Source organism: Neobacillus pocheonensis, assembly GCF_050477905.1.
GTDB classification, from domain to species: Bacteria; Bacillota; Bacilli; order Bacillales; family Cytobacillaceae; genus Neobacillus; species Neobacillus pocheonensis_A.
Genome location: NZ_JBCNAD010000018.1, coordinates 1 through 115,343, shown reverse-complemented (window position 1 = coordinate 115,343; position 115,343 = coordinate 1). Strand labels below are relative to the sequence as shown.

Below are 115,343 nucleotides of genomic sequence, written 5' to 3'. Positions count from 1 at the left end.
AAAGTCAAAATTATTAGGCAATGTAGTGTGATATAATCTTACCGAAAAGGAGGTAGAAAAATGTCGAAATAACAAGAAAAATATAATTAATTTTGAATGTTAAATTCCTTTCTTTTAAATCTGCAATTTTCCCCTCAATTTTCATCATTTTAAACCCACTCTCATGCCGACTTATAATAACTTCCTGTTAAAATGCTGAAGCGCATAAATTCATTAATAACTAGAATAAATGGGAACGTTGTCAGTTCTATCGAAGTTATAAAAAAGGAGCGGTACTATGAATGCAGTGCTGAGTAAGATTGCTAAAAGCATCACAGTTTGTTATTCAGAGGTTTTCCCTGATCAAGACAACGAGTTTCTCCACCATGCTTATATGGGAAAATTATTTTTGATCGCTGACTCTTATTGTATGAATCCTGATTGTACATGCCAAGAGGCAGTTCTTCATTTTGTCCAAGCTTATCCGAGAGAGAATAGGAAAGCTGACAGTTTTATGGTAAGGTTTAAACTTAACGGCAGGGGATATAAAATACATGACTATGGCAGATTCACTAAACGTGAAATACAGGCCATCGTTATGCATTTTACATCTGGCACTGACACCATGATCCTAGAACTTTTAAATGAACGGTACAAGGAAATGAAGGAAAAAGTAAAAGAAATTCTAAATTGAGTGCCAGACTCAAGTTGCCTAATCCTGGTAGAGTAAACTATTCCAAGGTTACTAGCTATTTAGTTAGTAACCTTGGTTTATTTTATTGTAACCTTTTTTCATAGACGCTTTTTTAAAGTCAATCTCCGCAGTAAATACACCTAATAATACTAAACTTGCGCCTACGTATCCTTTTGTAGTAAGGATTTCTCCTGCAAAAGCAAACGCAAAAATTGCTGCAAAAACGGGTTCTAATGAGAATAGCAGCCCAGTATGGGTTGGAGTGGTATATTTTTGGGCGATGGTTTGGGTGACAAATCCAATGGCACTACAAAGTACACCTAATACTAGAATAGAGACCCAAGACTCCGTTGTACTTGGAAGTCGTGGTGTTTCCAAAAAGATTGAAAATAATAGCCCCCATGCTCCCGTAAAGCCGAGTTGAAGAACTCCTAGTGTAATGGAATCGGCATTCTTCGTTAATTTTCCAGTAACAATGATGTGAATGGCATAAAATAGTGCGCCTAGGATACATAAAAAGTCCCCAATACTGATTTTAAATTGATGATTTAAAGTTAAGAAGCCAATACCTGTTAAGGCTAAAGATACCCCAAAAATAATCCTTTTTTCAGGCATCTTTTTAAAAAAGACAGCTAACAGCAGTGGGACAAATATGACCGTGAGGCTAACCAAAAATCCAGCATTTGATGCAGATGTAGTTTTTATTCCATAAGTAATCGAGGCAAAAACTGAAAATAAAATAGTTCCTAATACAAATGCATATTTGATTGTTTTGAAATCTGCCTTTAAAATGCGGCGGTAAAAGACAATTCCGGCTAAAAGAAACGCAATACCAAAACGTAATGCGATCAGGTTAAATTCCGGGATGGAAACGAGACCCATTTTCATAAACAGATAGGATGAACCCCAAAAAATCGTCACGATTAACAGCATTAGATTGGCTTTTAATTGAGTGCTCATATCTGCTCCCTTTGTTTTAAAAGATTTAATAATGTTTTTACATTGCTTACTTTGTAGTATACGTGTAAATTATAGATAAGAAAAATGAATGTTATTAATAATTTGGTTGAAAAAAATTCATGTAAGGGGTGAGTAAAATGTCTCTAGCAAAGTTTGAGGTTTTTAGTACTGTGGTAGAATTAGGGAGCTTGACTGAAGCGTCGGTGAAGCTTGGTTTAACTCAATCTGCTGTAAGTCATGCCATTGCCAGTTTGGAATCAGAATGGGGGTTTTCTATTCTCAGCAGAGGTCGTAATGGGATCCATTTGACAAGCAACGGAGAACTTGTTTTGCAATATATCCGTGAAGTTTTAAAATGGAACGAACAATTGGTGCAACAAATTGCAGGCATCAATGGGCTAGAAGTAGGAACCGTAAGGATTGGCACCTTTTCAAGTGTAACCATTCAGTGGCTGCCTGAATTCATGAGTCATTTTAATGAAAGCCACCCTTCTATAGAAGTTAAACTGTTGGAGGGGGATTATGATGAAATCGAACACTGGATTTCCAGTGGTGCGGTTGATTTTGGTTTTCTTTCTTTACCCACCTTGAAGTCATTTGAAGTGATTCCACTCAAAAAAGATAAAATAGTCACCATCGTCCCTGACAGCCACCACCTCGCACATCTAAGCGAGGTTTGTTTTGAACAAATCAAAGATGAGCTGTTTATCATGCCAAAGATCAGTTGTGATAACGATGTAAGACGGATATTGAAAGAAAACAATGTTACCGCCACTATCAAATATGAGCTAGAAGATGATCAAGCCATCATTTCAATGGTCCAAAATGGAATGGGGATAAGTATTCTCCCTGAAATGGTGGTGAATCGTGTTCCAAAAAGTGTACGTATTCTGGGGCTCGAAGGAGATCATTATCGCTCCATTGGTATCGCAGCTACATCGTTTAAGAACATGTCTCCAGCAGCAAGAAAGTTTGTTAAATATATTCAATCGTGTTTTAAAGCACCTACACAAGATTAAAGAGTGTATTTATTTTATTTAATCTCAAAAAATACTGAGGATAAAACAAAAAATGGACTGCGTACATAGGAGGATTATAGATGGAAAACAACGATATATTAATTCGATTGAGATATGCTTTGGAAATAAAAAATAAAGAAATGTCAGAGATCTTTAAACTTGGAGGGGAGGAAGTAACAGTACCTGAGGTGATAAAGATTCTAACAAAATCAGATGATGATGAAAGTGAATTTGACGAACAAATAAAATGTAATAACGCTATGTTTGATTCATTTTTGAACGGCTTTATTATTTTTAAAAGAGGAAAACAAGAGCCGAAACCAGGACAGCTGGACACACAGGAACCAACTGTAAAGAAAACCTCAAATGTTAATAATCTTTTGTTGAAAAAAGTAAAAATAGCGCTGGCATTAACTACTGAGGATATGCTGGATATATTCGAAAAGGCAGGTATCACGGTAACAAAAGGAGAACTCGGCGCTTTATTAAGAAAAGAAGGGCATAAGAATTATAAAGAGTGCGGAGATAAATTCGCCAGAAACTTCTTAAAAGGACTAGCTATCAAATACAGGGGATAACAGCATCTAAAGATTCTACAGGTGATGACATGATACATACCTACTCAGGTAAGACAATACGATTTGAGATAAAATATAAAAACCGAACCTCATTCGGAATAACGATAGATAACTATGGAAATATTGAAGTCCAGGCTCCGAAAGGTACACCTGATGAAAGAGTGCTTCATTTATTAGAGGAAAAATGGGAGCTTATTCAGCAAAAATTAAATGAAATGAAGGATAGGCTGCAAGGTCCACAGGAAAAGGTCTATGAGCATGGCGAAGGCTTTCTTTATTTAGGATCCACTTATCCTATACAGATTTTTCAAGACAAAAATATCGAACAGGACTTTGTGGTGTTTGAGGAAGATAAGTTACAAATATATGTGAAGCTGCTTGAGGATGAGAGAATAAAACTAGCGCTAAAACGGTTCTATTATCAGCAGTGCAAAGCCTTAGTAGAGAAGAGTATCACCACATATCAAAGCCACTTTAAAACAAAACCGCGTTCTGTACGTATCTCGGATAGCAAAACTACCTGGGGAACTTGTGATTCAAACCAGAAGTTAACATTTAATTGGAGGCTGGCAATGGCACCCCGTGAGGTAATTGACTATGTAGTCATTCATGAAATGTGCCATATGGTTCATCTGAATCACGACCGTTCCTTTTGGCGCCTTGTTGGAAAAATAATGCCTGATTATAAGGAAAAAGAAAACTGGCTATCTTTATCAAACTGGAAAATGACGGTTTAGTAGTAAGAAGGTAGAAAAATTAAGTTAAGAGGAAAGGGGTCTGACCATCATCGCGTTAAAGCGACGGAGGCTAGACCCTTTTTTATTCTAAAACGCCAACCAACGGCTTCAAACTGAAATAGTCCAAAGCTTGGTTGACCGAATGGATATCAAATATTTTCTTCTCGAGGCAGAATTGAATAACTAAATCTAATGTTTCACTGTCAGACAAAGAGTAGCCAGCAGAACTTAAGAGTTTATCGGATTCTCTTTTATTTAACTCAAGCGCTAGCGCCAATGCAATCACGGTATTTTTCCCAGGCCGATATTCAGGATTCGAACGTATTTTGGAAAAATGCCTGCGGTCAATTCCTGCTTTTTTGTAGATACTGGAGTCAGTGGCCCCTTTTTTATCGATTAAATGGAACAATGTTTGGTTAAAGGTTGGCTTCCGGTTCATTTTAATAAAATCTTCGATGTCTGCAGAAAAAATGCTTTCTTCCATGCTTTCGGATTTACGTATATTGAATACCAGAGTGTTTAAGTGAAGTTCTACATACTCCTGCAATTCTATTAATAGCTTTCCATCAAGCATATCTAAACCCCCAAGAATGTCGCTTTCGAAGCGACCAAATAATGGCTGAACTCAAATATTATTATAGTATAAACAAATTGAAAGGATGATAGGAATGAACAAGAATCTTACAGAAATTATTTTTTTACTAGATCGCAGCGGGTCGATGGGAGGCCTTGAAAGTGATACGATTGGCGGTTTTAATGCTTTTATTGAAAGACAGATTCAATTAGAAGGTGAGACCATAGTAACAACCGTGCTTTTCGATGATCACTATGAAATTTTATGGAATGGTATCGATGCCAAAAACGCTAGATTAACTGATAAGGATTATTATGTAAGAGGGTGTACGGCCCTGCTGGATGCAGTTGGGAAGACAATATTGGATGTTGGGTACCGATTGTCACACACAAATGAAGAAAAAAGGCCTGGTAAAGTCATTTTTGTTATCACTACAGACGGTCTGGAAAATGCCAGCCGTGAGTTCACCTATAAAAAAGTGAAAGAGTTAATCCAGCACCAGCAGGAGAAGTATAATTGGGAGTTTATTTTTCTAGGTGCAAATATTGATGCTGAACAAGAAGCAGACAGTCTTGGAATTAACATGGAAAATGCCTATAGCTTTGAGGCTTCTGAAAAAGGTGTTGAAGAAATGTACAATATGGTATGTAAAGCAGTATCTGAAAAAAGACAATGAAATAGAAAACAAATGCCCTAATACATTATAGTAGTAGGGCATTTGTTTGGAATAGGAGTTTGATTTAATAAGATAAAAACCAATATTATTCTATTTTTTAATATCTAATAGTAATGATAAATAAATTTATTTTTTATTCAAGAAAATCCCTTGAAACAAGAGTGATGTTAATATTTATTTACTTAAAAGAATTTATATTCCAATAATTAATCCTTTTTAATTGATTGATAATTATGTTATATTAAATATTGTGATTTTCGTTAAATTCTGTAAAAAAGAATAATCAAAATATAGGAGTGATTTTAATGAAGAAATTGGGTTTATTTAGCTTGTTTCTGATTCTATCAATCTTTATTGCTGCTTGCGGAAGCAAAGAAACAGCAGGGGAGACAGAAAAAGGCAGCAAAGACAAAGTATATAAAGTTGGTGTCGATACAACTTATCCTCCGTTTGAATTTAAAGAAGGAAACGATTATAAGGGAATTGATATTGAATTAATCAATGCAATTGCGAAAAACCAGGGCTTTAAAATAGAACTTTCTCCAATGGATTTTGGTGGAATTATTCCAGCAATGCAAGCTAATCAATTAGATGTTGCCATTGCCGGTATGAGTATTACTGATGAAAGAAAGAAAGTAGTCGATTTCTCAACACCTTATTTTGATGCAGGGTTAACAGTTGTTGTTAATAAAGATAATTCAAGTATTAAATCTGTTGATGACCTAAAGGGTAAAAAGATTGCTGTTAAAAAAGGAACTACTGGTGCTAAATATGCACAGGATAATGCAGCTAAGCTTGGAATCACTGTAGTTCAATTTAACGATAGTCCTGCTATGTTCCAAGAAGTATCAAATGGAAATGCTGATGCGCTTATTGAAGATTATCCTGTAATCTCTTATGCTATTGCCCAAAAAGACCTTGGCTTAAAAATCGTCGGTGATCGCTTAAATGGCGACCAATACGGAATTGCTGTATTAAAAGGACAAAACCAGGATCTTTTGAAAAAAATTGACAAAGGTCTTGCTGAGCTTAAAAAAGATGGAACTTACGATAAAATCATTAAAACTTATCTTGGTGAGTAATGGATAAGTGACGATAAGGCGCGCTTAATTGCGCGCTTTCTTTTTGAAAGGGGATGATAAGGATGGATATAATTTCTGCAGCTTTGCCTATGTTATTAAAAGGACTTCAAGTAACACTTTATATATTTGTAATAGCAATTATTCTAGGTTTTTTAATTGGGTTAGTAGTAGCCTTATTACGATTGGCGCCGATAAAGATTTTGAATGGGATTGCAAAGATTTATGTTGACGCGATTCGAGGAACACCATTTATTGTGCAGTTGTTTTTTATTTATTTCGGTGTAAATTCCCTTCATTTGGTATCTCTGAACAGCACAACAGCCGGAATCATCACTGTTGCCATTAATGCAGGGGCGTATTTTGCTGAGATCATCAGGGCCGGAATTCAATCGATTGATAAGGGGCAAACGGAAGCAGCAAGATCGATTGGATTTACAGGCGCGCAAACAATGCGCTATGTGGTGCTTCCGCAGGCTTTTAGAAGAATGCTTCCTACCATTACAAACCAGTCTATTATTAGTTTAAAGGATACTTCGCTTTTATCCGTTATTGGAATCGCTGATTTAACGCAACAAGGACAGATTCAAGCTTCGGCAACCTTTGAAGCATTCAAAATTTGGCTGGCCGTCGGTGTTATTTATTTTATTATTATTTATCTATTAACCATGCTTGCTAATTTCATCGAAAGGAGGATTCAGCTTCGATGAGTATCATAACTGTTAAAAACTTAAGAAAATCGTTTGGAAGCGTTGAGGTTCTAAAAGATATCAATGCTGAAATAAAAGAACAAGAGGTAGTTTGTGTAATTGGTCCATCCGGGTCTGGAAAAAGTACCTTTTTGCGCTGCTTAAATCGTCTGGAGGAAATATCAGGTGGCGAGGTAGTGATTAACGGACATGATGTAACCGATTCTAAAATCAATATTAACAAAGTGCGACAAGAAGTTGGGATGGTGTTTCAGCAATTTAATCTCTTCCCGCATAAAACGGTTTTAGAAAATATCACAATGGGTCCTATAAAAATTCGCGGAACAGAAAAAGCAGATGCGGAAAAACTAGCACTTGAATTACTGGATAAAGTGGGCCTTCGTGAAAAAGCAAACAGCTATCCAGGAGAACTTTCCGGAGGACAAAAACAGCGTGTAGCGATAGCAAGAGCGCTGGCCATGAATCCGAAAATCATGCTATTTGACGAGCCAACCTCGGCACTAGACCCTGAAATGGTTGGCGATGTTTTGGAAGTCATGAAACAGCTCGCTAAAGAAGGGATGACTATGGTCGTTGTTACCCATGAAATGGGCTTTGCTAGAGAAGTTGGCGATCGAGTCATTTTCATGGATGGGGGATATATTGTAGAAGAAAACAAACCAAATGAACTTTTCAGTAACCCTCAGCATGAGCGAACCAAGGCGTTCCTAAGTAAGGTGCTTTAAGGAATAATAGAATAATTTCAAAAAAACCCAGTCATTGGACTGGGTTTTAGTTTTAATTAAGGCACTGTAGCATATGATTGAATATCTATTCGTTTTTGGAGGATTGCTATGAAGTCTTACCGCTTACTTTGGCCGCTGATTGCTGTGTCATTTCCCTATTTATTATTTGAAGTACTAAATCAAGGCATATTAAAGGATGAATTGTTTCGGCTGCCAAGGGGGCACTTTTATATCGTCAGTCTCGTTTCCCTTTTATCTAGTATCATTGCGATTGCGGTAGGGATTGCTGGGGTCAGAATCCGAAATATAAAAGTTAGTTTTCTGTCACTCTCTTTCTTTTCTCTTGGGATTATGTTTTCGATTCATGGGCTGGCAACTCCTGATATCTTTCTCCATGATTACCATTTACCTGCAATCGCTGCACAATTAAGTATGTTATTAGCAACGATCTGGGTGTGGTTGTCATCACTGCCATCTGACAATCCGATCGTAGACTTTTTGGCAAAGCGGCAGCGGTGGCTGCTACCAGTATGGACGATTGGATTAGTTATTTTTGCTATCATTGGGATAATAAATCCGCATCTTACCCATGTCATTCCATTACAAGTAATGCCGTTGAATGTGATTTTGACGATTGTCATCCTGTTATTAAATAGCATGACGGCATTTCGCTATTATCAATCCTATCTATTTACACGGTTTCCGTTACAACTATCGATTGTTTACTGTTCTGGCTGGTTCATAGTCTCGCAGCTGATAATGGTAAGAGGGGTGGAGTGGAACCTAAGTTGGTGGATTTATCATTTCTTATTACTCGCCTCCATGATTGTCATGATTTCCGGCCTTATCAAACAGTACGGCGTAAAAGGGAACTTGACAGAATCGGTTCGTTCCCTCTATACAAACGATCCTTTTGAACGAGTGATGAATAGCATTGGACAAAGTGTCAAAGCTTTAGTAAATGCTACAGAAAAAAAGGATATTTATACAGCGGGCCATACCTTCAGGGTCACTCTGTATGCATTGAAGCTTGCAGAGGAGCTAGGGTTGAAACCGGAACAGCTGCGCGCGATAGTTCAGGGCGGTCTTGTTCATGATGTTGGAAAAATTAGTGTTCCTGATGCCGTTCTTAATAAACCTGGAAAACTTTTGCCTGATGAAAGGGTCATAATCGAAAAGCATCCATTGGATGGTTATGAGATTTGCAGGGAACTTGGTTTTATGAAGGAAGAGCTGGGAATTATCCGGTCCCACCATGAAAAATGGAATGGCAGTGGGTATCCTGATCATTTAAAGGGGGAGGACATTCCTTTCTTTGCTAGAATTGTAGCTGTTGCGGATGTCTATGATGCCTTAACGTCAGAACGTGCTTACCGAAAAGCGTGGCCGCATTTGGAAGCGATGAAATTTTTAAGCGAAAACAAGGGCTCCCATTTTGATCCGATTTGTGTGGATGCCTGGGAAAAGTTATGTTTGCGGAGTCCATCTGTCTATCAATATCCTTCGCAAGTAATTGAGGATGAATTGGCTATTCGCCAGATTTCTTCATAATAAATAAAAACGGCATGATTCCAATGAAATGGAATTATGCCGTTTTTTATTGAAATCCTTAATTAATTCTTAAAGAAAGTAAAGAATCAGGTAGTTTTTCTAATTGATTGAATTTTGTACGTTAGAGGAGTAAAGTGAAAAGGAACCTTATTAATGAGAGAAGGGTTTTTGTGGGTAAGCTGCAACAAGGGACAACGGCATTTCGTAAAGCAAATATCGCCCTTTTTGCCGGGGGCTTTATTACATTTTCCATTCTTTATGACGTACAGCCGCTTATGCCGATTTTTTCGAAGGAGTTTCATGTACCGGCCGCCACGGGGAGTTTAACATTATCAGTGACTACGTTCACCCTCGCTGTTTTTATGCTAATTACCAGCACATTATCTGAGGTATGGGGACGCAAAATCATCATGACTGCTTCACTGCTATTGTCATCCCTGATTGTTATATTTACCGCGTATAGCCCTACCTTTGGGTCATTACTCGGATTTCGTGTTCTTCAAGGTGTTGTTCTTGCTGGCCTTCCCGCTATTGCCATGGCCTATCTAGGAGAAGAAGTGGAACCAAACAGTTTGGGTGCGGCAATGGGACTTTATATTAGCGGTAATTCCATTGGCGGCATGGCTGGGAGAATTATAACTGGCACTGTTACGGACTTTTTTTCGTGGCGGATTGCCATGGGCTGTATCGGTGTCATCAGTTTATTACTAAGCATCTGGTTTTGGTGGAACTTACCGAAATCCCAAAACTTTAACCCCAAACCGTTGATATTAAAAAGTTTATTTGCTTCTTTATATCGCCATTTGAGGGATCCAGCCTTGCTGTGTTTATTTGGGATTGCATTTATCTTAATGGGAAGCTTTGTTACCTTATTTAATTATATCGGCTTTCAATTGTTGGAGCCGCCTTATAAGTTAAGCCAGACCATCATCGGATGGATCTTTATCGTCTATTTAACAGGTACCTTCAGTTCCACTTGGATGGGACAATTATCAGATTCTTTGGGGCGACGCAAAGTCCTTTGGATTGGGCTTTTGATTATGCTTTTTGGAGCGGTGTTAACTCTTGGTGAACCTTTAGTATTAAAAATCGTCGGGATTGCCGTTTTTACATTTGGCTTTTTCGGTTCTCATTCCATTGCCTCAAGCTGGGTGGGACAAAGAGCAAAAACGGAAAAAGCTCAGGCTTCCTCACTTTATTTATTTTTTTATTACAGTGGTTCAAGTTTAGCAGGGTCTGCAGGCGGCTTTTTCTGGACTCAATATGGATGGGGTGGAGTCATTGGTTTTATCATTATCCTGCTCCTTTGCGCTTTCCCTTTATCCGTTAAGCTTTCATCCGTATCTTCGAATTCCTTACTAGTAAAAAAATAATCTTTTAGATGTTTATTATGAGTACACAGGGGTCATCAATGAAAGAACATTATTACGACAAATTGTTTAATATAAAAACGAAAGAATTTCAAAAGGATTTCCATAAATCCCTCCATTATCATCGGTATGAGCCAACCCCGTATAGTGCATTAGAAGTGCTTTTTCATCATTACAAATTGAAAAGCAGCGATTATATTGTGGATTTTGGCTGTGGAAAAGGCCGTTTGAATTTTTTTATCCATTATCTATTTCGGGCCCATGTTCTTGGAGTGGAAATGGATGAGACACTTTTTCAAAAGGCGATTGAAAATCGACAAAGTTATGTGAGGAGATATAAAGGAAAGGATCAAATTCACTTTGAGTGCTGTTTGGCAGAGGAGTACCAGATTAATCCACTAGATAACCGTTTTTATTTTTTTAATCCATTTTCGATTCAAGTTTTCCGTAATATTGTTAATAACATATTGCGTTCTGTGGAAAAAGCAGACCGGGAAATAGAGTTGGTTTTATATTATCCTTCTGAGGAATATATTTATTTTTTAGAAAATCAGACTGCCTTTGAAATGATTCTGGAGATCAAATTACCACATGTATATGAACAGAATGCCAATGAGAGATTTTTAATCTATCGATTAGAATATTAGGAGATCGTTTGTTAAGTATTGTTTGCAGATATTATACAGAACGAGTATGGGTGTTAGGTACAGTATAAGGAGAATGTGATGGAATTAAGTAATCGGATTGTTACGCTTGATTATTTACGGGGATTTGCTCTTATGGGAATCATTCTGGTGAACATTGTTCCTTTGCTGTCCATAACCCCGCCGGAGCCTAGTTCCCTGAATGCTTCCTATTGGAAGTTTCTCTATTTTTTTGTAGAAGGCCGTTTTTACACCATATTTACCTTTCTGTTTGGCGTGGGATTTTACCTTTTTATCAGCAGGGCTAACGCCAAAGGGAAAAACGGCTATGTTTTGTTTTTACGGAGAATTTTGGCGTTGTTTATCTTTGGCTTAATCCATGTACAGTTTCAGCAAGGGGAAGCTTTATCGATTTATGCTATTTGCGGACTTTTTATTTTACCATTTTACAAAGCAAATAAAATCATGAACCTCGTATTTGGAACCGTCATGCTATTTGTTTTAAGCATCTTTTCGAACAAAATATTCATGGTCGTGCCGCTCATGTTATTAGGAATCGCCGCAGGACAGTTTCAGGTGTTTGAACGAATTTCTTACCGTTTGAAAATGACCGTTATTTTTACAATCATACTGTTTGTTTTAAGTGGATTGGGATTGATTTATCAATATCAGTATTTACCGTTTTCAATAGAAACGTATAACTTAGAGATGCAAAGGTTCTTAAGTATTGGAATCACAATTGGTCCCATTGTTTCGGCTTTTTATATTGGCTTTTTTATTTTACTGTTACAATTTCCAATTGTCCGCAAGGTTCTTTCCCCTTTAAAAAGCTACGGTAGGATGGCGCTGACAAACTACGTTACGCAGACAGCCCTTATATTAATGGCTGGGAATGTCTTAAATGCATATCATCGAATCACGTATATTCAGTCTCTTTTGCTGTGTATCGTTATCTATACGATCCAGATTCTTTTTAGCATCTTGTGGCTGCGTTCTTTTCGATTTGGTCCACTTGAATGGATTTGGCGGATTGTGACTTATCTTGAAGTACCGTCCATACGGATAAAAGAATGAGGTCAGTTTCTTTAAGAGAAACCGCCTCATTTTTTTAAATGTAGTAATGGTAAAACAATTTTAACAACCGTCCCTTTATCAATTTCACTTTCATATTCTATTGACCCGTTCAGTTCTCGGATGATTTTGTTGGTAACCATACTACCTAAACCAGTTCCTTTTGACTTGGTGGTATAAAAAGGCAGGCCTATCTGTTTTAACTGTTCAGGAGACATCCCCTTACCGCTGTCCTTTATTCTAATCTTAACCGTGTCTTTGAGCACGTCGGCATTTAAATCGATCTGAATGGTTCCTTTTTTGGGTATGGACTCAATTCCATTTTTGATTACATTCATAAGAGCTTGTTTTAAATGGTGCTCATCCCCATACACATAAAATTTATCATTATTTTCATAATCAATGATGACATTTGAATAGGAAGCAAGGGGTCTCAGTAATTGGACACAATCACTTATCACAGCATTAAGTGAAATAGCTGATAGCTGAAAGGGTTCTGGCTTGGCCACTTTTAAATAGTTGGTAATAATACTGTTGGTTCGATCTAATTCTTCCATAATTAAAGGAGAGAATTTTTTTAATTGTTCATCGCTGGTATCTGCACTTAAGTATTGGATAAATCCTCTAACAGTTGAGAGGGGATTTCTTATTTCGTGTGCGATTGAAGCTGTAAGTTGACCAATCATATTCAACTTATCGAGATAAACCATCTCCTCAAACTGCTTGTTTATTTTTATCAAGTGCTCAATCAGGAAGATTAAGGAAATAGTAGTTAGATAAAAAGCAATAAAGTAAACAAAGTAAAAAGCAAGATCTAAAATATGGACAGTAAAAAACAGGATTAAAATATAGACAATAAAATAACAAATTACAATTAGTGACCCAGCGACTAACTTAGACTTTGCTTTAAGAAAAATGTCTCTTAGTACAAAAGCAATTAGGAAAGAGGCAAGGGAAACCGTGATTCCGATGAAGAAGAATTTCCCTCCAATTACATAGCGAAAAATGCACGCACATACTAAAGCTATGCCTCCTGGTACCCACCCGCCATACAGAGTTAAGATAATGATGGCACACATCCTTAAATCAAAATGCGTCTCGCCTAGGGTTTCAATAGGATAAAACATGCAAAAAAGTGCCCCAATTGAACCGATTAAACCATAATTCAATTTTTGCTTTAAAGACAGAGGAATCTTCGTTTGAAACGGAAAAAATAGGTTTGCATTAAAGGTAAAAGAAAATAATAACGTGATGTTAACCAATAGTGGTTTGATTAGAGTAATCAAGAGATATCCTCCAAATAAATAATTGTAACAATTCCATATTTATCCTTCCCCCAAACGAAAATAAAATTTCATAGCATCATCAGAAAACCAAAAAGTGTCCTCTTGAGGAGGACAAAAAGGGTGAATTTGTCTTTTTGTGGTGCCTGTCACCATAAAAAAATCTCTTTTCTTTACCGAAAAATTCTGTAAAATGAAGAATGAATGGAAGAGAATATTTGATGTGTTTGGAGAGATCTCTATGTTGAAGAGTTTTCAAATTTTTGGGGAAGCAAATGAATCTGCAATTTATAATCCTGATGAGTTAATCGATTTGTTTCTTGACTGTACAGCGGATGGAATTTGTTTAGTTGATATGGACAATCGATTTATTCGCGTAAACCGTATGTATACCAAAATATTCGGGTATACGGAGGAAGAAATTATTGGCAAGAGATTCACCGAATTTCCGAATCCTGACATAGTGAACGAAATAATAAATGCCGTCAAACTCGGAAAAGCCTTCCATAATATCGTTACACAGCGTTTCCATAAAGATGGAAGCGTTCTTGATATCGCTGTATCCTATTCTCCCTTTCGAAATTCAAAAGGAGAAATAATCGCCATAATGGCTATTTATCGGGATGTTACGGAGCATTTGAATATTGAGAGAGAACTGAAAAAAACCCGCGAACTATATAAATTAATCACGGAAAATACCACTGATATGATAAAGGTATATTCGAAAGATAAAAAGATTATCTATGCGTCACCTTCTCATGAGAAAGCGATTGGTTACACCCCAGAGCAATTAGTAGGCAAGGATGTTTACGATATTATCCCACCTGAAGAAATAGCACGTTTTGAAACCATGGTTCAAAATCTAATCAAAACGGGTGAACCGCAGTTGTTTCAAATAAGGATTAATACTGGTGATAACGATGTCATCTATTCTGAGACCAATATTTCGCCAATTTTTAATGAGAGAAATGAAGTTGATTCATTTGTGGCAGTTGGAAGGAACATTACGGACAGGGTAAAAAACGATGATGCGCTTCGGAATTTAGACCGCCTATCGATTATTGGCCAATTGGCTGCGGGTGTTGCTCATGAAATCCGGAATCCATTGACTTCATTAAAAGGTTTTTCAAAACTATTAAAAAGTACAAATGTGAAAGAGAAGCAAGAACACTACCTAGCTATTATTATGAACGAACTAGACCGGATTGATATGATTGTGAATGAGTTTATGTCACTGGCAAAACCTCAGGCCATCCAATTTGAAAAGGAAAATTTAATCTCTATTTTGGATAGCACAATAAATGTTCTTCATCCTCAGGCCTTACTTCATAATGTTCAAATCAAGAAAGTGTATCCAATCAATGATATTAAATTACTTTGCAGCCCGCACCAATTAAAGCAAGTATTTGTCAATTTCCTTAAGAATGCTATAGAGTCGATGACAATCGGGGGAAATGTCCAAATTGAAGTTCAAAAAATAGAGAACAATCGAGTACAGGTAAGTTTTAGAGATGAAGGTGTTGGTATAGATTCTGAGCTAATGGGTTTTTTGGGAACTCCATTCTATACCACAAAAGATAAAGGAATCGGGCTTGGTCTAACCGTCAGTAATAAAATTATCCAAGAACATAATGGTATTATGAAAATCGAAAGTCAGCCTGGTGTTGGGACGATAGTCAAAGTAGAGTTAGAGTGTATATAAAAAATGGTGTCAGGCACTGCTCGTGGACAAATGTCCATCTACGGTGCCTGACACCTTATTTTTGTATGCCTATTTTGTGTAGCGATTTGCATAGCTTGAGGCTACAAAGGCGTCCGGTTTGATTTTCGGCTCTACCCCCATGGATTCGATTCGTGTGACCATTTCCTTTACAAATTCACTGGTCTTGTTGCGTTTACCGGCGCCGATATCGATATGACCTTCCATTGTAAAGGTTGCCCCTTGATAAAGAAAGGGGAGGACAATGTTAATCAAATCATTTTTTCTTTCTTCCGTAAACAGGGAGACAATTTCCTCTGTTAAAGAAAGCTCAAGGGATATCCGTTCATGTAAATGCGTCATTTTTCTAGGAACAATCACCTTTCTAATGCAAGCCCATACACCATTTCCCTCATTTTGAATCACTATTCCAGTTATAAAGATAGTCTGGGATCTATGAACCTGAGAATCTGTTCCAACCATTAAACGGTAATTCCCATTCGGGTTAATCTTCATGAATTCAATAATTCGATCAAAGACCTGTTCAAACGACATCCCATTTTCCTGAAGGTTTTGAAACGAATGATGATTAGTTTGGGACTTTTTCATTTAAAGCACCACATCTTTCCCTTCCAATCAGAAAGTTTTTGTTTCGGTTCTTATTCCTATCATATGGGAAGGAATTTATAGTCGTGCAAGACGATTAAGACAATTTATATCAACTAATTTGCGATTTGATTTCATTGATTTGTTCAATGTGCCGTTGTTCGTGCAAATAGATTAGTTCAATCCATTGAATAAGGGGGAGTACGCCAAAGAGAGGATGCTTTGCTGATTTTTCACGTAATATGGAATCATCTTCAATTTTATTTAGAACGTTCAACAGCATCGTCCTTGATTCCTTAAGCATATTGTGGATGTGATGAATTTCAAATGGTTCTTCACTTGGAATGACAAAAGGGGGTGCGTCTATCTTCTGGGAACGGTCAGAAATACGGTCAAGCGGTTGTCGCCCTACCTTTGGATTATCCTTTTGTTTCAGTGCATAATTAATCCCATGTACGAATGATTTTTCCGCTAAATATAGGTGATGACATACTTGGGCAACGCTCCACGTATCACTACCTAACGCAGTATTTAATTCTTCAAAACTGAGTGAGGTAATTTCATTTACTAACTGCTTCCTCGTTTCCACTAAATTTCCATGAATAATTTGATTCATAAACAATCTCCCTTCGATCATTAAATGTCCATATAGATTCCCTACTGTGTTATATTCGGTTCCTTGGAAAATATTCCTTTTAATAAGGATGTAGGGCGCTTATATTGGACATTTGTGCGTGATCAATGAATGGTAAAACAATAAGTACTTTTGTTTCAAAAACAATTATATGCCTATCAATCTTTATGCCTGTTCAACATTAGATAAAGAAACGAGAATTTTTTTGGATAGGGATGGATGGAAATGGCGAAGAGAAACCGGGGAAAAACTATCAGCTACCTGCCTTCGAACGGCCGGGGGACATGCCCATTATGCGGCAGAACAAGAATAAAACTCCTATACCCACACACAACAGAAACAAACGAAAAAATCAAAGTCTGCAAATACTGCCGCGAAAAAAAATATTAAATAGTCTGCTGGCAGTCTGATATATTTGGATGTCCACCCCATATGGACAAAATTAAAATAATGTCTTTTTGTGGTGCCTGACACTATCACCATCGACAATATAAAAAAAGTGGTCTAACCTATGACAAACAGGTTAGACCACTTCTTTGTTTAGAAAGCCGTTAATGACGGATACTTTGTTTCTTCCTAGTTGTTTTGATTGGAGCATGAGTTCATCGGCGAGGATATAGCCTTTTTCCATTGAGATGTTTTCGTTTACTTTGTAGTAATAGAGCCCAAATGAGGCTGTATATGAAATGGCGGTCTTTTCTCCTGTATACTCCACTTGAACGGAATTGTTGGCAATTCCCTCTAGCATCCTATTCACCAAGAACATCGTCTCTTCAAAATTTCTCTTTCTCAGGCAGAGAGTAAATTCTTCTCCACCACTTCTGAACAGAAAATCATTTTCATCCAGATAGCTTTTTAAAGTTGTGGCAAAGTGCTGGATAACCTTATCGCCCACAGCGTGATTGTAGCTGTCGTTAATACTTTTAAATTTATCAATATCGGCCACGACAATTCCAACACTTTCCCCAGTTTGGTTGAGTTCAGCCATCTTATTATCCATAAAGGTTCGGTTGAATACTCCAGTCAGAAAGTCTGTATAAGCCATTTGTTCGAACTTGTCCCGCTCAACCTTGTTTTGAATACTTTGAGATTTTGAGTAGAAGGAGCGGCTTACAATATAATTCAAAATAAATACGATAATCAGCATTTCCCACTGTTTATCTTGGAGAAAAATGAAAAGCATCCCATTCGATATAGCCACTTTTCCATAGTCGAGAAGGCTAATCCCTCTAAAAATAAAATCGATTCCCTCTTTGAAGGATTTTAATTCTCCTAATATTACAAATACAATCACCATAAAGGTACCTGAAAGATAGGAAGAAATACAGACTAATAGATACATTAAAATCCAAAAGCCAAATGGGAGCGATTGAAAACTCTCGTGAAAATGCTGAAATAAGAAATAGGCAATTGAGTTGGTGATAACAAAGCATCCAATATTATAGAATGTATCCGATAATTCATTTGGGTCTGCAATTTTTGTCCATTTACGGTAAGCGAAAACGGTAAAACGATAAATAGTCTCAAATAGTAGCAATCCTAATGGTGCTGCAAATAGTACCAATGATAAATCATAGTTAATTCCATATTCAATATTTGTACTTCCATTTTTATAAAATACCCGCAGGCGAAAATATAAGATAGAAAAAAACCAGAATATAATAATGGTTTTAATGTAAAAGGAGTTTATGGACAGAGCATCGGATGAACCAAAAGCTATGGCCAATGCTATAAAAAATAACGAAAAGTCGTATAACCTAGCCTTCAGCATGATCGTTCAAGTCCCTCCATCAAATGTCTTCAAAAAGCTCTAAAATTATTGTCCAAAAACATATTTTTAAGCAAAATTAACCTATAATACCATTGTACAAAATTTCAGACATATACGAACTAATTTTTATTGGAAATTTAAAATAATAATGAATCGTCTCATAGTAAAGCAGTTATCTAATGGCTAGTAAAGGCAGATTGGTTAATCCTTTAAAAGTAGTTTTTTATTTGTTGGATCGGTTAAACTAGTCTGTTGATTTCCGCTCCAGGCGCGAGCGGTTCGCGGGCGTGCCGGGGAGCCTCCTCGTCGCTTCGCTCCTGCGGGGTCTCCCCTGCCCCGTACTCCCGCAGGAGTCTTCGCGCCTTCCGCTCCAATCAACGAGCTTAGAAAATCAACAATGTTCTTTAACATAGCCTATTTGTGTTAAAACCTTTTTTAAGATGAATTCTTAATTCTTTTTCGCGAAATAGATTAATAACTTAAGGTAAAAGGATAAGTAATTTAGGGGGTGGATTATGAGAGAAGAAGATTTAATGAAAATGGCGGTAGATATTGCTTATGAAAATGTGATTTCAAACAGCGGAGGTCCATTTGGAGCCATTATCGTAAAAAACGGGAAAATTATTGGAGTGGGTAAGAATCAAGTAACGTCAACTAATGACCCTACTGCACATGCCGAGATACAAGCTATTCGGGCTGCATGTCAGTATTTGGATAGCTTTCAATTGACTGATTGTGAACTGTATACAAGCTGCGAGCCATGTCCCATGTGTTTGGGAGCTATCTATTGGTCGAGACTGAAGACCATCTATTATAACTGTACAAAAAAGGATGCCGCACAAATAGGATTTGACGATCAATTTATTTATGATCAATTAGCCTTACCAATGGAAAAACGCAGTATCCCAATGATCGAATTACTCCCCAACAGCACTAACTCTCCATTCGAAGCCTGGAAAGTTTCCAATCAAAAGAAGGAATATTAAAAGGTGTCAGGCACCGTCCGTGGACTTTTGTCCACGAGTGGTGCCTGACACCTTTTTTACGTTTTTCCTATTTAGTTAAGGCTTTAACAACTTCATCGGCTGTTTTTTCACTTGCGATGAGTCCGTTGATGGTCCAATTCGTCGGGTCGTTTATTTCGTAAACATGACCGTTTTTGACAGCGTCGAGTCCATTCCAGATAGAGCTCTTGGCTAAAATGTCTAATCCGGTTTCGCCTTTTTTGCTCACAAGAAAGATGTGATCAGCTTTGATTTCTGGTAATTTTTCTAAAGCAATCGGGTCCCACTGTACAGAGGCTGGACCTAGATTTTCTACGAATGCAGGCTGTTTAATACCTAAATCCTTATAAAGGACGTTTGCACTAAAACGATTGTTTTCCATGAGATAAAATTTATCGGCCATGACCCAAATGATGGCCGCTGTTTCATCACCAATCGAGTCATGAATTTTTGTTTTAGCGTCTGAAACTTTTGTATCATATTTGGCAAGCGCGTCCTTGGCCTCTTTTTGTTTATTTAAAATTTCACCCATTTGCGTAAGCTGTTTCCGCCAATCGGCACTAACCTCGTCCTTAAACACGTAAGTTGGAGCTACCTTTTTATATTCTTCATATTGTCCTTTTTGTATTGCTGAAGGAGAACTGAAAATAATTAAATCTGGTGTGTTGCTGATTGTCTGTTCGAGTGGAAGATCCCAGCTGATTTTTGGGACATCCTTTAATTCTGGCTGCAAATAATCTAATACTGTATCCCCAATCGACCATTGTGCAGCAGGTTTAACTCCTAATGCAACTAAGGAATCCTCTAAATAGGGAGCGATAATTCGCTTTGGATTTGCTGGAATGGTGACTTCTCCCATGGCATCAGTTAATTTAACTTCTACATTTTTATTTTCTGTCTTCGTGCTCTCATCTGTTTTATCAGAATTAGAATTACTACAAGCAGTTATCAAAAATAACATCAGTAATAATGAAAAAGATATATAAAGGCGTTTTTTTAACATGGTTTTTCCTCCTAAGGCAGTGTTTACCTGTGTTAATGCAAATGATAATCATTTTCAACGCGATAGTCAATAACCTAATTCTTAAAATTTGTGAATAGATTTTGAAGGAATTTTCTGGAACCTGCTTTTTACCTATATACATATTGAAAAATCAAGGGCTCCTCTTTATACTTAATGATAATGATTATCATTATTTTTATTCCAGCGAAATATTTTATATAGCAAACCTCGTCTTTTTATCGAGAAAGGGTGTTCATGTTTGAACGAAAATGCCATACAACAAGAAGGAAACTCCTTAATAAATCCCACTTCGCTAAGAACATCCATTAAAGGAACCATAATATTATTAATTGGTGTTTTATTAATCTTGTTTTCAATGGGTTTATCAATCTCTTACGGTGCTGCAGATATAAAGCTTTCAACCGTTTGGGAAGCTGTCAGCCGATTTAATCCAAATGTGGCCCCCCATCAAATCATTCAAGAAATCCGCATGCCAAGAGCCATTAGTGCAGTGTTGGTAGGTGCATTACTTGCGGTATCTGGTGCTGTCATGCAAGGTTTGACCCGGAATCCGCTCGCTTCTCCTTCGATTATGGGAGTGACAGATGGTGCTGCATTTGCGTTAGTCATCACTCTTGCATTTTTCCCAGCAGCAACCATTTTAAGTCTTACTTTTTCTTCCTTAGTGGGAGCAGGACTTGGCGTAATCCTTGTGTTTACGATTGGTGCTTTTTCAAAAGGAGGTCTGACTCCAGTAAAACTAGCACTTGCCGGAGTTGCCGTTGGATCGATGCTGAATGCCATATCGAATGCCATTGCTCTCCATTTTCAAGTGGCTAAGGATATGAGCTTTTGGTATGCAGGTGGATTGACGTCCACTAATTGGGGCTCCGTTAAAATTTTACTTATCGCGGGCGGGCTTGGGCTGCTGCTTGCCATGTTTATTTCACGCTCGATTACGATTCTAAGCCTTGGGGAAGAAGTGTCAAAAGGACTTGGACAAAATACACTTTTAGTAAAATCCCTTGGAGTCATCGTTGTCCTAGTCTTGACAGGAGCAGCGGTGTCGATAGCAGGCGCAATTGGATTTATTGGTCTAGTAATCCCACACATTACCCGGTTTATTATCGGATCGGATTACCGATGGATAATTCCTATTTCAGCCGTATTAGGCGGACTGTTATTAGTTCTTGCTGATATTGCTGCAAGAATGGTAAATGCCCCGTTTGAAACACCAGTTGGAGCAATTACAGCCATCATCGGTGTTCCCTTTTTCTTATACCTGGCACGCAGGGAAAGGAGAGGGTTGTAATGAATGTACTAAAAGTTAAACAAAATAAGTTTATCGCAACCATCTGCATTTTAACCTTGTTAACAGTTTTCCTATTTATCATAAGTTTGAATTTAGGGGTTATCCGAATCGGACCACTTGATGTGTTTAAGACATTAGTTGGGCAGGGGACGGCTCGTGACCAACTGGTATTGGTGGATTTCCGTCTGCCCAGAATGGTTTTATCCTTATTAATTGGTGCAGGGTTAGCCGTAGCTGGAGCCATTCTCCAGGGCGTATCAAAAAATGATTTGGCTGACCCTGGTATCTTGGGAATTAATACAGGTGCAGGTTTCTCGGTCATTCTTTTTATTTATTTTTTTCAGGGCTCCATGAATAGTGTAAGTACGTTAGGTACATTCTTAATGCCGCTTTTTGCCTTTGTTGGAGCGGGAATAGCGGCACTTCTGATTTACGTTTTAGCGTGGAAAAAAGGGATAGACCCTGTGCGGTTAATTTTAGTCGGCATAGGAGTTAATTCCGGCTTTGGCGCTGCGATTGTTATTTTTCAATTAAAAATGAATCCTCAGGACTTTATGCAGGCGGCAGTCTGGCTCTCCGGAGATATATGGGGTGCAAATTGGAAAATGGTTAGTGTGCTGGCGCCATTAATTCTGTTGCTTCTTCCTTTCGCGATCTATAAAGGGCATATCTTAAATCTGTTACATTTAGGTGACCAGGTGGCAACCGGACTCGGAATCAGGGTAGAAAAAGAGAGACGGCAATTGCTTCTCGTTGCCGTGGGGCTTGCAGGATTCAGTGTCGCTGCAGGAGGAGGAATTGCCTTTCTTGGACTGGTGGCTCCACATATTGCGAAGCGATTAATCGGACCAAGGCACCAACTGCTGCTTCCAGTTACAGCATTATTAGGTTCCTTCTTAGTGCTGTTGGCAGACACGATTGGTAAAAATCTGCTCGCACCAACGCAAATTCCGGTTGGCATTGTCGTGGCGGTATTTAGTGCTCCGTATTTTATTTATTTACTAATGAAAGCAAAATAAAGGGGGAAATGATATGGTTTCTCTTTCTACTGAAGATTTACAGATTGGCTATGGAGATAAAATTATAGTAGAAAAGTTGAATTTGAAGATTAATAAAGGGGAAATCACCACCATTATCGGGGCAAATGGCTGCGGGAAATCGACTATTTTAAAAACAATTGCCCGTGTTCACCCTGCAAAATCTGGTTCTGTCTATCTCGATGGAAAAATGATTCATAAAATCCCGACAAAGGAAATTGCCAAGAAGATGGCCGTTTTACCGCAAAGCCCTGAGGCACCAAGTGGTTTAACCGTTTATGAGTTAATTTCATTCGGACGATCCCCGCATCAAAACAGCTTTGGAAGACTTTCTCATGAAGATAAAAAGGTGATTGAGTGGTCTTTGGATGTGACAGGATTATCAACACTAGCCAACCAACCGGTTGATGCTCTTTCAGGAGGACAGCGGCAGCGTGCCTGGATTGCCATGGCTATTGCACAAGAAACGGACTTATTGCTGCTAGATGAACCAACTACTTATCTGGATTTGGCCCATCAGCTGGAGATTTTGCAACTGTTGGAAAAATTAAATAGAGAAGAAGGAAGAACGATTGTGATGGTTATTCATGACCTTAATCTTGCAGCCCGTTTTTCTCATTATATGGTATCCCTTCGCGGAGGAAAGTTGGTTAAAGAGGGGACAGCTGAAGAAGTGATGACCCACGAAGTATTAAAAGAAGTTTTTCAAATTGATGCGGAAATTGTAAAAGACCCAAGGACGAAAAAGCCGGTATGTCTTTCCTATGATTTAATACAAAAAGAACAAGCTACAGAAAACCGAAAAGTAGTGAATTTCTAGAAGTGCGAATGGATGGGGAAAAGATGAAACTATACGATGTGACCATCATCGGCGGAGGCCCGATTGGCCTATTCACCGCATTTTATTGTGGAATGAGAGAATTAGAAACAAAGATTATTGAATATTTGCCGTTTCTAGGAGGAAAGGTTTCCTATTTCTATCCGGAAAAGACAATCCGGGATATTGGCGGAATTCCTGCCATTTCGGGCGAGAATTTGATTCGACAGTTAGAATCACAAGCCCGAACCTTCGACCCAACCATTGTCATGAATCAGCAAGTGGTTGGATTAGAAAAATTACCCGACGGAACGTTTCTTTTAACTAGCCACAATGGGGAAAAACATCATACTAGAACAATTATTTTAGCCACCGGATTCGGTGCGTTGAAAAGTTCGAGACTGGACCTTAAGGATGAGGAGAAATATGAGGGGCGGAACCTGCATTATACGGTAGAATCCCTAAAACACTTCGAGGGCAAGCACGTGTTAATCTCCGGTGGTGGTAATTCTGCTCTGGATTGGGCAAATGAGTTGCTGCCAATCGCTAGACACGTAACAGTTGTCCATCGCCGCAATGAATTTTCAGGATTGGAGCGGTATATTACTACTTTGAGAAACTCCACGGCGACCATCTTGACCCCATATGTGATAGAGAAACTTCATGGGGAAAATGCTCGACTTACTAGTGTGAGTGTTAAAAACATGGAAACAGAACAGGTCCAAGTCATCCAGGTGGACGATGTGCTTGTTAACCACGGTTTTTCAATCGATTTAGGCCCAATCAAGAAATGGGGCCTGGAATTCGAAAAAGGCAGTATCAAAGTGGACGAGTTTATGCAGACCAATATCGAAGGAATCTTTGCTGCAGGCGACATTGCCAGCTATCAAAATAAACTGCACCTAATCGCAGGCGGATTCTGTGAAGGCCCCACAGCCGTTAACAGCGTAAAAGCCTATATCGAGCCAGAAAAAGAACTAAAACCCATCTATTCCACCACCCATTTTTAAAGTAGGGTGTCAGTAGGGTGACAGGCACCGTTCGTGGACATTTGTCTTCTGGTGGTGGACATCATAAAGAAGGCACCATCCCCGAATAAAGAAGGCACCATCCCACTTTATTCGGGGATGGTGCCTTTTCTGTTTATTTTTCTTGTTGAACTGTTCGGGTTTGTGTGTGTTTGTACCTTGTATAAAAGATAGTGGTTATGATGATCGATAGACCTCCAAAAAGAACACACATGAGCTGTAGGCCAATCATATCCAGCAGGAAGCCGCTAATGAGTAAGACAATCTGAAAGCTTATTCTGTCAAGCATGTTTCGGAAGGAAAAAAATCGACCGTGAAAATCCTTTGGCACACTTGTTTGAAAAATGGTGGCTGCAGTTGGGAAAAAGCAGCCCACTGAAAAGCCAAATAACAAAAATGCTGCAATGGTTACTACAGGAAGTTCAGCTAAATAGAGCAAAAACTGAGACAATCCCACCATAAATGAACAAGCAAACAAAATGATATAAGGGGATACCTTGTCACTGATTTGTTTAATGAAGAGAGCACCAACCATAAAGGAGGTTCCTTCCGCGGTGTATATCCAGCCTTTAATGGCCGAACTATCCTGTATTTCACTGATATTTATGACCATAAGATTAAAGCTGCCAAGAAATAGAACGGGTACCAGTGTCATGATGAGAGTCATGGAGACAATGGGCAGCCCTTTAATAATGGGAAAAACATCTTTAAAACTCGTTTGTTCTAAAGTACTTTTCATAGCTTGCTGCATGCCTTTGCTCTCATCAATATCTAAGAAAAAAGTAAGGATAAACAGACCAATATACGCTGCTAGTGAGCTAACGTAGAGCATGGATAGCGGCATAATAACCAGCAATAATCCTGCCAGTGCTGTTCCAATAATCCGTGAAAGGGTCGAGACATTCATATGAACTCCATTCAATCGGAGCAAATCCTTATCAGCGACCACAAGCGGAAGGGCTGCCTGCAGGGCAGGAAAATAGAAAGCAGCAGAAATTTGAAGCAGGACTAGAAAAACAACCATCCACCAAATGGAACCCGTTGCAATGGCAATAAGCATAAACACAACACTGACAGCCCTCACAAACCCAGCTATCAGCATAACCTTTTTCTTACTTGATTGATCGGTAAGTCTGCCTGCATATGGCCCAACCGCTATTCCCGCAAGAAGTCCTCCGGCTAAAAGGAGGGATTTTAAGAAATCCGAGGGAAGCTTCGCCTGCATGAATTCCAAATTACCAATGACTCCTAGCCATAGACCAAGACCAGCGATAAATTCCCCTGTTAATAAAATCCAAATATTTCTATTTTTCCACATAAGTTCGCCTTTCGAAATAAAATGATTTCCCTATAAAAGATACAACAATATGCCTGATATTAAAAGAAAAAGATGACAATTTCTAATTGTTAGATTTTTGTAAAGAAAATATGAAGAAAAGCAGGAATTTAGATGGATAAAGAATCCAATAATAAACGAAATATAAGCAGTTTTTTCAAATAGGCTTAGTAGAAATAGGAATAATTAACCATTATATAAGATTATCACATTTACAATTATTTACATTTACTTAAAATAACCCATCTATAATGAGAACCGTACTAAAACTTTATCTGAGGGGGAGAGCAAATTGTTTAAGAAAAAACTGGTGAAAAAGATTCTTCCATTAGCGATGGTCTCTACGGTAGTTCTTGCGGGTGTAGAAGGAGCGGGTGCTGCGAAGGCACAGACGAATAAAACCGCAAACAACAATGCAGAGATTAAAAACGTTATTTTTTTAATTGGCGATGGAATGGGTGTTTCCTATACCTCAGCCTACCGTTATTTAAAGGACAATCCAGCAACAAAGTTTGTTGAATCAACTGAATTTGATAAATACCTCGTCGGGCAGCAAACTACATACCCAGAGGATCCGGCGCAAAATGTAACAGATTCGGCCTCTGCAGCAACGGCTATGGCAGCAGGTGTAAAAACGTACAATGCCGCGATTGCGGTTGACAATGATAAAGCAGAAGTGAAAACCGTGCTTGAAGCTGCGAAGGAACAGGGAAAAGCCACTGGACTTGTCGCGACATCGGAAATCACCCATGCTACCCCAGCTTCCTTTGGCTCACATGATGTTAATCGAAACAACATGAATGCGATTGCTGATGATTATTATGATGAAATGGTGAACGGAAAGCACAAGATTGATGTCCTTCTTGGCGGCGGATCTGATTTATTTATCCGTAAAGACCGTAACCTTGTCGAAGAATTCAAAAAGGACGGCTACAGCTCCGTTTCAAACCTTCAAGAATTGAAAAAGGACAAAAATGACCAGGTGCTCGGACTTTTTGCTAAGCGCGGCATGCCGAAAATGATTGACCGGACAGAGGAAATCCCTTCACTTGCAGATATGACCGCTTCAGCAATCGAACGCTTAAATCAGAATAAACAAGGTTTCTTCTTGATGGTGGAAGGAAGCCAAATCGACTGGGCCGGCCACGATAACGATATCGTCGGTGCCATGAGCGAAATGGAGGATTTCGAAAAAGCCTTCAAAGCTGCGATTGATTTTGCGAAAAAAGATGGTCATACGCTGGTAGTAGCAACAGCGGACCATTCCACTGGAGGTTACTCGATTGGTGCTCGCGGCGAATATAACTGGTTCAGTGCTCCAATTCAAGCTGCCAAGCGTACACCGGATTTTATGGCTGAGCAAATTGCGGGCGGTGCCGATGTGAGAGCAACCTTGACCAAATATCTAGATCTTCCTTTAACTGATAAAGAAATTCAGTCCGTAAAGGATGTTGCTGCTTCCAAAAGGGTTGTAGATATCGATAATGCTATTGAACAAATTATCGACACTCGTTCATTCACTGGCTGGACCACAGGCGGTCATACGGGTGAGGATGTTAATGTTTATGCATTTGGTCCTGCCCGCGAGCGTTTTGCCGGCCAAATCGATAATACGGATAATGCAAAAATCATTTTTGATATTCTTGAAAAAGGCAACCAAAAGACTGTAATTGATGATAAGTAATATTTCATCCCGCTCGCTTCCTTTTGGAGCGGGATTTCTTCTAATATAGCCTTTCTACTAGATGGGGGGAATCAAAGTTGAAAAAGGCATTTATAATAATTTCATTTGTTTATCTACTTGCAGGCTGTTCATTATCTTCCATTCAACCTATTCCGAAAGCAGAGCAAACCCGCGAAACAAAGATTTCGGAGGCGGAACATGACGCTTACTATAACAATCCGCAGGTAACGGACGATTCTACTTTACAAAAGCCAGGGCAGACGGTTACGGACGAAAAAGGGGAAGCCACCCTAAAAGCGGTGAAGCAGCTCAATCAGGTTTATCATATAGGCGATATCGAATACACGATCAGAGAGGTAAAACTTCTCCATTACCGACCGGATTACAGCCTAATTGATTATTTCCATCCTTTAACGGAAGAAGAAGAATTTGATTTTATTAAAATAAGCGTAGATATTAAAAATCTATCAATAGAGAAACGGAACTTTGCCCCAATCGCCTTATTTGAAACAAACACCGGCGTGAAGGCAGACTGGAATCAAGATATGTATCTTGAGCATCTTAACGGAGTTTTAGAAGGAAAGGACAGCAAACGTGGCAGCCTAGGATTCATTGTAAATGAAACAAAAAATCAAAAGATAGAATGGATCAAAATCCTAACAAGCGATGTCTATAACGAAAAACAAGAAAGACTCGAAGAAGCACAAACAATCAAAATTAATTTTTAACGGGTGACAGGCACCACTCGTGGACAATTGTCCACGAGTGGTGCCTGTCACCTTTTAGAAAAAAGAAGTTAGAGGACCACCGCTAACTTCTTTTTCTCCCTAGTTTAGTAGAAATACGCATTCCATATTCCAGCACTTTATTTTTCAAAAAGCTTTCCCGTTCCTCAGTCACATTAAAGCTAACATACCCGATACTGATGGCACCAATCAGGTAATTGGAATGGTCAAAGATTGGGGCAGCAACAGATGAAGTGCCTTTTGTTTTTTCTCCGTGACTTTCCGCAAATCCATCGCTTCGAATCTTGTTCAGTATTTGTAAAAATGCCTCTTTTTCTTCCTCCACAGAAACCAACTTTTTGACGATTTTTAAAATCTCATTTTTAGGCATATGGGCTAACATGGCTTTATTAGCGGCACCAATATTCAATGGGATGCGTATTCCAAGCTGGTCGTAAATTCGGATGGGATTATGCGGGCAGTCAATTCTTTCAACAATTAACGATTCCAGACCAATCGGTTTACTAAAATAAACACTCTCCCCGCATTCATGCATCAGTGCCTCCATTTCAGGGCGGATAAGCCCGACAAAATCAAAGGTATCATACATCTGCAAGCCATACTCCAACCAAGCATTCCCCATTGAATAAAGCTTTGTGCCCGCCTCCTGCTGAATCAGCCCATGCTGCATCATTGAATGTAATAAACGGTGCATCGTGCTGACAGGCAGGCCGCATTCCTTTGATAAATCGGTAATGGATTTCCAGTTCTTCGTGTCGTTTCCAGCAAGAACTTTAATCACTTGCATGGCTCGGTCAATCGTTTGCATCATATCATCCCCAAAAAATATTTTTCAGTAAATTCTAAATTTATTGACATGGAAAAATAGCTGCATTAATATCATAAATATAACTTTTCCACTTATAAGAATTATATTCCACTATGCGGAAAAACGGAAGGGGGAATTTCATGTTAGCATCGATGTATAAAAAGCTAAACAGTGTGATCATCAAGCATCCGAAAGACGCTTTTCTCAATCAGGAGCATTTAAATAAGGAATGGAAGAGATACAACTATATTAGCGAGCCTGATTTTTCAAAGGCGGAGCAGGAGTATGAACAATTTCTCTCTATTCTGAACAAACATGTTGAGAAAATTGAGTATTTACCAGCAACTGAAAGTGTTGGTTTAGATTCGCTGTTTGCCCATGATCCCGTTAAATTTACGAAAAAAGGCGCAATTATTTTAAAATCAGGAAAAAAATTACGTCAGTCTGAGGCCGCGGTCTATAAAAATTTTTTAATAGAAAAAAAGATTCCTATATTAGGTGAGCTAACGGGTGAGGCGGTAGCTGACGGGGGAGACCTTGTATGGCTCGATGATCGCACTCTATTAATTGGCCGAGGCTATCGAACGAACGATGAGGCAATTGAACAAATCAAGGAAATGACGAAGGACTTAGTCGAGGAATGTATCGTGGTCCAGCTCCCGCATGATCAGGGGGAAGACGAATGTCTTCATCTCATGTCGTTTATTAGTATCGTCGACGATAATCTGGCGGTTGTTTATTCGCGTTTAATGCCGGTATTCCTTCGTCAGCTGTTAATTAAGCGCGGTTATCAGCTCATTGAAGTACCAGACGAAGAATATCACAAGCTCGGCTGCAATGTTCTTGCCTTAGCACCTCGAGTATGTGTGATGGTTTTTGGAAGCTCTTCCACAAAGGAAAAATTGGAAGAGGCTGGGGCAACCGTTTATGAGTATGAAGGCAATGAGATTTCTTATTTAGGAACAGGCGGACCGACATGCCTTACATGTCCAGTGATCCGCGTCTAATAAAAGGAGGAAATAATCATGTTTAAAAACACAATTGTCAAAACACCTGGAGAGAGTTACATCAACGGCTTAACGACATCCGATTTAGGTACACCTATTTTGGAAAAAGCTTTAGAGCAGCACGCTGCCTATATTGAAGCATTGAAAAAATGTGGAACAGAAGTAACAGTCCTTCCAAGTAATGATCAATTTCCGGATTCAACCTTCGTAGAGGATACCGCTGTCCTAACGCCTAATTTTGCTGTCATTTCAAATCCTGGAGCCTTAACCCGTAATGGAGAAATCGATGAAATGAAGTCGGCAATCAAGTCCTTCTATGAAAATATCTATTATATTAAAGCACCAGGGACACTGGATGGCGGAGATATATTGCAAATTGAAGATCATTTCTATATTGGTATCTCAGCTCGCACAAACAAGGAGGGTGCCGAGCAATTAAAAGCAATTTTAGAATTAGAGAACTACCAGGCAACGATTGTTCAGTTGGAGGAATTCTTTCATTTAAAAACTGGAATCGCCTACTTAGGCAATCAGACCATTGTCGTTGCCGGGGAATTCATCGATCATCCAGATTTCAATTCTTATAAAAAAATAATTGTCCCGCCTGAAGAGGAATACGCAGCCAACTGTATCCAGGTAAATGATTTTGTCATCATTCCGGCTGGGTATCCAATTACAAAACAAAACCTAAACGAGGCTGGCTATCAAACAATTGAACTAGAAATGTCAGAATTCCGTAAATTGGATGGTGGATTAAGCTGTTTGTCACTGCGTTTTTAAGAGGATTTTAGGTTCTGCCAAAATATAAGGGGTGTGAGAAGGTATGGTCGAACAAGGGGAGCAGCAAAATCAGTTAAACCGATCCATGAAACGCAGACATTTGTTTATGCTTTCGTTAGGGGGAGTCATTGGAACGGGTCTGTTTTTAAACGCTGGTTATACCATCAATCAGGCAGGGGCGGGCGGAGCATTAATCGGGTATTTATTTGGGGGTATCATTTTATACCTTGTCATGGTGTGCCTAGGGGAACTAGCGGTCCATATGCCTGTAACGGGTTCGTTTCAAACGTATGCTAGTAAGTTTATTAGTCCATCTGCTGGATTTTCGCTTGGATGGATGTATTTCATTGGATCTGCAACAACGGCAGGCGTAGAATTTACCGCCGCAGGAATATTGATGAAACGCTGGTTTCCAGACATATCAGTTTGGGTGTGGTGCGCCATTTTCATCGCCTTGCTTTTTGTGCTCAATGCCCTCACGACAAGGGGATTTGCTGAGGCAGAATATTGGTTTGCTGGGATTAAAGTAGTAGCTGTTATTTTCTTTATCATTATTGGTTTTGGCGCCATCTTTGGGGTTATTCCATTGGAAGGTCGCCCGGCTCCCTTTTTAGAGAATTTGGCTCCATCTGGGTTGTTTCCAGCGGGGTTTGTCATACTTTTTGTGACCATGATGAACGTTATCTTTTCCTATCAAGGGTCAGAATTGATTGGTATTGCAGCGGGTGAAAGTGAAGAGCCGCAAAAGAATATTCCTCGTGCCATCCGAAACGTCCTTATTAGAATTATCGTCTTTTATTTAGCTTCGATTGTCATTTTATCGGCGATTTTTCCAAATAAAGAACTGGGGTTATTGGAAAGTCCATTTGTGACCTTGATGGATTTAGCAGGGATTCCATTTGCACCAGATATTATGAACTTTGTCATCCTGACAGCTATTCTTTCGGTAGGAAACTCTTGTATTTATGCATCGACTCGGTTGCTTTGGGCGATGGCGCATGATGGAATGGCACCGAAGGTATTTGGAAAACTGTCAAATCGGAAAGTTCCTTTCACAGCCTTGGTGTTTACGATGATCTTTTCTCTTTTATCCTTGTTAACAAGCGTAATTGCAGCAGACACGGTATTTGTCTTACTGATGTCAATTGCAGGTATTTCCGTTACGATTTCTTGGATAGGGATCGCTCTTTCCCAGCTGATGTTCCGAAGAAAATATCTGCAAATGGGCGGGAAATTAGAGGAATTACAATACAAGGTTCCGTTTTATCCATTAATCCCGATAGTTTGTATCGTATTCTGCGTGTCAATCTTACTATTCCTTGCCTTCGACCCAACCCAGCTAGTTGGTTTACTAGTAGGATTAGGATTCTTGGTGGTTTGCTTTATTTTCTACCATTTCAAGAATAAGAAAAACACCGAAGTAAACATAAAAACAGGCCTTTAACTAACACTATCACACTATTAAAAGGGGTTATTTATAAAATGGAACAGCTTAGATGGGGGACGCCGGATGCGCTTCGCAGGCTCCTGTGCGAAGTGGTAAGTTGGAAAAGCATGACATTAACAGAGGGAGAGCGAGAATTTCCTTTCAAAGTGCATGCAAAGCTTGCAGAAGTCACCTATTTTCAAGAAAATCCTAATCACTTAGGGCTTCATGATGCCGATTTTGGACGGAGGTTTTTAACGGCATTATATAAACACCCGAGTGCGGAGGAGACCATCGTCCTTATTAGTCATTTTGATACAGTGAACACGGAAGAGTATGGCGACCTTGAGGAATACGCCTATAAACCGGAAGAATTAACAAAGCTCCTTTTAAACAGGATGGATGAACTTCCTGGGGAAGCCAGGGAGGACCTTCAATCAGGTGAATATCTATTTGGCAGAGGCACGATGGATATGAAAATGGGGCTTGTCATGCACATGGGCTTGATAGAAAAAGCTGCAGCTGAGAAATGGCCGATTAATCTTCTCCTGTTGACCGTACCGGATGAGGAGGTCAATTCATCAGGGATGAGGGCAGCAGTTACGAAGTTACTAGAAATGAAGCGTGAACATAATCTCATCTACAAACTTTTTTTGAACGGTGAACCGGTATTTTCTCAAGAACCTGGTGACAAAAATTATTATATCTATTCAGGTACTATTGGCAAAATCATGCCGTCAGCGCTTTTTTATGGAAAAGAAACACATGTTGGTGAACCGCTGAGCGGGATAACAGCGCCGTATATCGCATCATTTTTAACGCAGCGGATGGAGTGGAATCCAACTCTCCAAGAAAGGTTTATGGGTGAAACCACCCCTCTTCCAGTAACTCTTCTACAAAAGGATTTAAAACTGGAATATTCGGTGCAAACACCATATCGTGCATCAGCCTTATATAATGTGTTTTTAATGAAGCGGAATGCCGATGAAATCATGGATATTTTTGAAAAAATAGCCTTTGATGCTGCAGAGGCCTGTAACGCAGCTTACAAGCGGGTCTGCAAGGAACTCTCTGCAGATCATGTTGGCACTTTACGCGTTTTACGATATGAAGAATTAGTAAAGCATGCCACTCAAAAGCTAGGTACGAAAAAAATAGAAGCAATCAAGTCAGCCATTCATGCTAACAATGGTTGGGATGACCGTGAAAAATGTTTCCGTATTGCCGATACATTCATGATTCAGTGCCAAGAACTTGCTCCGGCCATCGTCTTGCTTTTTGCTCCCCCTTACTATCCGGCGGTCAATTCATCAGAGGATGCGCTCGTGAAACAATGTGTGGATTACGTGAAGGAACAAGGGCTCACAAAATTTGATTTGCCCGTCAAACAAATTCATTATTTCAATGGCATTAGCGATTTAAGCTATGTGAATTATCGTGATGAAGGAGAAGGATGGACTACTTTCCAAGCAAACACGCCTGTATGGGGCAAAAGCTACAGCATTCCCTTCGTCGAAATGACCCAACTCCAGGCACCCGTTTTAAATGTAGGTCCTCTTGGAAAAGATGCGCACAAACGAACGGAACGTCTCCATATGAAAAGTGCTTTTGAGGAAGTACCTGCACTCGTTGAAGGTATGGTCAAAATGATCATGAATACGTAAGTATAAAACTGATTCACTTAAGGTGGATCATTTTTTTTTGTTTCATTTCTAATCAAACGTTTGATTAAATAAGGTTGATCTATTGATAGGCCTGGATTAGCCCATGTTACAGGAAAACTAATTAAACGATTGATTAAACGAGGCTGGATCCTAGATAGAATTGGATTAGCCCATGTTACAGAAAAACTAATTAAACGATTGATTAAACGAGGCTGGATCCTAGATAGAATTGGATTGGCGCATGTTACAGAAAAACTAATTAAACGATTGATTAAACGAGGCTGGATCCTAGATAGAATTGGATTGGCACATGTTACAGAAAAACTAATTAAACGATTGATTAAACGAGGCTGGATCCTAGATAGAATTGGATTGGCGCATGTTACAGAAAAACTAATTAAACGATTGATTAAATGGTGCTGAAGCCAAGATAGACTTGGATTAGCATATGTTACAGAAAAACTAATTAAACGATTGATTAAATGGTGCTAAGGGCTTGGAATATAAAGCATCCACAATACATATTTATTAACTATCAAACGTTTGATGAGGTTCTAAACTTATAATTCCGACTTGATTGATGGGAATTGGTGTATTGGTGATTCCAAATTATTAGAAGGAGGAATAAAATGAATACCTTTTTAATCATCGTAAATGTTGCCGTTCTGGTATTACTTATGGTTGGTTTGTTCATGATGCAAAAAAAACACGTTTCTTTTTCAAAGCGTGTTTTCACAGCACTGGGTTTAGGTATTATTTTTGGATATATTATTCATTTAATCTATGGAACAACCTCCGAAGTGACTACTGGTTCTATCGATTGGTTTAACATTGTCGGCAGCGGATATGTAAAACTGTTACAAATGGTCGTGATGCCGCTTGTATTAATATCCATAGTTGCGGCTTTTACAAAACTGAAATTAACGAAAAACATCGGAAAAATCAGCTTCCTTGTCATTGGAATACTCCTTGGGACTACAGCCATATCTGCAGCGATTGGGATTGGATCGGCATTAGGATTTAACCTTGATGGGGTTCAGTTAACGGAAGGTGCAGCTGAAAAAGCCCGGAATGCTCAGTTAGAAGAAAGAGTCGCCGGGGTTGAAAATATGACACTTCCACAGCAAATCATCGAGCTTATCCCAAGCAATCCGTTTCAGGACTTAACCGGGGCTAGGGCAACCTCCACCATTGGCGTCGTTATTTTTGCAGCCTTTGTAGGGATTGCCTATCTTGGAGTGAAACGAAGGGAATCAGAGCATGCAGAATCGTTTGCGAGAATAATAGATACACTTTATTCCATAACCATGAGGGTGGTTACACTCATTCTCCGGTTGACGCCATACGGAATCCTCTCCATTATTTCAAGGGTTGCAGCAACAAGTGATTACGATGCAATTGCGAAATTAGGTAAGTTTGTCATAGCCTCCTATGTGGCACTGATCATTATGTTTATTGTTCATTTACTGTTACTATCATTGGCGAAGCTTAGTCCGTTTAACTATGTGAAAAAAGCCTTACCAACCTTAACTTTTGCCTTTACTTCCCGAACTAGTGCGGGCACGCTGCCGATGACACTCAAAACGCAGACAAAGGATTTGGGAGTATCCGAAGGGATCGCTAACTTTGCGGGCTCTTTCGGACTTACCATCGGTCAAAATGGATGTGCCGGAATTTATCCAGCAATGTTAGCTGTCATGGTCGCGCCAGCGGCAGGTGTGGATCCAACGAGTTTTTCATTTATATTGACACTTATTCTAGTGGTGGCCATTAGTTCCTTTGGTGTAGCTGGGGTTGGCGGCGGAGCCACGTTTGCAGCATTAATCGTTTTATCTGTTATGAACCTGCCTGTAGCGATCGTCGGTCTTTTAATCTCTGTAGAGCCTTTAATTGACATGGGCCGCACCGCCTTAAATGTCAGCGGTGCCATGACAGCTGGGGTCTTAACAAGCAAAGCAACCGGTGAATTTGAAAACGAAGTCTATCAACAGCCGGATATAGTAGAGGCGTAGAAATATCTTATTATTACAAGCTGGATAGTCATCAATGGCTACCCAGCTTTTTCAATATTGCCTGTCGACCTCACGATGTTATATTCAGACTATTAAGATATCTTTCTTTACCAGTCTTAAGGAAATTGGTAAAGTAGATAGTAAGAAAATTTGAATTGCTGATGGACTCACAAATATTAATAGATGTGAGTTTTCTAGGTGAAGATGAAGGGGTGGATACTATGAATATTTACATAATTCGTCATGGAGAAGCGGAGCATAATGTGGACCGTACTAAGATGGCACATACTCATGACTCACAGCATAGTTTGACCGAGATTGGCCACAAGCAAGCCCAAATAACAGCTGAATTTCTAAAAGACAAAGTAAATGAGAACTCGGTGGTATTCTGTTCACCGTACTTACGGACGATGCAAACGGCACAAGCGATTCACTCGTTGCTGCCTGAGAATGTTCCTTTCTTCGAAAACCCGCTGCTCAGAGAGTGGGAGTTTGGGAATCTTTATGATTTTAACAATCGGACTCCGGAAGCGAAGAAGGAATTTAAAGCGGCCGGGCAATTTTATTTCCGCTTTCAAAATGGGGAATCATTGGCGGATGTATACTTGCGCGCGACTATGTTTATGAACACCGTCTTAGAGCGGGCAAAAAAGCAGGGAAGGTATGAAAATGTCGTAATTGTTACCCATGCGGCCTTTATTCAGATGTTTCTGACCTTCCTTATGAATTGGCCAATCGAGTCGCTAACCAAATTTAAACCAGTTGAAAATGCAGCGGTCATTAAGATCAACGAAGCCGATTGGGACTATCAATACGAAAAGATTTTTGTTCCATTCGTCTAGGAAGACAATGTTAAAAACATCCACTAGACTATTAGCTTAATAAAGAGATAATGAGGGTATATGTTTATAAAAGGAGAACTGGATGAAAAATAATAACGTTCTTTTTCAAATAGGGGAGATAGACCGAGAAACATTGCCCTATTATTATGACTTTGGCAAGATTGTTTCAACTATTCAGGAAAAGTTGTTAGCTGAAATTGGGGTCGAATTTCAAATGTATTCTGACCAAGATACATCCAATGAGATTTGGGATATCCTTGAAGAGGATTTGAAAGAGGAATCTCCTGAATTACAGCTGATTAGCTATATTTATAAGGAAGGCGAGACCAAATCGATTTCGTCGAACCATACTGATAAAACGATGGAGTTCATCGTAAAGCCGCGTGTCGAAAACGGACTGTACTATTATCCTAACTACGAAGTGGCCTTATCCAGGGTGCTTATTTTCCAAAGTGATGGGGAGATGAACCGGGATCTTATTTTTGCCAAGAATGATGCCTGTTTAGTGTCGTTTTTAAAGTATGTTTTAAAGCGGAAAAGGGATTATATCAAAAATTATGTCACAGTCTTCACGGATACAGATGATGGGGTGGAAACACAAATCGAAAACATTACTAGTTTGGTAAGCAGGGAAGATGTTTTTTTAGAAGAATCGTTAAAGAAAGAAATCTATCGATCGATTGATCAATTCTTTTCAGATAGCGGTGAATTTTACAAAACTTATGATATTCCCTACAAACGGGGGATTCTTTTATACGGAAAGCCGGGGAATGGAAAGACAACACTCGTGAAATCTATTGCCAGCAGTATAAACGCTCCTGTAGCCTATTGGCAGATTACTGAATTCACCTCGAGCTATACGATAAAAGAGGTATTCACATCAGTTTTAAAATTGACGCCTATGGTATTGGTGATTGAGGACATAGACTCTATGCCTGCCGAGGTAAGGTCTGTCTTTTTAAACATTTTAGATGGGGCAACCTCAAAAGAGGGTATTTTCCTTATTGGTACGACGAACTACCCTGAAAAGATCGATCCGGCATTGATGAATCGATCAGGAAGATTTGATCGTGCTTATGAAATTAAGCTGCCAACGAAGGAACTGCGCTATCAGTATGTAGTGCGTAAAAAAATCGATCGGATTCTTTCAGAGGAAGATATTCGTGAAGTCATCGAGGCAACACAGGATTTTTCCTATGCCCAGCTCAATGAACTGTACGCCGCCATTGCCCTAGAATGGCATTACGATCAGAAAGTCGACATTACCCAGCTTTGCAATGACCTGAAATCCGCCCAGCGCAAACAACGTAACCAAAAATGGGATGAGTCATTCTCATCCGCATCCATGGGCTTTACAGGCTTAACAAGCGAATAAATTGATTCAGTTTTGTCCTTCATTTAAACATGTGAAGGACAATTTTTTTGTTTATCCGTTAAATCTTACAAACTATAAAATAATTGGGTTGAAAGATTTTATGTTCTGTCTAATGACAATTATAGGCTGTACAAGTTATGATTAAAATGACTGAATTTTCCCGCTTTTGTACTCTTAAAGATTTATAAACATGGAAAGAAAATAGTTAAACTCATTTTCTAAAAGGGAGTGTTGTAAATGCAGAAACAAAAGTTATTGATTAACGGGGAAAGATTGAAGAAGGAACTGGAACGATTTGCTGAATTTGGCCGAACTGAAAACAATGGTGTGACGCGCTTGGCATTATCAGAGGAAGACCGCCGTGCAAGAGACTTTTTCCGCTCCAGCTGTGAGGAATTAGGAATGACAGTCAAGGTGGATGACATGGGCTGTATGTACGCAACATTGGAAGGCACAGAAAATAAACCTCCCATCGTCATTGGCTCCCATTTAGATTCTGTAAAAAAGGGAGGACGCTTTGATGGCGTCTTAGGGGTGCTAACTGGGTTGGAAGTGGTTCGAACATTAGTAGAAAATAATATCAAGCCGCGGATTCCGATCACGATTGTGAACTTTACGAATGAAGAAGGGGCACGATTCGAGCCTTCGATGATGGCATCAGGTGTACTCTCAGGTAAATTTGACAAGTCTGTCATGCTAAAAAAGAAAGATGCAGAAGGAATCACGTTTGAGGAAGCACTAAAATCGATTGGTTATGAGGGGGAAGTAGAGAATCGTCTGAAGGAAGCAACTGCCCTCCTAGAGCTACATATTGAACAAGGTCCAATTCTTGAAAAGGAAGCTCTTTCGATCGGTGTCGTTGAATGTGTGGTGGGGATGGCTTGTTATGAGATTGAAGTGACAGGGGAATCCGACCACGCTGGAACAACTCCAATGGATATGAGAAAAGATGCCCTTTTCGCCACCAATAACTTAATCAATGAAATTCGCACACGATTAGGTTCATTAGATCCTGAATTAGTATTTACGATTGGCAGGGTGAACGTGTACCCAAGCATCCACACCGTCATTCCGAATAAAGTGGTTTTCACCCTTGAAGCACGGCACAAGGATATGGAAATCGTCGGCACGGTGAAAGACTTCATTCAAGGCTTAACCAATTTTTCAGATAATGAAGGCTGTGAAATTAATACGACTAAGCTATGGGAACGTGACACAGTCTGGTTCAATCAAGAAATTTGTAATCTGTTTGAACAATCCGCTCAATCGCTTGGGTATTCCAATAAACGAATGGTCAGCGGCGCCGGTCATGATTCACAGTTCATCGCCAGCTACGTCCCTACGGCCATGTTGTTTGTGCCAAGCATGAATGGAAAAAGCCATTGTGAACAGGAATTAACGACGTGGGAAGAATGTGAAAAAGGGGTAAACGTAATTTTAGATACCGTGTTAGCTCTATTATCGAAATAAATAATTCAAAGACCTTTCCACCACTATTAGGCGGAAAGGTATTTTTTTGAAAAATCAAAATTCTTAATTGACAGAATGATAACCTGCTGGTTACTATAAAGACAGGAGTTAAAAATTTACGAACGTTGTTCGACAATGTCGAACGAAGAGAGGTTATAAAATGGCTGAACGATATATTCAATCCATCGAAAGAGCAACAGACGTCCTTGAATTGTTCTTAGCCTCACAGCAAGAACTCAGCGTAAAGGAAATAAGTGAAAAGCTAGGTCTTTCTAAAAGCACCATCCATGGAATCATCAAGACCCTTGAATATAGAGGGTACCTTCAACAGGATCCGGATGATCTGAAATACAGACTTGGCCTAAAACTTTTCGAACTTGGAAACAAAGTAAGCAATCAATTTGATGTTGGAAAAATTGCCCGCCCAGTTATGAAGGAATTGGTCGAAACACTAATGGAGACCGTTCACCTTGTTGTGTTTGAACGCGGTGAGGTCATTTATATTGAAAAATTGGATGGCCCTCAATCATTACGGATTTACTCACAAATCGGTAAAAGAGCCCCGATTCACTGTACAGGGGTTGGGAAATCCATTCTAGCCTTCCAAGCGGAAGAAGAGATAGATAGAATTTTAGCAAACGAAATTTTGGAATCGTTTACCGAGTACACCATGACTGACAAAGCTGCGATAAAAAGTCACCTCGAAACCATTAGAGAGCAAGGATATGCGATTGATGACGAAGAAATTGAATTAGGACTTAAATGTGTGGCAGCGCCGATTTTTAATCATCAAGGAAAGGTCATTGCTGCGATTAGCTGTGCATCACCTAAAGTGAGGCTGACCGATGAAAAGCTGGCTGAAGTGATTAAAGAAATTAAACAGGCAGCATTAGTAATTTCAACAAATATGGGATTTAAAACTCAACCTGCTCTAGCGTAGGCTGGGTTACATAAAGGAGGAGAAGGAAAATGTCAAAAGTAAAGGTTGCTGTTCTTGGTTCAGGAAACATTGGAACCGATCTCATGATTAAATTAGGCCGCTCAGAAATTTTGGAACTTACGACTGTCATCGGAATTGACCCGGAATCAGATGGTTTACGCCGTGCCAAGGAATTAGGGTATGTAGCGATCGACACAGGGTTAGAAGGATTTCTTGAACGCCCTGAATTAGCGGATATTGTCTTCGATGCCACCTCAGCAAAAGCCCATATCCGCCATGCCAAACTTTTAAAAGAAGCCGGAAAAAAAGTCATTGATATGACTCCCGCAGCAAGAGGTCCATTTGTTGTGCCTTCAGTTAATATGGGATCTAACATTGAGGCAGAGAATATTAACCTGATTACGTGCGGTGGTCAGGCGACCATTCCAATGGTTCATGCTGTCAACCGTGTTAGCCCAGTTGAGTATGCAGAAATCGTTGCGACTATTTCCAGCCAAAGTGCCGGCCCTGGAACTCGTGCCAATATTGATGAATTCACGGTCACGACTTCTCGGGGAATCGAAGAGGTTGGCGGAGCGAAGAAAGGAAAAGCGATCATTATCCTGAATCCTGCTGAACCGCCGATTTTAATGCGAGATACCGTGTATGCCCTTGTGGAAGAAGGAACGATGGACGAGGCGAAAATTACTAAATCTATTCAAGATATGGAGAAAACCGTTCAGTCTTATGTTCCAGGCTACCGCATCCGAACTGAACCAATCTTCGATGGCAATAAAGTGACGATTTTTATTGAAGTAGAAGGTGCCGGTGATTATCTGCCTAAATACTCTGGTAACCTCGACATTATGACAGCAGCAGGAGTAAAAGTAGCGGAAGAGTTTGCGAAAAATCTATTAGCGAATCAGCTAGTTTAAGAGAAAGGGGAGTACAACAAATGACAAATACCCGAGATATTTTTATTACTGAAGTGGCTCTTCGTGACGGAAGTCATGCCATTGCCCACCAATTTACGGTTGAACAGGTTTTAAAGGTCGCAAAAGCATTAAATGATGCCGGTGTTCCTTACATTGAAGTATCACACGGTGATGGTCTTGCTGGTTCCTCTTTGCAATATGGTTTGTCCCGAACAAACGAATTAGAATTAATTGAAGCGGCTGTTTCAGTGGCAGACAAGGCGAAAATTGCCGTCCTTCTTCTGCCTGGAATTGGTACGGTTAAGGAATTAAAGGAAGCGGCAAAGCTGGGAGCAAAAATGGCGCGCGTTGCGACTCATGTAACGGAAGCGGATGTTTCCTTACAGCACATCCATGCTGCGAAGGAACTAGGAATGGAAACGGTAGGATTTTTGATGATGTCTCATATGGCACCGGTTGAAAAATTAGTAGAGCAAGCGAAACTAATGGAAAGCTATGGTGCTGACTCGGTTTATGTTGTTGATTCGGCAGGCGCCTTGCTGCCTGATCAGGTTCGTGAACGGATTCGTGCTTTGAAACAGGAAGTTGGAGTAAACATTGGCTTCCATGGCCACAATAACCTTTCACTAGCGATGGCCAACACATTGGTGGCCATTGAAGAAGGTGCGACCCGCATCGATGGAAGTGTCCGTTGTTTAGGCGCAGGGGCAGGTAACACCCAAACCGAAGTGCTTGTTGCCGTCCTTGACCGCATGGGTATCAAAACGGGTGTAGACGTTTATAAAATGATGGATCTGGCGGAAGAAATTGTCGCTCCGATTTTGCAAACTCCACAAGAGATTACTCGTGATAGTCTTGTGCTTGGTTATGCCGGCGTCTATTCAAGCTTTGCCCTTCATGCCAAGCGCGCGGCCTCCAAGTTCGGCATCGACTCTCGCGATATTTTAATAGAATTGGGCAAACGTAAAGTGGTCGGAGGCCAAGAGGACATGATAGTGGATGTGGCCGCAGAAATTGCCAAAGCAAAAAGTGTAGAAACAGTACGATAATTTATATTCAGTGAAGACTTTTCCGCAAGCGGGAGAGTCTTTTTTTATTAAAAGTAACAATTCGCCGATAAATGTCTCGGATTCGCCGATATAACGTAAAATTCGCCGATAAAATAAAAAATCCGCCGATAAATGGCTATAATCCGCCGATAAGTGTGGTAGTGCCAGCTATTTATAGCAAAAAACTAGATTATTTTTATAAAAACTTCTATCTTTCACCAAGTTTTCACCATTCTCTATTAATATTCATTACATCAAGGAACGAAAGGAGGAAAATAAGATATGAAAAAGAGTAAAGTTTTTTTCTGGGGTATCATCATTGCTTCTACCGTGTTGGTGATCAATGTACTCCACTTTCTTCTAGGAGGGCATAGTGCTTTTGCTAGAGGTCAGCATGGTCATGGCCCTGGAGGAATGGGACAACAGGGAATGGGTCCACGAGGGGGCGGTTTCGAATCGCACCAGTTTATGAACGGCCCTCATCATGGAGGAGGATTCCCGTGGCTTGCCCTTATTATTGGACTAGCTGTCCTAGTTCTACTAGTGAGATGGCTAAGGAAAAAAGCAAAAACATCTTCTATGAATCAGTTTATTGACACATCACTTGTGGGTTCACATACACCTGTTATCAATCAAAATGCAGCTATTTTAGATAAATGGGAAAAAAATATTATCAATAAAAAGGAGAATGAATAGAATGGGTATTTTTAGAAGAATTAAAACAATTACAATGGCAGAAATAAATGGTCTACTAGACGGTATCGAAGATCCGATTGCTATGTTAAATGAATATTCAAGAGAAATGGAGCAAGAAATTGCAAAAGGCCAAAAAGCGTTGGCACGCCAAATTTTTGTCGAGAAAAAACAAGAGGCACTCATTTCTGAAACACAAACTTTAGTGGACAAGCGTACCCGCCAGGCAAAACTGGCCATCGAAAAGGGTGAAGAGGCAATAGCGAAATTGGCTGTTCAGGAAAAGCTTACACATGAAAAGCAACTAGCTGTTTACCAGGAACAATATGATGCGGTAAAAGCACAAACGAAAATCTTACTTGAAAAACTGGATGAACTAAGGGAAACCTTCAACCAATTGCAGCAAAAGAAAATCCTGTTAGCATCCCGTGCTAATGTCGCTCAATCGATGAAACAAATTCAAAAAGCAACCGTATCCTTCCAAAAAGACACTATTGCAAGAGGGGTAGCCCGTGCCGAAGAACGGATATTACTAATGGAAGCAGAGGTTCAAGCAGGCAGTCAGTTTTCCGCACCGCTAGCACAATTTGATGCAACTTATCAAACTTTCATTGACGACGAAGAATTAAATAGGGAAATTGAAAAACTAACGAAAGAAAAAGTGAATATTTAATAGACGAAAAAGGAGCACCTCCAGCATGATGGTGCTCCTTTTTAAGTTAACATTAAGGTTGCTGCGTTAAACTTTCATTTGTAAAGAAAAAACTCTATTAAGGAGTCAAGTAAATGAATATTTTACTAGCAGAAGATGATTCACGCCTAGGCGAATTAATCGTATATATGTTAAAAAAGAAAGCTGGATATAAGGTTGAATGGGTGCTTGAAGGGGAAGATGCCTATTATTACGCAACATCTGCACACTACGATGTCATTATCATGGACTGGATGATGCCAAACGGGAGCGGAGTGGAGACCTGCAGACGCCTAAGAAAAAACGGTTATTCCGGCGCGATCCTGATGTTAACCGCAAAGGATACAGTTCAGGACCGAATCGAAGGGCTGGATTCCGGTGCCGATGATTATCTTGTTAAGCCATTTGAGATTGATGAGTTGCTAGCTCGCTTACGTGCGCTCGCACGTCGCAACTACGCTCCCATTATAGAGGAAGAAGTTGAGATGGAAGATTTGGTTTTAAACCGGATGAGCCACGTCGTACGATCAGAGGGCAAGGAGATTCTATTAAGTCCGCGTGAATTTCAACTGTTGGATTTATTGGTGCAAAATAAGGGACAAGTCCTGCCGCGCGAGATCATACTCGAACGAATTTGGGGCTTTGATGCGGATGTAGCCATGAAAACGATTGATGCGACCGTCAAATTGATTCGCAAAAAACTGGTTCCTCTTGGAAAGCAAGAAAGGCTTCAAAGCATTAGAGGGGTAGGGTATAAATTTGAATCTTAAAATAATGTCTTTTATGCGGGCGTTTACCAGCCAGGGTGAAAAGGATGTTTTTAAGCATACACAGGGCAAGCTTACCCGTATTTATAGCGGAATTTTGATGCTATTTCTTATCCTTTTTATTGTCATCGTCTATTTTGTTCTCCATGTTGTTATTATGAATAGTCAAGAAAAAGAGATTCAGACCTTGGTAAATCAAGAAGCCGCCTACATGGAGGATTATTTATTGAAAAATAACCAGACGGATTTGCATGACATGCAAAATCAAGAGGTTATCTTCGCGGGAGTAAATCAATTCTTTTATTATGTAGTCGGCCCTAATGGCGAAATGATTATGGGCCAAGAAGCAAATCGCCGCTTCCGTTCAGATATCCTCCGTCTGTTGCAGGAGGGTGGCGGTCAATCTGAAATACAGAAGAAAACACTTCGTATGGAGGGAAGGGGCTCCAAAGGCGAATTTCATCCACCCACCACAATTCAGGATATTCGCTTAATGATTGCGAGTAAGCCCATTTATTATAAAGGCCAATTTATTGGTCAGCTTTATGCAGGAAAAGACATCTCATTTGTCTATCAATTGTTTCATTGGGTTCTGATTATTCTGTTTGCTTTAGGAGTTATATTTTTCGGAGTCGCAATCGTTATAAGTACATCGATGTCTAAAAGAGCGATGGTTCCAATTAGCGGCGCCTTTTCAAGACAGAGGGAATTTGTCGCTGATGCTTCCCATGAATTGCGGACGCCATTAAGCGTCCTGCTATCATCGATTGATGCGATGGAAATGACAATCGAACCGGAAAAAGAGGACTTCATAGGGAAAATGCTTATGAACATGCGGCAGGAAGTAAAGCGGATGACGAATTTGGTCAGCGACTTATTGACACTCGCCCGGTCTGATTCGAATACTATCGAGCTTAGGACAGAAACCTTTGATTTTTGCCCGCATGCGGAAAAAGCGTTGGAGTCTGTTGGTCCGCTGGCTGCGGCCAAACAAATTAATCTTAGCCTGGAATCACCTTCATCGCTGATGGCAGTGGGGGATCCCGAGCGGCTTTCACAGCTTTTATATATTCTATTAGATAACGCTATTAAATACACGCCAAATGGCGGGAAAGTCACGTTATTCCTTTCAGGGGAAGGGACGGAATTAGGCATAGCTGTTCAGGATACTGGTATAGGAATCAAGCGCGAGGACTGCCAGCGTATTTTCGAACGCTTTTACCGATCAGATAAATCGCGTTCCCGGCAAATGGGCGGGCATGGATTGGGGCTATCCATTGCCAAGTGGATAGTGGATACTCATAAAGGAACAATTAAAGTATCGAGCGAAATTGGAAAAGGAAGTACCTTTATTGTAAGGATTCCATTGAGTTTTAAGAAACAGAAGGAAAAAACAAATGTTGATTGATTACCAAGAAGAGAGGTGCACCACTGAATCATAAATGGTGCACCTCTTTTTAGTAATCAAAATTATGGTAATAAATAAATATCTATTTCAGGATGGTAGTTTATATTAGAATAGTAGCATTAAGTACTTCATTCTTTGTTATCTTCTGGAGGGATGAAAATGACAGTTGGGGAACTTTGCAGAACGCTCATTGTAGACGACGAAATGCTAATCAGACAAGGGATTAAACATTATATTAATTGGGAGCAGGAAGGTTTCTTGATCGTGGGGGAAGCTTCAAACGGACAAGAAGCACTTGAATTGATAGAGTCGACTAATCCCCAAATCATCATTACGGATATTGTCATGCCAATTATGGATGGGGAAGAATTAACTAGAATCGTGAAGGATAAATTTCCTCAGATCGAAATCATCATTCTGAGCAGTTTCGGTGAATTCGACTATGTTCGGTCCACTTTTCAAAATGGCGTGGTTGACTATATTTTAAAACCGAAGCTTGATGCACAAAGCCTTTTAAAAGCCCTGCAGACAGCCTCAAGCAGAATCTCGGGTTTTCAGAAAGTGGACAAGAATACAGATAGCCGGCTCTCAATTGGCCAAACCATCGAAAAACTGATCTCAGGGTATGAAGCAAATTTTGATGTTGAATCAATCGTAAGAGCTTTCCCATACAGCCATTACATCCTATTGGGCATGGACTTAAAAAAGCAAAAGACTGAAGTTCAAAAAAAATGGGAGGATGCGCTTCTCCATTCTATCGATCAAGTTGCCTATTATTCATTTAATGTTGACCACACTATCCCTGTACTATTAGTAAATGTTAACGAAGAAAATATAGACTTAGTGATGAACTCTGCCTCAACATTTGCTAGAGGGAATCCTGGGATTGGCTTTGTGCTGACAGAAGAGTTTTTGGATTTTTCTCAAATTGGAACCGTGTACAAAGAAAGTCTGTTAAAGCTGATAAACTATCGTTTTTATTTCCCTCATAAGCAATTCTTAACGAAACGAGATTTGCCTCAACTGCCGGTCAATCAGGAAAGTTTCAATCTGGATTGGTTTACGGATGAATTTAAACGGAAGAATTTTGACGAGGCTTTCCGTTATTTGCATGATCATGTTTCCTTACTATCAAAGTGTTACACAATAGATGTTTATGAATATAAATCTTTCTTTGGAAACATCATTTTTAACATCACGATCCTTCTAAGCAATATGGAATATAACGTTAAAGAAATAGAAAATGCAAGATATTCGTATTTTAAATCGATTGAGGATGCGAACAATGCGGATGAAGTTGCTGCCTTGTTGAAACAGTTTATTGTGGAAGCGAAGGCATGTATATATTCGACTGAAGATCAACCTGATAATCTGAATATGAAAAAGATAATGGAGTATATAAGGAACCATTATGCAGAACCCATTACTTTAAAGGATGTAGCCAAGCAATTTCATTTTAATCCATCGTATCTATCAAACTATTTTTCTACCCATAATAATGAAGGGTTTATTGAATATTTGAATAAGATTCGGATCGAGGAAGCGGCAAAACTACTAATCCAGGGAATAGTGTCCATTTCTGAAATCAGCGGAATGGTCGGCTACTCGGATCACAGTTACTTTTGTAAGGTATTTAAGAAAATTAAGGGAGTATCACCAAGCCAATACAAACGAAAACAAACCTTAAGATAAGAGATGATATACATGAGGCTTATTCCAAATCGTTTTAAGCATAACAACCTGTTTATCACTATGTTCCTCATTACCGTTCTCATGATTGTAATCGTTTCCGTCACAATAACGTGGATGACCATTCGCATGTCGGAGCAGTTCTTTTTTGAAAAGTTCAGTATTACGAACTCGAAGGTGATGAATCAAGTAAAAGAGAGCTTCGAGTCATTTCATTATTCAATCGTAATTGCGTCAAACAACCTCCTGCAAAGCGGCAATCTCAAGAAAATCCTAACGGAGGAAGGCTCCAATACGGAAAAAATGAATGCCATTTTTACGACAGGCCAGCAAATTGAACATATTCAATCCAATTTAGACGCATATGAGGTTGAAATCATTGTTACCGGGAAAAATGGGCTAAGCTACGCAACAGATCGCAGGTACTGGCCAATATCAGATGAAGAATTAAAGTATAGTCATCTGACTCGCAATACGTTTAACAACCCGAAAAGGCTCTTGTATCAATATGACCACCGATTAGTCCAGACTTCTGAGGATGGTGATGGAAATGTCATTGTTGCCTCCAAAGCACTGATGGACCGTTTATCTGGAACGATTTATGGTTCCATGTACTTTGCGATTCAAGAGAAAGAGTTTAGAAAGTTTTACTCGAGCTACACCACACCTGGAAATAATGTTGTCATGGCAGACAGACAGGGAGTGATTGTGTCGAGTAACCTATCTAAGCTCATTGGGAAAAAAGATGAGCAGCTTGTAAACTTAGCAGCTAAAATTGAAAAAGGCTCAAAGGATTACACCATCGAAAAATTCATGGGAAAGGATCAAATTATCACGATGGAATACCTTCCATCCTTCGATATGTTCCTGTTTAATATCATTGATAAACAAAAGGCGGTCGGCGATCTGATTAATAAAAAGGCGATTGTCCTGATCTCGATGGGAATTGTTTTGGCAGCTCTGATTATCGTGTTCTTAGCCTCTAGACGAGTAACCAATTCGCTTTCGAAACTGGTGAAGCAAATCGGAAATGCTCCGAAACACAACTTCGACCAATATGTTGCTGTTACCGGCACATATGAGACAAGACAAATTGGCAATGCCTTTAACTCAATGCTTAATGAACTGCATGATTATGTGGAGCAACTGGTTTTAGCGCAGAAACAACAGCGTAACGCCGAATTGGCTGCCCTTCAGCAGCAAATTAATCCACATTTTTTATACAATACCTTGACTTCTATTAAATTCATGGTTCAGCAGGGGGTGAAGGAAGAAACAGAGGCAGTTATTAATGCCCTTATATCCTTGCTGCAAAATACGATTGGCAATGTCAGTGAAACCATTACCGTGGGGCAGGAATTAGAGAACTTAAAAAATTATGTATTAATCAATCAAAAACGATATGGTGACCGAATAAAAGTAAACTATTTCGTTACATCGGAATGCAGGGATTATCAAATCCCAAAATTAATTTTACAGCCCTTTATCGAGAATTCCTTTTTTCATGGTTTTAATAAAAAGGCGAGTGGCTATATTAATGTTCTCGTTTGGCTGGAAGGCGACAGCTTAATTTGTGAAGTGGTCGATAACGGAGACGGAATGGAAGTTTCCGCAGAAAATAAACTTCCGAATACGAAGCGGAAACAACAGCTTTTCTCCGGTATTGGAGTCCGGAATGTCCATGAACGCATTCAGCTTATTTATGGGGAAGCATACGGCGTAACCATTTCCAGTGAGCCTGGAAAAGGAACGAAGGTACGAATCACTCTTCCATGTTCGACAATGTAAATAAAGTACTAGATTCTAAAAATAATACAATTTTAGAAAAATGGAAGCGTGTTCAAATCGTAAAAATATTACCAACTCAGAAAAATATCGTCCTAACGATAAAACCCCAGCAGGTGCTACCATAGTACTTGTAAGGTAAATAACGCTTACAAAAACACATTAGAGACGCTTGGGGGGAATATCGAATGAAAAAAGTATTAGCGCTATTTTTAGTAAGTATTTTACTTTTAACGGCTTGTTCTTCTGGATCAAAGGAGAAACAAGTTTCAGGCGAGTCAAAAGATACGAAGGAAATTACCGTATGGGCATGGGACCCGAATTTTAACATTAAAGCGATGAATCTGGCAAAAGATGCCTATAAATCTGAAAATCCTGATTTGAAGATTAAAGTGGTTGAAAATGCTCAGGCAGACATCGTACAAAAACTGAATACCAGCTTAAGTTCCGGAACAACTAAAGGCCTGCCGAATATTGTTTTAATTGAAGATTATCGGGCGCAAAGCTTTTTGAAGGCGTATCCGGATATGTTTCAAGAATTAAACGATTCTTCTTTTAAACCGGAAGATTTTGCTCAGTATAAAATGGCTCCAACCAGCTTGGATGGCAAGAACTACGGACTTCCATTCGACACAGGCGTAACAGGATTATATGTTAGAACGGATTACTTGGAAAAAGCAGGCTACAAAGCAGCTGATTTACAAAACATCGATTGGAATAAGTATATTGAAATTGGTAAAAAGGTGAAAGAAGCAACTGGTAAAGCGATGCTGACACAAGATCCAAAAGATCTTGGACTTATCCGCATGATGATCCAGTCAAGTGGATCATGGTATTTAAAGAAAGATGGGGTTACTCCTGATTTAGCTGACAACGCATCTTTAAAAGAAGCATTCAATACATACAAAGCGATTTTAGACGCTGATCTAGTGAAACCTGTTTCTGACTGGAGCCAGTTTGTAGCCGGCTTTAACAGCGGGGATGTTGCAACTGTTCCAACAGGAAACTGGATTACACCTTCAATAAAGTCTGAAGCTTCTCAATTTGGCAAGTGGGCAGTTGTACCGATGCCAAAACAAGCTGGAATTGCAAATTCCGTGAATGCTTCAAACTTAGGCGGAAGCTCTTGGTACGTCCTAAACGTTCCAGGTAAAGAAAAAGCGGTTGATTTCCTTGCAAAAACCTTTGGTTCCAATGTTGACTTTTACCAGACTTTGAATAAAGAAATTGGTGCCATTGGTACCTACAAGCCAGCTGCAGAAGGGGAAGCCTATAAGGCGACAGATAATTTCTTCGGAGGACAAAAAGTCATTACGGATTTTGCTAACTGGACAGAACAAATTCCACAGGTGAACTATGGTTTGCACACCTATGCGATTGAGGATATATTGGCTGTTGGAATGCAGGATTACCTAAAGGGAAAAGACCTTGATAAGGTGTTAGAAGACGCGCAAAAACAAGCGGAAGAGCAAATAAAATAAATCTAGCATCGAAAAATAATTGAAGTAATAAGCCTCGGAAATTCGCCGGCTTCTCCTATACGGTTTAACGGTAACGGAGCTAACTGTTTTAACAGGCGATTCGTTCTGAGGCTGTTTCTTTTATTGACAAGGTAAGGAGTTGATCGAAGTGATAACCGCTAAAGTTAATCAAAATCAGGCTTTGAAAACAGCAAAATCGGGCCGGAAAATTCGAGCGAAAAATGCTGTAATCGGCTGGTCCTTTGTGACAGTTGCATCCGTCATGATTTGCTTATTTTATTTCTATCCAATGGCTCAAGCACTTATATTATCTTTTCAATCTGGTACTGGGGCAAACCTGGCCTTTACAGGTCTCGATAATTATGCACGGTTATTGAAGGATCCAACATTCTTAACAACAGTGAAGAATACCGTCATTTATCTCATCATTCAAGTGCCTATCATGATCATTCTTGCTTTATTCCTTTCTGTTTTATTGAATAATAAGACGCTGAAGTATAAGAGTTTATTCCGAACAGCTATTTTTCTTCCCTGCGTAACCTCGCTTGTAGCGTATTCGGTTATCTTTAAATATCTGTTTGGACATGACGGCATTATCAACATGATGTTAATGAAGTTATCGCTTATTTCTGAACCGATCCAGTGGCTGACAGATCCCTTCTGGGCAAAAATTGCCATCATCGTGGCAATTACATGGAGATGGACGGGCTATAACATGATCTTTTATTTATCTGCGCTGCAAAACGTCGATGAATCCATTTATGAAGCAGCAAAAATCGATGGAGCTTCATCGATTCAGCAATTTTTCAAAATTACGATTCCGATGCTGAAGCCGATTATCCTGTTTACTTCGATTACGTCAACGATTGGTACGCTTCAATTATTTGATGAAGTCATGAATATTACGCAAGGCGGGCCGGGAAATGCGACGATGACAATTTCCCAATATATCTATAATTTATCGTTTAAATATACCCCTGATTTTGGCTATGCAGCGACTGTTTCATACGCCATTGTCATTATGATTGTCATCTTCTCGATTATTCAGTTTAAAGTGGCGGGTGATAAAAATGAGTAAACGGATTTTCAGCTATACAGTCCTTATTATCGCTTCCATTGTCTCCATTTTCCCATTTTTATGGATGATTGTTAGTTCCACGAACAAGTCAGTGGATGTAACGAAGGGGAAATTGCTTCCAGGCACTCATTTTATAGACAATCTTCAAAATCTGTTGAATACGGTCGACCTAGTGCCTGCCTTAATTAACTCAACCAAAATCTCGATTATAACAACCGTTCTTGCCATGCTGATTGCCTCATTGGCAGGCTATGGATTTGAAATTTTTAAAAGCAGGACAAAAGACTTTTTATTCAATTTTCTGCTCCTGTCCATGATGATTCCCTTTGCAGCATTAATGGTTCCACTATTTCGGATGTTCGGTACCATTTCTCAATCAGTTCCGATGATTGGCATTGATACGCTGGCCGCTGTTATTTTACCAACGGTTACGACTGCTTTTCTGATCTTTTTCTTTCGGCAAAGTACCAAAATGTTCCCGAAGGAAATTTTGGAAGCGGGAAGGATTGACGGTTTAACCGAATTAGGAGTCTTTTTTAGAATTTATGTTCCAACGATGAAAACAACCTATGCGGCAGCAGCGATTATTACGTTTATGGCCAGCTGGAATAGCTATTTATGGCCGCTTGTTATCTTGCAATCTCCTGAAAATCAGACGATTCCTTTGCTGATTTCCAGCCTTGGCTCAAGCTATTCTCCGGACTTTGGAATGATTATGACAGCTATTGTGATTGCAACCCTGCCGGCAGCGCTCATTTTCTTCATTATGCAAAAACATTTTGTTGCCGGAATGATGGGGTCTGTGAAATAGTGAAATAAAAAATAGATAGGAAGTGTAATAGGCTATGACGATTATTCCAACGATAGACTGGCTTACAGATTTGAATGTATTCGCCGTAAACCGGCTTCCCGCTCATTCAGACCACAACTATTACGAGACGTTGGAAGAAGCAAGAGATGCTGTTCCAATGAAGATGCGTAACGAATTGAATGGAAACTGGAAATTTCATTATAGTGTGAATCCGGATAATCGACCGAAAGAATTTTATAGGCCCGAATTCAATTGCTCAGGCTGGGGAGATATTAAGGTCCCTGGACATATTCAGCTGCAGGGATATGGAAAACCGCAATATGTCAATACCATGTACCCTTGGGACGGACATAATGATATTAGACCGCCTGCCATTCCAATGGATCATAATCCTGTTGGCAGTTATGTGAAGATGTTTTCGGTTCCTGCCCATATGGAGAACAAGCCTTTGTATATTTCGTTTCAAGGTGTGGAATCGGCTTTTTATGTGTGGTTGAACGGAAAATTTGTCGGCTATAGTGAAGACTCGTTCACACCGTCAGAGTTTGAGTTAACGCCTTATCTCATTGAAGGAGAGAATAAGCTGGCTGTTGAGGTTTATCAGCGCAGCACTGGCAGTTGGCTGGAGGATCAGGACTTTTGGCGTTTCTCGGGGATTTTCCGGGATGTATATCTTTATACAGTACCAGAGATTCATGTGTTTGATGCTCATGTTCGGACTGAATTGGATTCGTCTTTTAAAAAGGGGACACTTCAAGCGGATCTCAAACTTCTCTCGGTTCATTCTCCGTCAAAAATTGCCGCCGCCTTGTACGATGAAAAGGGCTGCTTGACGGCAGCTGCTGACGGTGTCTTCAGTGAAGGGAAATGGACATTTTCGATGGCGGTTGATGGACCTAAGCTGTGGAGTGCAGAAAATCCGTATTTATACAAACTATTTATTCAAGCCTTTAACGAGTCTGGAAGTCTAGTAGAGGTAATTCCGCAGAAGGTCGGCTTCAGACGATTTGAGCTGGCGGATAAAATTATGCGCCTTAACGGGGAACGGATCGTCTTTAAAGGTGTAAACCGTCATGAATTCAATTGCCGAAGTGGCCGCGCGATTACGAAAGAAGACATGCTTTGGGATATTAAAACACTGAAACAGAATAACATTAACGCAGTCCGCACTTCACATTATCCAAATCAGAGCTATTGGTACGAATTATGTGATGAATACGGGATATATGTTATCGATGAAATGAACCTGGAAACGCATGGATCGTGGCAGAAGATGGGCGCGGTCGAGCCTTCCTGGAACATTCCGGGCAATAAGCCGGAATGGCAGGATATTGTTATGGACAGAGCGATTTCGATGTTTGAGCGGGATAAGAACCATCCTTCTATATTGATTTGGTCATGCGGGAACGAATCATACGCAGGCGAAGTGATTCTGAACGTTTCTAAATATTTTAAAGAAGTCGACCCTAGCCGACTTGTTCATTACGAGGGCGTATTCCATAACCGTGACTATAACGAAACAAGTGATATGGAAAGCCGGATGTATGCGAAGCCCGCTGATATTGAAAGCTATTTAAGCGAAAATCCGGAGAAACCGTACATTAGCTGTGAGTATATGCATGCAATGGGCAATTCCCTTGGCGGCATGTATAAATACACGGATTTAGAGCGGAAATATCCCATGTATCAAGGCGGCTTTATCTGGGATTATATCGATCAATCGATCATTAAGAAGGACCGATATGGAAAAGAATTTTTAGCGTACGGTGGCGATTTCGGTGACCGTCCGACGGATTACGGCTTCTGTACGAATGGCATTGTGTATGCAAATCGAGAGTTATCGCCAAAAATGCAGGAAGTCAAATACCTGTATCAAAACTTCAAGTTGGTGCCGGATCAAACTGGCGTAACGGTGATAAATGACAGCCTTTTCACCGATATTTCTCGTTATGATTTGGAATACGTTCTGTTCCGGGAGGGCAAGGAACTGGCTCGCGGCGTACTTAATGTGGAGGTCGCACCTCTAAGTGAGGGTCGAGCGGAGTTTGCTCTGCCTGCTGATATGCTTAGAGACTCTGGCGAGTATTGTATTCATACTTTCTTTAAATTGAAGGAGAAAACACTTTGGGCAGATGCCGGATATGAAATTGCCTTTGGACAGTATGTGTTTCAGGTAAAAGGGGCAGAAAACCCGGTGTTGGTTCCTGGAGCTTTAAGAGTGGTGGAAGGCGACGTCAATATTGGTGTTCACGGACTGGATTTCTCCATCATGTTCTCCAAACAGGCTGGAAGCTTAATATCGTTGAATTATGCCGGAAAAGAAATGATAGCCCTTCCTCCTGCACCATTATTTTGGAGAGCGACGACGGATAATGATCGAGGCTTTTCTCAAGGCTGTCATTCAGGGCTTTGGTATGCTGCCAGCCTGGCTCGGAAATGTGTTGAGGTTGAGGTGAAAGAAAGCGATGAACAGGTTGGCGTCACATTTACCTATCAATTAGCGATTATCTCGGAAGTGGAAGTGAAGATCCATTATACTGTCTTAGCCAATGGAAGCGTTCGTGTTAAATCGGTTTATCATGGAGCCGCAAATCTTCCGCAGATGCCGATTTTTGCCGTGTCCTTCAAGGTTCCAGCTGATTATGACCAATTGGAATGGTATGCGATGGGGCCGGAAGAGAATTATTCCGATCGCTGTGAGGGGGCACGACTTGGTGTCTTTAACAACACTGTTTCCGACCATTTATCTGGTTATGTCATGCCGCAGGAATCCGGCAACCGTACGGGAGTCCGCAGGGTTAATTTAACGAACTCTATTGGTCAGGGCATTAGGATTTCCTCTGTTTCTGAGCCGCTTGAATGCAATTTTTCACCTTATACGGCATTTGAACTTGAAAATGCGCAGCATCATTACGAGCTTCCGAATGTCCACTATACAGTTGTAACGGTTGCGGGCAAGCAGATGGGCGTCGGCGGGGACGACAGCTGGGGCGCGCCAGTTCACGACGAACACCTCATTCATGCTGGACGAGACTTGGAATTTGAGTTTATGATTCATAGAATCTAGAAAAATCGTTTTTTTTCGTAGACATGCATGGTGGAATTGGAAGGAGACAAATATGCTTATTCATGTTAATCAAGAAAATAAACAGTTTCATTTAACAAATGGACAAGTGAGTTATATTTTCCATGTGATGAAAAATGGACAGTTAGGCCATCTTTATTATGGAAAGGCATTAAGGCATCGCTCCGAATTTTCACATTTACAAACATACAATGTACCAACAGCCGCAAGTTGTCACGTTTATGCGGATGATCCAGCCTTTTGTTTGGAAACACTGCGGCAGGAATACCCTGCCTACGGGAATTCCGATTTCCGGGAACCTGCCATCAGTCTCACAAAACAGAACGTAAACCACGTTCCCGACTTTAAATATGAATCTTTTCGTATGCTGGAAGGAAAGCCTCGTCTTGAGGGCTTGCCGGCGACCTATGCGGAGGACAGCAGCGAAGCCAGTACCATCCAAATCATCTTAAAGGATGCGGTTTTGCAAGCAGAATTAACCTTAAATTATACTATTTTCCGTGAAAAGCCAGTGATTGTGAGAAGTGCCTTCTTGAGAAACAACGGTCAAGAGCAATTGTCGATTGAAAGAATAATGAGTGCATCCCTGGATTTGCCTGATAAGGATTTTCAGTTTATCCACTTAGCCGGGGCATGGTCACGAGAGCGGCATGTAAAGGAAAGAAACCTTGAAACAGGAATTCAATCTATTTCAAGTCTGCGCGGGGCAAGTTCCCACCATCATAATCCGTTTTTAGCATTAAAAAGACCATCTGCGACGGAGCATGCAGGCGAGGTATACGGATTTAATTTTGTATATAGCAGTAATTTTCTGATGCAAGTAGAAGTGGACCATTATGACACGGCCAGGCTGACAGTTGGGATTCATCCATTTGGCTTCAAGTGGTCATTAAAGCCGGAGGAGTCCTTTCAAACACCTGAAGCAGTGATGGTGTATTCAGATCAAGGACTAAATGGAATGAGCCAGGCTTTTCATGCTCTTTATCGGGAAAATTTAATCCCCGCTCAATGGCGAACGCAAGAACGGCCCATCTTGATTAATAATTGGGAAGCCACCTACTTTGATTTCAATGAGGAAAAGTTGGTGAATATCGCAAAATCTGCCAGTGAATTAGGAATCGAGTTGTTCGTGCTGGACGATGGCTGGTTTGGAAAACGAAACGATGATACTTCCTCACTTGGTGACTGGCATGTAGATTTAAATAAGCTTCCCAATGGGCTAGAGAGGCTCGTTCAAAAAATTTCTGCACTCGGCATGAAGTTCGGTCTCTGGATTGAACCTGAGATGATCAGTCCGAACAGTGATTTATTCAGAGAACATCCGGATTGGGCAGTCGGTATGCCGCAGCAGCGTACACTAGGACGCAACCAGCTGGTCCTTGATTTTTCAAGGCAGGAAATCGTTGATTATCTTTTCGAAAAAATCGCCGATATTATAAAACGGACAGACCTTGCCTACATTAAGTGGGATATGAATCGAAATATTACGGAACCCTTCTCGCATAAATTAGCACCAAATCAGCAAGGGGAATTTTTCCACCGCTATATTTTAGGCGTTTATCGACTTTACGAACGGCTAACCAGTGAATTTCCTCATGTGTTGTTTGAATCGTGTGCGGCCGGGGGAGGCCGGTTTGATCCAGGAATGATGTACTACGCACCGCAGGCCTGGACAAGTGATGATACGGATGCCGTCGAAAGGCTCAAGATCCAATACGGAACATCATTCGCTTATCCGGTCTATAGCATGGGATCTCATGTTTCGGCTGTGCCGAATCACCAAACATTAAGGACTACACCGTTATCGACGAGAGCAAATACGGCTTACTTTGGAACCTTTGGCTATGAGCTGGATCCTCTTCATTTAACAGAAGAAGAACGCCTGGAAATTAAAGAGCAGGTTTTCTTTTATAAAAAGCACCGAGGGTTAATACGCGACGGTCAATTTTATCGCCTGAAAAGTCCGTTCAATGGAAATGAAACAGCATGGATGGTCGTCAGCCCAGATCAATCAGAAGCATTAATCGGCTACTATAAGGTTTTGGCAACCGCGAATTCTCCCAAGCAGCAAACATTAAAACTTACTGGGCTGGACGAAGCAAAGGTGTATCAAGTGGCCAATAGAGCTCAGTTTTACTATGGAGATGAACTGATGCGCGCAGGGCTTCAACTTCCAACCGAGTTCAATGGTGTTAACGGCCATGGTGCCGAGCGTGGAGGAGACTTCCAATCACATGTTTTTTATTTAACAAGTACAGAGGACCGTTTCGATTAAATAAAAAGGAGGCTGAGCCCATTTAGGGTCAGCCTCTTATTTTTCGTAACCCGAAAAAATCATTGCGAATACTTGGTTACTAGATTTAAAATGAGTATGTATCAAGATATGGAAGAAGGTTTCAGCATGTGGATTGCTGCAGCATTAGTAACGACTTTAAGCTTCGGAACAAATAATACTCTATTTAAATGGAGTACAAGCCGTGGCTTGTCAAAGGTACATATTCAATTTTTCTTTTATTTTACAGCTTTTATACTTACACTCGGATATGGGATTTCTACAGGGGAATTCCGGTTGAATCTTTATGCGATCATCCTTGGGGGACTGATCGGTATTTTAAATGCCAACGGCAATATTCAAATGTCAAAGGCATTTGAAAAGGGGCCCGCCAGTCTGACTTCACCGCTGATTGGAGCCAATGCCATCCTGCCGATTCTCGGGGCCGCTCTTATTTTTCATGAAAATATCAGCCTGTTACAATGGATAGGAATTGTGGTGATTTTAGGCTCGGCAATCGCTATTCAATATTCACCTGGAACGGGCCGGGGCACAGAGTACGGCCCATGGATTTTCCGGATTCTTTTGGCAATCCTGTCCTTTGGTGTCCTAGGGATATTAATGAAAACGACTTCGTATTTGCATATAGACTCGTTCAATACATTAATTTGTATGTATGGTGTAGGAAGCGTTTATCTGGGAGTAACGAGCATTCGTGAAAAAGAAAACTGGCGGCGGTCTGAAGCAAATATCGGATTCCTTGTCGGAGTGGTCAGTGTCATAGGGTACAGCTGTTATTTTTACGCGCTGCAGAAAGGGACAGCAAGTATTATCTTCCCTATTGTCAGCCTGAATTGTCTTGTCGTGATCCTTGCTGGCTGCTGGTTTTTTAAAGAAAAATTAAAGCGATACCAGCTTGTCGGCATATTTTCTGCGATTCTTGGAATTATTTTTACAAAAATATAAGATCGGAAGCAGCTCTTTGAGGGCTGTTTTTTTTATGATGCTCCATTACTGTTGAAAAAGATGAGCAGAATCAATAAATACGTGCTCACTACTAATCAATCTCTTCCCTGAGCCTTCCTTCAAAATATGATAAAAATCATACCTTCCAAGTGATGATCTAAACCATAATGTGTTCCATCACCATTAATACTAAGTAAAATTTTACTAAATGTTATGTAGATTTTTACAGTCAGATTTTTGGTTGTTAGCTTAAAATGGTAGATTAAAGGGGTGAAATGACAATTATTAAAACAATATATTGAGTTTTTTCAAAAAAAAATGAAATTTTTAGTTAAATTTTTAGTAAAAAATATTGACTGGAGCTCCCGGTTATACTAATATAACACTGAAGGCGCTTTCAGATGAGTGCCATAATGAAAGGTAGAAAGAGGGGTATGCAACATGAAAGTTACAAAATGGCTAGCTTTAGTATTTTCAGCAATTTTAGTCCTTGCAGGTTGTTCAGGTGGCGGATCTTCCAGTTCAGGAGAGAAATCAAAAGACAATGGTAAAGTAAAAATCTCCTTCATTAATGGTTTTACTGGTGGAGATGGCGCTTATATGAAAAAAATTACTAATGGCTTCAACGCTTCGCAGGATAAATATGAAGTAGTTGAATCACAAGAAAAGGACCATTATACCAAGTTTAAAGCTGGTAATTATGATCTTGTAGTTATCCATGGAAATAACCTTGAGACTTATAAACAGGATGGATTAATTCAGAACATTGAACCAGTGCTAGAAAAAGCTGGTATTAAGAAGACTGACTTCCATCCAGCAGGATTGGATATTGCTACATTAGACGGCAAACTATTTGCAGTACCTTTAGATATCCATCCATTAACAATGTTCTATAATAAAGAATTCGTGAAAGAAGCACCAAAAACATATCAGGATTTAGTTGCACTTAACAGCAACCTTCAAGCTCAGAGCAAGGATCTTTATGCACTTGGAGTTCCTTCAAGCGGTTTAGTTGAATTCTATATGCTTATGATTGCAGCACAAAATGATATTGAGTTAAAAGACGGAAACTATTTAAATTTTGCTCAGCCTAAGTTTGCAGATGCCTTAATGCAATTCCATGACATGGTTTGGAAAGATAAAGTTTCTCCATCCGGACTTGGTTTAGATGGTGAATTCCAAACATTTATGAAGGAAGCTAAAGGTGGAAAAGCTTATCAAACAGCGGTAGCCCTTACAGGTCCGTGGTTCTATGGTGCTGCGAAGGAAAAATATGGCGACAACCTAGGCGTAGCGCCAATTCCGCAAATTGGATCAAAACTCGCTTCTTTTGGTAACGCCCACACGATTGCATTATCTTCAAAAGTGAAAGACCAAGAAGTATTGGATGGAATTGCGGCATTCTTGAAATACATGTATACCCCTGAAAATCTAATCAATTGGGCAGACGGCGGACAAGCTCCTGTTCATCTGGCAACGTTAGACAAAATTAACGCTGAACCAGAAAAATATCAAATTGCCTTCCAAAATGCAAAGCAATTTGAAAACTATGTAAAGCCACCGCAAGTTTACCAATATGGTGAGCAAATGCGTTATATGAATGAGTCTGTATTTGGTAAGTTGGTAACAACTGAAAAATTCACAAAAGAAGACTTGATGAAAGAATTAGAAAAAGCAACTAAAATGTCTAAACAAATTGGTGCCACAGCGCCGAAGAAATAATTGAAAAATATTAATGAATGGCCCTTGAAAAAGAGCCATTCATTAATCATAACCTTGAAAATAAAAAGAGTGGTTTTGTCCTTTGGCTAAATCCACTCTTTATTTCTAATAGAGTATAAAAATTGTTTAGTATTCCACGAAAAAATAATGATCCTAACGAAACATAAATGAAGGGACAAACAGTTCTTTCGAATGGAGGTTAAGCTATGTATAAAGGAGCTTCCTATAAACTTTGGTCGATATTTATGGTAGCCCCATTTATTGTTTTCTTTTTATTGTTTTGGGTCGTTCCATTGGTATTAGGCATCTGGATTAGTTTCCATAATTGGAATATATCTGCGGGGGATTTAGGGTTTGTAGGTTTTGAAAACTATAAGGCTATCTTAACACCGGACACTATTTACAATGAACTATTTGTGAAAGGGCTGAAAAATACCCTATACTTTGTGGTTATAAGTGTGCCGCCATTGGTATTAATAGCTTTGGGACTTGCACTCATCATTGATAAACTTCCGGAAAAATTCAAGCCAGTTTATCGGACGATTTTCTTTATTTCCTATTCCATTTCTGTTACTGCTGTCTCGGCTATCTTTCTCTGGCTTTTTAACGCGAACGGCGGGTATGTGAATAATGTCCTTGAGTCCATAGGAATCATAAGGGAGCCAATTAATTGGTTAGGCGAACAGCCAAATGCTTGGATTTCTGTCTTAATTGCAACAGTATGGTGGACGATTGGTTTTAATATGATGTTGTTTATTAATGCTTTGGATGAAGTAGATACTTCTTTATATGAAGCAGCTGACCTAGATGGTGCAGGCAGCTGGGGCAAGTTTATCTATATTACGTTTCCGCAAATCAAGAATGTGGCTTTCTTTATTCTCATCATGACAGTGATTGCTTCCTTTAATCTATATGGACAAACTAAGTTGATAACTGCCGGAGGGCCGGAACAGTCCACTAACTCACTTATTATGAATATCCAAACCTCTGTATTCGGTATGAATCAGCTTGGAATCGGATCTGCCATGGCAATTATTATGGGACTCATTATGATGCTGATTACGGGTGCTCAATATTGGCTTTCTTATCGAAAGAAAGACTGAATAGGATGTGATTAGAATGAATAGATCAACGCGAAAAGCACTTCCATTACTAATATTAGCGACTTTTATAGCAATTTTGTTTCTTTTGCCACTAATATGGATGGTTTTTACATCTTTTAAAACATTGAGTGAATCAATGGCGAGCTCGAGTATATTGCCATCACAATGGACACTTGAAAATTACACTAGCATTTTTTCATCTGTATCAGATGCTCCTATTTTTAGATGGCTATTTAATACCGCATTCATTACGGTTATTGGAACCATTATTGTGGTCATTGTGGACATTCTGGCTGCTTATGCCCTAGCAAGATTAAGTGTGCCTGGGAAAAAAGTGATCTTGGGAATGATTTTTCTGGCTCTTGCCGTGCCTGGAATCGTTACTCTTTTTCCAGCGTTTTATATGTTCAAGAGTGTTAATTTATTAGATACGTTTATTCCGCTAATTCTTCCTTATACTGCAAGTACAATGGGAGTATTCTTAATTTATAATTTCCTTACTTCCTTTCCGAAGGACCTGGAGGAAGCGGCTTATATTGATGGTGCTTCTCAGCCGCAAATCTTGTGGCATGTTATTTTTCCGGCGATCAAGCCAGTGGCAATGACCTTAGGAGTCATTACTTTCCTATCAATTTATAATGACTTCCTGTGGCCTTCATTAGTAACAAACTCTAATGAAATGAAAACTATTACGCTTGGTATTGCTACATTAATTCAAGGTTCAAACTTTGTTAATCCGGCAAAAATGATGGCTTCAACCGTTATCGCGACAATACCTGCCGTTATAGTTTTCATATTGGCAAATAAATACATTGTAAAAAGTGTGACAAACACGGGTATTAAATAAATCTAGACCATATCAAGCATACAAGTATAAAATAGAAGGTGAGTATAATGAATCCAGGGTTTCGGACGATTAAAAAGGTAAAGACAGATATGATTCATTTACGGGATCCATTTATCTTTCCTTACCCAAAAGAGCAAAAATATTATCTCTTTGGTACCACGTTTGCGGATGGCTGCGGTGACAAGGATCCAGTTTTCGAGGTATTTGTCAGTGAAAACCTTGAGGACTGGGAAGGTCCTTATGTAGCTTTTCAGCCCCCTAAGGGTTTTTGGGGAGTAAGACATTACTGGGCTCCGGAGGTATTTGAAATTGACGGCCGCTTTTATATGTTTGCCACATTTAAAGGTGGTATCGGTGAGCATCGAGGAACAGGGATATTAGTGGCAGATCATCCCGCAGGCCCTTATTTCCCTCATAGTGAAGGCCCTGTTACACCAAATGACTGGGAATGCTTAGACGGAACGTATTATGAGGATAAAAGCGGCGAGCGTTGGATGATATTTTGTCATGAATGGACACAGATTTTTGAAGGTAGAATTAAAGCGATCCGTTTATCGAATGACTTAAAATCCTCGGTTGGAGATCCAATTGAAATTTTGAATGCAGCTGAGATGCCTTGGATCAGGCATTTCGGTGATCCTCGCATTGAGAAAATAGGTTATTTGACGGATGCCCCATTTATGTATGAAGCAAAAAATGGTGAGCTCGTAATGCTTTGGTCGAGTTACTCTGTTCCAAACTATGGGGATGTTGGACTTGGAGGCTACACGGTAGCTGTTGCCAGAACAAAGAGCGGAGAGATGACAGGAAAGTGGGTTCACGATGAGAAACTGCTTCTTGACCGTAACGCTGGTCATTCCAGTCTATTTCGGACACTTGACGAACAGCTTTATATTTGTACGCATTATCCAGACACCCCTCATGGAAGTGAACGGCCTTTATTTATTAAAGTTGAAGAATCAGAAAACGGAATCATCATTGCAAAGTAACATAAAGAAATGGATCAGCCCTTTATTCTTTCATCCGAGACCAGAATGGATATGAGTGAAGGGTTCGCTTTTATGTTATCTATCAATTTTCAAGGAGAATTATGATGGCGACTATAAAAGATATTGCCGAACGAGTTGGTGTCTCCATAGCTACCGTTTCAAGGGTGCTAAATAATGATGCGACATTGTCAGTAAGTGATGAAACGAAACAGCGGGTATTTGAAGTCGCTGAGGAGCTTAGTTATCGCAAAAAGGCAGGCCGGCGCCCAACTGTCTATAAAATTGCGATAGTGCATTGGTACACAGAACAGGAAGAACTGGATGATATGTATTATATGTCGATACGCCAAGGAGTAGAAAACCGCTGTGAGGCATTAAGTATCCAAATTACCAAAATGTTCAAGGAAAGCCCCAAGGCCAATGAAGAGATTCACGGCATCATAGCAATTGGTAAATTTAGTTTGAAACAGGCTAAGGAGCTTAGGAAGCTGACAGAAAATATTGTCTTTGTTGATTCTTCCCCTGATGATGACACTTATGATTCTGTTGTAAGTAATTTTACGAAGGCAACTGAAAATGTCCTGCAGCATTTCATTGAACGAGGTCATACAAAGATCGGTTATATTGGCGGCAGAGAAATGTACAAGGACGAGACAGCAGTCATTGATGATCCGCGCAGAGTCTCTTTTGAGCGAATCCTCGTTGATAAAGAAATATATGATCCATCTTTGGTTTATATTGGCTCCTTCTCGGTGAACGATGGATATAATCTTATGAAACAGGCCATTTCAGATCATAGAGAAAGCCTTCCGACTGCTTTTTTTGTTGGAAATGATCCAATGGCAATTGGCGCCTTAAGAGCTTTGCATGAAGAAAACATCCAGGTTCCCAGCCGGGTTAATATTATTGGTGTTAATGATATAAGTGTCTCTAAATATGTCCATCCGCCATTAAGCACGGTTAAAATTTTTACTGAGTTAATGGGAGAAACAGCCATTGATTTATTAATGGAAAGACTGGAAGACCGTAATATTGCTAAAAAAGTAATCCTTTCAACCAAACTTAAAATACGCGGAAGCAGTAATTAGGAAAACCACACAAGATTAGGGGTTCTTTAAGACCTTTATACTAGTGTGGTTTATTTTTTATAATATAATTTTTAGTTAATAAAATAGTTAAAATTTTAGTAAAAACATTGACTGTTTTTTACCCTTTTTATAAAATATACCTAAAGCGCTTACAACTAGTTAAAGTTTATTAGTAAATACTATTAAATATAATCACTTTAGGAACAGAGAAGGAGAGACTTTTATGATTTATCGTCAGGAGTATCCAAGACCGCAGTTAATTCGCGAAAAATGGCTTAATTTAAATGGAGTATGGGAGTTTGCTTTTGATAATGACAATGTTGGTACAGAACAAAAATGGTATGAACTAAGCTGCCGTGCATTCAATAAGGAGATAAATGTACCATTTGCCTATCAAACAAAATTGAGCGGGATTGAAGACCCGACCTTCCATGATATTGTTTGGTATAAGCGGGAATTTGAAATACCCGAAAACTGGAGCGGCAATCGAGTCATTCTTCATTTCGGGGCAGTGGATTACCGTGCATGGGTTTATATCAATGAGCAATTTATTGGTTTCCATGAAGGCGGCAACGTTGGTTTTCATTTCGACATAACTGACCATTTAAAAAATGGAAAGCAGACAGTAGTAGTGAAGGTAGAAGATCCTTCAACGGACGAAACAATACCACGCGGAAAACAGTATTGGATTGAGGAATCCGACAGTATCTGGTATACCCGGACGACAGGGATTTGGCAAACGGTCTGGATAGAGCCTGTAAATCCAACCTATCTATCAAAACTTCGTTTCACACCAGATGTGGATCGCGGGGACATTTGTGTTGAGTTTGAAGTGGCTGGAGACGTGACTAATAAAGAAGTTCAATTGGATATTCAATTTAAGGGCGAGGGTATCGTCAAAGATACTATCAGAATCAATGAAAAATTTAATAGACGTTCGTTTAACTTATACAATCATAAGATTTTCCGAACAAGCTTTCACCATGATGGCTGGAATTGGACACCGGAAAATCCCAACCTTTTTAATGTAAATATAAAAATCCTTGATAACGGTCAAACGATTGATGAATTGGATAGCTACTTTGGGATGAGAAAAATTCATACTGAAAATGGGATGGTCTACTTAAATAATCGTCCATACTATCAAAAACTTGTTCTCGACCAAGGCTACTGGCAAGAAGGGCTTTTAACGGCTCCAACCGATGAGGATTTAAAAAAGGATATTGAGCTTGCCAAAGAGATGGGTTTTAACGGCTGCCGCAAGCATCAAAAAGTAGAAGATCCACGCTTTCTTTATTGGGCAGACAAATTGGGCTACCTTGTTTGGGGAGAATGTGCCGCATCGCCTTCCTACAGTGAATATGCTGCAGCTCGCCTAATGAAGGAATGGATCGAAATTGTTGAACGGGATTACAATCATCCGTCGATTGTGGCTTGGGTTCCGCTTAACGAAAGCTGGGGTATTCCTAATGTGCGTGACAATCGCCAGCAGCAGCATCACTCGCAGGCGATGTACCATCTCATTCATTCGATTGATACAACCCGCCTTGTCATTTCAAATGATGGCTGGGAAATGACAAAGTCAGATATTTCTGCCATTCATAATTACAATCACGGCAATAAAGACGAAGCTGCAAAATACGCCAAATATAAAGAAGATCTGGAATCTAAGGAGGCGATCCTCGCTTCAATGCCTGCTAAAAGATCTATTTATGCGAACGGTTTTAAGCATGAAGGGGAACCGATCATCTTAACCGAATTTGGTGGTATTGGTTTCAAGGTTGGAGATGATGCAGGCTGGGGTTACACTTCTGTAGCGAATGCTGAAGATTTCGTTAACGATTATTCCCGGATCATGCATGCGGTATATGGCTCAAAGATTCTTCATGGTTACTGTTACACACAATTGACAGATGTAGAACAAGAAATTAACGGGTTATTAACTTATAACCGAGAACCAAAGTGTGATTTGAAAGAAATTAGGAAAATAAATGAAATGTGGCATTTAGAGGTTATTGGAAAATAATCTACTGTTACACATTAGATGTGAAAAGAGTTGAGTCATTAGATTGATCCAACTCTTTTTCATCATCCATCAATTGTTTTTAAACATTTTTGTGAAAAGGTGATTATTTTTAGTTAAAATTTTAGTAAAATAATTGAAAAAATTTACTAGAAAGAGTAAAATTAAATTATAATTATTTAGTTGCATACAAGATACCACGATTTTAAGAGGGGAAATGAAAATGACCATAATGACTCTAAATAAAATTTTTTTAGATATATTTCATGTTTTACCAAGGCAAGCATTTTTTGCTCCTGGGAGGATTAATTTAATCGGTGAACATACCGATTATAATGGCGGTCATGTATTTCCATGTGCAATTACATATGGAACCTATGCGGTTGCGAGAAAGCGCGAGGATCAGCTAGTCCGCCTGTATTCTACGAACTTCCCTGATAAAGGGATAATTGAATTTGAATTAAACCAGCTAAATTATGATAAAGCTCATAATTGGGCCAACTATCCAAAAGGCATGATCCGTTACATTATGGAAAGTGGTTTCAAGATTCCAACTGGTTTTGATTGTGTTATTAAGGGCAATATTCCAAACGGTGCGGGACTTTCTTCATCTGCATCGATTGAGCTATTAACTGGAGTACTTCTAAACGGTCTGTTTGACTTAAAAATACCTCGTATTGATCTTATCAAGCTTGGTAAAAAAGTAGAAAACGAATTTATTGGCGTCAACAGCGGTATTATGGACCAGTTTGCGATTGGAATGGGCATGAAGGATGCTGGGATTTTACTGGATTGCCAGACGCTGAAATATGAGTATGCCCCGATTCATCTTGAAAATCATAAAATTTTAATCATGAATACAAATAAGCGTAGAGAGCTGGCCGACTCAAAATACAATGAGCGCCGGTCAGAGTGTGAGGAAGCATTGGCACGGCTCCAGCAAAAATTTCCGATTGAAGCACTTGGACAGCTGTCTGAAGAGGAATTTGATGAAAATCAATCCTTAATTACAGATGAAACAGTTCGTAAACGCGCGAAACATGCGGTCTATGAAAATATGAGAACCCTTAAGGCTTTAAACGAACTCAAGGACGGGAACGTGGAGGCATTCGGGCAATTGATGAACCAATCACATGTATCCTTACGTGATGATTATGAAGTGACTGGGAAAGAACTTGACACATTAGTAGAAGCAGCATGGAGCCAGCCTGGTGTCCTTGGAGCGCGAATGACAGGTGCAGGTTTTGGCGGCTGTGCAATTGCAATTGTTGCGAATGAAGAGGTTGAGAACTTTATTACAAATGTTGGAGCAGTTTATCTTGATAAAATTGGCTATGAGGCTGATTTTTATGTGGCCAGCATTGGCGATGGAGCAAGGGAAATTGACATGGAGGAGGCTTTATAAATGAGTGTTCTTGTTTTAGGCGGGGCCGGTTATGTCGGTTCGCATGCTGTTTACCAGTTAATCGATCAAGGCTATCCGGTAGTGGTCATTGACAATCTTCAAACAGGTCACTTGGGTGCGGTTCACCCAGAAGCTCGTTTTTATCAAGGTGATATCCGCAGCCGTGAGTTTATGCGATCTGTTTTTGAAAAAGAAAAGATTGAAGCCATCTTGCATTTTGCTGCCAACTCCCTTGTCGGCGAATCGATGGTCGAGCCATTAAAATACTTCGATAACAATGTATACGGCACACAAATTATCCTTGAAATGATGAAGGAATTTGGCGTGAAGCACATTGTCTTTTCTTCAACAGCCGCTGTATACGGAGAGCCAAAGGAAGTGCCGATTACGGAAGAAGCCCAGACCATGCCGACTAACACCTATGGGGAAACGAAATTAGCGATGGAAAAAATGATCGCCTGGTGCGAGCAGGCCTTTGGCATCAAATACGTATCACTAAGATATTTTAACGTAGCCGGCTCTAAGGGTGACGGACAAATTGGCGAAGATCACAACCCTGAAACACACCTTATTCCTGTTGTCTTAGAAGCGGCACTAGGAAAAAGACCAGCAGTTACCATCTTTGGGGATGACTATGATACAGCAGACGGTACTTGCGTCCGTGATTTTATCCATGTCGAGGACCTAATCGAGGCACATCTTTTAGCGCTGAAATTTTTGCAAAATGGCGGGGAAAGCCATATTTTCAACCTCGGCTCAAGTCAAGGGTTCTCCGTTAAGGAAATTGTTGAGACTGCCAGAACGGTAACAGGAATTGATATCCCGGTCCAAATGGGGGAACGCCGCTCCGGTGACCCGAGTACGTTAATTGCCTCTTCTGAAAAAGCAAAGCAGCTGCTTGGCTGGAATCCAGCCAGAACATCGATTCAACAAATCATCAGTGATGCCTGGAACTGGCATAAGCATAATCCGAACGGATATCAGAGGTGAGGAAATGATTTATCAATTGGTCCAACAACTAGTGGATAAAGCGCTCGAAGCTCAATTAATAGAGCAGGATGATAAGATATATGCACGCAATCAAGTTCTTTTGCTGCTGCATCTAGCAGACTTTAAGGAAGCCGAATCAGAAATGACTTTATCCATTCCAGATTTACTTGATCAAATCATCGATTATGCCTGCGGACAGGGAATCATTGAAGATCTCTTTGATGAAAAAGAAATTTTTTCAAGCAAAATCATGAATTGCTTTATCGTCAGGCCATCCACTGTGAATCAGCTTTTTTTTGAAAAATATAATCAGAATCCGCAAGCAGCTACCCAGTATTTCTATGACTTGAGTAAAAATAGCAACTACATTCAACTGAATCGGATTCGAAAAAACATTGAATACAAGGTTGAAACAGAATACGGTGAACTGGACATTACCATCAATTTATCGAAGCCGGAAAAAGATCCAAGAAGTATCGCGGCCGAACGGGCAGCTGTGAAAAACGAATATCCGAAATGCCTGCTTTGTATTGAGAATGAGGGCTATGAAGGCCGCGTTGGACACCCGGCCCGTTCGAATCATCGGATGATTCGGATGAATTTAGTGGATGAAAGTTGGTATTTGCAATATTCCCCCTATGTCTATTACAACGAGCATTGTATCGTATTATCGAAAAAGCATGCCGATATGAAAATTAGCCGGTTGACGTTCAAGCGTATATTATCCTTTGTGGAACAGTTTCCGCATTATTTCCTTGGTTCGAACGCTGACATCCCGATTGTCGGCGGTTCGATTTTGTCGCATGAACATTATCAAGGCGGTAATTATGAATTTGCTATGGCGAAGGCAGAGTCTGACTGGACGTTTGAAATCCCCGGATTTCCGAATGTAGCGTGTGCCGTTGTGAAATGGCCGATGTCGGTGATTCGTCTAAGTTCGGGGAAATTGGATGACCTTGTTGAAGCAGCGGACCATATTTTAGCAAACTGGAAAAATTACAGCGATGAAGCGGTTGGAATCATCGCTTGGACGGGAGAGACGCCTCACAATACGATTACGCCGATTGCCCGCAAAAAGGGAGACCTTTTTGAACTTGACTTAGTATTACGCAACAACCGGACTAGTGACGAGCATCCGTTAGGCATATTCCACCCTCACAGCGATGTTCATCATATTAAGAAGGAAAACATCGGTCTGATTGAAGTGATGGGATTGGCTGTGCTGCCAGCACGCTTAAAGGATGAGCTCAAAGATGTGGAAGATTTCGTTCTCGGGAAAAAAGGGACGGTTGCAGACCATCATTTAAACTGGGCAGTAGAATTAAGAGATCGCTATCAAGCTGTTGCGGATGATGCAAATGTGGAATCACTAGTAAGAGAAGAAGTGGGAAATAAATTTTTAAAATGCTTAGAAGATGCCGGTGTGTTTAAATGGAATGAAGAAGGTGCTAATGGATTCCGGAGGTTTATTCAATCCTTGGCATGAAAAGTCCTCGAAAAAATGGAGTGAAATGGATGAAGATAATTGATAAAGTTGTTGGCAATTATGATGGAAAGTCTGTGATTGAATATTCGCTTACCAATGATTCGGGGATGAATGTTTCATGTCTAAATTACGGATGTGTGATTACCAAAATAATCGTTCCAGACCGCCAAGGAAACTTTGAGAATGTGGTGCTTGGTTTTGAGGAGTTTGATGACTATCCTGACTTGTCCCCTTACTTTGGTGCCGTTGTCGGCCGTGTAGCCGGTAGAATTAATGGTGCAAGGTTTGAGCTGGACGGAAAAGAATACCAGCTTGCGGAAAATGAGTCTCCTAACCACTTACACGGCGGCAGGAAGGGTTTTAATTCAGTAGTTTGGAAAGTGGAAAAAATAGAGAAAGAGGATGCTGTTGGTCTTCAGTTTTTTTACCATAGTCCAGATGGGGAAGAAGGCTATCCAGGAAATCTGGACACCTGTGTCACCTACCTTTTAAACAATAAGAATGAACTGGTAATTACTTATGAAGGGAAAACGGACCATAAAACATTGGTCAATTTAACGAATCATTCGTATTTTAATCTGAGCGGCAATCTAAAAAGAGATATTACCGAGCATATTCTTCAATTAGAAAGCGACCGTTTTTTAGAGCTGGGAGAAGATTTGATTCCTACCGGAAAAATGATTGGTACAAAGAATACTCCATTTGATTTTCAGAATGGTCGAAGGATAATGGCTGGAGTAAATTCGGAGCATCCGCAAAATCTGTTAGCCGGAAACGGTTATGATCATCCGTTTGTTTTTACAAAAAAAGGTGAGAATCAGGTCGTGTTAAGCGATGAAGAAAGCGGGCGTACATTAATGGTTACGACGGACCAGCCATGTGTGGTGGTTTATACCTCGAACCAATTAGAAGGACCATTTTCTATTTATGGTGTCCGCGCCAGAAAATATTTAGGCGTATGCTTGGAAACACAAGGGCTTCCCGATGCCATACATCATCCGGAATTTCCTTCTGTCATTTTAAATCCTGATGATGTATACTGTTCGACCACAACGTATCGCTTTTTCGCTAACACTTTAGGAGACTGATATATGGCCAACTCCATCCGGCTTGGGGTGAAAAGCCGGGAAGACCTGCCCACTGCCTTTTTTCGCTGGGAATGACTCGATTGCAGTCGTAGCACTGCAAGCTTTACTGGAGGAAGGAATTTCGGTTCCAGACCGCGTCAACATCATTGGGGTAAACGATATTAGCATATCCAAATATGTTTTTCCCTCACTTAGTTCAGTAAAGGTCTATACCGAACTCATGGGAGAAACGGCCGTCGATACACTGTTAGAGCGAATCGACGGCAGAAAGACAGCCAAAAAAATCCTCATCGCTACCAAACTTATCATCAGAAACAGCAGTTTTTAATACAAACTCACCAAATAACTTTGGTGGGTATTTTCATGTGTCCGTGTGTAGTGGACAAAATGGGAAGAATGTCTTTTTACGGTGCCTGACACCATTGACACACCATTGTCGAATTTTGTGATGTTCCGTATAATATGCTTATCTAGACAGTTACTGGAATAGGAGATGTTTTATGAGCAGATTGTCCATCATGGCGTATACGTTTGGGATTGTCTTTTTTATTGTGAGCTGCTCATTTGCCAGTTTTTATGGATATAAGGTATTGACCCATGATTTGCCTAAAGAGGAGAAAAAAGTAGAAAAATATAATTATCATTTTGTGCTTGTGCCGGAGGAATTAGATAACGAGTATTGGAGACTTGTTGAGAAAGGGGCAAAGGTTGCGGCTAAAGAATACGGCGTTCTACTAGAATATGCAGGGCCGAAGCAGGCAAATATTGATGATCATGTAAAAACAATTGAAATGTCGGCAGCTTCTAAAGTCGATGGGATTATGACACAGGGGCTAAGTGACGAACAATTTACTCCGTTGATTAATCGGGTTGTGGCAAAGGGGATTCCAGTTATTACGGTTGATACGGATGTTTCCAATAGTAATCGGCTGGCCTATATAGGAACCGATAATTATTATTCAGGGTTTTTGGCAGGCAAAGCTTTGATAGCGGATACAAAGGGGAAAGCCAATGTTGCCATCATTACCGGCAGCTTTTATAAAAACCATCAAATTCAGCGGGTAAAGGGATTTGAGGATGCAGTAAAAGCTGAAAAGGGAATTCATATCGTTACAGTGGAAGAATCAGAGATTAGCAGGGTAAAAGCAGCGGAAAAAGCGTATCAAATTTTGCAGGACCATCCCGAGGTCAATGCATTTTTTGGAACAAGCGCATTAGATGGCATCGAAATCGCACACGTGGTGGAAAAGTACAAAATGCAAAATAAAATTTACATCATTGGCTTTGATACACTTCCTGAAACACTGGATTATATTCGAAAAGGTACGATTAAGGCAACTGTTGTTCAGGAGCCCTATCAAATGGGATATGAAGCTGTAAAAATGATGATAGATCTCATCAAAGGGAAAAAAGTAGCGACAATTGTGCACACAGACACTCGGATCATGAGAATAAATGACCTGCCAGTAAGTAATCCGGGCGGGATCCGGGAGGTTAAATGATGCTATTTCGGATTAGATCGAAATTACTCCTGTATTTTATTGTCCTTGTCGTGTTGTTAACTTCAGTCGGATTCTTTTTCTATAACAGCAGTGAAAAATTAGTGAATGAATATGATAACAGCTTCGAACAATTTCTATTGCTGAATAATATTTCACAAAAAACCAATTTAATTACCGAAAAGCTTCACGCTTATATTTTAGAAAAGGATGAATCTTACCTAAAAGACTATCGAAATGAGAAGATAAAGCTGATTAACGACCAAAAGCGGCTTTATAAAGTTATCAGTACAAGTGACATCACGCTCACAAACTATACCAATATGATCGACAGTTTCTTAGATGAAGGCGACGCCACTGTTGGTGCTTCTCAAAAAGATGAAATTAACCAATATTCGAATCATTTTAATGAAGTATTAAAAATTAACTCCTTCCTTCAAGAGAGTACACTTGCCTTGTTAAATAATAAACTGACAGACTATCAAAAGTTTTATAATCAAATGGAACAGCAAAACCATTATTATAAGCTCATGTCGATTTTCTTGTTTGCGGCTGCTTTTTTTCTAAGCACCTTGCTGGCTTTATGGATATCTGGCGGGATTACCAAGCCGATTAAATTGTTATCACAGGCAGCGAAGCAGATTTCAAAAGGGAACCTATCTGGTGAGGATATCAAAATCACAACAAAAGACGAGCTGAAGCCATTAACAGAAACATTTAACCAAATGCGTGCAAACCTTAGGCAACTCGTTACGGAAATCAAACAAAAGGGAGAACTGGATAAGCTTTTAAAAGAAATGGAATTGAAAAGTTTGCAAAACCAAATCAATCCCCATTTTCTGTTCAATACATTGAATACGGTTTCAAAAATGGCCTATCTGGAGGAAGCGGAACACACCTCGAGATTGATTGAGGCCGTTGCAGCATTACTTCGGTATAATCTGAGCGATTTAGATAAAGCGGCTACGCTTAGAGATGAGGTCAGGATTGTAAAGGAATACTTTTTTATCCAAACAACGAGATTCGGAGAGCGGATTCAATTTATCACTGATATTGAGGATGATTGTTTAGATATTGAGATTCCAAGTTTAACGATCCAGCCGCTCATTGAAAACGCTTTTATTCATGGAGTAGAGGAATATGAGGAAAATGCGGAAATCCGCTTAAATATCTTCCGTAAGCAGGACCGGATTCATGTGGAAGTCATAGATAATGGCGAAGGGATGGACACTGCCACAAAAAACAAATTGCTTCAATACGCGGATGGCGCCATCTCCGAAGAGGGAATTGAACGTGAAAAATCTAAAGGCCATTCCAACGGGATTGGTGTAAAAAATGTGATTAGAAGACTGCAGCTCTTTTACCAGCAAAAAGACATTGTTGAAATTGAATCAGAATTGAAAAAAGGAACAAATTTTAGACTGACAATACCTGTCGCGGCCAAAGGGGGAAGCGAGCTTGTTGAAAGTACTTATAGTGGATGATGAGGTTCTTGAGAGAAAAGCGGTTGCCAAAATTTTAAAAAACTCTTTTGAAGACATTCAGGTCATTGGCGAGGCCCCCAATGGGAGAAAGGCGATCGAAATGGCCGGGGAGCTGCGGCCGGACATCATTTTTATGGATATCAAAATGCCTGGAATCGACGGCGTCCAAGCTGTTAAGGAAATCAGAAAATTCGATGCAGGCATCCGCTTCATCATGGTTTCGGCCTTTAATACGTTTGAATATGCCAAAGAAGTGATGCAGCAGGGAGTGAAGGAGTACATCTTAAAGCCGAGCAGCAAGCAGGATATTCTGGAAGGTCTTAAGCGTGTAGCCGATGAAATCCATTTAGAGCGAAAACAAACAGAAGAACAGCACAACTTGCGGGAAAACTTGAACCGAGCCGTTTCGATTGCCCAAAAAGAGTGGGTATCTTCGCTATTAATAAACCAGGTGCAGGATATTACCTTTGACGAATGGGGCCAACTGTTAGGTGTAGAAATCACTTCGGGCCATGTGATGCTGTTTTCTCTGCAGGCAGCAAGTAATTCTGAATTCACTGCGAGTGAAAAGCAAAACTGGTATAAATGGCTGAAGGAAACCCTTAAATCTGTCGTGAAAAAGCATGAAATCATGATTGGACCGATAATGGACACGCAAGTGCCGGTGTTATTCCTGACATCGGAAAAACTCCATTTCAAAACGAATGCTCAATTAATCTGTGAAAATTTGATAAGTTTTTTCAAAAAAGAAAGCTTTCCAGGAGAATTACGGATTGGAATCGGTCACCCCCACGCCCATGCCCAGGAGCTTAATAAATCCTATCACGAAGCAGTCCTGGCAATGGAACAGCTTGCTAAAACGGCTAACCGTAAGTATTCATTTTGCGACAAGCAAGGAGATGCATTTGAAATACCTTCAGAATCCGTGTATCTTGAGATTGAAAAAAAGTTGTTAGATACCGTTCGCCAAGGCGATATCAATCAGGTGCTGTTCATTTTTGATTCGTTTGTGACCAAGCTGGAAGCGAATAAAGATTTAAAGGTTCAAATGGTAAAAAAATCTTTTGATGAATTGTTTATTCTCATTTCTCGAATGCTTCATGATCTTGGTATCAACTATGATCGGACTCCCAGCATCGATGAGTCAGAAGATATCACGTTTATTTTTGAAAAAGGGAAACAGCATTTGCTTGCGGTCGTGCAGCAAGTTCAGGCTTGGCGCAACAATCATGCAAAGGGAATGCTGCATAAGGCAAAGGACTATATTGAAAAGCATTATGCCGAGGCGATTACGCTTGAATCTGCAGCGGAATATGTGGAACTGAGTCCGTTTTATTTTAGTAAACTATTTAAAGATCGGTTTGGGATGACATTTATCGATTACTTGACAGAAATTCGAATCAAGCATGCCAAAACCGAAATGACCGACTCTGGAAAAAGTTTAAAGGAAATCTGTTATTCGGTCGGGTATAAGGATCCGAACTATTTTAGCCGCGTGTTTAAGAAGGTAACAGGTCTATCCCCGACAGAATTCCGAAAAGCAGCGATAAGTTAATACTTCACAAAGGCTAATTCACAGAATGTGAGTTGGTCTTATTTTTTGAATGGAAAATTATATACTTCATATTAGTAATATGATATAGTTATTGAAAATTCCATATCGTGTAAGAATTGGTGCCAAGCAAATGCTTGGCTTAAAAGGGAAGAACGGTGTAATTCCGTCGCTGTCCCGCAACTGTAAATCGGAGTGAATCACAAATACCACTGTCTAAGGATGGGAAGGTGTGAGGAGCCATGATGATAAGCCAGGAGACCTGCCAAATTCTAGTACACACCAAATACCTACGAGGAAATAGGTGGTGACATTCATTTGTACGACAAACGAGTTATGAGCAGCGATGTTTATGCAGTTTTTATTAGCATACCTATAACTTGATTGTAGAGCCATTTCCATTTTGTGGAGATGGCTTTTTTGTGTTTGGTAGTTTGTAAATTTAAAAGGAGGAATGAAGCATGAACTTAGTAAGTACAGTCATTGGTTACCCGTACATTGGAGAAAACCGTGAGTGGAAACGTTGTGTTGAATCTTTTTGGAAGAGTGCGAAATCAGAGGAGCAATTTATTGCCGAGATGAAAACAATTCGCTTGAATAATTTGAAGCGCCAGCAATCATTAGGCTTAGAATACCTAACCGTTGGGGATTTTACCTTTTATGACCGTATGCTTGACCAAGCAACCATGTTTGGATTGGTTCCAAATCGTTATAAATGGACAGGTGAAGAAGTCAATCTAACTACGTATTACGCCATGGCACGTGGGGCAAAAGATGTAATCGCTTGTGAAATGACAAAGTGGTTTAACACTAACTATCACTACATCGTGCCTGAATTTGAAGGCCAATCCTTACAACTAACGAAAAACTACTTGTTAGATTATTTTACAGAAGCTAAAGAAGAATTAGGTCTTATAACGAAGCCGACCATTATCGGTCCGTTCACTTTTGTGAAACTAGCAAAAGGATACGATAGCAAATCCAAAGCATTGTTTATCTTAAAACTCTTACCGCTCTATGCAAGAGTATTCCAGCAGCTTGTCGAAGCAGGAGCAGAGTGGATTCAAGTGGAAGAACCGGCACTAGTCCTATCTTTAACAGCAGATGATGTAAAACTAGTCCAAGAAATTTACAAACAATTAGCAGCCGAAGTACCCGCTGCACAAATCATGTTACAAACCTATTTTGAAGGATTATCAGCATATGAAGAACTATCTCAATTACCTGTCTCAGGGATTGGTCTTGATTTCATCCACGGAGCTGAAGAGAATATGGCTTCCCTTCGTAAACACGGCTTCCCCTCCGATAAAGTATTAGGAATTGGGATCATAAATGGACGTGATATTTGGCGGGCAAATTTGGCTGAAAAAGCAACAAGTACGAAGGCTGTTTTAGCATTAAGCGGTGTAAAAGAAGCCTGGATTCAGTCTTCATGTAGTTTACAGCATGTCCCTGTGACGTCGAAGGCGGAAACGCGTCTAGATACCACCTTAACAAATGCTTTGTCATTTGCCGATGAGAAAATTGTGGAGTTAACACAATTAACAGCCTATGTTCGTGACGAGGCTTGGACAGGAAATAAGAGCGTGTCACAAAGCATGAAAGCGACCCAATCATTAGCCCAGCATGGGGCGAGGAAAAATGTACGTGTGAAAGAGCTTGTACTACAAATAAAGCCAGAGCATTTTAGCCGGCCAATGACGTTTAAAGAACGACAACCCTTACAGAAAGAGGCATTGCATTTACCAGATTATCCAACAACAACAATAGGCAGCTTCCCTCAGTCCGATCAAGTAAAACGTACACGAACGGCCTGGCGTAAAAAAGAAATCTCAGAGGCTGAATATGAAGCGTTTCTGAAAAGTGAAACCGCTCGTTGGATTCAAATTCAAGAAGAAATTGGACTGGATGTTTTAGTCCATGGTGAATTTGAGCGTACGGATATGGTTGAGTATTTTGGAGAAAAGCTGGAAGGTTTTGCCTTTACAGAAAAAGGTTGGGTTGTATCATATGGTTCACGTTGTGTGAAACCACCCATTATTTATGGTGACATCGAGTGGACAGCCCCGATGACAGTGAAGGAAGTAGAAGAGGCGCAGCAATTAACGTCTAAGTATGTGAAAGGAATGTTAACAGGTCCTGTTACCATCTTAAATTGGTCCTTTGTCCGTGATGATATTTCGCGTGAACAGGTAGCCAACCAACTAGCCTTAGCATTAAGGGAAGAGATTCAAGCGTTAGAAACTGCAGGCATTGCCATTATCCAAGTCGATGAACCGGCATTACGTGAAGGACTGCCATTACGCAAAGAAAACTGGGCGGAGTATTTAGCCTGGGGGGTTAACGCCTTTAAGTTAGCCACTTCAAGTGTGAAGAATGAAACCCAAATTCATACACATATGTGCTACTGCGAGTTTAACGACTTTATTGAGCCGATTCGTTCCCTTGACGCGGATGTGATTTCCATTGAAACGTCTAGAAGTCATGGCGAACTGATTCAATCGCTGAAACAAAATTCCTATGAACTTGGGATTGGTTTAGGAGTATATGATATTCATAGCCCGCGTGTACCAAGTGTAGAAGAAATCGATGCAATCTTAAAAGATAGTTTAGAAGTTATTTCAAAAGATCAGTTCTGGGTGAATCCGGATTGTGGATTAAAAACACGTCGGGAAGAAGAAACCGTCGCTTCGCTAAAAAATATGGTGTCCGCCACTCGGAAACTACGTATAGGAACACTTACCTTTTAAGGTACTTATACGGGAAGGGTCCGTTCAATTAAACCTTAACGGATTTTTTGCAAATGATAAGAAAGTATAGATTTCGACTTCGAGAATTGTCCAGCTCCAGCGCTTTTCTTATTATAGGAGGAAAAAGAAATGTGTACACGTATTGAATCAGAACTTAATTTCGTTACTAAAGCTATCATTAAAGCATCAGAGAAATATCATATCGATGCATCCGATCTAATAGAACGTATTAATGAATTGAATGTTTCAGAGTTCGAGGCAAACCAGCAGGCATTATTTTATGCATTAAATCAAATTGCGGTGGATCAGCCGAATTGGACATTTTTAGCTGCACATTTATATCTAAATGAGTTATATGAAAAAGCAGCCAAAAACCGTGGGGTTGCCCGTACTTTAATATATAGCAATTTTTACTCTCTTATTTCGACATTAACGAACAAAGGAATTTATTCAAATGATTTACTGAATTTGTATTCGAAAAATGAAATAGATGAATTGGAAAAAGAGATTAATCCTGACCTCGATCACTTATTTAATTACATCGGGTTATTCTTGCTAGCTGACCGCTATCTTGCCAAGGACCATGATCGAAATATTTATGAACTTCCGCAAGAACGGTTCATGATTATTGCCATGACCCTAATGAAATACGAAAATCCTAAAAAACGCATTGGGCTTGTTAAAGAAGCTTATTGGGCTTTAAGTAATTTATATATGACAGTGGCAACCCCCACATTATCAAATGCAGGCAAAAGCTTTGGACAACTTTCTTCCTGCTTTATTGATACAGTAGACGATTCCCTTGATGGCATTTATTTGAATAACTGGGATATTGCAAGATTAAGTAAAGATGGCGGTGGTATAGGAATCTATTATGGGAAAGTGCGTGCACTAGGTTCTGATATCAAGAGATTTAAGGGAAATTCTTCGGGAGTTATCCCATGGATTAAGTTAGTTAACGATACCGCCGTTAGTGTCGATCAGTTAGGTCAACGTCAGGGTGCAGTGTCCATTTACCTTGATTTATTCCATAAAGATATCATGAATGGATTCCTTGACTTGAAAACCAATAATGGGGACGAGCGACGTAAAGCGCATGACATTTTTACTGGTGTGACCGTACCAGACCTATTTATGGAAAAGCTTAATGAGGTAGATGAAAGCGGGAGAAGTATAGGACAATGGCATGCATTTTGTCCTCATGAGGTAAAGCAAATAATGGGATGGAAAGATGAAAATGGAAACCCATTGGGACTTGAAGATTTCTATGATGAAACAGACGATAAGTATTTTACAGTTAAATATAAAGAAGCCGTGAACAATCCGTTACTTCCACGTAAAACTTATCGTGCCATGGATATTATGGCTCGCATCATGGTTGCTCAATTAGAAACAGGGACACCTTATATGTTCTATCGTGACGAAGTAAACCGACAAAATCCCAATAAGCATTTGTTAGGGAAGGGACGTGCTTCTATCTTTTGCAGTAACCTTTGTACAGAGATTGCCCAAAACATGTCGGCTACAACCATTGTTAACGAATATCAAGATGAGGATGGAAACCTTGTAATGGTTCGCAAACCAGGTGATTTTGTCGTGTGCAATTTGTCGTCCATTAATCTTGGTAAAGCTGTTCCTGCCGATGTCTTGGAGCGTTTAATTCGTATCCAAGTAAGAATGCTCGATAACGTCATCGATTTAAATACAATCTCGGTTGGACAAGCGCAAAAAACCAATAAAAAATTCAGGGCTGTTGGACTAGGGACATTTGGATGGCATCACCTGCTAGCACTTAAGGGTATCCATTGGGAGTCTGAAAAGGCAGTTCGTTATACAGATGAACTGTATGATGACATTGCTTATTATACCATCCGCTCATCGATGGAACTTGCACGGGAAAAGGGAACTTATAGCAAATTCGCTGGTTCTGAATGGCAAACGGGTGTGTATTTTGATCGTAAAAAATATCATTCTGATCGATGGAAGCAATTAAAAAATGATGTTTCAAAGCATGGAGTCCGTAATGGCTGGTTGATGGCTATTGCTCCAAACTCCTCTACTGCGAAAATAGGGGGTTCAACAGATGGGATTGATCCTTTGTATGCAGTAGAATACGCGGAGGAAAAGAAAAACTTTAAGTTTAAGGTCACTGCTCCTGATTTGAATCATGTAACCTACAACTATTATCGCCGTTCCAGACATGAGTTAAATCAAGTATGGAGCATAAAACAGAATGCCGCACGGCAACGTCATATTGATCAAGCGATTAGTTTTAACCTCTACGTTAGACATGATATTAAAGCGAAAGATCTCTTAAATCTTCACATGGAAGCATGGAAACAAGGGCTAAAAACTACATACTACGTGAGAAGTACATCACAAGCCGAGATTGAAGAATGTGAAGCCTGCCATAGTTAAATCATAATTATTTTCGATCCAGGAGGTTCATAAATGAATAGACATTCACCTTTAGAAAGAATTAAGCTGCTAAACCCGGAATTTCCTAATAAATCCACTGGGATTATTAACGGCAAATCATCCGGTCTATTAAACTGGAACGATATTGCCTATCCACAAATGTATGATATTTACCAAACCTTATTGTCAAATTTTTGGAAAGCACAAGAGATTAACATGCAAGACGATATCAAACAATGGGATTCCCTTAGTACCACCGAGCAGGATGTTTTTTTAAGAATAAACACACAGCTTGCTTCATTGGACAGTCTTCAAACACCAACAATGAGCCAAGTGATGGATTATGTAACGGATTCCAGTTTTAAGGCAATTTTTGCGGTGATTTCACAACAAGAGGCCGTCCATAATGAATCGTATTCTTATTTATTAAGTTCACTTGTCCCTCTAAGTGAGCAAAATAATCGATTTAATCAAGCAAAAAATGATCCTATTGTACAGAAACGGAACAAGCTTATTTTAGATGCATATGAGGGTTTCCGGGAAAATCCTACACCTCAGAATCTATTCAAACTTGGCGTGAATTCTATTAACCTGGAAGGGATTTATTTTTATGCGGGATTTGCCTTTTTCTATAATCTGGCCCGTCATCAAAAGATGCTAAAGACAAGTACGATGATCAGTTATATTCAGAGGGATGAAATGCAGCATGCCTACTTCATTGCACAGTTTATCCGTATTCTTCTAGCAGAAAATCCAGAATTGAACACTGATGATAACATGGACTATGTTTATAAAACCATTGGACATGCCGTCAATCTTGAAAAGGAATGGGCACATGTCATCTTGAGTGAAATCGAAGGAATAGATTTAAACGAGTTTGAAAGTTATGTAGAATACCTTGCCAATAAACGCTTACGTCAGCTTGGATTAAAAAACTTGTATGAAGAGAGAGAAAATCCGATGCCGTGGATCCATATTTTTAGTGACGAAATGATTAATGAAACGAAGTCCGATTTCTTTGAACAAAAATCAAGAACCTATACAAAAGTAACTCAGTCGAACGGTTTCGATGAATTATAGGTGAGGTATTGTTCATGAAAGTAGCTTTAGTTTATGCCTCTAAATCCGGAAACACAAAAGAGCTTGTAGAACTGCTTTATAACTTCATTAATATACATCCAATAAATGTAAATATTTATTGTGTAAATGAATTTCCAATCACTCAAATAAAACAATTTGATGCTATTATTATTGGAACCTACACTTGGGGAAATGGTGATATCCCTCATGAAATGGTGCCTTTATATCAAGCTTTTGAAAATCAGGAAGTGAAAAGGATTGTTACAGGTGTGGTTGGTACGGGAGATAGCTTTTATCCTAAGTTTTGTGGGGCTGTGGATGTATTTAAGGATATGCTTTTCGTTTGCACTGATTTAGCTGTTACCATGAAAGTAGAGCTTAGACCACAAGTTGGGGACTTAAATAAATGCATGAGATTTGTTGATCTTCTTTTAGAGCGTTTAAAACAGGACAAAACTCTGTCGGAATTACAACATAATTGAACCTTATTTAGAACCGATCTTCTTCCAAATTGAAGGTCGGTTTTCTAATTGCAAGCGATTACAAAAAAGTCTAGATAATCACAAATATGTGCTATAGTTTAGAACTATTGCAGAAATTGTTCTGATGCTAACATAAGTGTAAGGGCTTACAAGGGGGCTGAGTTAAGCAGTTCGGAGGAGTTTACCAAAGTCTTTACAAAAAGTAAAAAGGAGAATGAGGACATGTCGAAAAAGAAAAAAGGCTTGATTCTATCATTAACAGTTGCATCTAGTATTTTATTAGCTACTGGCTGCAGCAGCTCAACTAGCGGGTCTGGCGATTCTGCAGGCAGCAAGGACACCAAACTTCCTGCAGTAGGTGCAACCATCTATAAGTTTGACGACAACTTCATGAGCTATGTACGTCGTGCGATGGAAACTTCAGCAAAGGGAAATGTAAATTTAATGCTGAACGATTCGCAAAATGACCAAGCAAAACAAATTGAGCAAGTAGATACCCTAATTGCAAAAGGTGCTAAATCTCTTGCTATTAACCTAGTAGATCCAAAAGCGGCACAAACCATTATTGATAAAGCTAAACCAAAAAATATCCCAGTTATCTTCTTTAACAAAGAGCCAGATGCAAGTGTATTAGCAGGCTATGATAAAGCTTACTATGTTGGAACAACTTCTTCAGAATCAGGTGTGCTACAAGGCCAATTAATCGCAAAAGCTTGGGAAGCTAACAAAGCTAAATGGGACAAAAACGGTGACGGCAAGCTTCAATACGTATTACTTAAAGGTGAGCCAGGACATCCAGATGCTGAAGCACGTACGAAATTCGCAGTTGATACTGTAAAAGAAAAAGGTATCCAAGTAGAAGAATTAGCTATGGATACAGCTATGTGGGATGCTACAAAAGCAACTGAAAAAATGGACGCTTGGTTAGCAAAATACAGCGACAAAATTGAATTCGTTATCGCTAACAACGATGGTATGGCACTTGGAGCCATTGCTTCTCTTGAAAAAGCTGGATTCTTCTCTGGCGACAAATTCATGCCGGTTGTAGGTGTTGACGCGATTCCAGAAGCACTTGAAATGATCGAAAAAGGCAAAATGGTTGGTACTGTCTTGAATGACGCGAAAAACCAAGGTAAAGCAACCGTCGATCTTGCAGCAAATGCAGCAAAAGGCAAAGACGTTCTAGACGGAACTTCTTGGAAGCTTGATGATAAGAAAGCGGTTCGTGTTCCTTACATTGAAGTAACTAAAGACAACATCCAAGTTGGTAAAGACGCATACAAATAAGAAGTTTCTAGTAGAAGCGCCAGTCCGGGGGCACTGCCCCAAGGCGCTCCTCGAACGAAGGAAAAGAGTGTGCTTTTCCTTCGTTCGGGGCATTGCTTCAAAGAGTACCCCCTTTGAAGCAGGACAACGCCCTATTTTTTTGAAAAATAATACTTTAATCAATAGATATGAGACGAGCAAGCGTGGTCTCATATTTTTTAAATGGTAAAGCGAGGAGGTTTGCTCATGTCAGAAGGTAGTAAAACAAATTTGCTTGAAATGCTAAATATAACGAAACGGTTCCCCGGCGTTATCGCCCTAAATAATGTTTCTCTTAAAGTGAAGGCGGGATCGGTGCATGCCTTAATGGGCGAGAATGGGGCAGGTAAATCCACCTTAATGAAGTGCTTATTCGGAATTTATTCGATGGATGAAGGCAAAATTCTTTTTGACGGGAAAGAAGTATCCTTTGTCAATTCAAAGCAGGCGCTTGAGAACGGCGTCTCCATGGTGCACCAGGAATTGAATCAGGTACGCCAGCAAAATGTTATGGATAACTTATGGCTTGGCCGTTATCCGAAAAAAGGTATTTTCATAGATGAAAAGAAAATGTACGAGGACACGAAAGCAATATTCAAAGGACTCGATATTAATATTGATCCGCGCAGCAAGGTGAGCACGCTTTCTGTTTCTGAGATGCAGATGGTCGAAATAGCGAAAGCCGTTTCTTATAATTCTAAAATCATTGTAATGGACGAACCAACTTCATCCCTTACAGAGAATGAAGTAAACCATCTGTTTAGAATCATCAAAAAACTGCAAAGTGATAATGTTGCGATTATTTACATCTCGCACAAAATGGAAGAAATATTAAAAATTTCCGATGAAGTTACCATCATGCGTGACGGTCAGTATATTGCAACCAAAAGTGCAAAAGATTTAACAACCGATGAAATCATCAAGTTGATGGTTGGCCGGGATTTATCACAGCGCTTCCCAGCGAAAATCAACAAGCCGAGTGATGTGATTTTGAAAGTTTCTAATTTAACAGCAGAGACTCAGCCTTCTTTTTCAGATGTAAACTTTGAACTCCGAAAAGGAGAGATTCTAGGAATCGCAGGTCTGGTGGGCTCCAAGCGTACAGAAGTCGTGGAATCGATTTTTGGAATGAGAGCGTTGAAATCTGGAACAATTGAATTACATGGGAAAGTGGTCAAGAATCATTCACCGCAGCATGCCATTAAAAACGGCTTTGCCCTTGTGACAGAAGAACGAAGATCCACAGGTATTTTCCCAGAACTAAGCATCAGCTTTAACTCGATTATTTCCAATATGGATCAATACCGTAAAGGACCATTTTTGTCTGACAGTAAAGTCAAGGTAGACACACAATGGGTAATTGATTCCATGAAGGTAAAAACACCTACACAAAAAACATCAATCGGAAGTCTTTCCGGCGGTAACCAGCAAAAGGTTATTATCGGGCGCTGGCTATTAACAAAGCCAGATATTTTATTGCTCGATGAACCAACACGTGGCATTGACGTTGGAGCAAAGTTTGAAATCTATCAACTTATTAACCAACTAGCCGCAGACGGAAAAGGCATTATCATGATCTCTTCCGAAATGCCTGAACTTATGGGTGTTACAGATAGAATTTTAGTAATGAGTAATGGAAAAGCCGCCGGAATCGTAGAAACGGCAACGACTTCTCAAGAAGAAATCATGCGACTGGCAGCTTTGTACTAGGAGGCGATGGAAATGAATACTCAGGCTTCAAAAAAAGCGAATGTATCAAAATGGCTTGTTGATAATGTTATTTATGTAGTGCTAATCCTATTGGTGGTCGGAATTGTTGTTGCTTCTCCAGACTTCTTATCGATGACGAACTTGATTAATATTCTGGCTCAATCATCCTCACGTATTATTATTGCGCTTGGGGTTGCGGGTATCCTGATTACCGCAGGTACGGACCTCTCTGCTGGTCGGATGGTTGGTCTTGCCGCCGTTATTTCGGCTTCGATGCTGCAAGCGGGCGATTATGCTTATAAAATGTATCCTAATTTGCCTGATCTGCCGCTATTTGTACCTATTTTAATCGCGATGGCTGCAACAGGAATAATCGCCGCATTAAATGGTGTGATTGTATCCAAGTTTCACGTTCCTCCATTCATTGCTACATTAGGAATGATGATTGGTGTGTACGGTTTGACTTCCATTTACTTTGACCGCCCGCCATATGGCGCACAACCTATCGGTGGTTTAAGCGAAAAGTTTACAACTTTTGCTCAACGTGGTATTAAATTAGGCTCATATGAATTCCCATATCTCATTCTTTATGCCATTATTGTATCGATTATCATTTGGGTGATCTGGAATAAAACACAGCTTGGTAAAAATATGTATGCGATCGGCGGCAACCCAGAAGCAGCTAAGGTTTCCGGTGTTAACGTCGCAAGAAACCTTATTATCATCTATACGATTGCCGGCCTTCTGTACGGCTTAACAGGAACACTTGAAGCGGGCCGTGTTGGTAGTGCAACGAACAACACTGGTAACATGTACGAATTAGATGCAATCGCAGCCTGCGTAGTCGGCGGCGTATCTCTATCAGGTGGTATCGGATCCGTTCCAGGCGTAATCACTGGGGTTCTTATTTTCCAAGTAATCAACTATGGACTGGCCTTCCTAGGCGTAAGCCCATACATTCAATTCATCGTAAAAGGCTTAATTATCATCGTCGCAGTCGCATTTGACATGCGCAAACACGCTAAAAAGAAATAATCTTAAAAGGGTGTCAGGCACCATTCGTGGACATTTGTCCTCGATCGGCGGACACTCTTTTTTGTTTTGTGGTTCCCAACATCAAATCGGGCCTTTGAATACTATTGATTTTAACTATTGCTAATAAGATATCTGCATAATGTAAAAAAGGGCACATCCAACCATGGATAGTGCCCCACTTTGATTTTAGGAGATACCAGATAAATAGTATGGTAATACTACTATCTCTAGTTTATGATAAAAGAGAATAATATGAATTATCTAAGTATGGGTGGGAGTCAGTTGGTTCTTTTCGACTACATTATTAATCTCTCAATTTTTTCATTATTGGTCAGTACACCACTAGTCATTCGTTCTTTCTTTAATCATAGACCGATGAAACATGCTCGTCTTTGGGGCGGGGTATATGGGGGAATCATTTCTATTATTCTCGTAATGTTATCATTTCAGCACCAAGGGTATTCCTATGATATTCGCTATGCTCCTGTCATTTTGACATTTGCCTACCTTGGACCTGTATCAGGATTGATGACAGGGACATTTGCCTTGCTTGCCAGATTGTCATCAAGCGGTCATTGGACACCGGCTATTATCGGTTGGGCAGTTATCATGTTCGGTCTTTCAGTCCTTTATTTATATATTAAAAAATTCACACCAGTAAAAAGAAGCATGTTTCTATTTTGCTCGTATATTGTTATCTATGTGATAACAGTCCCAGTTATTTTCCATGTATTTAGAGATGAACCATTTTTTCATATTACATATCTCCTGTTTGTTTTGTTAGGAGTTATCGTTGGGCTATTGTTGATAGAGGCTTATCGGAAGATGCATAGGACCATTTCCGAAAAAAAGGAAGTCGAGATGACGCTTGCAGCAAGTGAATCCAAATATCGGCTAATTGCTGAAAACACATCGGACCTGATCATGGTGATGAATCCTGATCTAAGTATCAGCTACTTCTCTCCTTCGCATGAAATGGTTTTAGGATATCATGGAGTTGATTTGGAAAAGGTTGAGTTATTTAAGTTTATTCACCCTGATGATGTATGTCTATTTAAAACTTCTGTTATTAAAATGTTTGAAAATAACGAGTCGCACTCGATGGAATTTCGCCTCCTCCATCAAGAAGGGTATTGGATTGAGTTTGAATCCCGCTGTATGCCTGTTGAGGGAGAAATGAAAAACGTTGAGCATATTGTCATTATTAGCCGTGATATCTCCGAACGGAAAAAATCAGAAGAAATACTTTTGCAATCTGAAAAACTATCGATTGTTGGAGAGTTAGCGGCCGGAGTGGCGCATGAGATCAGAAATCCACTCACAACGATAAAAGGCTTTGTGCAGCTTTATAAAAGCGGGGTTGATTCCTTTGATTTTAATGAATTGTTATTGAGTGAACTGGAACGGATTGAATCGATTACAACAGGGCTGTTATCATTAGGAAAACCGCAGGCGGTCCAGCCGAGCCGTTTGAATGTTTGGGGATTAATTGAAAATACACTGGAGTTACTTGCTCCTGAAGCCCTAATGTACGATATTCAATTTAAGTTAAAATCCGAAGCAGCGTCCTATTTTATTACGGGTGAAAAGAACCAATTAAAGCAGGTATTCTTAAATATTCTTAAGAACGCAATGGAGGCCATGCATGATGGCGGGGAGATTCGAGTCAGCATCAGGAATGGGGCTAAAGGTGAATGTATTATTTCTATTCAAGACCAAGGCTGTGGAATTCCAGAGGAATTGCTTCCGCGTTTAGGTGAACCCTTCTACAGCTTAAAAGAAAAAGGAACAGGTCTCGGCGTTATGATCTGCCACAAAATCATCAAACAGCACAACGGCAGCATCACCTACTCCAGCAAAGAAAAAGAGGGAACCCTGGTTGAAATAAAACTGCCTCTGGATAAATAAGTTGATTTCATTTTTCTGTAAAATTGATATGAAGGCTGTGGTTGTTCATGTGTTTGATTTTGTTTGCTTATAAGGTTCATCCTGTTTATAAGTTGATTGTTGCCGCCAATCGAGATGAATTTTACAAGAGGCCGACTGCCCCTGCCTATTTTTGGGAGGATAGCCCGGACATTCTTGCTGGACGGGATCTAGAAAAGATGGGAACGTGGATGGGAGTGACCAACAAAGGTCGTTTCGCCGCTTTGACCAATTATCGCAATCCCAAAGAAGTTGCAGAGGGTAAACGTTCGCGCGGGGAACTGGTGGCAGATGCACTCAAATACAATGGGAATTTGAATGATTATATGCGAGAACTTGCAGGAAACAAAGATAAGTATCCAGGATATAACTTATTAGCAGGGGATACTGATGAATTATATTATTATTCAAATATTGGCCAGGAACTGCGAAAACTGGAGGCTGGTATTTATGGTGTCAGTAATCACTTATTAAATACCGAATGGCCTAAGGTTCGGATTGGCAAGGAAGGTTTAGCTAAAATCATCACCGGAAAGCAGGAGAATATAATTGAAAATCTTTTTTCTCTTCTCCAAAATGCCGAAAGGGCTTCAGATGAGCTTCTTCCGAACACAGGGGTTCCATTGGATATGGAAAAAATGCTGTCGCCCCTTTTTATCAAAAGCGATTCTTACGGGACGCGGAGTTCAGCGATTATGTTCATGGCAGATAATGAGATTCAATACCTTGAGCGTGTATTCGGAAATGGCAGCACGACTAACCAAAAATTTAGGATTAAAATTTAAAAACTAATCAAACGCTTGATTAAACGGACCTGAACCCTTGACGTACAAGGGTTTTTTACTTTACTTGAAAACTAATCAAACGTTTGATTACATTCACCTGACCCAAGTTGTACTAAGTTTTTCATCAATAGAGTAATAACTAATCAAACGTTTGATTAAACTCTCCAGAAGTGTTTCTTTATTGTGATAAGTTTCCAAAAAATCCTAATGCATATTTAATACATTCCTCAATTTCATTCGTCTCATACCCTTGTAAATCTTCGTGAGTAATTTCCAATTTTGTCCCAGTTAAGGAATAACCGCTATCCAAGTTAATATCAAGTAACACTTCATAACCCAATGCTGTTTGTGTAATCTTAAGAATGTCATAATCACGCACGGCCGTGCCTGTTTCGTATTCAATTGGCTCTAACTCTGACATATTACAACCCCCAAATTATTTTTTCCAACTACCATTTCGAAAATAGCATATACAAAAAGCAGGTAACATAAACAGATATTATTACATTGTTTAAAAAGTAAATGCTTAAAGATGAGGAGAGAGGCCGTGTGCCAATCAATTGGAACGAAAAGGATAGAATTTTCCATTTAAATAATGATCGGATAAGCTATTTAATTCAGATTGTGCATGGCAAATATCCTGCTCATCTGTACTGGGGTAAACTTGTTCAGACAATGCAGCCTTCAACCATACTCCAATATAAAGGCAGGGCGTTTTCGCCAACATCGGAACCGGGGTTCCCGGCATTTTCACTCGATACGCTTCCACAGGAATATCCTGCTTACGGAAACGGAGATTTCAGAAGCCCCGCTTACCAACTTCGTACGCGAGAAGGATCAACGATTACAGAATTTATTTATGATTCACATGAAATTGTTCAAGGGAAACCACGATTAAAGGGACTCCCTGCTTCTTATATTGAAAATGAATCAGAAGCGGAAACACTAATCATCACCATGGTGGATTCCATGCTGGGGATCGGAATGAATCTCCACTACACGATTTACCGCGACTTGGATGTTATAACGAGGTCTGTAACTTTTGAACACCTTGGCAGTCAGGAAGTAGAAATTATTAAATGTATGAGCATGTCTGTCGACTTTCATCATTCTAATTGGGAATGGCTTCATTTGCATGGTACATGGGGACGTGAACGTCATATCGAGCGGAAGTCATTGCTCCATGGGATGCAGTCAATTTCCTCTTCAAGAGGGGCAAGCAGCCATCAGCATAATCCCTTTATTGCCTTACTTGCGAAAAATTCAACCGAGGAGCAAGGGGAAGTATATGGTATAAGTTTAGTTTACAGTGGGAACTTTCAAGCTTCTTTAGAGGTTGACCCATTTCAAACCACAAGGCTCTCCATCGGTATCAATCCCTTTGATTTCAAATGGCTTTTAAAGCCTGGAGAAACCTTTCAAACACCAGAAGTATTAATGGTTTATTCTTCAGATGGCCTTGGAGGAATGTCCCGGACCTACCATAAATTATTGCGAACAAGAATATGCAGAGGCGTTTACCGTGACAAAACACGTCCAATTCTTATCAATAATTGGGAGGCCACCTATTTTCATTTTAATGAAAAAAAATTGAAGGAAATTGCTGATGCTGGAAAGGAGCTTGGAATTGAACTGTTTGTCCTCGATGACGGCTGGTTTGGACATCGTGACAATGATAAAAGCTCACTAGGGGATTGGCAGGTGTATATGAAAAAACTACCTAATGGATTGGATGGATTGGCTGATTATGTTACCAAAAAAGGGATGAAGTTTGGCTTATGGGTAGAGCCGGAAATGGTTTCACCTGATAGTGAATTATATCGGAAACACCCTGATTGGTGTCTTCATGTGCCAGGACGACATCGAACACTTTCAAGAAACCAGCTAATTCTTGATTTAAGCAGGGAAGAGGTTTGCGATTATTTAATTACTACACTCACAAATCTCTTGAACAGCGCTCAAATTACCTATGTAAAATGGGATATGAACCGCAATATGACCGAGGTGGGTTCAGCTGCACTTCCACCCGAAAGACAGCAGGAAACAGCCCACCGTTATATGCTTGGGCTGTATCGGATTTTGGAAACATTGACAGGACGTTTTCCTCATGTTTTGTTTGAAAGCTGTTCCGGCGGCGGCGGCCGCTTTGACCCTGGCATGCTTTATTACATGCCGCAAACCTGGACGAGTGATGATACAGATGCAGTCGAAAGGCTGAAAATCCAATACGGAACAAGTATTGTCTACCCGGCGATTACAATGGGGGCACATGTTTCCGATGTTCCAAATCACCAGGTAGGTAGAGTAACGCCTCTAAAAATAAGATGCCATGTGGCTATGGCCGCTAATTTCGGCTTTGAATTAAATATTGATAAACTAAGCGGCGCTGAAAAAAATGTGGTAGCTGAGAACATCCAACTCTACCATCAGATCAAGGATCTCGTCTGTTTTGGAGACCTATTTAGGCTGTTAAGTCCATTTGAAGGAATGGATTCAGCTTGGATGTATGTGGCGGCAAATCAGCAAAGAGCAGTTGTTTTTTACTATAAAACACTGGCAACGCCTAACCCGCCATTTTTACGCCTCAAACTGTCTGGACTTAATCATGCGATGAAATACAGAATCAACGGAGGCGAGCAGGAATACTATGGAGATGAACTTATGAAAATAGGATTATCTCTCCCACTGATCAAAAATGATTTTTCCTCTTATATCTTTAAACTCGAAGAAGTCCTGCTCAATTGAACAAGGCTTCTTTTAAAAAACTAAATTTTCAGTATTTTTATAAAATTAATTCGTGGTAAAATGGTTGAAGGATGATAGAGGTGAGTACTCAATGAGGGTTGAAGCATTAGGAAGCATGAGAGTCAAGGAATTTGTTGAATACTGCCAGAAACATAGAAAAGAAGTAGATGATTCCTTTTTATATGAGGAGCATTTAAAAAAGTTTGCGCCAGATTCTGAGAATCCAACATACATAGTGACTAATCCGCAAGGGGAGATTGTGGCCGCTGCCTCATTGATCATCGATGAATACAATCGACGAGGGAAAAGAGCGCGTTTTCGGATTTTTCATTCCGAAATCAATGATAAATCACTCTATCTTCAACTATTGAAATCACTCCAAAAGCATACTAGCGGACTAGACAAGGTGTTTATTTTTATTCCATTGGCAAATGAGCCTTTAGCAGAGATGATGGAGCAGCTGAATTTTTCAGTAGAACGGTACGCTTTCCTGTTAGTTAGGGAGGAAATGGATATACCTGAAGTGAGTCTGCCAGAAGAATATGTTATGCGCAATTTTGTACCAGGTAAAGATGAAGAAATTTGGAGTAATGTACGGAACGCCGGGTTCGCCACACTGAAGGGAAATGAAACACCTGTCACTCCTGAAATGGTGAGTAAGCTGATTTCAAGCAGCGATTATCTCGAAGGCGGTATGGAAATTCTATTTCATAAAGAGAAACCTGTCGGTGTCGTTAGGGGAGCGGCAGATGAATATGAGGATGAACCAATAATGAATATTGGGCCCCTGGCCATTCTTCCAGAATATCAAGGCAAGGGCTTAGGAAGACAATTATTAAGAGCATCCCTTAAGTTTGCTAAGGAAAAATCCTATAATAAAACCATCCTTTCAGTCAACGGAGAGAATGAACGAGCGCAGTCCTTATATATTCAGGAGGGTTTTAAACAGGTTGAGGGTGTGACATGTTATCAATTTGTTTTAGAAAAATAAAGAAGGTGTAGGAATGCAATTTTCTTTTGATCATCTAGTCTGGTTTTCTAAAAAGCCGGAGGGAGCCATTCCACTCCTCAAACAATTAGGGATACATGCAGCTAATGGCGGTCGTCATGAAAAATGGGGCACCTATAACACACTTAGCTATTTTGGCTTGAGCTATATCGAATTTTTAGGAATTGAAAATGCAGCGATTGCCGAAAAACATAAAGAGAACCTGCTGGTTACTCATATCGCTGAACAGCTACCAAAAGAATTCGGAGAAGGACCTGCCAGAATTGCCATTCGTACTGATTGCATAGAACAATTAGCCATAAAGTTTAAAGAGAATGGAGTTACTGTTTATGGCCCAATTCCAGGAGAAAGGGTCCGTGCAGATGGGGAAACAATTAGCTGGTCACTGTTATTCCCAGAAAATCAAGGAGATGATCTTCGTCTTCCATTTTTTATCCAATGGGAAAAGTCGGATGAGGAGAGAATTTCTGACTTAGAGAAGCAGGGTTTAATAGGGAAGCACACAATGGGACATCCCAAATTTGAAAGTGTTGGTTTTGCTGTAAGGGATTTAGAGCAAACAATCACAACCTGGGGACAAATGCTAAATCTGAAACCCGGTGACGCATTTTTTGACCAAAGATTAAATGCCTGGTGCGGAAAATTAGAATTACACGGAACAACCCTGTTATTCTGTTCACCTATTGGAGAAGGTATTGTTGAGGAAGTGTTAATAGAAAAAGGGGAAACTCCATTTTTGGTAAATCTAATCGAAACGAATCAAGGCTTCTTTTTTGAAAAGATGAATGGTTACTGGAATTTTAAAAAATAAGGATTTTCCAATACTTTCTCTAATTAGGGGGCCAATCATGCATCAACCAACATACTCTATCATCATTATCGGAGCACTTATTCTTTTCAGTATATTTAGGCGTGTCCGCCGAACCATAGGCTGGCAGAAGTTGAATCAAGGTAAACTATTGTTTAGAACCATCCTTTTTCTTGCTATTGGGCTGATATTTTTGGGGGTAGGGGTTGCCCACCCAATTAATTTAATCTCAGACATTTTGGGAATAGTGATTGGAATTATTCTAGCCTATTACGGAGCAGGGATGACCAAGTTTGAAAAACGAAATGAAAGCTGGTACTTCCTGCCGAACATCTGGATTGGCAGTCTTGTTACTGCTATTTTCTTTGCTCGATTAATTTATCGGATATATGGAATATACTCTTTAGAGTCTCTTGGGAAACTACAAGAGGGGCAAGCAAATAGTTTTCAAAATATAGGAAGCATTACCGGCAATTCCTGGACCTCTGGCTTAATGCTCATTATGTTTGCTTATTATGCTTTATACTACATTATTATTTTACGGAAACAGAAGAAATATTTAACACAATCAGCTGAATAACAGGCAATGAAGATGAAACCCGCTGAGGATAAAATCAGCGGGTTTTTAGTCGGAAATTTTTTTAGCAGGTTTTGAAAAATAATAAACCGTTGCTGTTGTTTAAAATAATGGATAATGAAACTATTATTTTAAAAATAGGTGTTTCGATAATTTTTTAAAGGAAGCCACGGATTAATATAATTTTATATATAGGATTTCCAAATGTAAACGCTACCAAAAATACAGATAAATCAATAATTTCAGAAATATTTAAATAAATAAAATAATATACTAGACGAAAGTAAAAACTTGTACTAGAATACTATTTATAGATTATGTAAGTTGACTAAACAAAAACATTATTTAAATGAAATGGTACCATTTTACGATTTGTTTTGTCAGAAAAATCAGATAAGGGGAGTCATACATGATGAAGAAAAAATGGGCAAAGACGTTTATGGCCTCAGCATTATTGGCCGGTGTACTAGCAGGATGTTCAGGCGCAAAAGAGAGTGCAGGAAGTAGCGATTCAATTAAAGTAGGAGTAAACTTAGAGCTTTCAGGCGGGGTTGCTTCTTACGGAGAATCTCTTAAAAAAGGAATTGACATTGCAGTTGCAGAAATCAATAAAAAGGGCGGAATAGATGGCAAAAAGCTCGATCTTGTCGAAGTAGATAACAAGTCAGAAGCAGCAGAAGCTACTAACGGTGCAGTTAAATTAACGAGTCAGGACAAAGTAACGGCGATTATCGGCGCAGCGACAAGCGGAGATACAGTAGCGCAAGCGCAGATTGCCAATGATACCAAAACAGTTCTATTAACTCCATCAGGGACAAGCCCAAATGTAACAGTAACAGATAAAGGGAAATTAAACGATTATGTTTTCCGTACATCTTTCATCGATCCATTCCAAGGAACAGTGGCGGCAAACTTTGCGGCTAAAGAATTAAAGGTGAAAAACGTAGCTATCTTTGCTGACAGTGCCAGCGATTATGCGAAAGGGCTAGCAGCATCTTTCAAAGAAACCTTTGAAAAAGAAGGCGGCAAGATTGTAGCGGAGGAAGCTTATGTTGCGAAGGATACAGACTTCCGTGCAACTTTAACTCGTATCAAGTCTAAAAATCCTGAGTTCGTTTTCATCCCTGGATACTATGAAGAAGTTGGCTTAATCATCAAACAGGCTCGTGAACTTGGTCTAAACGTTCCGTTAATGGGTGCAGATGGCTGGGATTCTCCAAAATTAGTAGAATTAGCTGGTGCTGATGCGTTAAACAACACATTTATCACAAACCACTATTCTTCTGAAGATCCAGATAAGAAGATTCAAGATTTTGTTACTACCTTCAAAGATAAGTACAATGGTGAAGCACCAAACGCTTTCAATGCCCTTGGCTATGACACTGTATATCTATTAGCAGATGCGATCAAGCGTGCAGGCGGTACAGATACAGCAAAAATCAAAGATGAGTTAGCAAAAACAAAAGATCTTTCCCTCGTAACTGGTGTTGTATCAATTGACAAAAACCACAACCCAATCAAATCTGCAACAGTACTAGAATACAAAGACGGCAAACAAGTGTTTAACGTAAAAGTAAATCCTTAATAGTGAAAAGGGTGTCAGGCACCATTCATGGACATTTGTCCGTGTGTGGCGGACACCTTTTTTTATTTTTCATGCATATTTTATCTGGTTATGTTCCGTAAGTATTTTGGTATAGTGTGAGGTTAGGTTGTCAAAGATTTTATCCCATTTTTGGGTGAGGGCGTAGTCTCTTCCGGCGCTTCCCATTTGTCCTCGTAATTGTTCATTTTTTAATAACTGGATAATGGATTCTTTAAATTCCTCCACATCCCCCGGTGTGCACAAATACCCTGTTTCACGTGCTTTAATAATATTCTTAACTCCTCCAGCGTTCGCTCCAATCACTGGGGTTCCACTCGCAAGGGCTTCAAGAACAACATTTCCAAAGGTTTCTGTTGGAGAAGGAAAGACGAATAAATCTGATGCAGAGTATACTTCGGCTAACCGTTCCCCGGTTAAATACCCAGTAAAGGAGACATTGGAAACGGCCTGATCTTCCAGTTCTTTACGCAAAGGACCATCGCCGACAACGAGCCAATGTATTTTTTCATTTTGGTCAGCAGGCAATGATTTCGCAATAGCTAGAAGTGTTTCGATATCTTTTTCAGGGGCTAATCTGCCAACGTAAGTTAGAAGATATTTTTGGCTTATACCGTAACGCGTAAGAACAGCATTTTTATCATAATGAGGGTGAAAAAGCTGACAGTCAACGCCGCGCGGCCATATTTCTAAGTTTGTAAATCCTCGGTGTACGAGTAGTTGAAAGGTTTCATTGGAGGGAACAAATAGTTTTTCGCAGGATCGATGGAACCAATGCATATATTTCCAGATGATAGATGAAAGAAATGTAAGGTCATAATATTCCAAGTAGTGATCAAAATTGGTGTGATAAGATCCAACGAGCGGGATGTTTAATTTTTTAGATAAATAGACGCCGCATAGACCGGCGCTAAATGGGGTAGCGACATGAATTAAATCTGGCGAAAACCGTTGTAACTCAGCTTTAAGATGAAAAAAATTAGGAAAAGCCAATCGGCATTCGGGATAAAGGAAAAAAGGAAGGCTTTTAAAGCGATGAATATTGCTAGAAACATATTCCTTGCCGTTTGAATCAGGTGCAAAAATTTTAAAAGTGATACTCTTCGTTTCAAAATAATCCGTTAGCCGCTTAAGTGTCCTGGCCACCCCGTTGACATCTGGATAAAAAGTATCTGTGAAAATCGCAATCTTCATAAAATCCCTCCTAACCGAATCTTTCACATCCATAATAAACAAAAGCATAGAACTCCCGTACCCATTCCAAGGATCCCGCCTGCAATTACATCGGAAGGATAGTGGAGGCCTAGGTAGATTCTTGATATTCCAACACAGATTCCTAGAGGGATGAGGTAAAAAGAAAGCTGCGGCAGGAATAAAACATAGGGAGCCACAACGGCAAAAATCGCCGTTGTATGACCCGATGGGAAGGAATGATCCTGTAATGGATTAGCAGGGAACTTTGTTTTTTCTAACATCAAATAAGGTCTTTTTCTTGGCAGCAGTCGCTTAGCCAGATGTACTGGAATATGGCTCGCTGATAATGCGAGGGCGCTGGCAATGGCGATTAATCTAGTTTCCCTCGGCGAAATGATCAGGAGAACAAAAGTTGCAGCGATGGTAATGTCTGCACCGCCAAAATGAGTGACTACACGGAAAAATAAATTCAATAGCTTTTTATCAAAATGACGGTTTACCGTTTGAAACACATGACAGTCGAAGCCATAAAACACATTGATCCATCTCATCATCGCCGATTCTCCTTTAAAAATTAATAATGCTCATCTCATCTTTAGGTCTACCCTTATAAACTCCTTGTCTTCCAATCGATAGATAAGTAATCGGATACTTTTCGATTTCTTCGAGTGAGTAACAATTTCGTCCATCGATGACAATGGGTTCTTTCATATAAGTTTGAAAGATATCTAACCGGACATGCTTAATCTGTTCCCATTCAGTAACAATAATGGCAAAATCAGCTTCATAAAGGGCGTAATGAAGGTTGTATGCATATTCGATACTGTTCCCTAACAGCTTTTTAGCATTGGGGATAGCAATTGGATCATAGGCCCGAACAAGAGCCCCTTCCTCCAGGAGTTCCTTAATAATTATTAAAGAAGCAGCTTCCCTGACATCATCGGTATCAGGCTTAAATGCTAAGCCTAATATTGCAACCCTTTTATTTTTTAACGAGCCAAGTAACTCTTTCGCTTTTAATACTGGAAGGGATTGCTGATGGTTATTTACCTTTATGGCGGCCTCGAGTAATTCAAATGGATACTTGACATTTCCTGCAAGCTGCACAAGTGCTCGTGTATCCTTTGGAAAACAGGAGCCCCCATACCCAATTCCGGCCTTAAGAAATTCATGGCCAATCCGCTTATCATAGCCGATTCCATAGGCTACTTCCTCAATATTGGCCCCAACTTTTTCACAAAGATTTGCAATTTCATTGATAAAGCTTATTTTGGTTGCTAAAAAAGCATTAGAAGTATACTTGATCATTTCTGCACTTTTAATATCCGTTTTAATTATCGGGATCTTCAACGGTAGATAGATTTGCTCCATAATGGTCGCAGCCTCAGGGTTATCGGCGCCAATCACGATACGGTCTCCTTGGAAAAAATCAAGAACAGCTGATCCCTCGCGGAGAAACTCTGGATTGGAGACTACCTCGGCATTAATAGAGGTAGACTTGCGGCTTTGAATAATTTGTTTGATTAACTCATTTGTTCCAACAGGGACTGTGCTTTTTGTACAAACGATTACATCTTTTTTGATATAGTGAGCAATCGTATGCGAAACCACATGAATGTATTTTAAATCTACTGAGCCATCCTTTTCTTCGGGTGTTCCGACCGCAATGAAGATGATGTCAGCGGCTGAATAGGCCTGATCTGGGCTCATGGTAAATTTCAGCTGCCCGTTACGAAGATTTTTTTTAATCAGTAACTCAAGTCCAGGCTCATAAATCGGTGAAAGGCCGTTTTGAAGCATGTCGATTTTTTCTTTTTCAATATCTATGCATGTTATGCTATGTCCTAATTCAGCTAAACCAGCACTAGTTACCAGTCCTACATATCCTGCTCCAGCAACGGTAATCTTCATCCAATCCCTCCAATGAGTTTGTTAATTTCATTGTATTAAAGGAAGATGGATTTTTTCTTAACCTAGTGTTAAGTGAATGTAAAGACTCTGTATAGCTTTACGGGGAAAAAAAGTATTGGTCGATATTTATGAAGAAAATAGGACATTCCGAAGAGATTAAGAGCCGGAAATGTCCCATAGAGCCATTCTATGGGACATTTCCTAGCTTCTTTTATTAGCTTCTTTAATCACTTCCACATAAAACTTAATCGCGTTGAGATAGTTTTCAACCGAAACATGTTCGTTCGTTCCATGTATCCGGTTCAGGTCCTCAGAGGTTATCTGCACAGGAAGGAACCGGTAGGTATTTTTAGAAATAGGATCATATTGGCGCGCATCTGAGCCGGCAAACATCAAATAAGGTGCAACTACCGCATCATGATAAACATTTCTCGCCGCCTGCTGAATCGACTTAAATTGCCAGCTGTTAATAGAGGATACCTTTGATGCTTCGCTGCCTGTCACGGACACTTTTATATCTTTATCTTCAATCGTGTCTTCAATGAATCGTTTTACATCTTCCAACGAATCCCCCGGCATAAGCCGAAGGTTAATAATCGCAGAGGCCTTTTCAGGTAAGGCATTGTATTGTTCGCCAGCTTGAAAAATCGTCGGCGCAATCGTAGTTCGAATTAAAGCCGCAGATGCCGGCTGACCTAGTAAAATTTTTTCAATAACAGGTTCAAAAATCGCTTTGTTGGCAAACACATACTTCATTCCAAAGCTCATTTCGGGGGCAACGAATTCAAACATATCTTCCCCAGGACCTCTTAGGTCTCCTTTAAACTGAGTATCTTCCAATTTCGCAATCGCACTGGAAATTCTTCCAATATTCGTGTGATCCTTCGGCTGGGAAGAGTGGCCGCCGCTGCCTTCAATTGATAGTTCCGCAGTAGCGGAACCCTTCTCAGAAATCCCAACAACACCTACAGGTTGCTCCACACCAGGCACCATGTTTTCAACAATAGCCCCGCCTTCGTCCAACACATACTCAAACGTAACGCCTCTATCCTTAAGAGCCTCAACGATTTGGCTTGCCCCTTCTTCACCGCCAATTTCTTCGTCAAACCCAAACATGAAATACATATCCCGCTCTGGCGTGTAGCCTTCTTTTAATAGATAATCAACAGCCTGCAAAATTCCAATAACGCCAATTTTGTCATCCAAGGTGCCGCGTCCCCAAATTCGGCCATCAACAACGGCGCCGCTGAAGGGGTCCTGCTCCCAATTGGCTTCTGTTCCTTTTAAAACAGGGACAACATCATAATGGCTTGTCAGGCCAACTGGTTTCTTACTAGAATCGGCGCCCTTCCATTTATAGACCAGAGCGTAGCCATTTACTTTTTCAAAGGAAAGCTTCTGGTGAATCTCAGGAAAACTTTCTTGTAAAAAAGTAATAAACTTGTCAAATTCCTTCAAATCAAATTTACTCCGGTCTTGATAAGAAACAGTTTTAAACGTAATCGCTTTGGACAAATGTTGAACAGCCTCCGCCTGATTAAGGGTGACGTTTGAAGGATGTGGAGCAGGTTGCTTCGATTTTTCAGTGAGTGTATTGAAACCGGTTACAATTAAGAATAAAAAAATGAGACAACCAAATATAATGAAAGTAAGCTTTCGTTTTGTCAATGTAATTTCCCCCTTATTTTCTCTCTATATTTTATATTACTATATTTTTTGAATAGTAGGAATTTTATTAAAAATAAAGATAAATCTCGAATTAAAAATATTCTAATTTAAAATAAATCAAAGATATAATGTTGTTAATAATACATACTAAATGAATAAAGTGGGAAAAGAGAAATAACCCTAATGATAAGAATCAAGGAAGAGGAGTGAAAGTTATGGAGAAATTCCATCAGGCACCAAATGTATATGTTGGCGAGGTCAATATTAAGGTAAAAAACTTAGATTACTCGCTCCATTTTTACCAAAGTATCATCGGGTTTCAAGTATTAGAGAAAACGGAGCAGAAAGCGGTTTTAACGACCGATGGAAAATCACCATTATTGACGCTGGAGCAGCCTGCAGATGTCATTCCAAAAGAAGGACGTACTTCAGGGCTATATCATTTTGCGATTTTACTGCCTACCCGCGCTGATTTATCCGTCTTTTTGCGGCATCTGCTTCAAACCGGCTATCCATTGGGTGCGGCAGATCACTATGTCAGTGAAGCATTGTACCTGAATGATCCAGACGGAAATGGGATTGAAGTCTATCGGGACCGCCCTTCATCAGAGTGGACGTGGAACAACGGTTTAGTCTCAATGGCTACAGAAGAACTGGATGGGGAAGGAATCCTTGGAGAAAGCAATGCGGAGTGGAAGGGCCTGCCCGCTGGCACGCTGATGGGACATATCCATCTTCACGTAGGTGATTTGAAAAAAGCTGAAGAATTTTATACAAAAGGGCTTGGCTTTAATATTGTAAGCTATTATCCGCAAGCTGCTTTTCTTTCAACGGGAGGCTACCATCACCATATAGCCATTAATACATGGCAAGGTGAGGGTGCGGCGGCACCACCGAAAAATAGTGTCGGGCTAAATTGGTACACACTTGTTTTTCCGGACGAATATACTAGAGAAGGCATCATAAACCAATTGAAGGATTTAGGTGTCCCAATTACCAAAGAAGCTGACTATTATGTAACAAGTGATCCATCCGGAAACCAAATTCGATTAGTGATTTAACATACTTTGGGGGATAACACATGGCAGGAAAACAACATAATGAACATTCTGGAATGGAAATTGGCATTTATACATTAGCTGATTTAGGTCCTGACCCACAAACAGGTAAAACCATCAGTGCTGGAAAGCGTCTCGAAGAAATAATTGAAGCAGCAAAAATCGCTGATCAGGCAGGTCTCGACTTATTCGGTGTTGGTGAACATCACCGGTTAGACTATGCAGTATCAGCACCTCCGGTGGTCTTGTCTGCGATTTCTCAAGTTACAAAAAGAATAAAACTGATAAGTACGACAACAGTATTAAGTACCGTAGATCCCGTTCGTTTATTCGAGGATTTTGCGACACTCGATCTCTTGTCTAATGGGCGGGCGGAAATTATGGCCGGGCGTGGGGCATTTATTGAATCCTTCCCGCTTTTTGGATATGACCTTGAAAATTATGATGATTTGTTTGAAGAAAACATCAAGTTGTTTCAAGAGTTGAATGCAAACGAAAGGGTTACATGGAAAGGACGTTTTCGGTCACCCTTGTATAATGCCGAAATTGCGCCCCGGCCAGCTCAAAAGAATATCCCATTATGGGTTGGGGTTGGCGGGACTCCTGGAAGTGCTGCAAGGGCTGGCAGATTAGGAACGGGCTTAGCATTAGCAATTCTCGGCGGGGACCCAACTCGGTTTAAGCCTTTAGTAGATGTATACCGGCAGGCAGCAAATGAAGCAGGTCATGTTCCTGAGGTAGTAAAGGTTGGCGTTACAGGTCATACCTATATTGCGGAAACAACGCAGCAAGCGAAAGATGAATTTTTTCCTTATTACGCTAACTATTGGGAATATTTCAATTTTCAAATGGGCAGGGACGCAAGCATGTCGAGAGCTGATTTTGACCAGTTGACCAGTCCCGAAACTGCGTTGTTTGTGGGAAGTCCACAGCAGATTATAGAAAAAATCCTCAGACAATATGAGTTATTTGAACATAAACGGTTTATCGCCCAAATGGATATAGGCGGTATTCCATTTGAAAAAGTGGCGAAGAGCATCGAGCTTTTGGCTACAAAAGTGGCGCCAGTCGTGCGCCGGGAAATTGGAGCAAAATAATGAAAAGGGTACCGACTTTAACGGAGCGGTACCCTTTACTTATTTTATAAAACAAGATCTCTTTCCAATAATCCTACCTGAATAAGGCCATTGAGAATTCCATTATTAGAGGAGGAAGTGGTGATGACATCGGCGGCAGCCTTTGCTTCAGGCACGGCATTTCCCATTGCGATTCCCTTTCCGACCTCTGTCAGCATCTCCAAATCGTTCAACCCATCTCCAAAAGCAAAACTGTTTTCCATCTTCATATCCAATGTCTCCAGCATTTTACGAATACCGACAGCTTTTGAAGCTCCCTTTGGCAAAATATCGTAAGCACAATCATGCCACTTCACGAAACTAAAATCAGGGAAGTGATCAACATACAATTTCTCATCCTTCCCTTCGCAATATAGATGTCCTTGATAGATGGAAGATTGTTTATAGAACTCGGTGTCCACTTCAGGATAGGCCATCATCAAAGCGTCGAAACCTGACTCGATTAACGGATGATTTTTTTCGCTTACTTTAAAATCGTTGTGGCTGCAGTAGGCTAAGGCATGGCCTTTACTAGCGGTCATGGCTGTAAGTGATTGCAGCCTCTCTGGATCAATGGGGTTTGTGTAAATTTCTTTCCCTTCAAAGACTACGTATTGTCCATTCATCGATACATAGGAATCAATATTTAATTCCTTTTGAATCCAATAAAACATCTTTGGCACACGGCCAGTGGCAATAACGGTATGAACTCCTTTTTCTTGAAGCAAGCGAACGGCTTTCTTCGTGGTAGCGGGAATGGTTTTTTCTTCGGTTAATAACGTTCCGTCAATATCAAAAAACACAATTGGCTTTTTCATTGTCTGCACCTCCGTGGAAAATACAACACCGCCGTTACGCTCAGTAAGTTCCGATCACGCCGGCCAGGTGTTGTAAATCTTACAATTTCAGCATATTTTATGAAACGCGTTTCAGGTCAAGCGTTTTTATGAAAGAAAAAAGACTTGCGGCCACATATAGCCACAAGTCTAAACCGTATTTCGCTCAATCAGTTTTACGGGGATTTCCTTGTAGGAAATCTCGCTATGTTGCTTAATTGCTTGTTGAAAAAGTTTTCTCCCGATATCCTCAAGAGGAATTTCAATTGTCGTGATATTCATCATTTTGGCAATTGGCTGGTTATTGAAACCAATGATGGCAAGGTCGTTTGGTATTGTCATGTTTCGCTTTTGCACACACATAACAATTCCAGCAGCCACATCATCATTAGTTACCAATAAGGCAGATGGTGGATCAGTCATCCGTTCAATCCGCTCTAAAACCTGATCACCATCTTCAAAATGAAGGCAATTGTCAAAAATATAATCGGAATCATAGGGCAAATGATGGTTCGCAGTAAATTCTTTAAATGCCAGTTCTCTATGTTTACTGTTTGTACCGGAACGTCGGCCAATATAATAGCCAATTTTCCGATGGCCTTTTTGGAATAAATAGTCAAAGGCAATCAGGAAAGTTTTGTAGTGATCAACAAAGGTAGAGGATACCTTTTTCCCGCGTGTATCTTCACATAAGATAATCGGACCGTAGGGAAGATATTCTTCGATGGTCGGCCAGTCGCAATTTCTCGAACAGATCACTAACGCATCAATTTGCTTCTGTTTTAACATTTGCATGGCTTCCAGTTCTCTAGCTTTTAAGTAGTTGGTTTGAATTAAAACCAGATTGTAGTTATTAGCCAAAGCTTCGCTGGACATTCCTTTAATGAGCAAGGCGAAATATGGATGATCGATGTAAGGAACCACAACCCCAATAAGGAAGGTTTTCCCCATACTTAAATGAACGGCGTTTATGTTTTGCTGATAATTGCTTTGCCTAATAGCCTCTAAAACAGCGTTTCTTTTCTCCTCACTCACATATGGGTGATTATTGAGCACACGGGATACAGTCGTTACAGAAACGCCCGCCATTTTTGCCAAATTTCTAATATTTGTCATCGTATCACCTTTTAAGACCTAAATCTTGGAGCTCATTAACCGTTACAAAGGAATAGCCGTCTTCAGAAAGTGTTTTTAGGATTCCTTCAATTGCTTTAAGTTCGTCGCCGCTGTTATCGTACATCGGATGCAACAGGATAATTGATCCTGGTTTAATCTGTTTTTTAACATACTTTATTTTGTCAGATGCAGAAGTGTAATAAGTGTCGGGCTCAAGATTCCAAGTAATCGTATCTCGATTGTGTTTATCAAGGTAATAAGGTAAACCGATAAGCTTTTTTCCGTTAGGAGGACGAAAATCGATTTCTCCCTTATACCCAGCCTTCAGGATTAAACGATCTGTTTTTTCAATTTCTTCTTTGATGTAAGAAGGGGACTTAAAGACCATTCGATTATGGGAATAAGTATGATTCCCAACCTGGTGGCCAACTTTCACAATATTTGCTGCCTCTTCAGGGTTTTTCTCAATCTCATTGCCAATGAGAAAAAAAGTGGCCTTGGCATGATATTTATCTAGTAATGGAAGGATTTGCTCAACATTTTTGGTTGGTCCATCATCAAAGGTTAAGGCAACTACTTTTTGATTGGTTTCCACTTGATTGGTTAGGCCGCCGAAAATCTGGAATGCTCTAGCATTCATTAATTTATAGGTACCAAATAATAGAAGAATAATGATGAAAATAACTATTACAATAGTCAGGAAAATCCTTTTCATAATAATAACCTTTCTTAATGATTTGTCTTTTAATTGAAATTATAGCAGAAGCGTGAAGAGAAAATTAGTTGCTTGACAGGAAAAGTATTATCTATTATCCTTTTATAAAATTGATGGAAACAAAAAATTTCGTATAACTCCAATAATATGGTTTGGAGGTTTCTACCAGGAACCAATAATTCCTGATTACGAAGAAGGTACATGTATTTGTATTTTCTTCGTAGTCAGGAATTTTTTTTGTTTTCAAAAAAATAAGGGGGTACAAAATGAACTTTGAAACGTTACCAAAAATAGAACTTCACTGCCATCTAGATGGCAGTCTTAGACCAGAAACAATCATCGATATTGCAAAGAAAGAGGACATTAAACTGCCCTCTTTTGAAAAAGAAGAGCTCCAAAATGATCTCATTGCTCCATTAGAGTGCGAATCGCTCGATGAGTATTTGGAGAAATTTGCAATTCCCAACCTCGTTATGCAGTCAAAGGAGAATCTAAGAAGAATTACATTTGAGCTGTTTGAAGACGCGGCAAAGGAAAATGTGAAATACATGGAGGTTCGTTTTGCTCCGTTACTTCATACGAAAAAGGGATTAGATGTAGAGGAAATCATCCAAAGTGTGTTAGAAGGAATGACGGATGCAGAAGCCCAATTTGATATAAAAGGTAATTTAATTCTGTCATGCATGCGAACAATGTCTCCGGAAAGTGCTTTTGAAGTCGTTGAAAAAGGGAAGAGATTCCTTGGTAAAGGGGTTGTGGCTATAGACTTATGTGCATCTGAAGAGGCTGGCTTCTCTAAAAAATTCGTTGAGCCAATCGCCCTTGCTAGAGAATATGGCTATAGAGTCACCATTCATGCCGGTGAAACAGGGATCGGTGAAAATGTACTCGAAGCAGTAGAGCTTTTAGGTGCTGAAAGAATTGGTCATGGGGTATTTATCAGAGATTGCAAAGAGGCATATAACATCGTTAAGGAAAAACAAGTAGTGCTGGAAATGTGCCCGACAAGCAACGTCCAAACAAAAGCAGTAGATCAATTTAGCGAGCATCCCATCTATGATTTTCACAAGGATGGAATCAAAGTAACCGTCAATACAGACAACAGAACCGTATCTGATACAACGATGGCGAATGAATGCAACATCGTATTTGAAGAATTTAAGGCAAGCTTGGAGGATTATAAACAAATTTACCTTAATAGTGTCGATGCATCCTTTGCTGACCAAGAAACCAAGGAAAAGCTTAGAAAGTTTTTATAAAAAATGGGGAGCTGTCCGCTCCCCAAAATAGATTATTTCATTGCATTGAAACTAACTGCTAATTTCGCTCCCACCATAGCATTGTTTTTCACCAAAGCGATGTTGGCATCAAGGCTTTTTCCTTCTGTTAATTCTTTAACTTTACCTAGTAAGAATGGTGTTACATCTTTACCGGAAATATGTTTTTCTTCTGCTTCCTTTAGGGCAGCTTCGATGACACCATTAATGACTTGCTCATCCATAGCGAATTCTTCAGGAATAGGGTTGGCTATAACCGCTCCACCCTTTAAGTTTAAATCCCATTTTACTTTAAGTGTAGATGCGATTGTTTCCACATCATCAGCACGTAAGTTTAGGGAGAATTCACTTTTGCGTGTATAGAAAGCAGGGAGTACATCGGTTTGATAACCAATAACCGGTACACCTTTAGTTTCAAGATATTCCATTGTTAATCCTAAGTCTAGAATCGATTTGGCACCCGCACAAATAACGGCTACATTAGTTTGTCCAAGTTCTTCAAGGTCTGCAGAGATATCCATAGTGGTCTCGGCTCCGCGGTGAGCACCGCCAATACCACCGGTAACGAAGATGTTAATGCCGGCTGCTTCAGCGCAAATCATGGTTGCCGCTACAGTGGTTGCACCAAGTTTTTTCGTAGCGATCAAATAGGCTAAATCACGTCTTGATGCTTTTGCCACATCTGAGCTTTTACCGAACATTTCTAGCTCATCATTTGATAATCCAATTTTAATTTTTCCATCAATAATGGCAATAGTTGCCGGTACGGCTCCATGATCACGGACGATTTGTTCTACTTCACGAGCGGTTTGTACATTTTGTGGATATGGCATACCGTGAGAGATGATGGTAGACTCTAGAGCAACGATTGGTTTCCCTTGTTCCTTGGCAGTACGTACTTCTTCAGATAATGTAATATATTGTTTCATGATAATTCCTCCATATCTTTTTGTAGGTTTTCTGCCGATAAATCTTGTCGGACAGTATAAGGTGATTGCAGTGTTTTTGAAGCATTCATACTTCCAGATTTGGCTATATCCATTAAGGAGTTACCCTCTAACCAAGAGTAAATAACTGCTGAAGAAAAAGCGTCCCCAGCCCCGGTTACATCAACAATTTCATTGGTTACAATTGAGGGAACATGGAAAATCCCATCTGTTTTATTCCCAATCATTGAACCTTCTTTGCCATTGGTTATCACCACATTGGATATCCCAAGTGATAGCCACTTTTCTAAAGCATTTTTCCAATCTTCTTCATTTTTGATTTCAGTTTTGAAGTAGGCTTCGGATTCATCCCGGTTTGTTATGAGCCATGTCACACCGTCTAAATCATCTGGTAATCGATTCATCTTTGGTGATGAAACAGGTATCAACACAATCGGCAAGTCATGGCTTTTGGCGAAATGACACAAGAATTGCACGGTTTCTTTAGGACAGTTTAAATCAACGATTATACATTTTGCTCTACTTAGTAATACATCATGCTTAAGCAGCAAGTCAGGTGTGATCGCCTCATACACTTCCATATCTGCTAACGCAATGATTAATTCTCCGGTGGTGTCTAAAACAGCCGTATAGGAACCGGTTGATTTTTCAGGGAATTGGGTCACGGTTTCTAAGTTCATATAAAGTGCTGAGGCTTCTTCAATGATTGACCAGTCCTTATCGGTGCCGCTTGTGGATATTAGCGACACCTCTAACCCAAGTCGTCCGAGGTTTTCAGCAATATTCCGTGCTACTCCGCCTGCATTGTGAGTAGCATAGATTGGATTGGAAGTAGCCAGCTGGGCTTTTTCTATGACGTGGAATTTACGGTCAATATTAGCCCCGCCGATACAAATAACATGTTGTGATTCATTTAAAATGTACGCTCTGCCTAAAATGTTTCCTTTTCGAATTAAACCAGAAATAATATTGGCGATCGAAGGCCGGGATAAGCCTAAAACTTCAGCAAGCTCTTGCTGTGAAACATAGGGGTTCTTGCGGATTAAATCCAAAATCGTTTGCTCTTTGTCTGTTATCATTTCAGGCACCATACTCACCTCTTCGGATAAACAAATGTTTAAATATTAAACTTATGTTTATATTGTAAGCCCTACCATATTAAAAGGTCAATGAAATTTGTAAGCGTTTTTACAACAAAAAAGGTGACAGGCACCACCTGTGGACATTTGTCCACGGATGGTGCCTGTCACCGCTATACGGGGGTACCGTATTCAAATTTCGATAATGATTGGCAGGATCATTGGTTTTCGTTTTGTTTGGGCGAATAAATATTGTCCAACTGATTTTTTGATGCTTTGTTTCATTACATTCCATTGATGTCTGTTTTCTTCCTGAAGGTCGGTGACGGTTTTCTTTACAAGACGATTAACTTCCTTGAGGAGATCGTCAGAGTTTCTTGCATAAACAAAACCGCGGGTAATGGTGTCAGGGCCAGAAATAATCTTTCGGTCTGCTTTGCTGATCGTTACAACAATCACCAGCATTCCATCTTCAGAGAGCTGCTTTCGATCGCGCAGCACAATCTCACCAATATCGCCAACACCCATGCCATCTACATATGTATCACCGGCAGGCAACCTCCGTGTTTGCCTTGCTACCCCGTTTTCAATATCAACGACATCCCCATTTTTAATAATAAAGGTATTACCTTTTTCAACGCCAATCGCTTCTGCGAGTTGACGGTGATGGTGAAGCATTCGATACTCACCATGAATCGGAATAAAGTAGGTTGGTTTCATAAAGGTAAGCATCAGCTTTAAGTCTTCTTGATAGCCATGTCCGGAAACATGCATACCGGTTGAACTTCCAGATCCATAAATCACTTTTGCACCCAGTTGGAATAAGTTATCAATAATCTTTGAAACATCCTTTTCGTTTCCTGGTATTGGAGAAGCCGCTAAAATAACGGTGTCTCCTGGGTAAATAGCAACGTCACGATAGTTCCCACTAGCAAGACGGGCAAGTGCGGCCATTGGTTCCCCTTGACTTCCCGTACATAGAATGGCAACTTTTTCGGGAGCGAGTTTATCAACTTCTAGTGCCTCAATCAACATACCCTCTGGCACATCTAAATAGCCCCGTTCGATTGCAACCGAAACGACATTCACCATGCTTCGGCCAAGAAGAGCAAGTTTTCGGTTGGCCTTTATAGCAGCTTGGACAACCTGCTGAATCCGATTCACATTAGAAGCAAAGGTAGAGATAATGATTTTACCCTCCGCATCCATAAATGCTTCTTCCATATGGTGACCCACCATTTGTTCGGATGGGGATAGTCCAGCACGTTCGGCATTGGTGCTTTCAGATATTAAAACCATGACTCCCTCACTGCCGATAGCGGCCATTTTATGGATATCGGAAAATTGGTTATTAGCAGGTGTTAAATCAAATTTGAAGTCACCTGTATGGACCACATTTCCTTCAGGTGTATGAAAAACAATGCCCAGGCAGTCGGGAATACTGTGGCTGACGCGGAAAAAGGACACCCCAATCTGCCCTAGCTCCAGTCTAGAATCCGAGTCTATCGGAATCAGTTTTGTATTTCCTTTCAAGCGATGCTCATCTACCTTTAATTCAATTAACCCCAAGGTAAACTGGGTTGCATAAATGGGCACATTTAATTTTTTTAAAAAGTAAGGAATTCCGCCAATGTGATCCTCGTGCCCATGTGTCACGATTAACGCTCTTATATTTTCCTGATTCTCTTCTAAATAGGTCATATCAGGGATAATTAAATCAATGCCTAACAAACTTTCATCTGGAAATTTACCTCCGCAGTCGACGACAACAATATCGTCCCCATATTGCACCACATACATGTTTTTACCGATTTCATTGATACCGCCCAAGGCGAAAATGGATAATGTATTTTCATTTGATCGCATTTTATATCCTCCCAATTCCCATTAAATATCATTAGTATCCCCTTATAGAATTTCTTTATTTAGAGAAGTTCCTTGGAAGTTAATTAATAAATTGCGTTCTTTCTCGATGATTATTCCTTATTTTTCCTCTGGTATAAGGATTACTAAAGAAAAGGCAGTGGGTCCGGTTTTTTGTTTTGCTGTTTTTAATGTTTCGCAGATAAAATATGCTTTTTCGCAGATAAACCTTTTAGTTTCGCAGATAAACTTGAATTTTTCGCGGATAAAACTAATAATTCCGCAGATAAACCGGATTTTTCCGCAGATAAAATCAATATCACTAAACACTTGCCAATGAAACCTTGTTACCATCAAGATAGTAGAATCAAGGTTTCATTGGCTTCGCAAGAGAATTGTTAGGTTTTGTTATCATGAACCAAAGTTATGACTACATTTCCTTTTTTGTGACCTTTTTCTACATATCTATGAGCCTCGGGAATTTGTTCGAGCGGGTAACATTTGTCAATGACCGATTTTAGATGACCCTTTTCAAAAAGCTCTTTGAGGAATATTAAATCTTCAGTACGTACCTTTGCAATTCCCTGCCCATCGACCGTCACGTATTTACCGTTCGGAGTCAGTGCTTGCTTGCAAGTTGATTTTGAGTTTTTTCCAACTGCATCAAAGATAAGATCGTAACGTTCTTCTCTCTTTGTAAAATCCTCCTTGGTATAATCAATTACCTTATCGGCACCCAGCGATTTCACCAATTCAAAATTTGCCTCGCTGCAAACTCCAGTAACTTCTGCCCCGAAATATTTAGCAATCTGTACGGCGGAAGTCCCTACCGAACCGGAAGCTCCATAGATAAGAACTTTTTGTCCGTCATGGATCTTTCCTTTTTTAAGAAAATGCAATGCAGATGTTCCTCCAAAGGATACGGCAGCGGCTTCCTCATAGGTCAAATTGGCAGGTTTTATTGCCACAACACTGTCTTCAGGTAAACAGGTGTACTCAGCATAAGCCCCAAAATTCATCCCTGTCAGGGCAAAAACCTGGTCGCCTATTTTGAAATTCTTTACATCCTTCCCTATTTCCTCGATCTCTCCAGATAACTCTACACCCAATATTGATTTTCTTGGTTTTCTCAAACCTAGGAAGATCCTCATAGGGAGCCATAACAAGATAGGGCTATTGAAGCTTCGAACTCTTATGTCCCCAGATGCGACTGTTGTCCCATGTACTTTTACCAGTATTTCATTGTCCTTTGGAGTAGGTTTTTCTACCTCATGAAGTTCCAGAACATCTGGTGAACCGTATTTTGTGCATACAATTGCTCTCATAATGGTCCTCCTTAATTTCATTTACTGCCAAATAAAATAAAAAAGATAGTAAGGAATAATTATCCTTACTATCTTCCTTTTATATCTATTTTCCCAAAACCTCAATAATGCTGGATTTTTAGCAACCTTCCTTTTTTTATCGGTTTTTATGTAAAAAAAATCAGGGTGTCATCTTTTTATTCATTCGAACACCCATGACATATGTGAACAACCAGATTATTAAACGGCTGCGAAATGAAAAAACTAATCAACTGTTTGATTAGTTTTTTCATGTGTTGAAATTAGGCAAGTTATTCAATAGAAACTAAATATCTCTGCTTTTCTTTTTCAATTTCTAGGGCCGAAACAATATAGGCAAATCCATTCATAAAGAGGTAAATAACATTGGATTGAATCCGTTCTGTTTCTCCTAAATAAGTATTGATGATAACGAAAAACGAATATAGAACAACAAAAAATAAAGCAATTTTGTTTAAAATGATCATTCGAACAACCCCTTTATTGGAGAATCTTATTTTAATCATATTTTCAGGATTCCGAACTTATGCAAGCCATGCAGGTTTTGATAGTTTCAAAATAATAATTGGGTAAATTAATGTATGTTAAGCATATCCTTTTTGCGACTTGACCCAGTGGAATTAACATGTTAAAAAGGACCCCATCTAAGAACAAAGTTGTTAAAAAATATTGGGAAGAATCTTAAAAGGCACATGGAGGGAACAATTTGGTAGATGTTATTACAGAAATAGAAATTCAGCGCCCAGTGGAACAAGTCTCAAACTATGCAGCGAACCCTGACAATGCTCCTGAATGGTATGTAAATATCCAATCAGCGGAATGGCGAACACCAAAGCCATTGAATGTTGGATCAAAAATCGCTTTCAAGGCTCACTTTCTTGGGCGTGAACTAGCTTATGTTTATGAAATTACTGAGTTTATTCCAGGGAAGATGCTTGTAATGAGGACAGCAAATGGTCCATTTCCGATGGAGACCACATATACATGGGAATCTCTCACCGAAAACAGCACTTTAATGAAATTGAGGAACAGAGGAAATCCGACTGGTTTTTCAAAAATGGTTGCTCCTTTCATGGCATCTATGATGAAAAAAGCAAACAACAAAGATTTAAAGAAAATTAAGGACATTCTTGAACATACAAATTGAATATTAGAGGAGTGCCTGACACTTACCTGGGGTCAGGTTTTTTGGTCATCTTAAATTAAAAACTGAATATGACATTTTGGTAGATATAGAGTTTTACTAGTCTTTGGCATAATTAAAAAATAGGCTCTGTTAGACTAAAATATTGATATTTGCAGATAAAAAAAGACTGTTTAAACAGTCCTTTTTAATCCTTATCTAACTAACGCCAGTTAGTTGCATTTGAAAATTAACTGGATTCCACCGCTCGCGCTTTTGCCTACTTTAATATTCTCCTTTAATTACAAAAAACGAGCCCCGAATTGTTCCAGCTAGTTTAGACTTCTGTCTAGCAAACTTAAACTTCTCTTCTAACTCCTTCGGTACCTCCATCCCCTCAGAAAGCTTAAAACCAACAGCTCTCTTCGGCTTAGGCCCATCAACCGTATACATGACGTTGACCTCAAGACCATCCTCATAAAAAACGTAGGCCATTTTGATGTTTTCCACTTGAAAACGCGATGTTTCTAAAGGCTTGGCTGCGAACTCAATATCACGTTCTTCTTTCAAAATTCGGTTCACATAATCGAGGGTCTCCCGGCTTTCGCTAGCTGGCACAACCGTAAATTCATGCTTGTATTTGTTCATAAAGTAACGGGCTTCATTAGCACGTAAACCAGCAAGCGCTTCTACGACAGGTGAAGACTCTAAACCAACCGTAGACACATTTTTAAAATCAACGATATAGGACATTTCCATCCATCCTTTTCTCTCTTTATTTTCGTTTGTTAAATCGTGTTCACATAGACTGGTAATAACAAACGCCTCTTTAATATTCGACGTTATTGCGTCAAAACCTTTCATTTCGAGGAATTGAAGCCATACCAAATAATTATCAAGATGCGGAAAACACACTCCAAATTGGTCTCTTTAAGATTAGTATAACCAAAATTTTCGCGTATTTTAGAAAATCAATCATCTTTTTTAACAGAGCAAAAAAATAAAACAAATTTCCATTTAGTTGTTGACATTATTAGAGCACGATAGTAATATTGTAATTCCTGGCGGGGAAATGATTATTGCTTCGTTCAGGAGAAAAAATAGTTCTTGACTATATTGATATTCTAGTATAGTATTAATAACTGTCGCTGAGTTGATTGATAAACATTTCAAAAAAACAGTTGACACAAAAAAAGAGAAATGATATATTTATATCCTGTCTCGAAAAAATTGTTCTTTGAAAACTAAA

General features: G+C 39.8%; 98 protein-coding genes, 2 pseudogenes and 2 riboswitches. Of the genes and pseudogenes, 76 read left to right on the top strand and 24 right to left on the bottom strand.

The features are described from left to right. The first annotated feature begins 277 nt into the window (after window positions 1-277). The gene (locus tag ABES02_RS09185) at window positions 278-673 is read left to right on the top strand and encodes a hypothetical protein (RefSeq protein WP_430133282.1); all 396 of its coding nucleotides are present in this window, start codon (window positions 278-280) and stop codon (window positions 671-673) included. A gap of 63 nt (window positions 674-736) precedes the next feature. Here ABES02_RS09185 and ABES02_RS09180 read toward each other — a convergent pair whose 3' ends face one another. Further along, complete coding sequence (locus ABES02_RS09180) at window positions 737-1,633, bottom strand: DMT family transporter (protein ID WP_430133279.1); 897 nt, start codon at window positions 1,631-1,633, stop codon at window positions 737-739. Window positions 1,634-1,770: 137 nt separating this feature from the next. Between ABES02_RS09180 and ABES02_RS09175 the strand changes: the two genes are divergently transcribed. From ABES02_RS09175 to ABES02_RS09165, 3 genes are all read left to right on the top strand, one after another. Next, a complete protein-coding gene (locus ABES02_RS09175) occupies window positions 1,771-2,652 on the top strand; it encodes a LysR family transcriptional regulator (RefSeq protein ID WP_430133276.1) in 882 nt (293 codons plus the stop codon). 80 nt (window positions 2,653-2,732) lie between these two features. Further along, window positions 2,733-3,230: a DUF1456 family protein gene (locus tag ABES02_RS09170; RefSeq protein WP_430133273.1), complete on the top strand. Its 498-nt coding sequence runs from the start codon at window positions 2,733-2,735 to the stop codon at window positions 3,228-3,230. Window positions 3,231-3,259: 29 nt separating this feature from the next. Beyond that, complete coding sequence (locus ABES02_RS09165; RefSeq protein ID WP_430133270.1) at window positions 3,260-3,967, top strand: M48 family metallopeptidase; 708 nt, start codon at window positions 3,260-3,262, stop codon at window positions 3,965-3,967. An 82-nt stretch (window positions 3,968-4,049) separates the two neighbouring features. Here the strand turns inward: ABES02_RS09165 and ABES02_RS09160 are convergent, their stop codons facing one another. Further along, window positions 4,050-4,541: a hypothetical protein gene (locus tag ABES02_RS09160; RefSeq protein ID WP_430133267.1), complete on the bottom strand. Its 492-nt coding sequence runs from the start codon at window positions 4,539-4,541 to the stop codon at window positions 4,050-4,052. A gap of 94 nt (window positions 4,542-4,635) precedes the next feature. Here ABES02_RS09160 and ABES02_RS09155 point away from each other — a divergent pair, with 94 nt between their 5' ends. The 8 genes from ABES02_RS09155 to ABES02_RS09120 all read left to right on the top strand — a co-directional run bounded on the left by ABES02_RS09155 (window position 4,636) and on the right by ABES02_RS09120 (window position 12,370). Further along, on the top strand, window positions 4,636-5,217 hold the full coding sequence (locus tag ABES02_RS09155; protein WP_430133264.1) for a vWA domain-containing protein: 582 nt from the start codon (window positions 4,636-4,638) through the stop codon (window positions 5,215-5,217). Between the two features lie 305 nt (window positions 5,218-5,522). Then, window positions 5,523-6,299 carry a transporter substrate-binding domain-containing protein gene (locus ABES02_RS09150; RefSeq protein ID WP_430133261.1) on the top strand — a complete coding sequence of 259 codons (777 nt, stop codon included), beginning with the start codon at window positions 5,523-5,525 and terminating at the stop codon, window positions 6,297-6,299. A 62-nt stretch (window positions 6,300-6,361) separates the two neighbouring features. Next, a complete protein-coding gene (locus ABES02_RS09145; RefSeq protein ID WP_430133258.1) occupies window positions 6,362-7,006 on the top strand; it encodes an amino acid ABC transporter permease in 645 nt (214 codons plus the stop codon). Further along, on the top strand, window positions 7,003-7,731 hold the full coding sequence (locus tag ABES02_RS09140; RefSeq protein WP_430133255.1) for an amino acid ABC transporter ATP-binding protein: 729 nt from the start codon (window positions 7,003-7,005) through the stop codon (window positions 7,729-7,731). Before ABES02_RS09145 ends, ABES02_RS09140 begins: the two co-directional genes overlap by 4 nt. Window positions 7,732-7,839: 108 nt before the next feature. Beyond that, complete coding sequence (locus ABES02_RS09135; RefSeq protein ID WP_430133253.1) at window positions 7,840-9,282, top strand: HD-GYP domain-containing protein; 1,443 nt, start codon at window positions 7,840-7,842, stop codon at window positions 9,280-9,282. A gap of 170 nt (window positions 9,283-9,452) precedes the next feature. Further along, on the top strand, window positions 9,453-10,655 hold the full coding sequence (locus ABES02_RS09130) for an MFS transporter (protein ID WP_430133250.1): 1,203 nt from the start codon (window positions 9,453-9,455) through the stop codon (window positions 10,653-10,655). A 38-nt stretch (window positions 10,656-10,693) separates the two neighbouring features. Further along, a complete protein-coding gene (locus ABES02_RS09125) occupies window positions 10,694-11,299 on the top strand; it encodes a methyltransferase (protein WP_430133247.1) in 606 nt (201 codons plus the stop codon). Between the two features lie 78 nt (window positions 11,300-11,377). After that, on the top strand, window positions 11,378-12,370 hold the full coding sequence (locus ABES02_RS09120; RefSeq protein ID WP_430133245.1) for a DUF418 domain-containing protein: 993 nt from the start codon (window positions 11,378-11,380) through the stop codon (window positions 12,368-12,370). A 26-nt stretch (window positions 12,371-12,396) separates the two neighbouring features. Here ABES02_RS09120 and ABES02_RS09115 read toward each other — a convergent pair whose 3' ends face one another. Next, window positions 12,397-13,653 (bottom strand): ATP-binding protein, encoded by a 1,257-nt coding sequence (locus ABES02_RS09115; RefSeq protein ID WP_430133242.1) that lies wholly within the window; start codon window positions 13,651-13,653, stop codon window positions 12,397-12,399. Between the two features lie 238 nt (window positions 13,654-13,891). On the opposite strand from ABES02_RS09115, the gene ABES02_RS09110 reads away from it, so the two are divergent. After that, window positions 13,892-15,352 (top strand): PAS domain-containing sensor histidine kinase, encoded by a 1,461-nt coding sequence (locus ABES02_RS09110; protein ID WP_430133239.1) that lies wholly within the window; start codon window positions 13,892-13,894, stop codon window positions 15,350-15,352. A gap of 69 nt (window positions 15,353-15,421) precedes the next feature. Here ABES02_RS09110 and ABES02_RS09105 read toward each other — a convergent pair whose 3' ends face one another. The 3 genes from ABES02_RS09105 to ABES02_RS09095 form a co-directional block, all read right to left on the bottom strand. After that, window positions 15,422-15,958: a ribonuclease H-like YkuK family protein gene (locus tag ABES02_RS09105; RefSeq protein WP_430133236.1), complete on the bottom strand. Its 537-nt coding sequence runs from the start codon at window positions 15,956-15,958 to the stop codon at window positions 15,422-15,424. A 109-nt stretch (window positions 15,959-16,067) separates the two neighbouring features. Then, complete coding sequence (locus tag ABES02_RS09100; RefSeq protein WP_430133233.1) at window positions 16,068-16,571, bottom strand: DinB family protein; 504 nt, start codon at window positions 16,569-16,571, stop codon at window positions 16,068-16,070. Window positions 16,572-17,112: 541 nt separating this feature from the next. Then, on the bottom strand, window positions 17,113-18,360 hold the full coding sequence (locus tag ABES02_RS09095; RefSeq protein WP_430133230.1) for a GGDEF domain-containing protein: 1,248 nt from the start codon (window positions 18,358-18,360) through the stop codon (window positions 17,113-17,115). Between the two features lie 515 nt (window positions 18,361-18,875). Between ABES02_RS09095 and ABES02_RS09090 the strand changes: the two genes are divergently transcribed. Further along, on the top strand, window positions 18,876-19,346 hold the full coding sequence (locus ABES02_RS09090; RefSeq protein WP_430133227.1) for a nucleoside deaminase: 471 nt from the start codon (window positions 18,876-18,878) through the stop codon (window positions 19,344-19,346). A gap of 67 nt (window positions 19,347-19,413) precedes the next feature. Here ABES02_RS09090 and ABES02_RS09085 read toward each other — a convergent pair whose 3' ends face one another. Beyond that, the gene (locus ABES02_RS09085) at window positions 19,414-20,367 is read right to left on the bottom strand and encodes an ABC transporter substrate-binding protein (protein ID WP_430133224.1); all 954 of its coding nucleotides are present in this window, start codon (window positions 20,365-20,367) and stop codon (window positions 19,414-19,416) included. A 298-nt stretch (window positions 20,368-20,665) separates the two neighbouring features. Here ABES02_RS09085 and ABES02_RS09080 point away from each other — a divergent pair, with 298 nt between their 5' ends. Genes ABES02_RS09080 through ABES02_RS09065 form a run of 4 tightly spaced genes read left to right on the top strand, consistent with a single transcriptional unit; the run spans window position 20,666 to window position 24,543 of the window. Beyond that, window positions 20,666-21,679, top strand: a complete 1,014-nt coding sequence (locus ABES02_RS09080) for a FecCD family ABC transporter permease (protein WP_430133511.1) — start codon at window positions 20,666-20,668, stop codon at window positions 21,677-21,679. Next, the gene (locus ABES02_RS09075; protein WP_430133221.1) at window positions 21,679-22,698 is read left to right on the top strand and encodes a FecCD family ABC transporter permease; all 1,020 of its coding nucleotides are present in this window, start codon (window positions 21,679-21,681) and stop codon (window positions 22,696-22,698) included. The genes ABES02_RS09080 and ABES02_RS09075 overlap by 1 nt, the downstream gene beginning before the upstream one ends. Window positions 22,699-22,711: 13 nt before the next feature. Beyond that, the gene (locus tag ABES02_RS09070) at window positions 22,712-23,536 is read left to right on the top strand and encodes an ABC transporter ATP-binding protein (protein WP_430133218.1); all 825 of its coding nucleotides are present in this window, start codon (window positions 22,712-22,714) and stop codon (window positions 23,534-23,536) included. Window positions 23,537-23,544: 8 nt separating this feature from the next. Next, entirely contained in the window at window positions 23,545-24,543 is a 999-nt protein-coding gene (locus ABES02_RS09065) for an NAD(P)/FAD-dependent oxidoreductase (protein WP_430133216.1), read from the top strand. A 133-nt stretch (window positions 24,544-24,676) separates the two neighbouring features. On the opposite strand, the gene ABES02_RS09060 is transcribed toward ABES02_RS09065, so the two are convergent. Next, window positions 24,677-25,879, bottom strand: a complete 1,203-nt coding sequence (locus ABES02_RS09060; protein ID WP_430133213.1) for an MFS transporter — start codon at window positions 25,877-25,879, stop codon at window positions 24,677-24,679. A gap of 310 nt (window positions 25,880-26,189) precedes the next feature. Here ABES02_RS09060 and ABES02_RS09055 point away from each other — a divergent pair, with 310 nt between their 5' ends. Together ABES02_RS09055 and ABES02_RS09050 are read left to right on the top strand one after the other, a co-directional pair. Continuing rightward, window positions 26,190-27,581 (top strand): alkaline phosphatase, encoded by a 1,392-nt coding sequence (locus ABES02_RS09055; RefSeq protein ID WP_430133211.1) that lies wholly within the window; start codon window positions 26,190-26,192, stop codon window positions 27,579-27,581. Between the two features lie 77 nt (window positions 27,582-27,658). Beyond that, window positions 27,659-28,309: a hypothetical protein gene (locus tag ABES02_RS09050; protein WP_430133208.1), complete on the top strand. Its 651-nt coding sequence runs from the start codon at window positions 27,659-27,661 to the stop codon at window positions 28,307-28,309. 82 nt (window positions 28,310-28,391) lie between these two features. Here the strand turns inward: ABES02_RS09050 and ABES02_RS09045 are convergent, their stop codons facing one another. Next, window positions 28,392-29,135 carry an IclR family transcriptional regulator gene (locus tag ABES02_RS09045; protein ID WP_430133206.1) on the bottom strand — a complete coding sequence of 248 codons (744 nt, stop codon included), beginning with the start codon at window positions 29,133-29,135 and terminating at the stop codon, window positions 28,392-28,394. Between the two features lie 140 nt (window positions 29,136-29,275). Between ABES02_RS09045 and ABES02_RS09040 the strand changes: the two genes are divergently transcribed. From ABES02_RS09040 to ABES02_RS08810, 47 genes and pseudogenes are all read left to right on the top strand, one after another. Continuing rightward, window positions 29,276-30,142: a dimethylarginine dimethylaminohydrolase family protein gene (locus ABES02_RS09040; RefSeq protein WP_430133204.1), complete on the top strand. Its 867-nt coding sequence runs from the start codon at window positions 29,276-29,278 to the stop codon at window positions 30,140-30,142. A gap of 18 nt (window positions 30,143-30,160) precedes the next feature. Continuing rightward, the gene (locus tag ABES02_RS09035; RefSeq protein WP_430133200.1) at window positions 30,161-30,922 is read left to right on the top strand and encodes a dimethylarginine dimethylaminohydrolase family protein; all 762 of its coding nucleotides are present in this window, start codon (window positions 30,161-30,163) and stop codon (window positions 30,920-30,922) included. 43 nt (window positions 30,923-30,965) lie between these two features. Further along, the gene (locus ABES02_RS09030) at window positions 30,966-32,366 is read left to right on the top strand and encodes an amino acid permease (RefSeq protein ID WP_430133198.1); all 1,401 of its coding nucleotides are present in this window, start codon (window positions 30,966-30,968) and stop codon (window positions 32,364-32,366) included. Between the two features lie 38 nt (window positions 32,367-32,404). Further along, window positions 32,405-34,012: a M20/M25/M40 family metallo-hydrolase gene (locus ABES02_RS09025; RefSeq protein ID WP_430133195.1), complete on the top strand. Its 1,608-nt coding sequence runs from the start codon at window positions 32,405-32,407 to the stop codon at window positions 34,010-34,012. A gap of 129 nt (window positions 34,013-34,141) precedes the next feature. After that, entirely contained in the window at window positions 34,142-34,435 is a 294-nt protein-coding gene (locus ABES02_RS09020) for a hypothetical protein (RefSeq protein WP_430133192.1), read from the top strand. 206 nt (window positions 34,436-34,641) lie between these two features. After that, window positions 34,642-36,024 carry an L-cystine transporter gene (locus ABES02_RS09015; protein WP_430133189.1) on the top strand — a complete coding sequence of 461 codons (1,383 nt, stop codon included), beginning with the start codon at window positions 34,642-34,644 and terminating at the stop codon, window positions 36,022-36,024. A 221-nt stretch (window positions 36,025-36,245) separates the two neighbouring features. Beyond that, window positions 36,246-36,866, top strand: a complete 621-nt coding sequence (locus tag ABES02_RS09010; RefSeq protein WP_430133187.1) for a histidine phosphatase family protein — start codon at window positions 36,246-36,248, stop codon at window positions 36,864-36,866. Between the two features lie 82 nt (window positions 36,867-36,948). Continuing rightward, a complete protein-coding gene (locus ABES02_RS09005; RefSeq protein WP_430133185.1) occupies window positions 36,949-38,241 on the top strand; it encodes an AAA family ATPase in 1,293 nt (430 codons plus the stop codon). 237 nt (window positions 38,242-38,478) lie between these two features. Next, window positions 38,479-39,711, top strand: coding sequence for a Zn-dependent hydrolase (locus ABES02_RS09000; RefSeq protein WP_430133183.1), 1,233 nt, complete (start codon window positions 38,479-38,481; stop codon window positions 39,709-39,711). A 160-nt stretch (window positions 39,712-39,871) separates the two neighbouring features. Then, complete coding sequence (locus ABES02_RS08995; RefSeq protein ID WP_430133181.1) at window positions 39,872-40,651, top strand: IclR family transcriptional regulator; 780 nt, start codon at window positions 39,872-39,874, stop codon at window positions 40,649-40,651. Window positions 40,652-40,680: 29 nt separating this feature from the next. Next, window positions 40,681-41,565 (top strand): acetaldehyde dehydrogenase (acetylating), encoded by an 885-nt coding sequence (locus ABES02_RS08990; protein WP_430133179.1) that lies wholly within the window; start codon window positions 40,681-40,683, stop codon window positions 41,563-41,565. Between the two features lie 20 nt (window positions 41,566-41,585). Continuing rightward, window positions 41,586-42,614: a 4-hydroxy-2-oxovalerate aldolase gene (gene dmpG, locus ABES02_RS08985; protein ID WP_430133177.1), complete on the top strand. Its 1,029-nt coding sequence runs from the start codon at window positions 41,586-41,588 to the stop codon at window positions 42,612-42,614. Window positions 42,615-42,896: 282 nt separating this feature from the next. Beyond that, window positions 42,897-43,310 (top strand): hypothetical protein, encoded by a 414-nt coding sequence (locus ABES02_RS08980; protein WP_430133175.1) that lies wholly within the window; start codon window positions 42,897-42,899, stop codon window positions 43,308-43,310. A 1-nt stretch (window position 43,311) separates the two neighbouring features. Further along, window positions 43,312-43,980 carry a PspA/IM30 family protein gene (locus ABES02_RS08975; protein ID WP_430133172.1) on the top strand — a complete coding sequence of 223 codons (669 nt, stop codon included), beginning with the start codon at window positions 43,312-43,314 and terminating at the stop codon, window positions 43,978-43,980. 113 nt (window positions 43,981-44,093) lie between these two features. Next, a complete protein-coding gene (locus ABES02_RS08970) occupies window positions 44,094-44,768 on the top strand; it encodes a response regulator transcription factor (RefSeq protein ID WP_430133170.1) in 675 nt (224 codons plus the stop codon). Next, the gene (locus tag ABES02_RS08965; protein WP_430133166.1) at window positions 44,758-46,173 is read left to right on the top strand and encodes a sensor histidine kinase; all 1,416 of its coding nucleotides are present in this window, start codon (window positions 44,758-44,760) and stop codon (window positions 46,171-46,173) included. Before ABES02_RS08970 ends, ABES02_RS08965 begins: the two co-directional genes overlap by 11 nt. A gap of 159 nt (window positions 46,174-46,332) precedes the next feature. Continuing rightward, on the top strand, window positions 46,333-47,865 hold the full coding sequence (locus ABES02_RS08960) for a response regulator transcription factor (protein ID WP_430133163.1): 1,533 nt from the start codon (window positions 46,333-46,335) through the stop codon (window positions 47,863-47,865). Between the two features lie 12 nt (window positions 47,866-47,877). Next, on the top strand, window positions 47,878-49,650 hold the full coding sequence (locus ABES02_RS08955) for a sensor histidine kinase (protein WP_430133161.1): 1,773 nt from the start codon (window positions 47,878-47,880) through the stop codon (window positions 49,648-49,650). 185 nt (window positions 49,651-49,835) lie between these two features. Then, window positions 49,836-51,128, top strand: coding sequence for an ABC transporter substrate-binding protein (locus ABES02_RS08950; protein ID WP_430133158.1), 1,293 nt, complete (start codon window positions 49,836-49,838; stop codon window positions 51,126-51,128). Window positions 51,129-51,276: 148 nt separating this feature from the next. Continuing rightward, window positions 51,277-52,206 carry a carbohydrate ABC transporter permease gene (locus ABES02_RS08945; protein ID WP_430133157.1) on the top strand — a complete coding sequence of 310 codons (930 nt, stop codon included), beginning with the start codon at window positions 51,277-51,279 and terminating at the stop codon, window positions 52,204-52,206. Then, window positions 52,199-53,017 carry a carbohydrate ABC transporter permease gene (locus ABES02_RS08940; RefSeq protein WP_430133155.1) on the top strand — a complete coding sequence of 273 codons (819 nt, stop codon included), beginning with the start codon at window positions 52,199-52,201 and terminating at the stop codon, window positions 53,015-53,017. Before ABES02_RS08945 ends, ABES02_RS08940 begins: the two co-directional genes overlap by 8 nt. A 34-nt stretch (window positions 53,018-53,051) precedes the next feature. Further along, window positions 53,052-56,084: a glycoside hydrolase family 2 TIM barrel-domain containing protein gene (locus ABES02_RS08935; protein ID WP_430133153.1), complete on the top strand. Its 3,033-nt coding sequence runs from the start codon at window positions 53,052-53,054 to the stop codon at window positions 56,082-56,084. A 52-nt stretch (window positions 56,085-56,136) separates the two neighbouring features. Beyond that, the gene (locus ABES02_RS08930) at window positions 56,137-58,377 is read left to right on the top strand and encodes an alpha-galactosidase (RefSeq protein ID WP_430133151.1); all 2,241 of its coding nucleotides are present in this window, start codon (window positions 56,137-56,139) and stop codon (window positions 58,375-58,377) included. Window positions 58,378-58,467: 90 nt separating this feature from the next. Next, window positions 58,468-59,340, top strand: coding sequence for a DMT family transporter (locus tag ABES02_RS08925; protein WP_430133149.1), 873 nt, complete (start codon window positions 58,468-58,470; stop codon window positions 59,338-59,340). A 441-nt stretch (window positions 59,341-59,781) separates the two neighbouring features. Continuing rightward, a complete protein-coding gene (locus ABES02_RS08920) occupies window positions 59,782-61,062 on the top strand; it encodes a hypothetical protein (protein ID WP_430133147.1) in 1,281 nt (426 codons plus the stop codon). 206 nt (window positions 61,063-61,268) lie between these two features. Continuing rightward, window positions 61,269-62,165 carry a carbohydrate ABC transporter permease gene (locus ABES02_RS08915; protein WP_430133145.1) on the top strand — a complete coding sequence of 299 codons (897 nt, stop codon included), beginning with the start codon at window positions 61,269-61,271 and terminating at the stop codon, window positions 62,163-62,165. A gap of 16 nt (window positions 62,166-62,181) precedes the next feature. Beyond that, window positions 62,182-63,012, top strand: a complete 831-nt coding sequence (locus tag ABES02_RS08910; RefSeq protein ID WP_430133143.1) for a carbohydrate ABC transporter permease — start codon at window positions 62,182-62,184, stop codon at window positions 63,010-63,012. Window positions 63,013-63,059: 47 nt separating this feature from the next. Then, the gene (locus tag ABES02_RS08905) at window positions 63,060-64,001 is read left to right on the top strand and encodes a glycoside hydrolase family 43 protein (protein ID WP_430133142.1); all 942 of its coding nucleotides are present in this window, start codon (window positions 63,060-63,062) and stop codon (window positions 63,999-64,001) included. Window positions 64,002-64,105: 104 nt separating this feature from the next. After that, window positions 64,106-65,089 (top strand): LacI family DNA-binding transcriptional regulator, encoded by a 984-nt coding sequence (locus tag ABES02_RS08900; protein WP_430133140.1) that lies wholly within the window; start codon window positions 64,106-64,108, stop codon window positions 65,087-65,089. A 223-nt stretch (window positions 65,090-65,312) separates the two neighbouring features. Next, window positions 65,313-67,115, top strand: a complete 1,803-nt coding sequence (locus tag ABES02_RS08895) for a glycoside hydrolase family 2 protein (RefSeq protein ID WP_430133138.1) — start codon at window positions 65,313-65,315, stop codon at window positions 67,113-67,115. Between the two features lie 220 nt (window positions 67,116-67,335). Further along, window positions 67,336-68,517, top strand: a complete 1,182-nt coding sequence (locus ABES02_RS08890) for a galactokinase (RefSeq protein WP_430133136.1) — start codon at window positions 67,336-67,338, stop codon at window positions 68,515-68,517. Further along, window positions 68,518-69,507, top strand: a complete 990-nt coding sequence (gene galE, locus ABES02_RS08885) for a UDP-glucose 4-epimerase GalE (protein WP_430133134.1) — start codon at window positions 68,518-68,520, stop codon at window positions 69,505-69,507. Between the two features lie 4 nt (window positions 69,508-69,511). Next, on the top strand, window positions 69,512-70,993 hold the full coding sequence (galT, locus tag ABES02_RS08880) for a UDP-glucose--hexose-1-phosphate uridylyltransferase (RefSeq protein WP_430133132.1): 1,482 nt from the start codon (window positions 69,512-69,514) through the stop codon (window positions 70,991-70,993). A gap of 29 nt (window positions 70,994-71,022) precedes the next feature. Continuing rightward, the gene (locus ABES02_RS08875; protein WP_430133130.1) at window positions 71,023-72,081 is read left to right on the top strand and encodes an aldose epimerase family protein; all 1,059 of its coding nucleotides are present in this window, start codon (window positions 71,023-71,025) and stop codon (window positions 72,079-72,081) included. 49 nt (window positions 72,082-72,130) lie between these two features. Then, a pseudogene (locus tag ABES02_RS08870) lies at window positions 72,131-72,409 on the top strand (substrate-binding domain-containing protein); the annotation flags it as partial. Window positions 72,410-72,581: 172 nt separating this feature from the next. Further along, window positions 72,582-73,583: a sugar-binding protein gene (locus ABES02_RS08865; RefSeq protein ID WP_430133128.1), complete on the top strand. Its 1,002-nt coding sequence runs from the start codon at window positions 72,582-72,584 to the stop codon at window positions 73,581-73,583. Further along, window positions 73,583-75,064 (top strand): sensor histidine kinase, encoded by a 1,482-nt coding sequence (locus ABES02_RS08860; RefSeq protein WP_430133126.1) that lies wholly within the window; start codon window positions 73,583-73,585, stop codon window positions 75,062-75,064. Before ABES02_RS08865 ends, ABES02_RS08860 begins: the two co-directional genes overlap by 1 nt. Next, window positions 75,039-76,619 (top strand): response regulator, encoded by a 1,581-nt coding sequence (locus ABES02_RS08855; protein ID WP_430133124.1) that lies wholly within the window; start codon window positions 75,039-75,041, stop codon window positions 76,617-76,619. The genes ABES02_RS08860 and ABES02_RS08855 overlap by 26 nt, the downstream gene beginning before the upstream one ends. Window positions 76,620-76,719: 100 nt before the next feature. Beyond that, window positions 76,720-76,900: riboswitch (cobalamin riboswitch) on the top strand. A gap of 177 nt (window positions 76,901-77,077) precedes the next feature. Continuing rightward, window positions 77,078-79,366: a 5-methyltetrahydropteroyltriglutamate--homocysteine S-methyltransferase gene (gene metE / locus ABES02_RS08850; protein ID WP_430133122.1), complete on the top strand. Its 2,289-nt coding sequence runs from the start codon at window positions 77,078-77,080 to the stop codon at window positions 79,364-79,366. Between the two features lie 129 nt (window positions 79,367-79,495). Next, window positions 79,496-81,784 (top strand): ribonucleoside-diphosphate reductase subunit alpha, encoded by a 2,289-nt coding sequence (locus ABES02_RS08845; RefSeq protein ID WP_430133120.1) that lies wholly within the window; start codon window positions 79,496-79,498, stop codon window positions 81,782-81,784. Window positions 81,785-81,817: 33 nt separating this feature from the next. After that, the gene (locus tag ABES02_RS08840; protein WP_430133118.1) at window positions 81,818-82,864 is read left to right on the top strand and encodes a ribonucleotide-diphosphate reductase subunit beta; all 1,047 of its coding nucleotides are present in this window, start codon (window positions 81,818-81,820) and stop codon (window positions 82,862-82,864) included. Window positions 82,865-82,878: 14 nt separating this feature from the next. Continuing rightward, entirely contained in the window at window positions 82,879-83,346 is a 468-nt protein-coding gene (locus ABES02_RS08835; protein ID WP_430133116.1) for a flavodoxin domain-containing protein, read from the top strand. A 222-nt stretch (window positions 83,347-83,568) separates the two neighbouring features. After that, window positions 83,569-84,633 (top strand): galactose/glucose ABC transporter substrate-binding protein MglB, encoded by a 1,065-nt coding sequence (gene mglB, locus ABES02_RS08830; RefSeq protein WP_430133114.1) that lies wholly within the window; start codon window positions 83,569-83,571, stop codon window positions 84,631-84,633. Window positions 84,634-84,858: 225 nt separating this feature from the next. After that, window positions 84,859-86,361, top strand: coding sequence for a galactose/methyl galactoside ABC transporter ATP-binding protein MglA (gene mglA, locus ABES02_RS08825; RefSeq protein ID WP_430133112.1), 1,503 nt, complete (start codon window positions 84,859-84,861; stop codon window positions 86,359-86,361). A gap of 12 nt (window positions 86,362-86,373) precedes the next feature. Next, on the top strand, window positions 86,374-87,396 hold the full coding sequence (gene mglC, locus ABES02_RS08820; protein WP_430133110.1) for a galactose/methyl galactoside ABC transporter permease MglC: 1,023 nt from the start codon (window positions 86,374-86,376) through the stop codon (window positions 87,394-87,396). A gap of 252 nt (window positions 87,397-87,648) precedes the next feature. Beyond that, window positions 87,649-89,304, top strand: coding sequence for an ATP-binding protein (locus ABES02_RS08815; RefSeq protein WP_430133108.1), 1,656 nt, complete (start codon window positions 87,649-87,651; stop codon window positions 89,302-89,304). Window positions 89,305-89,351: 47 nt separating this feature from the next. Next, entirely contained in the window at window positions 89,352-90,107 is a 756-nt protein-coding gene (locus ABES02_RS08810; protein ID WP_430133106.1) for an NRDE family protein, read from the top strand. A 178-nt stretch (window positions 90,108-90,285) separates the two neighbouring features. Here ABES02_RS08810 and ABES02_RS08805 read toward each other — a convergent pair whose 3' ends face one another. Continuing rightward, the gene (locus tag ABES02_RS08805; RefSeq protein ID WP_430133104.1) at window positions 90,286-90,528 is read right to left on the bottom strand and encodes a hypothetical protein; all 243 of its coding nucleotides are present in this window, start codon (window positions 90,526-90,528) and stop codon (window positions 90,286-90,288) included. Between the two features lie 128 nt (window positions 90,529-90,656). Here ABES02_RS08805 and ABES02_RS08800 point away from each other — a divergent pair, with 128 nt between their 5' ends. The 5 genes from ABES02_RS08800 to ABES02_RS08780 all read left to right on the top strand — a co-directional run bounded on the left by ABES02_RS08800 (window position 90,657) and on the right by ABES02_RS08780 (window position 96,831). Next, window positions 90,657-92,852, top strand: a complete 2,196-nt coding sequence (locus ABES02_RS08800; RefSeq protein WP_430133102.1) for an alpha-galactosidase — start codon at window positions 90,657-90,659, stop codon at window positions 92,850-92,852. Window positions 92,853-92,943: 91 nt separating this feature from the next. Then, window positions 92,944-93,843: a GNAT family N-acetyltransferase gene (locus tag ABES02_RS08795; protein ID WP_430133100.1), complete on the top strand. Its 900-nt coding sequence runs from the start codon at window positions 92,944-92,946 to the stop codon at window positions 93,841-93,843. 13 nt (window positions 93,844-93,856) lie between these two features. After that, entirely contained in the window at window positions 93,857-94,672 is an 816-nt protein-coding gene (locus tag ABES02_RS08790) for a VOC family protein (protein ID WP_430133098.1), read from the top strand. A 37-nt stretch (window positions 94,673-94,709) separates the two neighbouring features. Beyond that, window positions 94,710-95,249, top strand: coding sequence for a hypothetical protein (locus ABES02_RS08785; protein WP_430133096.1), 540 nt, complete (start codon window positions 94,710-94,712; stop codon window positions 95,247-95,249). Between the two features lie 409 nt (window positions 95,250-95,658). Next, entirely contained in the window at window positions 95,659-96,831 is a 1,173-nt protein-coding gene (locus ABES02_RS08780; RefSeq protein WP_430133509.1) for an ABC transporter substrate-binding protein, read from the top strand. Window positions 96,832-96,900: 69 nt separating this feature from the next. Here ABES02_RS08780 and ABES02_RS08775 read toward each other — a convergent pair whose 3' ends face one another. The 4 genes from ABES02_RS08775 to ABES02_RS08760 all read right to left on the bottom strand — a co-directional run bounded on the left by ABES02_RS08775 (window position 96,901) and on the right by ABES02_RS08760 (window position 101,622). Continuing rightward, window positions 96,901-98,043, bottom strand: coding sequence for a glycosyltransferase family 4 protein (locus tag ABES02_RS08775; RefSeq protein ID WP_430133094.1), 1,143 nt, complete (start codon window positions 98,041-98,043; stop codon window positions 96,901-96,903). Window positions 98,044-98,066: 23 nt separating this feature from the next. Continuing rightward, a complete protein-coding gene (locus tag ABES02_RS08770) occupies window positions 98,067-98,597 on the bottom strand; it encodes a phosphatase PAP2 family protein (RefSeq protein WP_430133092.1) in 531 nt (176 codons plus the stop codon). A gap of 13 nt (window positions 98,598-98,610) precedes the next feature. Continuing rightward, the gene (locus tag ABES02_RS08765) at window positions 98,611-99,954 is read right to left on the bottom strand and encodes a UDP-glucose dehydrogenase family protein (RefSeq protein ID WP_430133090.1); all 1,344 of its coding nucleotides are present in this window, start codon (window positions 99,952-99,954) and stop codon (window positions 98,611-98,613) included. A gap of 201 nt (window positions 99,955-100,155) precedes the next feature. Continuing rightward, window positions 100,156-101,622: a M20 family peptidase gene (locus ABES02_RS08760; protein WP_430133088.1), complete on the bottom strand. Its 1,467-nt coding sequence runs from the start codon at window positions 101,620-101,622 to the stop codon at window positions 100,156-100,158. Between the two features lie 215 nt (window positions 101,623-101,837). On the opposite strand from ABES02_RS08760, the gene ABES02_RS08755 reads away from it, so the two are divergent. Both ABES02_RS08755 and ABES02_RS08750 read left to right on the top strand, forming a co-directional pair. Next, entirely contained in the window at window positions 101,838-102,683 is an 846-nt protein-coding gene (locus ABES02_RS08755; protein WP_430133086.1) for a VOC family protein, read from the top strand. A gap of 20 nt (window positions 102,684-102,703) precedes the next feature. After that, window positions 102,704-103,777 (top strand): LLM class flavin-dependent oxidoreductase, encoded by a 1,074-nt coding sequence (locus ABES02_RS08750; RefSeq protein ID WP_430133084.1) that lies wholly within the window; start codon window positions 102,704-102,706, stop codon window positions 103,775-103,777. 44 nt (window positions 103,778-103,821) lie between these two features. Here ABES02_RS08750 and ABES02_RS08745 read toward each other — a convergent pair whose 3' ends face one another. From ABES02_RS08745 to ABES02_RS08735, 3 genes are all read right to left on the bottom strand, one after another. Next, window positions 103,822-104,613: a Cof-type HAD-IIB family hydrolase gene (locus tag ABES02_RS08745; RefSeq protein WP_430133082.1), complete on the bottom strand. Its 792-nt coding sequence runs from the start codon at window positions 104,611-104,613 to the stop codon at window positions 103,822-103,824. 168 nt (window positions 104,614-104,781) lie between these two features. Further along, on the bottom strand, window positions 104,782-105,747 hold the full coding sequence (locus tag ABES02_RS08740) for a LacI family DNA-binding transcriptional regulator (protein ID WP_430133080.1): 966 nt from the start codon (window positions 105,745-105,747) through the stop codon (window positions 104,782-104,784). 4 nt (window positions 105,748-105,751) lie between these two features. Beyond that, a complete protein-coding gene (locus tag ABES02_RS08735) occupies window positions 105,752-106,462 on the bottom strand; it encodes a polysaccharide deacetylase family protein (RefSeq protein WP_430133078.1) in 711 nt (236 codons plus the stop codon). 109 nt (window positions 106,463-106,571) lie between these two features. Then, a riboswitch (purine riboswitch) is annotated at window positions 106,572-106,671 on the top strand. Window positions 106,672-106,728: 57 nt separating this feature from the next. Here ABES02_RS08735 and add point away from each other — a divergent pair. Continuing rightward, on the top strand, window positions 106,729-107,721 hold the full coding sequence (gene add, locus ABES02_RS08730) for an adenosine deaminase (RefSeq protein WP_430133076.1): 993 nt from the start codon (window positions 106,729-106,731) through the stop codon (window positions 107,719-107,721). A 32-nt stretch (window positions 107,722-107,753) separates the two neighbouring features. Here add and ABES02_RS08725 read toward each other — a convergent pair whose 3' ends face one another. From ABES02_RS08725 to ABES02_RS08705, 5 genes are all read right to left on the bottom strand, one after another. After that, window positions 107,754-108,668, bottom strand: coding sequence for a pseudouridine-5'-phosphate glycosidase (locus tag ABES02_RS08725; protein ID WP_430133074.1), 915 nt, complete (start codon window positions 108,666-108,668; stop codon window positions 107,754-107,756). Next, on the bottom strand, window positions 108,665-109,765 hold the full coding sequence (locus tag ABES02_RS08720; protein ID WP_430133506.1) for a carbohydrate kinase: 1,101 nt from the start codon (window positions 109,763-109,765) through the stop codon (window positions 108,665-108,667). Before ABES02_RS08720 ends, ABES02_RS08725 begins: the two co-directional genes overlap by 4 nt. Before the next feature lie 192 nt (window positions 109,766-109,957). Beyond that, window positions 109,958-111,631 carry a ribonuclease J gene (locus tag ABES02_RS08715; RefSeq protein WP_430133072.1) on the bottom strand — a complete coding sequence of 558 codons (1,674 nt, stop codon included), beginning with the start codon at window positions 111,629-111,631 and terminating at the stop codon, window positions 109,958-109,960. Between the two features lie 395 nt (window positions 111,632-112,026). Next, window positions 112,027-112,953, bottom strand: a complete 927-nt coding sequence (locus ABES02_RS08710; RefSeq protein WP_430133070.1) for an NAD(P)-dependent alcohol dehydrogenase — start codon at window positions 112,951-112,953, stop codon at window positions 112,027-112,029. Between the two features lie 290 nt (window positions 112,954-113,243). Further along, complete coding sequence (locus ABES02_RS08705; protein WP_430133068.1) at window positions 113,244-113,438, bottom strand: hypothetical protein; 195 nt, start codon at window positions 113,436-113,438, stop codon at window positions 113,244-113,246. Window positions 113,439-113,677: 239 nt separating this feature from the next. Between ABES02_RS08705 and ABES02_RS08700 the strand changes: the two genes are divergently transcribed. Continuing rightward, window positions 113,678-114,118: an SRPBCC family protein gene (locus ABES02_RS08700; RefSeq protein ID WP_430133066.1), complete on the top strand. Its 441-nt coding sequence runs from the start codon at window positions 113,678-113,680 to the stop codon at window positions 114,116-114,118. A 261-nt stretch (window positions 114,119-114,379) separates the two neighbouring features. Here the strand turns inward: ABES02_RS08700 and ABES02_RS08695 are convergent, their stop codons facing one another. Continuing rightward, on the bottom strand, window positions 114,380-114,847 hold the full coding sequence (locus ABES02_RS08695; protein WP_430133064.1) for a phage tail protein: 468 nt from the start codon (window positions 114,845-114,847) through the stop codon (window positions 114,380-114,382). Between the two features lie 27 nt (window positions 114,848-114,874). Further along, a pseudogene (locus ABES02_RS08690) lies at window positions 114,875-115,021 on the bottom strand (IS1595 family transposase); the annotation flags it as partial. Window positions 115,022-115,343 lie beyond the last annotated feature (322 nt).

What these genes read in the sequence shown, in the direction of transcription:
- ABES02_RS09105 (WP_430133236.1), bottom strand. Translation starts at nt 15,958, where the DNA reads ATGAAAAAGTCCCAAACTAATCATCATTCGTTTCAAAACCTTCAGGAA.
- galT (WP_430133132.1), top strand. Translation starts at nt 69,512, where the DNA reads ATGATTTATCAATTGGTCCAACAACTAGTGGATAAAGCGCTCGAAGCT.
- ABES02_RS08970 (WP_430133170.1), top strand. Translation starts at nt 44,094, where the DNA reads ATGAATATTTTACTAGCAGAAGATGATTCACGCCTAGGCGAATTAATC.
- ABES02_RS08935 (WP_430133153.1), top strand. Translation starts at nt 53,052, where the DNA reads ATGACGATTATTCCAACGATAGACTGGCTTACAGATTTGAATGTATTC.
- mglA (WP_430133112.1), top strand. Translation starts at nt 84,859, where the DNA reads ATGTCAGAAGGTAGTAAAACAAATTTGCTTGAAATGCTAAATATAACG.
- ABES02_RS08720 (WP_430133506.1), bottom strand. Translation starts at nt 109,765, where the DNA reads ATGATAACAGACAAAGAGCAAACGATTTTGGATTTAATCCGCAAGAAC.
- metE (WP_430133122.1), top strand. Translation starts at nt 77,078, where the DNA reads ATGAACTTAGTAAGTACAGTCATTGGTTACCCGTACATTGGAGAAAAC.
- ABES02_RS08875 (WP_430133130.1), top strand. Translation starts at nt 71,023, where the DNA reads ATGAAGATAATTGATAAAGTTGTTGGCAATTATGATGGAAAGTCTGTG.
- ABES02_RS08780 (WP_430133509.1), top strand. Translation starts at nt 95,659, where the DNA reads ATGAAGAAAAAATGGGCAAAGACGTTTATGGCCTCAGCATTATTGGCC.
- ABES02_RS08815 (WP_430133108.1), top strand. Translation starts at nt 87,649, where the DNA reads ATGAATTATCTAAGTATGGGTGGGAGTCAGTTGGTTCTTTTCGACTAC.
- ABES02_RS09175 (WP_430133276.1), top strand. Translation starts at nt 1,771, where the DNA reads ATGTCTCTAGCAAAGTTTGAGGTTTTTAGTACTGTGGTAGAATTAGGG.
- ABES02_RS08990 (WP_430133179.1), top strand. Translation starts at nt 40,681, where the DNA reads ATGTCAAAAGTAAAGGTTGCTGTTCTTGGTTCAGGAAACATTGGAACC.
- ABES02_RS08900 (WP_430133140.1), top strand. Translation starts at nt 64,106, where the DNA reads ATGGCGACTATAAAAGATATTGCCGAACGAGTTGGTGTCTCCATAGCT.
- ABES02_RS08840 (WP_430133118.1), top strand. Translation starts at nt 81,818, where the DNA reads ATGAATAGACATTCACCTTTAGAAAGAATTAAGCTGCTAAACCCGGAA.
- ABES02_RS09045 (WP_430133206.1), bottom strand. Translation starts at nt 29,135, where the DNA reads ATGCAAACGATTGACCGAGCCATGCAAGTGATTAAAGTTCTTGCTGGA.
- ABES02_RS09180 (WP_430133279.1), bottom strand. Translation starts at nt 1,633, where the DNA reads ATGAGCACTCAATTAAAAGCCAATCTAATGCTGTTAATCGTGACGATT.
- ABES02_RS08725 (WP_430133074.1), bottom strand. Translation starts at nt 108,668, where the DNA reads ATGAAACAATATATTACATTATCTGAAGAAGTACGTACTGCCAAGGAA.
- ABES02_RS08980 (WP_430133175.1), top strand. Translation starts at nt 42,897, where the DNA reads ATGAAAAAGAGTAAAGTTTTTTTCTGGGGTATCATCATTGCTTCTACC.
- ABES02_RS08695 (WP_430133064.1), bottom strand. Translation starts at nt 114,847, where the DNA reads ATGTCCTATATCGTTGATTTTAAAAATGTGTCTACGGTTGGTTTAGAG.
- ABES02_RS08810 (WP_430133106.1), top strand. Translation starts at nt 89,352, where the DNA reads ATGTGTTTGATTTTGTTTGCTTATAAGGTTCATCCTGTTTATAAGTTG.
- ABES02_RS08705 (WP_430133068.1), bottom strand. Translation starts at nt 113,438, where the DNA reads ATGATCATTTTAAACAAAATTGCTTTATTTTTTGTTGTTCTATATTCG.
- ABES02_RS09085 (WP_430133224.1), bottom strand. Translation starts at nt 20,367, where the DNA reads ATGTTAAAAAAACGCCTTTATATATCTTTTTCATTATTACTGATGTTA.
- ABES02_RS08925 (WP_430133149.1), top strand. Translation starts at nt 58,468, where the DNA reads ATGAGTATGTATCAAGATATGGAAGAAGGTTTCAGCATGTGGATTGCT.
- ABES02_RS09170 (WP_430133273.1), top strand. Translation starts at nt 2,733, where the DNA reads ATGGAAAACAACGATATATTAATTCGATTGAGATATGCTTTGGAAATA.
- ABES02_RS08745 (WP_430133082.1), bottom strand. Translation starts at nt 104,613, where the DNA reads ATGAAAAAGCCAATTGTGTTTTTTGATATTGACGGAACGTTATTAACC.
- mglB (WP_430133114.1), top strand. Translation starts at nt 83,569, where the DNA reads ATGTCGAAAAAGAAAAAAGGCTTGATTCTATCATTAACAGTTGCATCT.
- ABES02_RS09120 (WP_430133245.1), top strand. Translation starts at nt 11,378, where the DNA reads ATGGAATTAAGTAATCGGATTGTTACGCTTGATTATTTACGGGGATTT.
- ABES02_RS08920 (WP_430133147.1), top strand. Translation starts at nt 59,782, where the DNA reads ATGAAAGTTACAAAATGGCTAGCTTTAGTATTTTCAGCAATTTTAGTC.
- ABES02_RS09145 (WP_430133258.1), top strand. Translation starts at nt 6,362, where the DNA reads ATGGATATAATTTCTGCAGCTTTGCCTATGTTATTAAAAGGACTTCAA.
- ABES02_RS08975 (WP_430133172.1), top strand. Translation starts at nt 43,312, where the DNA reads ATGGGTATTTTTAGAAGAATTAAAACAATTACAATGGCAGAAATAAAT.
- ABES02_RS08750 (WP_430133084.1), top strand. Translation starts at nt 102,704, where the DNA reads ATGGCAGGAAAACAACATAATGAACATTCTGGAATGGAAATTGGCATT.
- dmpG (WP_430133177.1), top strand. Translation starts at nt 41,586, where the DNA reads ATGACAAATACCCGAGATATTTTTATTACTGAAGTGGCTCTTCGTGAC.
- ABES02_RS09140 (WP_430133255.1), top strand. Translation starts at nt 7,003, where the DNA reads ATGAGTATCATAACTGTTAAAAACTTAAGAAAATCGTTTGGAAGCGTT.
- ABES02_RS08860 (WP_430133126.1), top strand. Translation starts at nt 73,583, where the DNA reads ATGCTATTTCGGATTAGATCGAAATTACTCCTGTATTTTATTGTCCTT.
- ABES02_RS08805 (WP_430133104.1), bottom strand. Translation starts at nt 90,528, where the DNA reads ATGTCAGAGTTAGAGCCAATTGAATACGAAACAGGCACGGCCGTGCGT.
- ABES02_RS09065 (WP_430133216.1), top strand. Translation starts at nt 23,545, where the DNA reads ATGGATGGGGAAAAGATGAAACTATACGATGTGACCATCATCGGCGGA.
- ABES02_RS09160 (WP_430133267.1), bottom strand. Translation starts at nt 4,541, where the DNA reads ATGCTTGATGGAAAGCTATTAATAGAATTGCAGGAGTATGTAGAACTT.
- ABES02_RS08735 (WP_430133078.1), bottom strand. Translation starts at nt 106,462, where the DNA reads ATGAAAAGGATTTTCCTGACTATTGTAATAGTTATTTTCATCATTATT.
- ABES02_RS08740 (WP_430133080.1), bottom strand. Translation starts at nt 105,747, where the DNA reads ATGACAAATATTAGAAATTTGGCAAAAATGGCGGGCGTTTCTGTAACG.
- ABES02_RS09015 (WP_430133189.1), top strand. Translation starts at nt 34,642, where the DNA reads ATGAATACCTTTTTAATCATCGTAAATGTTGCCGTTCTGGTATTACTT.
- ABES02_RS09040 (WP_430133204.1), top strand. Translation starts at nt 29,276, where the DNA reads ATGTTAGCATCGATGTATAAAAAGCTAAACAGTGTGATCATCAAGCAT.
- ABES02_RS08865 (WP_430133128.1), top strand. Translation starts at nt 72,582, where the DNA reads ATGAGCAGATTGTCCATCATGGCGTATACGTTTGGGATTGTCTTTTTT.
- ABES02_RS09035 (WP_430133200.1), top strand. Translation starts at nt 30,161, where the DNA reads ATGTTTAAAAACACAATTGTCAAAACACCTGGAGAGAGTTACATCAAC.
- ABES02_RS09005 (WP_430133185.1), top strand. Translation starts at nt 36,949, where the DNA reads ATGAAAAATAATAACGTTCTTTTTCAAATAGGGGAGATAGACCGAGAA.
- ABES02_RS08795 (WP_430133100.1), top strand. Translation starts at nt 92,944, where the DNA reads ATGAGGGTTGAAGCATTAGGAAGCATGAGAGTCAAGGAATTTGTTGAA.
- ABES02_RS08895 (WP_430133138.1), top strand. Translation starts at nt 65,313, where the DNA reads ATGATTTATCGTCAGGAGTATCCAAGACCGCAGTTAATTCGCGAAAAA.
- ABES02_RS09060 (WP_430133213.1), bottom strand. Translation starts at nt 25,879, where the DNA reads ATGTGGAAAAATAGAAATATTTGGATTTTATTAACAGGGGAATTTATC.
- ABES02_RS09090 (WP_430133227.1), top strand. Translation starts at nt 18,876, where the DNA reads ATGAGAGAAGAAGATTTAATGAAAATGGCGGTAGATATTGCTTATGAA.
- ABES02_RS09025 (WP_430133195.1), top strand. Translation starts at nt 32,405, where the DNA reads ATGGAACAGCTTAGATGGGGGACGCCGGATGCGCTTCGCAGGCTCCTG.
- ABES02_RS09010 (WP_430133187.1), top strand. Translation starts at nt 36,246, where the DNA reads ATGAATATTTACATAATTCGTCATGGAGAAGCGGAGCATAATGTGGAC.
- ABES02_RS08910 (WP_430133143.1), top strand. Translation starts at nt 62,182, where the DNA reads ATGAATAGATCAACGCGAAAAGCACTTCCATTACTAATATTAGCGACT.
- ABES02_RS08960 (WP_430133163.1), top strand. Translation starts at nt 46,333, where the DNA reads ATGACAGTTGGGGAACTTTGCAGAACGCTCATTGTAGACGACGAAATG.
- ABES02_RS08710 (WP_430133070.1), bottom strand. Translation starts at nt 112,953, where the DNA reads ATGAGAGCAATTGTATGCACAAAATACGGTTCACCAGATGTTCTGGAA.
- ABES02_RS09155 (WP_430133264.1), top strand. Translation starts at nt 4,636, where the DNA reads ATGAACAAGAATCTTACAGAAATTATTTTTTTACTAGATCGCAGCGGG.
- ABES02_RS09030 (WP_430133198.1), top strand. Translation starts at nt 30,966, where the DNA reads ATGGTCGAACAAGGGGAGCAGCAAAATCAGTTAAACCGATCCATGAAA.
- ABES02_RS08915 (WP_430133145.1), top strand. Translation starts at nt 61,269, where the DNA reads ATGTATAAAGGAGCTTCCTATAAACTTTGGTCGATATTTATGGTAGCC.
- ABES02_RS09095 (WP_430133230.1), bottom strand. Translation starts at nt 18,360, where the DNA reads ATGCTGAAGGCTAGGTTATACGACTTTTCGTTATTTTTTATAGCATTG.
- mglC (WP_430133110.1), top strand. Translation starts at nt 86,374, where the DNA reads ATGAATACTCAGGCTTCAAAAAAAGCGAATGTATCAAAATGGCTTGTT.
- ABES02_RS09000 (WP_430133183.1), top strand. Translation starts at nt 38,479, where the DNA reads ATGCAGAAACAAAAGTTATTGATTAACGGGGAAAGATTGAAGAAGGAA.
- ABES02_RS09135 (WP_430133253.1), top strand. Translation starts at nt 7,840, where the DNA reads ATGAAGTCTTACCGCTTACTTTGGCCGCTGATTGCTGTGTCATTTCCC.
- ABES02_RS08775 (WP_430133094.1), bottom strand. Translation starts at nt 98,043, where the DNA reads ATGAAGATTGCGATTTTCACAGATACTTTTTATCCAGATGTCAACGGG.
- ABES02_RS08890 (WP_430133136.1), top strand. Translation starts at nt 67,336, where the DNA reads ATGACCATAATGACTCTAAATAAAATTTTTTTAGATATATTTCATGTT.
- ABES02_RS08930 (WP_430133151.1), top strand. Translation starts at nt 56,137, where the DNA reads ATGCTTATTCATGTTAATCAAGAAAATAAACAGTTTCATTTAACAAAT.
- ABES02_RS08905 (WP_430133142.1), top strand. Translation starts at nt 63,060, where the DNA reads ATGAATCCAGGGTTTCGGACGATTAAAAAGGTAAAGACAGATATGATT.
- ABES02_RS09185 (WP_430133282.1), top strand. Translation starts at nt 278, where the DNA reads ATGAATGCAGTGCTGAGTAAGATTGCTAAAAGCATCACAGTTTGTTAT.
- ABES02_RS08790 (WP_430133098.1), top strand. Translation starts at nt 93,857, where the DNA reads ATGCAATTTTCTTTTGATCATCTAGTCTGGTTTTCTAAAAAGCCGGAG.
- ABES02_RS09150 (WP_430133261.1), top strand. Translation starts at nt 5,523, where the DNA reads ATGAAGAAATTGGGTTTATTTAGCTTGTTTCTGATTCTATCAATCTTT.
- ABES02_RS08950 (WP_430133158.1), top strand. Translation starts at nt 49,836, where the DNA reads ATGAAAAAAGTATTAGCGCTATTTTTAGTAAGTATTTTACTTTTAACG.
- ABES02_RS08785 (WP_430133096.1), top strand. Translation starts at nt 94,710, where the DNA reads ATGCATCAACCAACATACTCTATCATCATTATCGGAGCACTTATTCTT.
- ABES02_RS08955 (WP_430133161.1), top strand. Translation starts at nt 47,878, where the DNA reads ATGAGGCTTATTCCAAATCGTTTTAAGCATAACAACCTGTTTATCACT.
- ABES02_RS09075 (WP_430133221.1), top strand. Translation starts at nt 21,679, where the DNA reads ATGAATGTACTAAAAGTTAAACAAAATAAGTTTATCGCAACCATCTGC.
- ABES02_RS08845 (WP_430133120.1), top strand. Translation starts at nt 79,496, where the DNA reads ATGTGTACACGTATTGAATCAGAACTTAATTTCGTTACTAAAGCTATC.
- ABES02_RS08715 (WP_430133072.1), bottom strand. Translation starts at nt 111,631, where the DNA reads ATGCGATCAAATGAAAATACATTATCCATTTTCGCCTTGGGCGGTATC.
- add (WP_430133076.1), top strand. Translation starts at nt 106,729, where the DNA reads ATGAACTTTGAAACGTTACCAAAAATAGAACTTCACTGCCATCTAGAT.
- ABES02_RS09165 (WP_430133270.1), top strand. Translation starts at nt 3,260, where the DNA reads ATGATACATACCTACTCAGGTAAGACAATACGATTTGAGATAAAATAT.
- ABES02_RS08770 (WP_430133092.1), bottom strand. Translation starts at nt 98,597, where the DNA reads ATGATGAGATGGATCAATGTGTTTTATGGCTTCGACTGTCATGTGTTT.
- ABES02_RS08765 (WP_430133090.1), bottom strand. Translation starts at nt 99,954, where the DNA reads ATGAAGATTACCGTTGCTGGAGCAGGATATGTAGGACTGGTAACTAGT.
- galE (WP_430133134.1), top strand. Translation starts at nt 68,518, where the DNA reads ATGAGTGTTCTTGTTTTAGGCGGGGCCGGTTATGTCGGTTCGCATGCT.
- ABES02_RS08995 (WP_430133181.1), top strand. Translation starts at nt 39,872, where the DNA reads ATGGCTGAACGATATATTCAATCCATCGAAAGAGCAACAGACGTCCTT.
- ABES02_RS09125 (WP_430133247.1), top strand. Translation starts at nt 10,694, where the DNA reads ATGAAAGAACATTATTACGACAAATTGTTTAATATAAAAACGAAAGAA.
- ABES02_RS09070 (WP_430133218.1), top strand. Translation starts at nt 22,712, where the DNA reads ATGGTTTCTCTTTCTACTGAAGATTTACAGATTGGCTATGGAGATAAA.
- ABES02_RS09110 (WP_430133239.1), top strand. Translation starts at nt 13,892, where the DNA reads ATGTTGAAGAGTTTTCAAATTTTTGGGGAAGCAAATGAATCTGCAATT.
- ABES02_RS08835 (WP_430133116.1), top strand. Translation starts at nt 82,879, where the DNA reads ATGAAAGTAGCTTTAGTTTATGCCTCTAAATCCGGAAACACAAAAGAG.
- ABES02_RS08940 (WP_430133155.1), top strand. Translation starts at nt 52,199, where the DNA reads ATGAGTAAACGGATTTTCAGCTATACAGTCCTTATTATCGCTTCCATT.
- ABES02_RS09100 (WP_430133233.1), bottom strand. Translation starts at nt 16,571, where the DNA reads ATGAATCAAATTATTCATGGAAATTTAGTGGAAACGAGGAAGCAGTTA.
- ABES02_RS08755 (WP_430133086.1), top strand. Translation starts at nt 101,838, where the DNA reads ATGGAGAAATTCCATCAGGCACCAAATGTATATGTTGGCGAGGTCAAT.